Annotated in this window: 97 protein-coding genes and 1 riboswitch (2 of these 98 cut by a window edge); of the genes, 49 read left to right on the top strand and 48 right to left on the bottom strand. The window is 38.8% G+C overall.

Translation table 11 applies throughout. The features are described 5' to 3' along the window. A protein-coding gene (locus tag ACXAC4_RS07205; protein WP_475160211.1) for an SDR family oxidoreductase crosses the window boundary here: on the bottom strand, window positions 1-514 show its 5' portion. 239 nt of this gene lie to the left of the window's left edge; only the first 514 of its 753 coding nucleotides appear in the window; its start codon is at window positions 512-514; the stop codon falls past the left edge of the window. Window positions 515-631: 117 nt separating this feature from the next. Here ACXAC4_RS07205 and ACXAC4_RS07210 point away from each other — a divergent pair, with 117 nt between their 5' ends. From ACXAC4_RS07210 to ACXAC4_RS07240, 7 genes are all read left to right on the top strand, one after another. Beyond that, window positions 632-790 (top strand): hypothetical protein, encoded by a 159-nt coding sequence (locus ACXAC4_RS07210; RefSeq protein WP_475160213.1) that lies wholly within the window; start codon window positions 632-634, stop codon window positions 788-790. 106 nt (window positions 791-896) lie between these two features. Next, window positions 897-1,907: a tetratricopeptide repeat protein gene (locus tag ACXAC4_RS07215; protein ID WP_475160215.1), complete on the top strand. Its 1,011-nt coding sequence runs from the start codon at window positions 897-899 to the stop codon at window positions 1,905-1,907. A 135-nt stretch (window positions 1,908-2,042) separates the two neighbouring features. Continuing rightward, the gene (locus ACXAC4_RS07220) at window positions 2,043-4,844 is read left to right on the top strand and encodes a TonB-dependent receptor (RefSeq protein ID WP_475160217.1); all 2,802 of its coding nucleotides are present in this window, start codon (window positions 2,043-2,045) and stop codon (window positions 4,842-4,844) included. A 90-nt stretch (window positions 4,845-4,934) separates the two neighbouring features. Then, window positions 4,935-6,263 (top strand): DUF5690 family protein, encoded by a 1,329-nt coding sequence (locus ACXAC4_RS07225; protein WP_475160219.1) that lies wholly within the window; start codon window positions 4,935-4,937, stop codon window positions 6,261-6,263. A 17-nt stretch (window positions 6,264-6,280) separates the two neighbouring features. Further along, window positions 6,281-7,090, top strand: a complete 810-nt coding sequence (gene phnX / locus ACXAC4_RS07230) for a phosphonoacetaldehyde hydrolase (protein WP_475160220.1) — start codon at window positions 6,281-6,283, stop codon at window positions 7,088-7,090. Beyond that, window positions 7,090-8,493 carry an FAD-dependent oxidoreductase gene (locus ACXAC4_RS07235; protein WP_475160221.1) on the top strand — a complete coding sequence of 468 codons (1,404 nt, stop codon included), beginning with the start codon at window positions 7,090-7,092 and terminating at the stop codon, window positions 8,491-8,493. The genes phnX and ACXAC4_RS07235 overlap by 1 nt, the downstream gene beginning before the upstream one ends. Before the next feature lie 91 nt (window positions 8,494-8,584). Next, window positions 8,585-8,983 (top strand): hypothetical protein, encoded by a 399-nt coding sequence (locus ACXAC4_RS07240; protein WP_475160222.1) that lies wholly within the window; start codon window positions 8,585-8,587, stop codon window positions 8,981-8,983. Here ACXAC4_RS07240 and ACXAC4_RS07245 read toward each other — a convergent pair. Then, window positions 8,980-9,990 (bottom strand): substrate-binding domain-containing protein, encoded by a 1,011-nt coding sequence (locus ACXAC4_RS07245; protein WP_475160223.1) that lies wholly within the window; start codon window positions 9,988-9,990, stop codon window positions 8,980-8,982. The two genes, ACXAC4_RS07240 and ACXAC4_RS07245, sit on opposite strands and share 4 nt — an antisense overlap. A 254-nt stretch (window positions 9,991-10,244) precedes the next feature. Between ACXAC4_RS07245 and ACXAC4_RS07250 the strand changes: the two genes are divergently transcribed. Beyond that, the gene (locus tag ACXAC4_RS07250; RefSeq protein ID WP_475160225.1) at window positions 10,245-10,937 is read left to right on the top strand and encodes a UTRA domain-containing protein; all 693 of its coding nucleotides are present in this window, start codon (window positions 10,245-10,247) and stop codon (window positions 10,935-10,937) included. Window positions 10,938-11,081: 144 nt separating this feature from the next. Here ACXAC4_RS07250 and phnW read toward each other — a convergent pair whose 3' ends face one another. Continuing rightward, window positions 11,082-12,176 (bottom strand): 2-aminoethylphosphonate--pyruvate transaminase, encoded by a 1,095-nt coding sequence (phnW, locus tag ACXAC4_RS07255; protein WP_475160226.1) that lies wholly within the window; start codon window positions 12,174-12,176, stop codon window positions 11,082-11,084. A gap of 170 nt (window positions 12,177-12,346) precedes the next feature. On the opposite strand from phnW, the gene ACXAC4_RS07260 reads away from it, so the two are divergent. Then, window positions 12,347-13,087, top strand: coding sequence for a type 2 periplasmic-binding domain-containing protein (locus ACXAC4_RS07260; RefSeq protein WP_475160227.1), 741 nt, complete (start codon window positions 12,347-12,349; stop codon window positions 13,085-13,087). A gap of 140 nt (window positions 13,088-13,227) precedes the next feature. Here the strand turns inward: ACXAC4_RS07260 and ACXAC4_RS07265 are convergent, their stop codons facing one another. Further along, window positions 13,228-13,605: a hypothetical protein gene (locus tag ACXAC4_RS07265; protein WP_404389659.1), complete on the bottom strand. Its 378-nt coding sequence runs from the start codon at window positions 13,603-13,605 to the stop codon at window positions 13,228-13,230. A 440-nt stretch (window positions 13,606-14,045) separates the two neighbouring features. Between ACXAC4_RS07265 and ACXAC4_RS07270 the strand changes: the two genes are divergently transcribed. Together ACXAC4_RS07270 and ACXAC4_RS07275 are read left to right on the top strand one after the other, a co-directional pair. Then, window positions 14,046-15,089, top strand: coding sequence for a flavin reductase family protein (locus ACXAC4_RS07270; protein ID WP_475160228.1), 1,044 nt, complete (start codon window positions 14,046-14,048; stop codon window positions 15,087-15,089). Further along, entirely contained in the window at window positions 15,086-16,138 is a 1,053-nt protein-coding gene (locus tag ACXAC4_RS07275) for a fatty acid desaturase family protein (protein WP_475160229.1), read from the top strand. The genes ACXAC4_RS07270 and ACXAC4_RS07275 overlap by 4 nt, the downstream gene beginning before the upstream one ends. Window positions 16,139-16,183: 45 nt before the next feature. Here the strand turns inward: ACXAC4_RS07275 and ACXAC4_RS07280 are convergent, their stop codons facing one another. Further along, window positions 16,184-17,035: a pirin family protein gene (locus ACXAC4_RS07280; RefSeq protein ID WP_475160231.1), complete on the bottom strand. Its 852-nt coding sequence runs from the start codon at window positions 17,033-17,035 to the stop codon at window positions 16,184-16,186. 160 nt (window positions 17,036-17,195) lie between these two features. On the opposite strand from ACXAC4_RS07280, the gene ACXAC4_RS07285 reads away from it, so the two are divergent. Beyond that, complete coding sequence (locus tag ACXAC4_RS07285) at window positions 17,196-17,798, top strand: FMN-dependent NADH-azoreductase (RefSeq protein WP_475160233.1); 603 nt, start codon at window positions 17,196-17,198, stop codon at window positions 17,796-17,798. 45 nt (window positions 17,799-17,843) lie between these two features. On the opposite strand, the gene ACXAC4_RS07290 is transcribed toward ACXAC4_RS07285, so the two are convergent. From ACXAC4_RS07290 to ACXAC4_RS07320, 7 genes are all read right to left on the bottom strand, one after another. Then, window positions 17,844-18,314 carry a hypothetical protein gene (locus ACXAC4_RS07290; RefSeq protein WP_475160234.1) on the bottom strand — a complete coding sequence of 157 codons (471 nt, stop codon included), beginning with the start codon at window positions 18,312-18,314 and terminating at the stop codon, window positions 17,844-17,846. Between the two features lie 115 nt (window positions 18,315-18,429). Then, window positions 18,430-18,759 (bottom strand): DMT family transporter, encoded by a 330-nt coding sequence (locus ACXAC4_RS07295; protein ID WP_475160236.1) that lies wholly within the window; start codon window positions 18,757-18,759, stop codon window positions 18,430-18,432. 75 nt (window positions 18,760-18,834) lie between these two features. Continuing rightward, window positions 18,835-19,674, bottom strand: coding sequence for a DMT family transporter (locus ACXAC4_RS07300; protein ID WP_475160238.1), 840 nt, complete (start codon window positions 19,672-19,674; stop codon window positions 18,835-18,837). A 114-nt stretch (window positions 19,675-19,788) separates the two neighbouring features. After that, window positions 19,789-20,217, bottom strand: coding sequence for a hypothetical protein (locus ACXAC4_RS07305; protein ID WP_475160239.1), 429 nt, complete (start codon window positions 20,215-20,217; stop codon window positions 19,789-19,791). A 131-nt stretch (window positions 20,218-20,348) separates the two neighbouring features. Further along, on the bottom strand, window positions 20,349-20,855 hold the full coding sequence (locus ACXAC4_RS07310) for a GNAT family N-acetyltransferase (RefSeq protein WP_475160241.1): 507 nt from the start codon (window positions 20,853-20,855) through the stop codon (window positions 20,349-20,351). After that, window positions 20,852-21,169: a heavy metal-binding domain-containing protein gene (locus ACXAC4_RS07315; protein WP_138482474.1), complete on the bottom strand. Its 318-nt coding sequence runs from the start codon at window positions 21,167-21,169 to the stop codon at window positions 20,852-20,854. Before ACXAC4_RS07315 ends, ACXAC4_RS07310 begins: the two co-directional genes overlap by 4 nt. A gap of 146 nt (window positions 21,170-21,315) precedes the next feature. After that, the gene (locus ACXAC4_RS07320; RefSeq protein ID WP_475160242.1) at window positions 21,316-21,795 is read right to left on the bottom strand and encodes a nuclear transport factor 2 family protein; all 480 of its coding nucleotides are present in this window, start codon (window positions 21,793-21,795) and stop codon (window positions 21,316-21,318) included. A 104-nt stretch (window positions 21,796-21,899) separates the two neighbouring features. On the opposite strand from ACXAC4_RS07320, the gene ACXAC4_RS07325 reads away from it, so the two are divergent. After that, entirely contained in the window at window positions 21,900-22,292 is a 393-nt protein-coding gene (locus ACXAC4_RS07325; RefSeq protein ID WP_475160244.1) for a winged helix-turn-helix transcriptional regulator, read from the top strand. A gap of 28 nt (window positions 22,293-22,320) precedes the next feature. On the opposite strand, the gene ACXAC4_RS07330 is transcribed toward ACXAC4_RS07325, so the two are convergent. Beyond that, window positions 22,321-24,273, bottom strand: a complete 1,953-nt coding sequence (locus ACXAC4_RS07330) for a methyl-accepting chemotaxis protein (RefSeq protein ID WP_475160245.1) — start codon at window positions 24,271-24,273, stop codon at window positions 22,321-22,323. A gap of 709 nt (window positions 24,274-24,982) precedes the next feature. Here ACXAC4_RS07330 and ACXAC4_RS07335 point away from each other — a divergent pair. The 3 genes from ACXAC4_RS07335 to ACXAC4_RS07345 all read left to right on the top strand — a co-directional run bounded on the left by ACXAC4_RS07335 (window position 24,983) and on the right by ACXAC4_RS07345 (window position 28,794). After that, entirely contained in the window at window positions 24,983-26,080 is a 1,098-nt protein-coding gene (locus ACXAC4_RS07335; protein ID WP_475160246.1) for an ethylbenzene dehydrogenase-related protein, read from the top strand. Beyond that, window positions 26,077-26,727: an Lcl domain-containing protein gene (locus ACXAC4_RS07340; protein ID WP_475160248.1), complete on the top strand. Its 651-nt coding sequence runs from the start codon at window positions 26,077-26,079 to the stop codon at window positions 26,725-26,727. Before ACXAC4_RS07335 ends, ACXAC4_RS07340 begins: the two co-directional genes overlap by 4 nt. Window positions 26,728-26,826: 99 nt before the next feature. Further along, the gene (locus tag ACXAC4_RS07345; protein WP_475160249.1) at window positions 26,827-28,794 is read left to right on the top strand and encodes a pre-peptidase C-terminal domain-containing protein; all 1,968 of its coding nucleotides are present in this window, start codon (window positions 26,827-26,829) and stop codon (window positions 28,792-28,794) included. Between the two features lie 103 nt (window positions 28,795-28,897). Here the strand turns inward: ACXAC4_RS07345 and ACXAC4_RS07350 are convergent, their stop codons facing one another. Next, window positions 28,898-29,581: a PKD domain-containing protein gene (locus tag ACXAC4_RS07350; protein WP_475160250.1), complete on the bottom strand. Its 684-nt coding sequence runs from the start codon at window positions 29,579-29,581 to the stop codon at window positions 28,898-28,900. Window positions 29,582-29,694: 113 nt separating this feature from the next. Next, the gene (locus tag ACXAC4_RS07355) at window positions 29,695-31,524 is read right to left on the bottom strand and encodes a cholesterol oxidase substrate-binding domain-containing protein (RefSeq protein ID WP_475160252.1); all 1,830 of its coding nucleotides are present in this window, start codon (window positions 31,522-31,524) and stop codon (window positions 29,695-29,697) included. A 265-nt stretch (window positions 31,525-31,789) separates the two neighbouring features. Between ACXAC4_RS07355 and ACXAC4_RS07360 the strand changes: the two genes are divergently transcribed. The 3 genes from ACXAC4_RS07360 (at window position 31,790) to ACXAC4_RS07370 (ending at window position 35,008) form a co-directional block, all read left to right on the top strand. Continuing rightward, complete coding sequence (locus tag ACXAC4_RS07360) at window positions 31,790-32,968, top strand: MerR family transcriptional regulator (RefSeq protein ID WP_475160254.1); 1,179 nt, start codon at window positions 31,790-31,792, stop codon at window positions 32,966-32,968. A 34-nt stretch (window positions 32,969-33,002) separates the two neighbouring features. Further along, on the top strand, window positions 33,003-33,539 hold the full coding sequence (locus tag ACXAC4_RS07365) for a DUF924 family protein (RefSeq protein ID WP_475160256.1): 537 nt from the start codon (window positions 33,003-33,005) through the stop codon (window positions 33,537-33,539). Between the two features lie 143 nt (window positions 33,540-33,682). Next, on the top strand, window positions 33,683-35,008 hold the full coding sequence (locus tag ACXAC4_RS07370) for a leucine-rich repeat-containing protein kinase family protein (protein ID WP_475160258.1): 1,326 nt from the start codon (window positions 33,683-33,685) through the stop codon (window positions 35,006-35,008). A 55-nt stretch (window positions 35,009-35,063) separates the two neighbouring features. Here ACXAC4_RS07370 and ACXAC4_RS07375 read toward each other — a convergent pair whose 3' ends face one another. Continuing rightward, complete coding sequence (locus ACXAC4_RS07375; protein WP_138482461.1) at window positions 35,064-35,315, bottom strand: TIGR03643 family protein; 252 nt, start codon at window positions 35,313-35,315, stop codon at window positions 35,064-35,066. Window positions 35,316-35,601: 286 nt separating this feature from the next. Here ACXAC4_RS07375 and ACXAC4_RS07380 point away from each other — a divergent pair, with 286 nt between their 5' ends. Together ACXAC4_RS07380 and ACXAC4_RS07385 are read left to right on the top strand one after the other, a co-directional pair. Continuing rightward, the gene (locus ACXAC4_RS07380) at window positions 35,602-36,663 is read left to right on the top strand and encodes a hypothetical protein (protein WP_475160262.1); all 1,062 of its coding nucleotides are present in this window, start codon (window positions 35,602-35,604) and stop codon (window positions 36,661-36,663) included. Window positions 36,664-36,726: 63 nt separating this feature from the next. Then, window positions 36,727-37,788, top strand: a complete 1,062-nt coding sequence (locus ACXAC4_RS07385; protein ID WP_475160263.1) for a hypothetical protein — start codon at window positions 36,727-36,729, stop codon at window positions 37,786-37,788. Window positions 37,789-37,810: 22 nt separating this feature from the next. Here ACXAC4_RS07385 and ACXAC4_RS07390 read toward each other — a convergent pair whose 3' ends face one another. Then, window positions 37,811-38,479: a substrate-binding periplasmic protein gene (locus ACXAC4_RS07390; RefSeq protein ID WP_475160265.1), complete on the bottom strand. Its 669-nt coding sequence runs from the start codon at window positions 38,477-38,479 to the stop codon at window positions 37,811-37,813. Between the two features lie 307 nt (window positions 38,480-38,786). On the opposite strand from ACXAC4_RS07390, the gene ACXAC4_RS07395 reads away from it, so the two are divergent. Further along, window positions 38,787-39,626: a delta-class carbonic anhydrase gene (locus ACXAC4_RS07395; RefSeq protein ID WP_475160266.1), complete on the top strand. Its 840-nt coding sequence runs from the start codon at window positions 38,787-38,789 to the stop codon at window positions 39,624-39,626. Window positions 39,627-39,687: 61 nt separating this feature from the next. Here ACXAC4_RS07395 and ACXAC4_RS07400 read toward each other — a convergent pair whose 3' ends face one another. From ACXAC4_RS07400 to ACXAC4_RS07410, 3 genes are all read right to left on the bottom strand, one after another. Beyond that, window positions 39,688-40,587 (bottom strand): sterol desaturase family protein, encoded by a 900-nt coding sequence (locus ACXAC4_RS07400; RefSeq protein ID WP_475160268.1) that lies wholly within the window; start codon window positions 40,585-40,587, stop codon window positions 39,688-39,690. Between the two features lie 4 nt (window positions 40,588-40,591). Beyond that, window positions 40,592-41,209: a hypothetical protein gene (locus ACXAC4_RS07405; protein ID WP_475160270.1), complete on the bottom strand. Its 618-nt coding sequence runs from the start codon at window positions 41,207-41,209 to the stop codon at window positions 40,592-40,594. An 89-nt stretch (window positions 41,210-41,298) separates the two neighbouring features. Beyond that, a complete protein-coding gene (locus ACXAC4_RS07410; RefSeq protein WP_475160272.1) occupies window positions 41,299-41,877 on the bottom strand; it encodes a TetR/AcrR family transcriptional regulator in 579 nt (192 codons plus the stop codon). Window positions 41,878-42,005: 128 nt separating this feature from the next. Here ACXAC4_RS07410 and ACXAC4_RS07415 point away from each other — a divergent pair, with 128 nt between their 5' ends. Genes ACXAC4_RS07415 through ACXAC4_RS07425 form a run of 3 tightly spaced genes read left to right on the top strand, consistent with a single transcriptional unit; the run spans window position 42,006 to window position 46,453 of the window. Then, window positions 42,006-45,098, top strand: a complete 3,093-nt coding sequence (locus ACXAC4_RS07415) for a YncE family protein (RefSeq protein ID WP_475160273.1) — start codon at window positions 42,006-42,008, stop codon at window positions 45,096-45,098. Window positions 45,099-45,101: 3 nt separating this feature from the next. Next, window positions 45,102-45,299, top strand: coding sequence for a hypothetical protein (locus ACXAC4_RS07420; protein ID WP_475160274.1), 198 nt, complete (start codon window positions 45,102-45,104; stop codon window positions 45,297-45,299). A gap of 11 nt (window positions 45,300-45,310) precedes the next feature. Next, on the top strand, window positions 45,311-46,453 hold the full coding sequence (locus ACXAC4_RS07425) for an aromatic ring-hydroxylating oxygenase subunit alpha (RefSeq protein ID WP_475160276.1): 1,143 nt from the start codon (window positions 45,311-45,313) through the stop codon (window positions 46,451-46,453). Window positions 46,454-46,529: 76 nt separating this feature from the next. Here the strand turns inward: ACXAC4_RS07425 and htpX are convergent, their stop codons facing one another. Continuing rightward, complete coding sequence (gene htpX, locus ACXAC4_RS07430; protein ID WP_475160277.1) at window positions 46,530-47,396, bottom strand: protease HtpX; 867 nt, start codon at window positions 47,394-47,396, stop codon at window positions 46,530-46,532. Between the two features lie 224 nt (window positions 47,397-47,620). Further along, the gene (locus ACXAC4_RS07435) at window positions 47,621-49,060 is read right to left on the bottom strand and encodes a serine hydrolase domain-containing protein (RefSeq protein WP_475160279.1); all 1,440 of its coding nucleotides are present in this window, start codon (window positions 49,058-49,060) and stop codon (window positions 47,621-47,623) included. A gap of 153 nt (window positions 49,061-49,213) precedes the next feature. On the opposite strand from ACXAC4_RS07435, the gene ACXAC4_RS07440 reads away from it, so the two are divergent. Further along, window positions 49,214-51,301: a winged helix-turn-helix domain-containing protein gene (locus tag ACXAC4_RS07440; RefSeq protein ID WP_475160280.1), complete on the top strand. Its 2,088-nt coding sequence runs from the start codon at window positions 49,214-49,216 to the stop codon at window positions 51,299-51,301. A 61-nt stretch (window positions 51,302-51,362) separates the two neighbouring features. Here the strand turns inward: ACXAC4_RS07440 and ACXAC4_RS07445 are convergent, their stop codons facing one another. Next, window positions 51,363-51,872: a peroxiredoxin family protein gene (locus ACXAC4_RS07445; protein WP_475160281.1), complete on the bottom strand. Its 510-nt coding sequence runs from the start codon at window positions 51,870-51,872 to the stop codon at window positions 51,363-51,365. Beyond that, entirely contained in the window at window positions 51,862-53,964 is a 2,103-nt protein-coding gene (locus ACXAC4_RS07450; RefSeq protein ID WP_475160283.1) for a TonB-dependent receptor plug domain-containing protein, read from the bottom strand. Before ACXAC4_RS07450 ends, ACXAC4_RS07445 begins: the two co-directional genes overlap by 11 nt. 250 nt (window positions 53,965-54,214) lie before the next feature. Here ACXAC4_RS07450 and ACXAC4_RS07455 point away from each other — a divergent pair, with 250 nt between their 5' ends. Continuing rightward, window positions 54,215-56,269 carry a S9 family peptidase gene (locus ACXAC4_RS07455; protein WP_475160284.1) on the top strand — a complete coding sequence of 685 codons (2,055 nt, stop codon included), beginning with the start codon at window positions 54,215-54,217 and terminating at the stop codon, window positions 56,267-56,269. A gap of 62 nt (window positions 56,270-56,331) precedes the next feature. Here ACXAC4_RS07455 and ACXAC4_RS07460 read toward each other — a convergent pair whose 3' ends face one another. From ACXAC4_RS07460 to ACXAC4_RS07475, 4 genes are read right to left on the bottom strand one after another with little or no spacing between them, the layout of a single operon-like run. Then, window positions 56,332-56,883, bottom strand: coding sequence for a DUF4136 domain-containing protein (locus ACXAC4_RS07460; protein WP_475160286.1), 552 nt, complete (start codon window positions 56,881-56,883; stop codon window positions 56,332-56,334). A gap of 59 nt (window positions 56,884-56,942) precedes the next feature. Then, window positions 56,943-59,729, bottom strand: a complete 2,787-nt coding sequence (locus ACXAC4_RS07465) for an ATPase (RefSeq protein WP_475160287.1) — start codon at window positions 59,727-59,729, stop codon at window positions 56,943-56,945. Beyond that, window positions 59,726-60,277 carry a condensin complex protein MksE gene (locus ACXAC4_RS07470; RefSeq protein WP_475160289.1) on the bottom strand — a complete coding sequence of 184 codons (552 nt, stop codon included), beginning with the start codon at window positions 60,275-60,277 and terminating at the stop codon, window positions 59,726-59,728. The genes ACXAC4_RS07465 and ACXAC4_RS07470 overlap by 4 nt, the downstream gene beginning before the upstream one ends. Continuing rightward, the gene (locus tag ACXAC4_RS07475) at window positions 60,264-61,526 is read right to left on the bottom strand and encodes a hypothetical protein (RefSeq protein ID WP_475160290.1); all 1,263 of its coding nucleotides are present in this window, start codon (window positions 61,524-61,526) and stop codon (window positions 60,264-60,266) included. Before ACXAC4_RS07475 ends, ACXAC4_RS07470 begins: the two co-directional genes overlap by 14 nt. Window positions 61,527-61,674: 148 nt before the next feature. On the opposite strand from ACXAC4_RS07475, the gene nhaD reads away from it, so the two are divergent. From nhaD to ACXAC4_RS07490, 3 genes are all read left to right on the top strand, one after another. Beyond that, window positions 61,675-62,922 carry a sodium:proton antiporter NhaD gene (gene nhaD / locus ACXAC4_RS07480; protein WP_138482439.1) on the top strand — a complete coding sequence of 416 codons (1,248 nt, stop codon included), beginning with the start codon at window positions 61,675-61,677 and terminating at the stop codon, window positions 62,920-62,922. Window positions 62,923-63,052: 130 nt separating this feature from the next. Further along, window positions 63,053-63,226: riboswitch (Lysine riboswitch) on the top strand. 81 nt (window positions 63,227-63,307) lie between these two features. After that, entirely contained in the window at window positions 63,308-64,654 is a 1,347-nt protein-coding gene (gene lysC, locus ACXAC4_RS07485; protein WP_475160292.1) for a lysine-sensitive aspartokinase 3, read from the top strand. 194 nt (window positions 64,655-64,848) lie between these two features. After that, entirely contained in the window at window positions 64,849-66,171 is a 1,323-nt protein-coding gene (locus tag ACXAC4_RS07490) for a sodium-dependent transporter (protein WP_475160293.1), read from the top strand. 569 nt (window positions 66,172-66,740) lie between these two features. Here the strand turns inward: ACXAC4_RS07490 and ACXAC4_RS07495 are convergent. Next, the gene (locus ACXAC4_RS07495) at window positions 66,741-67,940 is read right to left on the bottom strand and encodes a DUF642 domain-containing protein (RefSeq protein ID WP_475160295.1); all 1,200 of its coding nucleotides are present in this window, start codon (window positions 67,938-67,940) and stop codon (window positions 66,741-66,743) included. 264 nt (window positions 67,941-68,204) lie between these two features. After that, entirely contained in the window at window positions 68,205-69,845 is a 1,641-nt protein-coding gene (locus ACXAC4_RS07500; RefSeq protein ID WP_475160296.1) for a SulP family inorganic anion transporter, read from the bottom strand. Window positions 69,846-70,001: 156 nt separating this feature from the next. Here ACXAC4_RS07500 and ACXAC4_RS07505 point away from each other — a divergent pair, with 156 nt between their 5' ends. The 4 genes from ACXAC4_RS07505 to ACXAC4_RS07520 all read left to right on the top strand — a co-directional run bounded on the left by ACXAC4_RS07505 (window position 70,002) and on the right by ACXAC4_RS07520 (window position 73,712). Further along, the gene (locus tag ACXAC4_RS07505; protein WP_475160298.1) at window positions 70,002-71,213 is read left to right on the top strand and encodes a lipoprotein-releasing ABC transporter permease subunit; all 1,212 of its coding nucleotides are present in this window, start codon (window positions 70,002-70,004) and stop codon (window positions 71,211-71,213) included. Next, complete coding sequence (lolD, locus tag ACXAC4_RS07510; RefSeq protein WP_475160300.1) at window positions 71,206-71,895, top strand: lipoprotein-releasing ABC transporter ATP-binding protein LolD; 690 nt, start codon at window positions 71,206-71,208, stop codon at window positions 71,893-71,895. The genes ACXAC4_RS07505 and lolD overlap by 8 nt, the downstream gene beginning before the upstream one ends. Next, window positions 71,888-73,114, top strand: a complete 1,227-nt coding sequence (locus ACXAC4_RS07515) for a lipoprotein-releasing ABC transporter permease subunit (protein ID WP_475160301.1) — start codon at window positions 71,888-71,890, stop codon at window positions 73,112-73,114. Before lolD ends, ACXAC4_RS07515 begins: the two co-directional genes overlap by 8 nt. Before the next feature lie 166 nt (window positions 73,115-73,280). Next, the gene (locus ACXAC4_RS07520) at window positions 73,281-73,712 is read left to right on the top strand and encodes a DUF4826 family protein (RefSeq protein ID WP_475160303.1); all 432 of its coding nucleotides are present in this window, start codon (window positions 73,281-73,283) and stop codon (window positions 73,710-73,712) included. Here ACXAC4_RS07520 and ACXAC4_RS07525 read toward each other — a convergent pair. The 8 genes from ACXAC4_RS07525 to cspD form a co-directional block, all read right to left on the bottom strand. After that, complete coding sequence (locus tag ACXAC4_RS07525) at window positions 73,696-74,154, bottom strand: GNAT family N-acetyltransferase (protein ID WP_475160305.1); 459 nt, start codon at window positions 74,152-74,154, stop codon at window positions 73,696-73,698. The genes ACXAC4_RS07520 and ACXAC4_RS07525 overlap by 17 nt on opposite strands. 87 nt (window positions 74,155-74,241) lie before the next feature. Continuing rightward, window positions 74,242-75,393, bottom strand: coding sequence for a JmjC domain-containing protein (locus ACXAC4_RS07530; RefSeq protein ID WP_475160306.1), 1,152 nt, complete (start codon window positions 75,391-75,393; stop codon window positions 74,242-74,244). Between the two features lie 62 nt (window positions 75,394-75,455). Further along, window positions 75,456-76,826, bottom strand: coding sequence for an adenylosuccinate lyase (gene purB / locus ACXAC4_RS07535; RefSeq protein WP_475160308.1), 1,371 nt, complete (start codon window positions 76,824-76,826; stop codon window positions 75,456-75,458). A 39-nt stretch (window positions 76,827-76,865) separates the two neighbouring features. Further along, complete coding sequence (gene hflD / locus ACXAC4_RS07540; RefSeq protein WP_475160310.1) at window positions 76,866-77,468, bottom strand: high frequency lysogenization protein HflD; 603 nt, start codon at window positions 77,466-77,468, stop codon at window positions 76,866-76,868. After that, a complete protein-coding gene (gene mnmA, locus ACXAC4_RS07545; protein ID WP_058029681.1) occupies window positions 77,468-78,568 on the bottom strand; it encodes a tRNA 2-thiouridine(34) synthase MnmA in 1,101 nt (366 codons plus the stop codon). Before mnmA ends, hflD begins: the two co-directional genes overlap by 1 nt. A gap of 88 nt (window positions 78,569-78,656) precedes the next feature. Next, window positions 78,657-79,298 (bottom strand): pseudouridine synthase, encoded by a 642-nt coding sequence (locus tag ACXAC4_RS07550; protein ID WP_475160313.1) that lies wholly within the window; start codon window positions 79,296-79,298, stop codon window positions 78,657-78,659. Between the two features lie 117 nt (window positions 79,299-79,415). Beyond that, a complete protein-coding gene (locus ACXAC4_RS07555; RefSeq protein WP_475160315.1) occupies window positions 79,416-81,638 on the bottom strand; it encodes an NADP-dependent isocitrate dehydrogenase in 2,223 nt (740 codons plus the stop codon). A gap of 320 nt (window positions 81,639-81,958) precedes the next feature. Next, window positions 81,959-82,177 carry a cold shock domain-containing protein CspD gene (gene cspD / locus ACXAC4_RS07560; RefSeq protein ID WP_138482390.1) on the bottom strand — a complete coding sequence of 73 codons (219 nt, stop codon included), beginning with the start codon at window positions 82,175-82,177 and terminating at the stop codon, window positions 81,959-81,961. A gap of 200 nt (window positions 82,178-82,377) precedes the next feature. On the opposite strand from cspD, the gene clpS reads away from it, so the two are divergent. Next, a complete protein-coding gene (clpS, locus tag ACXAC4_RS07565; protein WP_138482388.1) occupies window positions 82,378-82,695 on the top strand; it encodes an ATP-dependent Clp protease adapter ClpS in 318 nt (105 codons plus the stop codon). Between the two features lie 29 nt (window positions 82,696-82,724). After that, window positions 82,725-84,992: an ATP-dependent Clp protease ATP-binding subunit ClpA gene (gene clpA / locus ACXAC4_RS07570; protein ID WP_475160318.1), complete on the top strand. Its 2,268-nt coding sequence runs from the start codon at window positions 82,725-82,727 to the stop codon at window positions 84,990-84,992. Between the two features lie 154 nt (window positions 84,993-85,146). Here clpA and infA read toward each other — a convergent pair whose 3' ends face one another. From infA to trxB, 4 genes are all read right to left on the bottom strand, one after another. Beyond that, complete coding sequence (infA, locus tag ACXAC4_RS07575) at window positions 85,147-85,365, bottom strand: translation initiation factor IF-1 (protein WP_058029687.1); 219 nt, start codon at window positions 85,363-85,365, stop codon at window positions 85,147-85,149. 95 nt (window positions 85,366-85,460) lie between these two features. Further along, entirely contained in the window at window positions 85,461-86,168 is a 708-nt protein-coding gene (locus ACXAC4_RS07580; protein ID WP_475160320.1) for an arginyltransferase, read from the bottom strand. Continuing rightward, window positions 86,161-86,880 carry a leucyl/phenylalanyl-tRNA--protein transferase gene (gene aat / locus ACXAC4_RS07585; protein WP_475160323.1) on the bottom strand — a complete coding sequence of 240 codons (720 nt, stop codon included), beginning with the start codon at window positions 86,878-86,880 and terminating at the stop codon, window positions 86,161-86,163. Before aat ends, ACXAC4_RS07580 begins: the two co-directional genes overlap by 8 nt. 79 nt (window positions 86,881-86,959) lie before the next feature. Then, window positions 86,960-87,910 carry a thioredoxin-disulfide reductase gene (gene trxB / locus ACXAC4_RS07590; RefSeq protein WP_475160324.1) on the bottom strand — a complete coding sequence of 317 codons (951 nt, stop codon included), beginning with the start codon at window positions 87,908-87,910 and terminating at the stop codon, window positions 86,960-86,962. A gap of 252 nt (window positions 87,911-88,162) precedes the next feature. Between trxB and pssA the strand changes: the two genes are divergently transcribed. The 6 genes from pssA to ACXAC4_RS07620 all read left to right on the top strand — a co-directional run bounded on the left by pssA (window position 88,163) and on the right by ACXAC4_RS07620 (window position 96,162). Next, window positions 88,163-89,488 (top strand): CDP-diacylglycerol--serine O-phosphatidyltransferase, encoded by a 1,326-nt coding sequence (pssA, locus tag ACXAC4_RS07595; protein WP_475160326.1) that lies wholly within the window; start codon window positions 88,163-88,165, stop codon window positions 89,486-89,488. 117 nt (window positions 89,489-89,605) lie between these two features. Then, complete coding sequence (locus ACXAC4_RS07600; protein ID WP_475160327.1) at window positions 89,606-90,814, top strand: ABC transporter substrate-binding protein; 1,209 nt, start codon at window positions 89,606-89,608, stop codon at window positions 90,812-90,814. A gap of 3 nt (window positions 90,815-90,817) precedes the next feature. Then, the gene (locus tag ACXAC4_RS07605) at window positions 90,818-94,123 is read left to right on the top strand and encodes a response regulator (RefSeq protein ID WP_475160329.1); all 3,306 of its coding nucleotides are present in this window, start codon (window positions 90,818-90,820) and stop codon (window positions 94,121-94,123) included. 33 nt (window positions 94,124-94,156) lie between these two features. Continuing rightward, a complete protein-coding gene (locus ACXAC4_RS07610) occupies window positions 94,157-94,507 on the top strand; it encodes a DUF1294 domain-containing protein (RefSeq protein ID WP_475164074.1) in 351 nt (116 codons plus the stop codon). Window positions 94,508-94,587: 80 nt separating this feature from the next. After that, a complete protein-coding gene (locus ACXAC4_RS07615) occupies window positions 94,588-95,343 on the top strand; it encodes a Nif3-like dinuclear metal center hexameric protein (RefSeq protein ID WP_475160331.1) in 756 nt (251 codons plus the stop codon). A 9-nt stretch (window positions 95,344-95,352) separates the two neighbouring features. Next, the gene (locus ACXAC4_RS07620; protein WP_475160332.1) at window positions 95,353-96,162 is read left to right on the top strand and encodes a methyltransferase domain-containing protein; all 810 of its coding nucleotides are present in this window, start codon (window positions 95,353-95,355) and stop codon (window positions 96,160-96,162) included. Window positions 96,163-96,223: 61 nt separating this feature from the next. On the opposite strand, the gene ACXAC4_RS07625 is transcribed toward ACXAC4_RS07620, so the two are convergent. Both ACXAC4_RS07625 and soxR read right to left on the bottom strand, forming a co-directional pair. Further along, window positions 96,224-97,996, bottom strand: coding sequence for a DUF885 domain-containing protein (locus ACXAC4_RS07625; RefSeq protein ID WP_475160334.1), 1,773 nt, complete (start codon window positions 97,994-97,996; stop codon window positions 96,224-96,226). 12 nt (window positions 97,997-98,008) lie between these two features. Continuing rightward, window positions 98,009-98,518, bottom strand: coding sequence for a redox-sensitive transcriptional activator SoxR (soxR, locus tag ACXAC4_RS07630; RefSeq protein ID WP_475160335.1), 510 nt, complete (start codon window positions 98,516-98,518; stop codon window positions 98,009-98,011). A gap of 105 nt (window positions 98,519-98,623) precedes the next feature. On the opposite strand from soxR, the gene ACXAC4_RS07635 reads away from it, so the two are divergent. Continuing rightward, window positions 98,624-100,060 (top strand): sigma-54 interaction domain-containing protein, encoded by a 1,437-nt coding sequence (locus ACXAC4_RS07635; protein WP_475160337.1) that lies wholly within the window; start codon window positions 98,624-98,626, stop codon window positions 100,058-100,060. A 134-nt stretch (window positions 100,061-100,194) separates the two neighbouring features. After that, window positions 100,195-101,577 (top strand): cytochrome c oxidase accessory protein CcoG, encoded by a 1,383-nt coding sequence (gene ccoG, locus ACXAC4_RS07640; protein WP_475160338.1) that lies wholly within the window; start codon window positions 100,195-100,197, stop codon window positions 101,575-101,577. Window positions 101,578-101,784: 207 nt separating this feature from the next. Here ccoG and ACXAC4_RS07645 read toward each other — a convergent pair whose 3' ends face one another. After that, window positions 101,785-102,621, bottom strand: a complete 837-nt coding sequence (locus ACXAC4_RS07645) for a transporter substrate-binding domain-containing protein (protein ID WP_475160340.1) — start codon at window positions 102,619-102,621, stop codon at window positions 101,785-101,787. Between the two features lie 189 nt (window positions 102,622-102,810). Between ACXAC4_RS07645 and ACXAC4_RS07650 the strand changes: the two genes are divergently transcribed. The 4 genes from ACXAC4_RS07650 (at window position 102,811) to ACXAC4_RS07665 (ending at window position 110,535) form a co-directional block, all read left to right on the top strand. Further along, window positions 102,811-103,407 (top strand): hypothetical protein, encoded by a 597-nt coding sequence (locus tag ACXAC4_RS07650; RefSeq protein ID WP_349287325.1) that lies wholly within the window; start codon window positions 102,811-102,813, stop codon window positions 103,405-103,407. 122 nt (window positions 103,408-103,529) lie between these two features. Then, window positions 103,530-105,773 (top strand): TonB-dependent receptor, encoded by a 2,244-nt coding sequence (locus tag ACXAC4_RS07655; protein WP_475160343.1) that lies wholly within the window; start codon window positions 103,530-103,532, stop codon window positions 105,771-105,773. 42 nt (window positions 105,774-105,815) lie between these two features. Next, on the top strand, window positions 105,816-108,482 hold the full coding sequence (locus tag ACXAC4_RS07660) for a 7TM diverse intracellular signaling domain-containing protein (RefSeq protein ID WP_475160345.1): 2,667 nt from the start codon (window positions 105,816-105,818) through the stop codon (window positions 108,480-108,482). Between the two features lie 385 nt (window positions 108,483-108,867). Beyond that, window positions 108,868-110,535 carry an MFS transporter gene (locus ACXAC4_RS07665; protein ID WP_475164076.1) on the top strand — a complete coding sequence of 556 codons (1,668 nt, stop codon included), beginning with the start codon at window positions 108,868-108,870 and terminating at the stop codon, window positions 110,533-110,535. Between the two features lie 85 nt (window positions 110,536-110,620). Here the strand turns inward: ACXAC4_RS07665 and ACXAC4_RS07670 are convergent, their stop codons facing one another. Together ACXAC4_RS07670 and ACXAC4_RS07675 are read right to left on the bottom strand one after the other, a co-directional pair. Continuing rightward, window positions 110,621-111,781: a putative manganese transporter gene (locus ACXAC4_RS07670; protein ID WP_475160347.1), complete on the bottom strand. Its 1,161-nt coding sequence runs from the start codon at window positions 111,779-111,781 to the stop codon at window positions 110,621-110,623. Window positions 111,782-111,852: 71 nt separating this feature from the next. Next, on the bottom strand, window positions 111,853-113,478 hold the full coding sequence (locus ACXAC4_RS07675) for a M28 family peptidase (protein WP_475160349.1): 1,626 nt from the start codon (window positions 113,476-113,478) through the stop codon (window positions 111,853-111,855). A 141-nt stretch (window positions 113,479-113,619) separates the two neighbouring features. On the opposite strand from ACXAC4_RS07675, the gene ACXAC4_RS07680 reads away from it, so the two are divergent. Continuing rightward, window positions 113,620-114,420, top strand: coding sequence for a DUF3025 domain-containing protein (locus ACXAC4_RS07680; RefSeq protein WP_475160351.1), 801 nt, complete (start codon window positions 113,620-113,622; stop codon window positions 114,418-114,420). Between the two features lie 58 nt (window positions 114,421-114,478). On the opposite strand, the gene ACXAC4_RS07685 is transcribed toward ACXAC4_RS07680, so the two are convergent. Beyond that, window positions 114,479-115,343: the 3' portion of a proline--tRNA ligase gene (locus tag ACXAC4_RS07685; protein WP_475160352.1), read on the bottom strand. It continues 860 nt past the right edge of the window; the window shows 865 of its 1,725 coding nt (coding positions 861-1,725); its start codon lies beyond the right edge, outside the window; its stop codon occupies window positions 114,479-114,481.

Genomic DNA, 115,343 nt, shown 5'->3' on the forward strand with positions numbered 1-115,343 from the left:
CGACAGTGAGCGTATCGATGGCGCCCTTGCTTGCAGCATAATCTATATATTCGTTAGGTGAGCCTGTTCTCGATGCTGCTGAAGAGACATTAATAATACTGCCGCCGGTACCACCAAATTCTGTCGACATATGCCTAATGGCGTATTTAGAACAAAGGAAATAACTCATCACATTACTCGTTAATACCTCTTTTACTCGCTCCTCAGTTAACTCAATGAGTTTTGCTTGCGGTTTTAAAATGCCCGCATTATTCACAAGCACGTCGATTACACCCAGTTGTTCAGTGACAACCTCAAATAGTTTTTGTACTTCGTTTTCTTTATTAACATCAGCTTTAACCGCAATGGCTGTTCCACCCATAGCTTTAATTTTGCAGACTACAGCATCAGCTGCATCCACATTGCTTAGGTAATTAACGCAAACGGCATAATCATTTTTTGCGAATAACAGCGCAGTAGCTGCACCAATCCCACGACTTGCCCCTGTAATTACAACAGTTTTTTGTGATGTCATGTGTATTCCTTATCGGTAAAAAATTATTTTGGTAAATGGTTTGTTGCAAATTGGTGTTTTTTAGGTGGTAAATAAATGGCTATTTAAAGCAATGACAACAATCAAACGGATATGATTATGAAATTTAACCTTAAAAAGAAAAACCTAAAGCAATTAAATCGTAGCGTAAACGACATAGAAAAGCAGCAAACCCCTCAAGTAGCTGGTGGTCAACCACCAACGGGTATAATTTGTCATAACATGAGCAGAGATGGACATAATTCTTGCTTTTGTTAATCCAGTGCTGAGCCTTCGGGCTCTTTTAACTCTGGGCTTTAATTAACTGAGAAATTCACTCAAATTTACTATGCTTAAATCAGAGTTTGTGAATTTGAAGATTTCCATGAAAACCTTTATAAATTTTATTTTTCTATTTTTGGCTGTTCCTTCATTAGCAAATTCAATCGTTGAAAATAAAATCACAGAAGCCGAAGACTATTTAACTGTTAATCCTGCACACACTCTGATTTTGCTAGATAGCATTTACGATAAAGAACGTTTCTCTGACGAACAATTTATCCGCTGGCATTTGATCAGAATGAGAGCGGCTGTACCTACTAACCAATTAGTTAAACTCAGTGAGTCTCTAGAAACCGTATTTCACCACAAACAGCATCCTTACTTTAAAGCCCATTTAACTTCGTTTCTGAGTGGAACTGGGATCTATCTAAGGAAAAAGCAATTTCTGGCCGATGCGCAAAAAAGTTTGGAGTGTGCTTATAAATATTCGCAAAATGAAAAACAAAGGTTAACTTTAACGAATAGTTTGGCTTTGGTTGCACGCCAACAGAGCGATTATGACAGTGCTAGGTTACTTTATAAAAAAGCTCGGGCATTGGCAGTTGAGACAAACCGGGAAAGTATCATTGCTATGATAGATAATAACCTCGGAATGATTGAATTCGATGTAGGTAATATTAAAGAGGCTGAAGCTTATTACCGACAAGCATTAAAAGGCTATCAACTAATTGACAAGCGCTCAGGAATAGTAACAGCTAGCATCAACTTACTTTTTTCATTTTTACTACAAGACAAGTTTTTAGATTATCAGCGGTTGTATTCACCAACGGCAACCTTGACTTTAGCTTTTCCGAATCAATCTAAACAATCTCTTTTGTACTGGATCCATCAAAGATATCTACAGCTACAGGGAGGAAAAATTACCTTTCAGACAATTCAAAAACTAAAAGAGTCATATACTAATTTAGAAGACATTAAAGTCAAAACACACATATATCAGTATATTGCCGATTTTATGAACATCTCCTTACAAGCACCAGAAAATAAAGCTAATCAAGAGTTTAATCGACCATGGTTTGTAGCTGTTAAGCAGTGCGACTGGGTTTTGGATTAGTTACATTTCTACTTTACATATTTCTACAATAAAGCCTTAATTAAAGCGTCACGAGTTTGTAAAAAATCGCGTTTACTCTAAACAAAATCAATCTGGACTAGACCAGATTAAAACCCAAAATTAGAGATAAATGTAATGAAAAAACTATCCCATGTCGCAGCTGCAATATTGCTGGCTCAAAGCGCACACTCTTTTGCATCAAATGGCAAACTTGTTGGTTCAGTAAAAGATCTACATAGTCATTTGTCAGGTGTAATGATCTCCGTGCAGGGGCAAAAAGCAACGGCGGTCACAGATTACCGCGGTCGATTTGAATTGCCGAATGTGAAAAGTGGCGAATATACACTTTTAGTGAGCTACATGGGTTACGACAGCGCTGAAGTAAAAGTAAAAGTACTAGACTCTGAAATTACTTTACTCGACCCAATCACCTTAAAATCACAACAGCAAATAGAAGAGGTTGTGAGTGTGGGTCAAATATTTCGGGGTGAAATGGCGGCCGCGAACAATCAAAAAAATGCCTCGAATATTATCAGTGTGATCGCAGCCGACGGAATTGGAAAATTACCCGACAGAAATGCAGCAGAAGCGGTGCAACGTATTCCCGGTGTGTCAATTGAGCGCGATCAGGGCGAAGGACGTTTCGTAGCTGTTCGTGGCCTACCATCGCAATGGAGCTCAGCTAGTATCAACGGCAATCGACTTCCAACAGCAGAAGAAGAAACAACCAGTAGGGCAACGGCATTTGATTTTTTTCCGAGCGAGTTGATTGAGTTTGTTGAAGTATCTAAAGCCATCACACCAGATATGGAAGGCGATGCAATCGGTGGTAGCGTTAATTTCATAACTAAAAAATCAGCAGATGACTTTGTGTTTAAAACAAGTTTTGCATTAGGTCAAAACGAGTTAGCAGAGGGCACAAATTACTCTGCAAATGTGGTATACGGAGACCGCTTACTAGATCACAAACTCGGGTTTATTGTTAATGCCACGGCTTGGAAGCGAGATTGGGCAACCGATAATTACGAACCAAGACGCCGAGGTGAAAGCGAAAACTTCGGAATTTATCGACTAGAGCTGCGAGATTACACAGGTACCCGCGAAACCTATGGTTTAAATGGCTCTGTTGAGTATGACTTAGATAATGGCAGTATCAGTGCCAGTGCATTATATGGCACTTTGGTTGATGATGAAACGCACTACAAGCATCGATTACGTTTTGATAAAGACAGAGTTGAGCTGCAGCATATTCGCAATGAATTAATTACTGAAATGAATGGTTTAGAGTTCGCGGGGGTTCACAATATTGGCTTTGACAAAACCGTGAACTGGCAGTTAGCGAGCTATGAAAATGAGTTCAAATATGGTGATAAACCAAATGGTCAAGATAATAGCTATTTTGTTATGCGTTTTGACCAGAAAAACGTCGGTTATGTTGGTTTGCAAGAAGCTGCAAATGGAAAAAACTACGCGTATAACCTAGTGGATGAGGGCACAGATCCTTGGAATGCGATCAGTAACCATTTTGCAAATGGTTTCGCACTGGATGCAACTCTAGCTGGCTTATCTTGGGTTGAGTTATATAAAGTGTATGTTAAAGAGAAAGATAGGTTGGTTGCTAACCTTGATTTTGAATGGCAAAAAGATTCTGACCTAACCTATCAATTCGGTGCTAAGTACAGAGATAAAGTACGTTATGCGGATTTTGCGGATGAGTTTTACGAGTGGAATAGTGATGAATTCGGTACAGCGCCAACACTTGCTGATTTTACACTTGTTGATCAGCCCGGGCGAAGTGATTACCTTTCAGAAGCTAATTTCAATTACCAAGCACAGTTTTCTCAAGTGGCCACAACTGAAGATGCAATGGCATTTTGGAATACAAACCGCGAGAAATTCAGATTGGTAGATGGTGAGTCTGCACTTATCAGCAATGGTGGCGCACTCGGTCGAAATTTTGATGTAGACGAAACCCATACTTCACTTTACGGTATGGCAACCTATCAAATGAGCGCGCAGTTAGAAATACTCGCAGGACTTCGACTGACGCAAACTAAGACCAGTGTATCCGGCTACACCTACTTAGCAGATCAACAACAAACTGTAGAAACTATGCAGAGTAATGATTATCTTTCTGTGCTACCAGCTCTACATCTTACCTATCGTGCTGATGAATCGACAAATTATCGTGTTGCATTAACAAGAAGCTTTGCCCGTCCAGACTTTGGCTCATTAACTCCGGGGGCAACTTATCTAGAAGCAGACAACAAGCTTGATTCAGGTAACCCTGCGCTAGAGCCAACTTATTCTAACAACCTAGATGTAATGTTAGAGCATTATTTTGACAGAGTAGGTCTGGTCTCTGCGGGTGTGTTTTATAAAGATATTCAAGATCCAATTTTCGAAAAACGCTCGATTGGCAATTACAACGGTCGTGATGGCGTTAATATTGTTCGCCCAGAAAATGGCGACAGCGCGTGGCTTGCTGGGGTAGAGTTTGCGTTTAATCGTGACCTTGGTTTTATTTCTCCACAGTTAGAAAATTTTGGTGTTATGACCAATGCCACATTTATGGATTCAGAAATGACCATTCCAGAGCGGGCAGGCAAGGTTGCTATCCCAAGGCAAGCAAAAGAATTATATAACTTTACTCTTTACTATGACGATACTGAATTTGCAGCTCGTATCGCTGTGAATCATAAAGGTGCTTATATCGAAGAGCATGGTAAATCAGCAAACAGCGACAGTTATTATGGCGCAAATACTAGTGTTGATTTTACAACTTCTTATCAAATCAACGAACAAGCTTTGGTTTATCTAGAGCTTAATAATCTTACCAATGAAGCACTTGAATACTACATGGGCGAAAAGGGCCGACCGCTACAAGTTGAGTACTACGGTATGCGCGCAATGATTGGTTTTAACTACCAGTTTTAGCTGTAACTTAAACGCCTAGTTTTTGTTTCTTATATTTCTTAGCTGTTTTGCGAGGTCAGAAACTGGCCTCGTAATTTTCAAGGTTTTTTTATGAACTCTTTATCGCTTTGGGAAGTGCCACCAAAATGGTTAAGGCCAGCTCAAGGGCTCGCTTTTGTTGCTTTTGCTGCCTGTAGTGCGTTTATGACGTATTTCTGTATGTATGCATTTCGAAAGCCCTTTTCGGTTAATAGTTATACCGAGCTGGATCAAGACCACTGGCTCGTCAGTTTCAAAATAGCTTTGATTTTATCGCAAGTATTTGGCTACTTAGTGGCTAAATTTATCGGTGTAAAAGTCATTGCTGAGATGCAGAATGCAAACCGAGCAAAAACCATTCTATGGATGATAGTGAGTGCCGAGCTTTCATTGATCTTATTTGCTATCTCTCCTTCACCACTCAATGTTATTTGGTTATTTTTTAATGGATTATCGCTTGGCATGATCTGGGGTCTGGTTTTTAGCTACCTAGAAGGACGTAAAACCACCGAGTTACTTGGTGCAGTGTTAAGTGTGACGTTTATTCTTGCCTCGGGCTTAGTTCGTACTGTGGGTAAATGGCTTATGGTTGAAATACAGGTATCAGAAATGTGGATGCCCGCAGTGACCGGCGCCATTTTCTTACCTCTTTTGGTTATCTCTGTGTTGTGTTTGAACAGTTTACCAGCGCCTACAGCATCAGATGAGCAAGCCAGACAAAAAAGAGCTCCAATGAACGGCACTCAAAGGTGGGCGTTTTTTAAAGAGTACGGGGTTGGGATCACCTTACTGATACTAAGTTTTTTACTCTTTACTGGGTTTCGAGATTTTAGAGATAATTTTTCTTCTGAAATTTGGCATGCACTTGGGTATGGGCAAGAGCCTGCCATTTTTGCTTATGCAGGCGTTCGAGTCGCTTTAATTGTCTTAATTGCGTTAGCTGCTTTGGTTTTGATTAAAGATAACCGTATCGCATTTTTTGCCAATCACGGTTTTATCTTACTGGGCACGGCTTTACTGGCAACAAGCACATGGGCGTTTGAGCAGAGTATGCTGGATGCTAAAGCCTGGATGGTACTACTTGGCGCAGGGCTTTATATTAGTTACATCCCCTATAATTGCTTTCTATTTGACCGAATGATCTCAGCAGTTGGCTCAACTGCAAATGCTGGATTTTTGCTTTATCTCGCAGACTCAGCAGGTTATGTCGGCTCAGTTGGCATTTTACTCTACAAAACTTTTGCATCACCAGAATTAAGCTGGTTGAACTTTTTCATTATGGCTTGTTACTGGGTAGCGGCAATTGCCAGTGTGCTGGTGGCCAGCTCCTTGCTGTATTTCAGTTTCAAACTCAAACCTTTTAGGCCTGGTTACTCTCTACAACCAGCACATCAAAACTAACAAACAGGAACATCAAAATGAAACATATTGAAGCGCTAATTTTAGATTGGGCGGGCACCGTTGTGGATTATGGCTCAATCGCACCCACGCGTATTTTTGTTGAGGCTTTTAAGCAAGGGTTTGATTTTGAGATTAGTCTTGAAGAAGCTCGTGGCCCAATGGGAATGGGGAAGTGGGACCATATTCATACACTGTTAAATACAGGTTCAATTCGAGTACGTTGGCAAAACCAATTCGGTCGTTTACCTAATAAAGAAGATGTCGACCATATTTACAATACATTTATGCCTTTACAGCAGGCTAAGGTAGCTGATCGTGCTGCACCAATCGAAGGCGTTTTATCGGTGATACATAGATTGCAATCTGATAACGTCAAAATAGGCAGTTGCTCAGGGTATCCAAAACCTGTGATGGATGTCTTGGTGCCTGCTGCGGCAGAATATGGTTATAAACCTGATTGTGTGGTTGCAAGTGATGAGTGCGAAGCTGGCTCTCGTCCTGGGCCTTGGATGGCATTAGAAAATGTGCAAAGACTGGGTATTTCTCGAGTAAGTGCCTGCGTAAAGGTAGATGATTCAATACATGGTATTAGTGAAGGGTTAAATGCAGGGATGTGGACAGTAGGCATAGCCGTTACAGGTAATGCCATTGGCTTGAGCGAGCAGGAATGGGCAAATGAGAGTGAAGCAACACAGGCGTCGCTTACTCGTAAAGCTTATGCGCAATTGGCTTCGGCGGGTGCCCATTATGTTATTGATTCGCTCGCTGATATTGAGCCGGTTTTACATGCGATAGAAGCAAGAATAGCAAGAGGAGAAAGACCTTAATGCGCTATGTGCCTTTTTGGTTTGATGAGGCGATAACTGAGGCAGATGAAAAATCTGCCTCACACTTGGCTCATAATATAACCACAGATGTATGTATTATTGGTGGAGGTTTTACAGGGCTTTGGACAGCAATTAATTTGAAACTAACAAAGCCTGAACTTGATGTTGTGATTATTGAAAAGTACTTATGCGGACAAGGTGCTTCAGGCAGAAATGGTGGTGCTATGCTCACCTGGTCTACAAAGTTTGGCAGCTTAATTAAGCAAGTCGGTTTAGAGCGGGCGATGAATTTGGTCAAAGCCTCCGAACAAGCAGTACATGACATTAAAGCATTCACTGAAAAATATGCCATTGACTGTGATTGTCGAGTCGATGGTACGTTTTACACGGCATCGAACGCCTCACAGCACAATGCCTTTAAACCTGTGCTCGATTTACTTGCTACACATCAACTCAATGCTTGGCAAAGTGTTACACAAGATCAGCTAGAAATGACAGGCTCAAAAGCGAATTTATCTGCAATTTTTTCGCCTCATGCTGGTAGTGTTCAGCCTGCCAAATTAGTCCGAGGTTTATTTAGAGTGGCCAAGCAACTTGGTGTGAAAGTATATGAACGGACAAAGTATATTCACTATCAGGGTGATGAAACTTTAAATATAAAAACCGACCGAGGCATGATCAAAGCCAATAAAATGGTGTTTGCAGTGAATGCTTGGCTCCCTAAGATTGAGCCACAATTTACACGTTCTGTGGTGTTAGTTTCAAGTGATATGGTTATCAGCAAAGCCAATCCAGAAGCCATTAAAGCTATGGGGCTGAACCATGGTGCTCCGATTATAGATAGCCGAATTTTCGTAAATTATTATCGAACCACGCCATCAGGCAGACTAATGCTTGGCAAAGGCGGCAACTATTTTAGCTATGCAAATCATGTATCAAAGAGGTTTGATCAGCCGAGTAGATATTTAGAAATGATGAAGCATTACTGGCACTATTTTTTTAATCATAGCGGCTTAGAAATCGAAAGAAGTTGGACAGGGCCGTCTGATAGAAGTGTCAGTGGGCTGCCTTTTTTTGGGCAATTAAACACTCAGGGAAACATTTACTATGGCAGCGGATACTCAGGTAATGGCGTCGTGCAGAGCTACCTTGGAGGTAAAATTTTGGCGAGTTTAATTTTGAACAAAGCAGATAAGTGGCGAGATTGTGGCTTAGTTAATCAGCCTATTGCACAATTTCCTGTTGAACCAGTGAGAACTTTAGGGGCATATATGGTGCGAAATGCCATTCGCCGTAAGGAACATGCAGAAGATTTAAATATAAAAGTGGCACCTTGGGACAGTTATCTAAGTAAACTCAGTGGTTCAGCTGCTAAAGTAGATATCTCACTGAACAAGTGTTAACCCATTGTATTTCTCATTTAAAAAGGTAAGTTAAGAGGGGGTTCATATTTCATTGGTTATAAAAGTCATTTGATTTGAGGTGCATTAGGGTATGTATAAATACGCTTTTTCAATATTATTGCTTGTTGTGTGCTTTGGTTTAGCTGCAAAAAATGATGTGTTGTCTTTGGATAGAATTGATGTCAGCCAAGTTAAGTTTGCTTTTGAAAACGACGATAATGTGTATCCAGATGAGAGTGAATTTGCCATCGACCATTTTGTTTTAATGAGCAATGACAATGGAGAGCGATGGGGAATTTTAACCATTACCAACCAGTCGAGCGGTCGCAGAGAATTACAAGCAAAACACATCATGGCGTTGTTTGCGGACGGCTCTAGGTATTCTCCAGTAAACTTTAAACAACAATTCAATGGCAATGAGACACAGTCTATTACTTTGAATTTTGGCGAAAACAAGTTTCCGATCTTATCCGTTTACACGAGAAATTAATAATTGATTGTGCAGGTTTCAAAGTTAGATTGGTCGCAAAGGTGATAATCTAAGTAATATTTATCTAGCTTTGGTTTAACGCCCTGCGTGAGGTAGTTGTACATTAGCTCGGCGCTTTTCCTGCCCATCTCAAAAGGCTTTTGGCCTAGATTCACAGTTGATAGACCGTGCTTAAGGGCATCAAGTTGAATTTGCTCTGTATCAGCTGAGATCATCACAAAGTTACCGTCGGCTATTTTGCCTTTTGCTGCTTTCATCGTCTCTATATAGCCAGGGTTAAACTGAGCAAATCCTGCCACAGCCAAGAATATTGGCGGATTTTTTAGAGAAGAAAAGCGCTTTATTTGTTCTAACGAAGCATGTCTTTTCCCCATAGTATACAGCGGGCACCGAGGATGTTCTACCCAACCACTGTCGCCAGACAAACGCTTTTTACTTTGACCAGATAAGGCATGGCGCACCCCTGCAAGGCGGGCATTCAGATTTGGGGTAGTTTGATGCCCCGACTGTAGACAAATGCTTTGTTTTTCAGCTGTTTTGTATTTTTTTGCTAATTCACCTAAGGCGACACCAAAATCAAAATTATTCGTGCCTATGTAAGCAAGCCTATATTGATGATGTTTGGGCAATAAGTCAGAGTCGAATGTGATAACTGGAATATTTTTCTTCATTAAGTCTTTGAGGGCATGCGTCACTAAATATTTAGAGTCAGTGGTTGAGACTAAAAAAGCATCGACGCTTTTCTCTGCCAATTCACTAATCACTAAAGATTGAGTTCTTACATCTTGATAATCATCAGCGCCATCATAAATGCATTTAAGATTATTAACCTTGCTGGCAAAATTTAGGCAGCCTTTAAATGATTGTTCGTAAAATGAATCATTTTTGGTTTTACCTATAACTGCAATTGTGAATTGCTCGTTTGCATAAGCTTGGTTCAACGTACAACAAAACAAACTGAAAACACAGGTAGATAGGCAAATAAATTGACGAAAAGAAAATTCCATTTATCAAACTTCAATGATGTAAAAATGACGATACTTGAATAAGTATACATAATAAAATCACAAAACTATTAAAGTGAAAAATATTTATGTAAGCTAATGTTTCTTAATTGTTTCACGTTAAGATGTCAGTTTATTTCTTAGAACTTAGACAACGAATTCGCTTAATTCAAATTAACACCTAATTCTGTTTGTCATAAAACTGCAGTAAGCTAGCAGTGTTCAGTTAATTAAATGGTTAGTTAAATAAGTTGCTTATGTTGTTGTATCAAGTTATCCGCAATCATATTCAAAATTTGGTCAATGAGGGGCGTTTAAAAGCCGGTTCTAAACTCCCTTCTGAGCGAAGTTTGCAAGAGCAGTTCAACTCAACGAGGATCACTGTAAGAGAAGCGCTAGCCAGGTTAGAATCTGAAGGTGTGATCTACAGTCAAAAACGCAGAGGGTGGTTTGTTACCCCTGAAAAGCTAAAATGGCAACCAGCACGCAAAGTGAATTTTAACGCTTTATCTGAATCTCAAGGATTTACACCCTCCACCAAAGTCATCGAACTGATGGCCCCTTCCAATGATCACAGCATTGCATTTACTCACTTTGATGATAAGCCAATTTACAAACTGACCCGAGCTCGATATTTAGATGGCAGAGGTGTGCTAGTTGAAGAGATTCACTGTCTTGCAGCGCGTTTCAACCTTCTCGAAAAGCAAGTCTTAAATGGCTCAATTACTGATGTTATGAAACAACAGTATCAGGTTGATGTTTCTCATGAGCAGTGCAACATTAGTGTCACTGTGCTACCAGACTATGCAGCTGAATTACTTGAAAAAAATAGTGGTACGCCTTGCTTAAAAGTGCAAAGAGCGCGTTATGACTGCGAAGATAACTTGGTCGACTTTAACATTGAATTTTGGCTACATGATTGTATTGAAATGGTAGTGGAAGGATATTAATGGCATCACTTAAATTTTGCAAAGAACTTATCAACCCATTTCAGACTAGAAATTCGAATGATGAAAAAAGCAAAAGCGACTGGTAAATTATAAATAGGCTTTTGCTTTACTTTCCGGGAAACTGTTCATTTAAAGATAGTAAGGCTACCAGTATTTCGCTTCATAAACGGCTTGAAGTAAGCTTTCTATGTCTTTCTGATACACTTCACCAATATTTCCTACTCTAAAGCAGTCAGCGTCTGAAACTTTTCCAGGATAGATGACATAGCCAAGCGACTTTAGTTTGTCATAAAATAGTTTAAAGTCATATTCAGGTTCGTTTGGTGAATAAAACGAGGTAATTATTGGTGAATGCAACGGATCGGGCAAAAGTGTCTCAAAGCCAAGCTCTCTCATACCGCTGACAAGTAAAGACTGGTTTGATTTATAGCGGTTATACCTTGTATCAATACCACCTTCTTGTTCCAGTTCAATCAATGCCTGTGCAAATGCTCTCACTACATGCGTAGGTGAAGTAAAGCGCCATTTACCACTATTCTGTTCCATAGTTTGCCATTGATCATACAGATCTAGAGATAGAGAGTGTGCATTACCTTGGCTCTGTGAAATCAAGGAGTGATTGCAGATCACAAAACCAAAGCCAGGAACACCTTGAATGCACTTATTCGAAGAGCTAATTAAAACATCAATACCTAGCTTTATCATATCGATGGGTATTCCACCAAAACTACTCATTGCATCTAAAATAAACGTTTTTTTGTAACGATTTACAAGCTCTGCCACTGCTTCTAGTGGGTTAAGCATGCCAGTAGTCGTTTCGCAATGAACCATGGCAACATGACTGATGTGCGGGTTATCTTTAAGCGTTTGCTCAATTTTGACAACGTCAGGATAGTGCGTCTCTGCAAAATCTAGACTAATGACATTGATGTTGAGATAGTCTGAGATTTGTTTAATGCGCGCCCCATAAGCACCGTTATTTATAACAAGTATGGTGTCTCTTTTTGAGATAAAAGTACCCAGGGCCGCTTCAACAGAAGCGGTGCCACTGCCTTGCATTAAAGTGGCAGTTAATAGTTCAGCGCTGCCGGCAAGCGAGCATAATTGGGTTCTAATCTTTTCTACAATCCCAATGTTGTAATCGTCATCCCAAGTGCACCAATCTTGTAACATGGCTTCTTTCACTGTTTTAGATGTACTGAGAGGGCCGGGGGTCAGTAATAAATAGTTATGTTTCATAAAAACTCCATCTGGTCTATACCAGTGATTAGAGCACATGTTTTATGATGTTTTGATGATGTAATTGTGACAGTTTGCAATGCACTGATTTAAATTAATGGATTAAAAATACCTGTTCATTGTGAAATATAAGGCTAAAATTATGGTAATTGTTAAAGTCTATAAATCATATGTTTCAACGTTTTTTGTATTTAATCAGTTTGATTGCTTGCGTAACTGCTCAGGCAACAACACTCAAGTTTTGCTATGAGAGTAAAGAGCTTTTGCCTCATTATCGTGGTGAAGGTGTTTTAACGCCAAGTGAAAAACCAGGTGCAGCAATTGAGATTATGCAAAAGCTTGATGAAATGCTCTCAAATGTACACATTGAATTTGTTCGTGAGCCATGGAAGCGTTGTTTAAACGATTTAAAGTTAGGTAAAGTTGATGCATTGATTGCAAGGCACTCAGAAAGCAGAGAGGCGTTTGCCAAGTACCCTAAAACCACAAAAAATGAGCTCGATAATCAACGAGCAATTTCAAGTACTGCAACTTGCTTTATACATAAAAAGAATGTGCCCTTAAAATGGAATGGTCATGAATTATTCGTAGAGTTGCCGCAAGGTATTTCTGTGCCAAGAGGTTACTCACTTGTTGAAGATTTGAAAAAAAAAGGTTTTCAAATCTACGAAACCGTGTCGGTTAAGCAAGCCCACGAGTTACTTTTTAATGGTCGAGTAGGTATTTCTCTGAGTGATTGCCAACATAAAAACCTACCAGTAAACTTTTTCGAAAACAAAAGCCCGATTGTAGAAAATTATGGTTATTTAGTTTTAAGCCATCAGTTTTACGCGCTATATCCACGTCTCTCTGAAGAGTTGTGGAACCAGCTAATGAAAATAGATGATAAAGTTTTCTACGATAAATACTAATACCAACCCTCATTAATACTTAATCATTTTGAGGGACTAAAACTGACGCTAGTTTCGTTAAAAATTTCTTACTTAGAACAACTAAATAGCAAAATTTTAGCCTTGCTATCGACAATTTTTCTTGCCTCAAAATAGATCACTTAATTAAAAGGATTGGTATGAAAGTATCTCAATTGGTCTTGTCTCACCAAATGAGCAAGTTTACAAATAGTGATGTATTCACTGTCATCTAAGATAACTGGTGATTCTTCTATTAGTTGAAATTTAAAGTTTTTTCTATTTTTATTGCATTCAATCCAAAATTCTTGCGTGCCATCATCATAAATGAATATGGTCTGTTTGTTGGTAACATTGATTTTTTCTATGTGGTTGTCGACCATATACTTTATTGATGCGTGAATAAAATCAACGCTCTTTAAGAACTTTTGAGGGTCTTTACGGTATAACTGTTTTTGATGCTCATCTAGCGAGTTTTCTGGGGGAATTGGTAGATTTAAAGTTTCTTTTTCTAGGTACATGTATCGCTCCAAATAGAGTCAATTAGTACGTTTTAAAGAGGTGTTTGGATTGCTAAAAGATATAATTTTTATAATCCGACCTTTGCTTAACAAAGAAAGATTTTCCTTAACTTCTCGTATAGAGCTTCAATTTATTTGATTTATCATCTTTTAATTAAATCATTCTTCATAAGGCTTTAAAGTTTCAAATTCAACTTAACTAAGACTCAGAAAACTTTCTATCTTCCAAAATCTACATATTAATTCTGAAATCAAATTTAAGAAGATTTTACGAGATCTAGCTCTGATAAAGAGCTTGAAGAATTAAAGAGTTGTTGATGAAAATAGACAAACTAATTCGGTATTCTAGAGTAATTAACCAAAAAATTTGCATTTAAAAATTTTGAGCTTACACTTGTGCGCTCAATGGGCGTACACGTGTAAGCTAAAATGGTTTTGACATGCAAAATATCTTACGATTTATTTCAAACAATTTATTTCATCACAGAGACTTATCAGGTTATTTCGAACCAGTGATACAAGTAATTAAGCCTGCTTGGAGAAGCGGTTTTTTTCGGGCACAGGTTAAAGGTATTCGAGTACTTGGCGAAAATGCACTTAAAATAACCCTAAAACCAGAGAGAAAATGGCCAATTCACACAGCTGGCCAGCATATTTCTTTGACAATAGTGCAACAAGGTCGGCTGATTTCTCGAGTATTCACCATCGCGTCTGGCGCGAAAAAATTAAAAGAAACGGGCTTATTTGATTTGGTGATCCGCACTCATGATAAGGGTAACTTTACTCCGTATCTTGGCGAGTTAGCTATGAATAGTTGGGTCAATATTTCAAACCCAATGGGTGAATTCATATTTGATGAGCAAAGCAATCATACGACACTTTTAGCAGGCGGCTCTGGTATTACCCCATTCATTGCAATGTTGAATGACTTACAGACAAACATGCACCAACACGTCCATTTATTGTATTACGCGAAGCCTAATTCGCATTTACTGGTGGATGTATTAGAGAAACTTTTAACCAGACTCCCTAATTTTAGTTTTGAACTACTTAATCGTAATGAACACGGCTCATTTTCCAAGTTTGTTTCAATAGAACACACAGACGAGCTCCTCGTTTGTGGGCCAGAAGCAATGTACGTTGAAGCTGAGGAATTCTGTAAGTCACGTCAAATACCCATCAGAGCAGAACACTTTCAAGCAATTAAGCCAACTAAACCCTTAAATAAAGCTGCAAGATTCACAGTAAAACTCAATCATGGTGACTTAGAAATCAGTAACCGAGATTCATTATTAAGTGAATTTCAATCACACAATAAACCTGTGATGTATGGCTGTGGTATGGGTATTTGCCATCAATGTCAGTGTGTGAAAAAGAAGGGTATTGTAAAAGATATGCGTGATGGACGCTTATCAGATAACAGCGAAGAGCTGATCCAATTGTGTGTTTCTCAAGCCGTGACAGATTTGGAGTTAGAACTATGAGACAAGTAAATTTTGAACAGTTAGCTTTGCAACTTGATGAAGTTAAACAACAAGCTCAGGCGAAAGTGGGACAAGATGATGCTAATTACATTCGTAAAGTCATTGTTTGGCAGAGAGTATTTGAGTGGAGCGGCAGAATTTTATTGATATTAGGATTCTGGCAGCCATTACTGTGGGTCGTGGGTGTCATAAGTCTTGCGGTCGGCAAGATCTTAGACAACATGGAAATTGGTCATAACGTAATGCATGGTCAATATGATTGGATGAACGACAAGTTCATTAATTCTCGTGCCTATGAATGGGATATTGCCTGTGATGGCAGAAGTTGGAACAGGGTACATAACTACGAACATCACACTTATACCAATATTATCGGTAAAGACAGAGATTTTGGTTATGGCCTTTTGAGGTTATCGAATGACTTTAGGTGGCGAGTGAAAAACCTTTGGCAGTTTATTACTTATATTTTATTGAGTGTACTTTTTCAGTGGGGGGTGTCATATCATGAGATGGCAGCTGAGCGGGTTTTCTTTGGTAAAAAGAAAGACAACCGAGATAACAAAGTATCACACACAGAACTAAAAAAACGTTTCTTCAGTAAAGGGGCTAAGCAACTGGTTAAAGATTATGTCATTTTCCCAATTCTAGCAGGGCCGCTCTTTCTATGGGTTTTTTGTGGTAACTTAATAGCAAATTTATTAAGAAACTTATGGACTTCAACCATTATTTTTTGCGGGCATTTTACGGAGCATGTTCATACTTTCACCGAAGACGAGTGTAAAAACGAAAGCAAAGGGCAGTGGTATTACCGTCAAGCATTGGGCTCATCAAACCTCAAAGGCCGCACATGGTTTCACATCTTAACAGGGCATTTAAGTTTTCAGATTGAACACCATTTGTTTCCAGACTTACCGGCGAAGCGTTACCCAGAAATAGCCCCGAAAGTACAACAAATCTTTCAGCAGCACGGTATTCACTACAATACGGGCGGATTTTGGCGACAATATGGTTCTGTCTTAAAACGTATTATTCGATATTCATTCCCTTAGAACAGCAACTCCCTCAGTTAAAATTTGGCTGAGGGAGATTTATGTTTAATACTCCACACGCTCCAGGTTATCAGATGGAATCTCTGGAAATTTACCATCTTTCCAGTTTTGTTTTGCTTGTTCTATTTTTTCTTTACTAAACGATACAAAGTTCCAATGAATGTAAGGCACATGCTGCCATTTCTCTCCACCCAGTAAAATAACACGGCTGTTTTTAGAAAACTCAATCGTTGTTTCTGTATCATTTAATAATACAAGTTCATAGGGTGAGATAGTTTCTTCGTTGACAGTGACTTGACCATATAAAACATAGAGTGCGGTTTCAAAGTCTGGATTGGGTACGTCAATTGTTTTACTTTGAGCACCAATTACATCTAGATAAAACATTTCTGTATAAGTTTTAATTGGTGAGCTTAAGCCATATGCATCACCTGCTATGAGGCGAGTCATAACACCATCTTTAACTATTTGCGGCAGGGCTTCTCGCTTCACATGCGTAAATGAAGGCGCAATATCTTCATGCTGTGCGGGTAAGGCAATCCAAGATTGCAAGCCGTTTAGACCATGGTCGCTTGCTCTTGTTTCGACGCTTTCTCTCTCAGAGTGGGTAATACCTGTGCCAGCTGTCATCCAATTTACATCACCCGGTGCGATTTCTAAGTTATTACCCAATGAATCTCTATGTAAAATTTTACCTTCAACTAAATAAGTCAAAGTAGAAAGGCCGATGTGTGGATGCGGTTTAACATCAATTCCCTCACCTTGAGAAAATGAAGTCGGGCCCATGTGGTCGAAAAATATAAATGGTCCAACCATGCGCTTTTTCATGTGGGGAAGTAAACGTTTTACGTTTAGGCCACCAATATCATGTTCTGTTGCGGATAATTTTAATGCCATAAGTAACTCAAATCAGGTGATTAACTATTTACAGCATAGATGCAAAATACCATTTCAATCTATTCAAAAATTTTGATTAGAGTGTTCAAAATTTATAGCTGTTTAACTTTTGCTGCCCAACATAGACTGGAGTTATTGAAATAACCACAGGTGAATATAAATGAAAAATGTTCTACTAATTAACACATCAATTAATCATGACGCTGGCAATTCTTATATCTTGAGTAATAACTTTGTCGACAGATTATCAAATAAGTTTGAGTTAACAGTTACACATCGCGACCTAGTTAAAGAGCCTTTGGAACACTTAGAACAAACAGAAATGCTTGCTTGGATGACGCCTGAAGCGCAGAGAAGTGGTGAACAAAAATCACTGGTTGATTTATCTGATAATTTGATAAAAGAAGTACAACAAAGCGATATACTGGTTATTGGCTTACCTATGTATAACTTTGGTGTGCCTTCACAGTTTAAAGCTTGGATGGATAGGATTGCTAGAGCGGGTGTGACGTTTAAATACACAGAACAAGGCCCTGTTGGCCTGATAGCAAATAAAAAAGTGGTAGTGATAGCTGCTCGTGGCGGAATTTATGCAGGGACTGATAATGACTCACAAACTACACATGTTAAATCGTTTTTTGCGCTTTTAGGGATTACAGACGTTGAGTTCATTTATGCTGAGGGTTTGAATATGCCTAGTAAAGAACTCAGCATTGCAAATGCAAAAGATAAAATGGAAGCTGTCTTATCTAGCATGGCCTAAACTGAACGATAGCTGCGAAATTCACTCACAGCTATCGTATTTGAATTAATGAGCAAGTTTCGTATCAGCTTGTGGATTTGCAAGAGCAACAATGATTTTGAATAACAAGAACATCGCATAAAGATTAATAGGATAGTTAACTAATACTTCAGTCCAAAAAACCACCTGTGGGCTATGAATTAAGTTAGTGATTTGGTCAAATATCTCAATGAAAAGGCCTAGAGCCAGTAAAATAAACCCATAATATTCACATAAATGAGTCGTTTCAGTCGCTTCTACTTCATGGCCTGCGATCCAGTTTTGTAAAATATGTCTGCCTTCTAAAAGTACTCCGAATCCGACCAGCAAGATCGCGATACCTTCTTCATCTTCTTTTAGCTGGGCCAAAGTTTCATGGCTAAGTTCGGAAAACATGAGTTCGAGTTCATGGACCATCAACGTACCAATGATGCCAGTAACAACAAGGCTGATAGAAAGCAAAAACAGTCTATTTGCGAGTAGCTTAGTAAATAACATAACATTTTCCAAATTCGAAGATTATCAATAAACTAACTGAAAAATGTGAAGAGATTATGGTTGCGCTAAAAAGACATAACGAAGAAACTAAACTGAGTGATGAAACAACTTTTATTCAGTGAGTCATATTTTTAGAAAAGATATTGATGATAAAAACACCTAAAATGATCAATGCCATACCTAATAAAGTAGGAATATTAGGCATTTGTTTAAAGAAGATACTTCCCAAAGCTGTAACAAGGACAATGCCTGCCCCAGACCAAACTGCATATGCAACGCCAACAGGCACTTCCTTTACAACTAAAGACAGGCAATAAAAAGCAACACAATAGGCAATAACACAAATAGCGCTTGCAATAAGATTGTTAAAACCATCTGATACTTTTAGAGCCAGTGTGCCGATAACTTCTGAAACAATAGCAATACTTAAATATAACCAAGCCATATGAAGTCCAGTTTAAAAAATCAGAATTTTACAATGTATTCGCATGCTTCAATAACGAAAAGTTAATATGTTGATTTATTCTTTGGATTTCTCAAGCGAAACTAATAAAACGCCCCCTAAAATAAGAAGTGAAGCTATTATAAGGCGTGTAGATATAGGCTCCGATAAAAACAAAAAACCACCAATAGCAGCGATAATAGGTACTAAGAGCTGAGAGGCGGCTGCTTGAATACCAGTTAATAGTGGCAAAGCCTTATACCAAATTATATAACCGATACCTGATGTGACAACGCCAGATACGATTGCAGAGATAAGACCTTTGCCTGTGATAGAGTTGTAATCAACAAAGGGGAGTGCCAAAATTGCTAGTGGTAAAGTTCTGATAAAGTTCATAGAAGTTTCTACACTAGGCTGCCTCGACCCTTTACCTGCAAGTGTATACAAGCCCCATGCGATCCCAGACAACGACATAAGAACAAAGCCAAAGAGAGAGGGGGTTGTTAACGTTGGAAAAACCAGATAAATAAACCCGATAAGTGCAGTCAACAAGCCTATCAATGCAAGCGTTGAGAAGCGCTCTCCTGATAACTTAGAAATAGTTAACATGCACAGTTGAACTGAACCAAAAAGTATTAATGCACCGGTGCCAGTATCTAAAGTGAGATAGGCAAAAGAAAAACAAATTGCATAGATAAACAACATAATTGATGACCACCAACTACCATAATTCAGAGGTGATTTATCAGTACGTTTATTAAAGAAAACCAAAAAATATAAGAATATAGCTGCAGAAATTAACCGTATTACTGTGAAGCCAGCAGCATCTATTTGTTTTTCGCCTAATGCAATTCTGCACAATATAGAGTTTCCTGCGAATGCAATAAGCGCAATAAATGTCAGAACACTTGATTTCAATATTCAGACCTTTTTTTTCATATCCGAGCAGAATAAGACAGTTAATGAATGAAGTTTATTTCGTTGTTTTGTGATTTTTTGAAAAATGATGAATACTGCTGTACTTGGTACTCATTAAGAAATAAAAGTAACCGTTGCTGGTAATCCATTCTTCAAGTGAGATTTCACATCTTCAAACTGCTCAGGTGGAAATTCAAATGCCGGCACAACACCGGGTTTTATTTGATTATAAGGCAATGAGAAAAAACTGGTTTTTCCACAAGTATCTAGCGCAACCTTTCGGATCTGATCCACTGGTACGCTGTCAGACCCAATATATAATACGTTGTCGTTAAAAGTCAGGTGATTAATTGGATCTTTCACGATTTGTTGTTTTTGATATTCGATTATACCATTTTTTGAATCGAACAAAAAAGGAAGCATTGTGAGATTTGAGATGACTGCGAAAGTGGCTAACTCAAATTCGATTAACCCGATTGCTGTGAGCAGAAGGTAGCAGGCAATAGACCCTAGCCAGAACAAAGAATATTTACCTATTTTCATCTTATTATCCTTTTAATGTTTGTGAATTTGTAAGTGCCTGCAAGTGCACCATTTTATTTTGATAAAATTTTTACACTGTCTGTTAGTTTCAGTGATACACGTTGACTTAATCTTGAATTAAATAAATCAATCTAGGTTTTCAACTTTACGAATAAGTGATTATCGTAAAATGTGCCATCTTTAAATATCGCACTTTTCAAAACTGCTTCTTGGTGGAATCCGGATTTAAGCAACACTTTCTTTGACGGCATATTTGGTTCAAACACTGCTGCAAAAATTCTGACAATAGGCGTCGTTCTAAAAACTTCGGTAGTTATTAACTCGATAGCTTGAGACATAATGCCTTTTCCCCAATACGCATTATCTAACCAATAACCTAATTCGCCCGCGCGCTGGTATTCAAACTCACCAGGGTTAACGCCTATACAGCCAACAAATTTACCTTGATAGCAAATCGCTTTTACAAAACCTTGTTTACTTCCCTGATCGATCCACCAAATGGCATCTTCTTCTTTGTAAGGGGAAGGTATTTTGCTAGATAAATAGCGAGTGACATCAAGGTGGTTTAATACTGATATCAATTGAGTTTTGTCAGAAATTACAAAATCTCTTAAAGTAATGTCTTGCTGATTAATCATGGTTTAAGTTTAACTGCTGTACCAAAAACCATAATTTCAGAAGAACCATCCATAATGGTACTGGTTGTAAATCTAATACCAACGATGGCGTCTGCGCCTTTGTCAGCGGCACTTTGAACTAAACGCTCAATAGCAATGTCTCTCGCTTCACTTAGCATTTCGGTGTAGCCACGGATCTCTCCGCCGACAATGCCTTTTAAGCCCGCCATGATGTCACGGCCAATGTGCTTTGCTTGAACGACGTTGCCGGTTACTACACCAACAATGCTTTCAATTTCTTTTCCTGGAATGGTTTCAGTGGTCGAAAAAAGCATAAATACCTAAAGTTAAGATTATAATTTGTCCTAAAAATAAGAACACTTTTTGCTATAAAAGTAAATCGAGTTATCAAGCTAATTAGATATCAGTAAAGAGTTTTTAACTAAAATAGTCGGACAAAAATGTCAAACTAGTGTTGTGTTTAGAAGATGCCATTCTTGTTTAGTATTTTTCCGCCGGTCAGTAAGGCGTATAAACGCATAGAAAAACTGATCCCTTGCACTGCGTCCCAGTGTTCAACTAAGTCGTTGTTTTCAATTCTCCAAGTATCAATAATATTAAACCCTTGTTTCGGATTATTGCGATGTTTCGCTTTTAAAGTCACATGAGAGTGCAAGATTACATAATTGCCATCTACAAAAATGTTTTTCACATCGTAACTAAATTCAGGGGCATTTTTTGTAAGTGCTCTGATCGCAGAAATAACGCCTTTAATACCATCAGCGATGGTTTGATTATGTTGCTTATAACCATTCTTTCCATACTTAGCTAAAACTTTATCAAAGTTATGATCATTCATAAGAAGCTGAACAAAATCTACAGCTAGCAACGCTTTTTGATTGTCGTCTTCAGTCCAATGTGGTTTTACTAATTTATTAAATTGAATTTTAGGCGATGTCATATGAATCTCTCTCTGTGTATTTAACTTTCAAAATGCAAGTTAATTTATTTGCTTGCAAAGTGCAAGTTAAATTACAATGTAATTTAGAAATGAGGAAATAACTTATGAAACGTTCAGACTGTCCAATTTCGAAAGTATTAGACTTGGTAGGCGATAAGTGGAGCTTATTGATCTTAAGAGACATGCTCTTTTTTGGAAAAGAAACTTATTCAGATTTACAAAACTCTGATGAAAAAATGGCGACCAATATTTTATCCACACGTTTAGAAAAGCTAGAGCAAGACGGGCTTATTTCAAAACGTGTGAGTGAACAGGATAAAAGAAAGAAGCTTTATAAATTGACAGAAAAGGGCATTGATATGTTGCCAATTCTGTTAGATATGATTGTATGGAGTGCTAAATATGCTTCAGACACAGAAATTCCAGAAGGTCTGGTTGAAAAACTTAAACAAGACAGAGAAGGCGTGATTAAACATTTTAGTATCAAAAGTGAGTGAAGCTAAAAGTAAGCTTCACTCACTTAAGTTAGTTTATATCAAATCGACCAACGAGCCTGTTGAGGCTATTTGCAAGTTCTACTAATTGAGTTGCACCAGCAGAGAGGTTATCAGCAGCTTCTCCTACATGCTGAGCGGAATCGTTTACACCAGAAATGGTATGTTTAGTCTCACTTGCTGTATCACCTTGCTGTTTAGCTTGCTCAGCAATTTGCGCAATAAAGTTCTGCACTAAACGAACAGATTCAGCGATTTCGTCAAAACTTTGATGTGCTTGTTCCGAGCACTCTATGGCTTGCTCTGAGTCAGCGACACTAGACGTCATTTGTTGTGAAACACTTCGCGTTTGATCAATTAATTCGGTTAGTACTTTTTCAATATCTTGCGTCGCATCATGAGAGCGTTGTGCCAGTGTTCTTACTTCGTCGGCAACAACCGCAAAGCCTCGGCCTTGTTCTCCTGCACGGGCAGCTTCAATAGCGGCATTGAGTGCTAATAAGTTAGTCTGTTCTGCGATATTTCTAATTACTTCCAGAATATTAGTGATGTTATTTGATTGCTTCTCAAGGTCACTCATAGCACCTGCTGATTCTCCCAAAGAACCATGAAGCTGTGCAACTTGTGAAACCGTTTGCTTAATTAAATCATTACCATTTTGAGCATGAGAATCAGTCGTTTCAATCGCATTCAAAGCGTCACCACAGTTTTGGCTGATAGTTATGGCCATACTTTCTACAGACTCGGTGGTATGTGTTGCTTGCTGCGCCTGGTCTAGTTGCGTTTGGCAGCGTTGTCGAATCTCACTGATACGTGACTTTGAGCTTTGCGCTTCGTCATTTAAAGTAGCTGCATTGTTCTGAATGTCTTTAACCAATTCATTTATTGAGTTTAAGAATTGGTTGAACCATGAGGCAAGTTCGCTGATTTCATCGTTACCTATGACTTTAAGGCGTTTCGACAAATTACCTTCGCCTTGTGCTATTTCTTTTAAGCCTTCTGATACCATTTCAATTGGGTAGACAATTTTATTTGCTAACACTACTGCAATAATGACAAAGACGATTAACATGACCACAGCAATCACACTAATGCTGTAAGACATATTATAGGCAGAAGACAGAATTTCGTCTTCATCAATGATGGCGACAAACGTCCAATTCAATGCATCTGAATGGTACAACTGAGCAACCATGGTTTTATTGCTTGCTTCAATATTGATCAAAGGCTGATTTTTATTCGTTCTGATCGCATTGAAAATAGGTGAATTTAACTTGTTAATTGATTTGAAGTTGTTATTAGGGTTTTTAGGATCGGCTAGGACTGTGCCTTGACCATCCAATAACATCAAATACCCAGTTTCACCTAAACGAATGTTGCTCACAATGTCAGTGAGTGTAGATAAGGTAACATCTAACGACTGTACACCTATCGTTTGCCCAGACTTTTTAATTGCCGTTGCCACACTGACCATAGCCTGACCTGTTACACCTTGATATGGCTCAGTGACAATGACTTCATTTGGATTTTGCGTAACTTGTTTGTACCAAGGACGTTTACGAGGGTCGTAATTTCCTAAGGGTTCGGCAGGATATTGAATAAAACCACCGTATTGGGTACCTAAGTAAACAAATAAGAGTTCTTCATGGGTTTGACCGAAAGATTCAAACAACTCAAAAATTTCAGCTTCTTCTTTTCCTGCTGAGCGCGGATCCATCATTTTTTCGGCGTCAAAGTAAGTAGATGTGTTTTCAGAAACAGAAGTAACAGTGCTACTTTGCGCTAAAAATCGCGCATTATTCTTCATTTGATCAAAAAATAGATTGAAGGTGTTTTCGACCTGTCGTATCTCACTGTTTGAGCTATCGATGAAGCGCTCTAAAGATTCGGTTTTGGTTTGTGAAATGCTCACAATTGAAATTGCTAAAATAGGGACAATCACGGTTAAAACAAAGCTGGCTATCAGCTTTTGGCGCATTCTCATAAATATCACCTCCCGGGTTATTATTTTTATTGTAGATGATTTATTTGAATACTATGGGGAATTAGGGGTATTTGGCAACAGTTAACGATTATTTAACTATATTTTTGTCACTTATTCCATTTTGTTTAGTTGTGACTGAATTATTACACATAAAAATATAAGAGAAATGTAATTTTTTTGTAAATAAATTCATTTAGTGTGTGGCTCCAATTTTGATACAGCCAAGTGGATAAACAGTTTGCAAGTGAAAAGAGCCAATCGACACCTTTTTATTATTCTGCATTTAATCGTTATGATTTCCGTAACGCTCTCATTGATTACAGGTTTGAGAATCAGTTTATTACAGTATGATCACTTTTCATTTCTAGCCCCTGTTTTGCCGCAAGGTAAAATGCACACCGTTCACTATTATTCTGGCGTTACACTTGCTTTAGCGAGTGCTTGTTTTATTCTTTACCGTTTAAGGTTTGAACATAAAACAACAAATAATAAGTATCACCAGTCAGTAAATTGGTTTGGCTATATCGTTCTTCTTTTTTGTTTAATCTCGGGATTTACCCGATGGTTAGATTTAGCCAATGTATGGCTTTCAACTGTCCATTACCTGAGTGCTTTAGCGTTCATACTCTTCTTGATATTGCATAGTTACGTTCACTTCTTAACATTAGGCAAAAAATTAGTAAGTAAACTCTTCCAAATAAAAGCGATAGTGAGATTTAAATGGCATCTCATTAGTTTTTGCTTGCTGGCAGGTACAGGCGTATTTATTTTTGATCAGAATAAATTTCTAAGCTTTCAGGTGTTACCACTTGAACATTCAGATTTTATTGCAATTGATGGGCAAGATTCAGAGCCTTTTTGGCAAAACATCAAATGGAAAACAATTAACACCTACGGTGGGGCAAACTTCAATAACGGTTATACACCGGTACAAATAAAGATTGCCAGCAACGATGTCGAGAGCTACTTCTTATTTCGTTGGCAAGATGAGACTAAAAGCCTAACCCATCTACCATTGGTTAAATTAAACCAACAGTGGCAAGTGAAGCAGCAAGGCTTCCATACATTCAATGAAACTCGCTATTACGAAGATAAATTTGCAGTCCTGCTTAGTCAGAGTTGCGACCATGGCGGCGATGGCACAGCGCATTTAGGCAAGTCACCTATCAAAGGCAAACCTGCGAATTGGCACGGCAAAGGCTACCATGGAGCACTCGATGGCAGAGTGCGTGACCTTTGGCATTGGAAAGCCCTACGCACTAATGACATGGTACAGATGGATGACAATGTAATAGCGAATCCAAGAAAAGCAAAACCCGGAGATAGGAGGTACACAGCTGGCTACTTTGCTGATGGTAAAGAAAGTGGTGCGTATGTAATGAATTGGCTTTGGTACGGCAAAGACAAAATCACTCCTAAGCGATTGCCATTACCTGAATATCAATACATGTATAAAGCTGATAACCAACATATTGAACAAGCAGTATTACCTTGGTTCTCAAGTACACCTTATAAACCATTACTAGATACCTACCCTGAAGGCACTTTATTAAGCTCAGTACTTTATCGTTCGAATCGTTTTGAAGGAGACCGAGGCGATGTCACAGCAAAAGGTCATTGGCAAGACGGATATTGGACATTAGAAGTCGCGAGAAGGAACAAAACAGGTTCTGAATATGACGTGGCGTTAGAGCAGGGGGTTTGCTTGTGGGTCGCCGCTTTTGACCATGCGCAAATCGCACACACTCGTCATCAAAGACCATTGAAATTGGATTACTCGGCACTGAGTCAAAAAGGCAAGTTATGATACTTAAACGATTATTACTTTCTATTGGTTTTTTTACAGTTTGCTTAGCTGCTGGGCATTTAATTCAGAGTGAGCCGAGTATACCCCTAGAAAATAAATTTTATAAAGTTGGTAATGATGGTCAGTTGATGGCTGCATGGAAGGGACCTTGGGCTTGCGTTTACGATGAAAACCAAAATCTGTTATGGGAAGTGAAGCGAGACGATGAATCCATCCATGACGGTTACTGGAGTTATTCGTGGTTCAACGACCAAATTGGCGTAAAAAATAGCGGCGATTGTTATTTTGAGTCTGAACGATGTGATACTCAAGACTTGATCCGACAAGCTAATCAACACGGGCTTTGCCAAGTAACAGGCTGGCGCTTACCGACACAACAAGAAGTAGAAGCAATTTTACAAACTCAAGATAAACCTCAGCAAGCAATGCTTTCTACAGATTATTTTCGTCATATTAAAGCGGGCGATTATTGGACACAAGACGCAGAGCAACCTTTAGAAGGGCATTATCGCCATCTAGATAAAGGAGCGATTGCAGTCGATTTTTATCAAGGGCGTTTTCATACTCTTCCCTACAGAAATGCTGCATTTGTGATGTTAGTAACTTCCGAATTACCCAATTCGATTAAGGAGGCTAATGCACAATAACCCCGTCTTTTGAATACCACCCCTTAAAATAGACCACTTAATTAAGAGGATTGGTATAAGACGATTTTTTAACAGCAATATCAATACTAAGGAACAACTATGAAAAATTATAGCAAGGTCGCTATATCATTTGCTTTGCTTAGTGCGTTTAACGCGCAAGCAGGCAGTAAATATCATCGTCTCATTTGGGATAACGCCCCACAAAGTCAAGCGACTATCGGCTTCACACCTGATGGCAGTACAAATCATTATGTCAAATATGGTGTGTCGACAGATGAGTCTTTATGGCAAAGAAAGAACGTGACAGCTAGCCATACCTTTGATGGTTCTTTACAAAGTAAATTTGTAAAGCTTATAGGGCTATCAGCGAATAAAGCCGTGTATTATCGCGTCTGTGATGATTCGGGCTGCGGTCAACGTCTATGGTTCAAAACAGCCCCCAATGACAACTCACCCTTTGTCGCAATCGCTGGTGGAGATACACGTACTGGATGGACGAATCGACAAAATGGCAATAAGTTAGTTGCTAAGATCCGTCCACTGTTTATCATGCATGGCGGCGACTATACCAATGCTAACACAGCTTCTGAAATGAGCAGTTACCTCAATGATTGGCAACTTACTTTCTCTTCAGATAGCATCGACGGGCTGAATTACAAACGGATCTACCCGTTTGTTGCCACACATGGTAATCATGAAGATGATAACTACAAAACACTATGCCAAGTGTTTGGTGTGGATTACGACAACAATAATGTCTGTGACGCGAAAGACACCTATGGTGCATTTAACGTTTCGCCATTATTACGTGTATATACGTTAAATTCTCAATATAAAAACTCGGGCTGGTCAAGTTATGCAACAGCAATGAATAATTGGTTGCAACAAGACCTGCAAAGCTCTGGTGGCTCAGTAAGTTGGCGTATAGCGCAATACCATAAGCCAATGTTCCCGCATTATTCAGGTAAATCAGACAACACCATTTTGCATACTTGGTGGGCAAATCATTTCTATAACCATAAAATGAATTTGGTGGTTGAATCTGATACACACATCAACAAAGTGACACAAGCACTGAAACCAAGTGGTAACAATTTTACGAGTACAACCAGTGGCGGTACTGTGTTTGTCGGAGAAGGTAGTTGGGGGGCGCCTGCTCGAAGTGCCAACGATCCTAAATCTTGGACGATTGATCTTGCCAGTATTCAACAATTCAAAGTGCTTACGGTATCAAGTGATAAGCTTGATGTGAGAACAGCACAATTTAATTCTACTGCAAACACACTTTCAAAAGCAGAACGCGATGCAAATCCAACCTTGCTACCCAATAATGTTAATTGGTGGTATGCATCAGGGGCAGGTGATGTACTTAACTTAGTTAAAGCGACTAACGGATTAACTAAAATTGATACAGGTGTTATTGATCCACCCGTGGGTGATACGGAGTTAACAAGTGGTGTTGCTGCAGCAAATATCAGCGGTAGTAAATCGCAAGAGCTCGGTTTTTATATTGACGTGCCTGCTGGTCAAAATGCTTTATTAGTTGAAATGTCTGGGGGCACTGGTGATGCCGATATGTATGTGCGTTATGGCAGCAAACCAACGTCGAGTACATACGACTGCCGCCCTTATAAAAATGGCAATAATGAAACTTGTAGTATTGATGCTGTGCAAACGGGTAAATACTATGTGGTCGTTAAAGGTTACAGCGCATTTAGTGGTGTGAGCTTAAAAGCAACCTATAGCAATAATGGTGGCGGCGATAATGGCGGGTCTGATACCTTTACAAACCTGTCTGCGAGTACCGGTAAATGGCAATATCGAAGTGCAACTTTACCAAGTGGTGTAAGCAAAATGACGGTCACTATTTCTGGTGGCACTGGCGACGCAGACCTATATGTTAAAAGTGGTTCTGCACCCAATAGTTCCAGTTATGAATGTCGTCCTTATAAAGATGGTAACAGTGAGACATGCACGCTCACAAACCTAAAAGAAGGCGAGTGGCACTTTGGCGTAAAAGCCTATAAAGCCTATTCGGGTGTAACTTTAAGTTATAGTTATGAATAAAGCTTAAGAAAATGCAACGTGAGAAATCAATGTAAAACTGACTTCTCACTTTTAAGCAGCCTTTTAAATTACAAAAGCGTTTTTTTAATAATAGTATGACAGATTATGGACATATAAGGCTTGTAAGCGCAGTTATGGATACTGAAATACTTTTGGTGGTTGTAACTCCGCCATCATCAGTGACAGTTAAAGAGATAGTGACTACTTCATTTTTGACAACTAAGGGGGCAGTGATATCAATAGTAGGTTTTTCATTGTTTGTGAGAGTAATTTTTGGCCCCGAGGTTTGAGTCCATTTATAACTTGTAATATTGCCGTCACTATCGCTCGCTTTTGCTGTTAAAGTAAACTTGCTCCCTGCTAGAACTTCATCTGCTGAACTAGTGATTTTTAAGATAGGTGAAGCATTAGCCAATATAGATATAGTAACACTTTTAGTGGTTGTTGCGCCGCCATTATCAGTAACTGTCAATGACATAGTAAGCTGTTCATTTTTCTCTACTAAGGGGGAAGTGATAGTAATTTTAGGTTTTTCATCGTTAATAAAAGTAACTTTTGTTCCCGCAGTTTGAGCCCATTTATAACGCGCGACTTTACCGTCACTATCGCTCGCTATTGCTGTTAAAGTGAATTCTTTTCCCGCTTGCACTTTATCTGCTGAGCTCTTGATAGTTAAGACAGGGGAAACATTTGTCTTATTATTTAAATTATCGCCAGTACTACTTGTACCGCCACACCCAAATAAAACAAAACAAAATATTGTGAGCAAAAGTGGTAAACGCATCATTACTCCTTTTAAAGGTTAAGATGTCTAAAATGGTATACACAAGAAAAGCATTATTATTTGATTACAAGAGTGAGTGAACAGTCTAACTGGTAGAGACTGCTCACCCGAATCCATTAATTTTTTAATACATCATTTAATATTTTGCTTCGCAATATTGAGTATGGGTCATACTTTTTCAGAGCCAGAGATGTTTCACTCAGGCTGCGGCTCGCGTTTGAAAATGTTTTAGGCAATGTATTTTCAATAAAATCAGCGTTTTGCCAAGCTCCTTTTTTGTTGTAAGCCCAGCCTTTAGACCACTCTACGCGAATTTGATCTGCAGGAAGTTGTTTGTATAGCCACTGTTCAATCTCAGTAAAAAACTCTGCCATGCCTTTCATTTTGCTAAATGACAATAAGTCTAGCCAAATCACAGTATCAAGCTTTTTATTTTTAGAAGCTGTTGTAGCTGAAAGTGCTGGAGGTCTTGAGCCCGAAGGCAGGCCCTCAGTATTATCAACTTCTGTTACTCGGATTTCCATTGGGCCAGCTGTAGGGTAAAGATCTCTCTCTTTATAACTAGACTCAAGAGTTAGATATTTTTGGGTAAACTTAGCAAGAAAAGATTGAATATCTTCTCTAGGTAATAAAACTGCGTACCCATTTGCTGTTACCCTTAAGGTGTTTTTCCTAACATATACAAGCATTTTCCATGCGGGTCCCCATAAGTCATGACTTTGAGTGAGACTAGGAAGGATATTAGTTTGACTACTCGAGTGCTCTATAAAAGATTTAAAAGGGTTTAAGTCAGTTTTAGACAAAGGCTGTTCAGTAGAGCTTGCAAGTTTACAAGCACCTTTAAATATATTTTCTAAATTAGCAGAGCCCTCTAACGCGTTTTTCGTAATTGACAATTGCGTTTGTCCAAAACTTGGGACTGATTTAGGATTTCGGACTAAATAATCTTTAATTATTTCAGAAATCTCTAATGGAATATTGTCACTGAAAGGGTAATTGTAGGCTGTTAATACAGGGCGGGAGCTAATTGGTTTAGTCGGTTCATTAGACCACACCTTAAGCCAAGGATATTCAGTATTCGGGAACCAAATGACTTCAAGCCTACCATGTTTATCCAATATATTAGACAGTGCATGTATACTATTGTTAGCAGATTCAGTAAACATATCTTTGTAATGAATATTAGTAAAGCTTTGGCAGCGAAGGTAGTAACCGGGTAATACTTTAAAACTTACTTTGGTAATGATAATAGAGCCTAGAGAAGTTAAAAAAAGATCACAATCTGGATCGGTTCTAGTGAATGTTTTTAATTTATATGCAAAGCCGTCCCATACAAGAGCTGTCAATGAAAGAACGCTATTACTAATACAGCCATTAAAATCCTCGTTCTCTGTAGAACCTTTATATTTAACTTTTGTTCCATGACCTCCAATTGCAAGCATGCCACCAACAGAAAGATCTCCAGGTGCAGGGGTATTTGAGAATGCATAACCATCGGGGCATCCATTGATAGGATCTTTTTGTTTTTCTAAAAAATCATATAAGGACTCAGCCATACAACCAGCGCCAACACTGACAACGCCATAATCAGGATTAGCTTCAAGCATTTCTAAACTATTTAATTCAGATAGGTCAAGTAGCATTAAATCACTGTCAACTTCGTCTTCTGAAATAATTAAAGGAGACCAATTGTGCATAGAGCCAAATGCTTTCATCCTATAATTATTACTTTTGACCCACAGAGCAATGTCTTCTAAATCTTTTTCTGCACGAACTTTCATTGCTAAGACATTGTACTTTTTTATATCTTGTGACCAGTTGATATAAGTCACTCTGAATACTTCACTTTCACAACCAGTCAGTAAAGCAGCCATCGGTAAAGAGGACAAAGCAATTGCTGTAAAAGCAAGCTTACCACCACTTTTCAAAAAATCTCTTCTATTCATAATTACTAACTCGCTATTCAGTAAAGTGTAACTAAAGAGTAATATGCTATCTTGAAAACCGGGAAGCGGATTTAACTGAAGTAAATGATAAATAAAGCTTATTCATGATTGTTAAGGTTTGATAATTTGTGCGTGTTTTTTATATTGAGGGCTATAAATCGTTCCGCTTAACTTGACCTGTCTATAGCTATACACTTTATGCTCTCATTATCAAAACAAGCTAATCTTAAATACGCTTTAATTAATTTATTCAGAATGGGCTTATATGTTTTTAATCTCAGAGCTTGCAAAACGAGTAGGTGTATCAAGAACGACCTTGTTGTACTACGAGAAATTAGGTGTCATTAGAGGTCAACGCTTAGACAATGGTTATCGTGTTTACACCGAATTGGATGCTCAGCGTTTAACTTTAGCCATGCAGTTACAAGCTGGTGGATTATCACTTAAAGAATGTATTGCCTGTCTAAATGGCAAAATAGATAAAGATTTTTTAAGTAAAAGGCTGCGTTTGTTAGATGAAGAAATAGTGCAAAAACAGAAAGCGAGAGAATTACTTTCTGGTTTACTGGGTGAGAGTTCTAATCGTGATTTTCATGCGCAATTAAATGAACTTGCGCCACAAGCGCACTATGAATGGTTATTACAGCAGGGCTTTACTGAAAAAGAAGCGCAAAGAATAAGGTGGTTATCAAAAGATATGAATACACACGACCAATATATGCAAGATTTCCTAACCGTTTTTGAACCTTTGACGCGTTGGGGACCCGGAGACGACAGTGAGACGCTCAAAGCGATTTTACATATTCCGAGTAAGGCAAGTAACATTTTAGAAATAGGCAGTGGTAAAGGTTTATCGACTTGTTTATTGGCAGAGCACTCTAATGCGCAGATCACAGCCATAGATAATGAACCCATCGCGGTCACAAACTTAGCTGAGTTGATTGAAAGCAAGAGTTACGCTGAACAGGTTACTCCCATCTGTGCGAGTATGTCTGAACTGCCATTTAAGGCACATAGTTTTGATGCAATTTTGGCAGAAAGCTGTGTCTATATTATGGGTTTTGAAGAGGCCCTAAAGCACTGGCAAGCTGTACTCAAGGCAGATGGTTTGATTATTGTCAGTGATTTAGTTTGGCTAACTTCGAAGCCAAATGAAAAGTATCAATCATTTTGGTCGACTGAATATCCAGCAATGACAAACGTTGATACGCGTTTGATGCAAGCTAAAAAGCTGGGTTTTGAAGTGTTAGATGACTTTACAATTAGTGCTAAAGCTTGGCAAAACTATTGGCAACCTTTGCAAGCAAGAGTGAATGCGCTAAAAGCCAGTATGCCAGAGTCACAAGCAATCAAAGATATTCAAAGAGAGCTCGATATTTATCAATCACATGATGGGTCGCAGTTCGGTTATCATTTCTTTGTGCTAAGAAGAAGTGCGTTATAAAGTTAAGCATAAATAGTTAGTTAGGATGTTCGTTATGTATCAACAAGTACTCGATTTTTGGTTTAATGAAATCTCACCAAAGATGTGGTGGCAAAAAGATTTAGCGTTTGATACTGAAATTGTTCGACGCTTTGGCGCATTACATCAACAAGCGGTTCTAGGAGAGTTGTTTGAATGGCGAGAGAATGCAGAGTCTAGTCTTGCAGAAGTGATTGTACTAGATCAATTTTCCAGGAATATACATCGAGATACGCCACAAGCTTTTGCTGCAGATCCGCTCGCCTTGGCACTTGCTCAGCAAGCCATTAAAAATGGTTTTGATAAATTAGTTGTGGTTGATAAACGCAGCTTCTTTTATCTGCCATTCATGCACAGTGAATCAAAACGCATTCATGAAGAAGCAGTAAAGCTCTATACGGCACATGGTAATGAAAATAATCTAGAGTTCGAGCTGAAACATAAAGTGATCATAGACAGATTTGGCCGTTATCCACATCGTAATGAAATTTTAGGCAGAGAATCTACCCAACAAGAAATCGCTTTTTTGCAAGAACCAGACTCGAGCTTTTAGGCTTTTATAAACTAACTCACAAAGCGCGTGTAAATCGCGCTTTGTTTCCTTTGAACATAAAGAATAGAATATGCTTAGTCATTACTGAATCATTGAAGAAGATAAGTTAAACTCTCGCCTTTATTTTTAGGAGGCGAACAAGCGTGATCTCAGGACTAACAGCAGCAGAGCAACAATGTCATAATCTAAATGATTTAAAAGCAGGGAAGTACCAAGGTTATAAAAGGCTGCAATTAGTCGAAGGCTTATCTGAATTCCCTGAAGAAATTCTTTCTTTATCAAACACACTTGAAGTGTTAGATCTCTCAAATAACCTTCTATCAGAATTACCAGACAGCTTTGTTCAACTCAAAAACTTAAAAGTACTATTTTTATCGTTTAATCAGTTTAAAGTTTTCCCTGAGGTATTAGGGAAATGCATTAATTTAGATATGGTTGGGTTTAAATCGAATCAAATCAAGTCAATCAGTGAAACATCACTACCAAGAAACTTACGCTGGTTGATTTTAACCGACAATCGTCTAACTCAATTACCACAAAGCTTTGGTCAATTAAGTCAGCTAAAGAAGTTAGCATTAGCCGGCAATAAACTTACTGCAATCCCTGAAAGTTTTACACAGTGCAAGCAATTAGAGTTAGTTAGACTTTCAGCAAATGAACTAACTTCAGTCCCAGCGGGTTTATTTAAACTGCCAAAATTGGCATGGTTGGCGCTATCTGGTAATCCATTGGTTGGTGAGCACAAAGTACATTCAGGTATTGCCCAGTATGAGCAGCAAGATATTGTACTCAATGAGCAAATAGGTCAGGGCGCATCGGGTGTAATTTACCAAGGTAAATTAAATAATGCTGACACAGACATTGCTATTAAGGTATTTAAAGGTGGTAAAACCAGTGATGGTTATCCAGAAGATGAGTTAAATGCTTGCTTAACAGCGGGTCAGCATGAAAATCTAATCAATACATTTGCGCATATTTCAGAGCCAGATTTCTTGGCCTTACTTATGGATTTAATACCAAAAGGTTATGAAAGCCTTGGCCTGCCACCAAACTATGAAACCTGTACAAGAGACACATTTGTCGAAGGCACGCAATTTTCTATTGAAACAATCAGCAACACTGCTAAACAGTTAGCAGATGTATTATCGCATTTACATAATCGGCAAGTCAGTCATGGTGATTTCTACGCGCATAATACAATGATTGATGCACAGGGACATGTGATGTTCGGTGATTTTGGTGCTGCGACTCAGCTACATAACCTTTCTGAGATTCAGCAACAGCAATTTGAACGTATTGAAGTCAGAGCGTTTGGTAACCTGTTAGATGATTTGCTGACACAAAGCCAGCTAAATGAAAGTGATAACAGTACGATAGCTAAGCTAATATCCCTTAGAGATGCATGTTTGAATGACAATATTACGCTTCGACCAAACTTTGCAGACATCAAAGTTTTATTGGCTGAATAAGCTCTCAAATTATATTTGCAAAATAAATCAATCAGAAACGTAATATGGGCACTATTTAGCGGTGCTTATATTGCGTTTTACAATATCCGCGTGAGATGTCAGGGTTGCGTAACTTTAAATGTTTAGTCTCTCGTCCCGCCATGCGTTTACGCCACATTTTGAAGCTGCTTGGTTTCATTTCTTTACGCATTAAATTAATAACTTGCGTTTCATTTAAACCATAAAGCGAATTTATTGCTTCAAATGGTGTTCTATCTTCCCACGCCATTTCGATTATGCGTGAAACTTCATGCTCTAATAAATCCATACTTTTTTAAATTCTATAAAAACAACTTTCTTTCTACGGAAAATCCTCAATTTTAGATTTATAAATTTCTTTATTTTAATGAGTCAGTTAAGCCTAAGTGCCTTCAATAAACGTTCAAATCTCTGACATAAAACGTGAATAAATGTAAATGAAATATTGCAAATGTTTATATTTCGATCTAATACTCTAATTGCATCTGGACAGATGTCATACCAGATGCCGCACGGGAAACCTGATTTCGCGTAATCGAAATCAGGTTATTTTTGCAAGAAACTTGGAGGTTGCAATGGGCAATCTGAACACAATGAAAATAACAAGCTTAGTTTTTGCAGTATGGGCTTTAACACTAACTAATGTTGCAAGTGCAGCAAATTATAAAACTGTTTTAATTCATGGTTTTCAACCGCAACAATTATTGTTTGGTTCGCCAAATTCAGTTAGCAATGATGGCGAAAGCTATTGGGCTGATTATTGGGGTGCTTTGGCTGATGAAAGAATAGATTGGCCTTCGTTTGAACGTGTTAAAGGTAAAATCGCCACAGACTTCGTTTGGCCAAAATTAAAGTCGATGAGTGAACGTGGCGTATGTGATCAAGGTTGTGTACTTGTTACGCACTCAACAGGTGATCTGGTGGCACGCTATATAATTGATAACCAAGCAAACTGGTTAAATGCAGCTGGACTTAAGCCGCTCAATATTATTGCAACATTTGATATCGCAGGGGCTGGTGGCGGCAGTGAATTGGCTGATTTAGCTGTGAATGTAACTCAAGGTGCGACATCTTGGAACCCACTAATTGAAGCTGCTTTGCAGGCTTGGTTGGGTGGCCCATTAACCGATAAGTTAGGTGTGTTGAACGACCTTAAAGTAAATAATGCGCGACAATTGGCTGCATTACCGAGTGACAGAGCACCAAGACTTCGATTTGTAGGTGAGGGCGATCTATTCCTCGGTGCGACAAAGTTATTTTTAAAAGGCAAAGATGATAGCGTAGTAGCTTCGCATTCGAGTTGTGGTTCAAGTAAAGCTGGTGACTTCGGTAGCTGCTCTTCAAATATCGCTTTTAATGGCAAGATTTCATCACAGGGTGATGCAGTGACAAACTTTATGCCGAATCACTATCCAATGTTGATGTCTGATAACTATGATCACTTATCAATTATTTTGAATAAGCAAAAAGGCAAAGTGACAGCGGCGAATGACGCTTTAAGATTGGATAATGGCGATACAATTTCATTTTCCACTTACCAAAAAGATTATGGTTTTTGGATATTTAAAACTCATTACAAATATGTGAGTCAATCTGATTCTCAAAGCATGTCTAAGTTAATTTATAACACGTTATAAAATTTCAAATTGAGTAATGTTATTAAGGCCGTATAATTTTTACGGCCTTATATGGTCGACACTATGAAAAAGAACAAAATCGTCATTGGACTCGTTGCTATTAGCTGTATAAGTATTTGGTATTTTCTTGGTTCAAAACAAAACAGCGATAATGAATTAGATATTGCGATAAAAACAGCACAGGTACTCAATCAAGTTGAAGAATTTGACTCTTCGCAAGAAATCATTAAAGAAGCTACTCAAGAAAGTAAGAAGCCTATGCCAATAAGCTTTGACCAATCCATTGTTGAGTCGGCAAAAATCATCGCAACTAAATACGAGCAAACGTTGAAATTTCCGCCATATTCACAACCTCTTTCTTTAAATGACTTTAGCTTATTAAATCCAAATTATTTCGAGCCAGTGACTATGGTCACGCAAGATAGTAATGTGAAAATATCCATGGTACTAAATAAATATCATTTTGTTGCACCTGAGGCTATTAAGGTTCTGGTCAAAGGAAGCGATATATACGGCGTGAAATTGAAAGTGCAGGATGCTGATACGCGTAAGACCATGTCAAACCATACGATGCAATTTTCAGAAGATGGATACTTAGCTCAAATTAAAGGGAATAGTGATTATCCTGTAAACTTGCAGATCACTGCACTAGCTAACGTAAATGGCGATGAAATCCCCCTTGTTGCGCAAATTAGTTACAACCAAAGAAGTGCGACAATTATCGGTGGAACAAAACCATTTGTTGAAAACGCCGACCTAGTTTTTCCTATTGATATTAAAGTAGAGAAAGCAGGTCTTTATAGAGTGAGAGCAAATTTGTTTTCAGGTGCGCAACCTATCGCCTCTTTAGTTTCTGAAGCTAAATTAGAAGTAGGGCAAAAACAGGCTTTGTTGCGAGCACATCAAAGTGTACTGCCAAACACAAGTGAATTTGAGCTGGCCACTTTCACCATAGAAAAGCGGTCAACACACCCCGCAGAGCCATCTCGATTTGGTAACTCTGAGATTGAAAAATTGGCATTCGATGGTGTTGACCTATCAGGCATAGAAAAAACGGACTACCAACCTAATGAAACCGAGAAAAAGCGTTTGGCGTTCTTAAATGGCATGGCAAATCAGCACTAAACAGTTTATCTGTAATTAAAAACTAGTTGTTAACTAAATAACTCATCATAATGGCATCAATCTTAGGTTGTAACTCGTTTATTGCCTCATTAATTATTTTAATTTCGTGTGGTGTGAAAGATTTGTGGCTTAGTAGAAGGTGTACAGGATTATCATGTACTATGTAAGGCCATACTTTAATATTGTTGTGGCCGAGTGCTGTCTTATAGTAATGAGCACTGATAATGTCATCAATAATAAAATCGACGCGGTTTTTAATCAGCATTGAGATGCGGCTGTTAGCACTTGCCAAACTCACAAACTGTTCTTTGAATTTTTGGTGTTCGAGTAGTATTTTTAGCTCCTTTCCATAATAAGACCCAATGCTTAAACCAATGGTATTATCTTTTCTGAGAATTGCTTTAAGGTTTTGTATAGGCCTTGGTTTAAACAGAGATATTAGTCTCATCTTCTCATCTCGATAACTTTCTGAGAAGATTCCATATTTTTGCCTTTCAATTGTAAAGCTTGTCATGGTGGAAACATCAATGACACCTTTCCCCATTTCTTCAAAGGTTCTTGCACTGGAGGGAAGCCGCACAAATTTGTAGCATAAACCGGCTTGGTCAAATATTGCCTGTACAATCTCAACATCAAGGCCCGTTGCACCTTTGTTATCGAACACGGTTAAAGGGGGCCAGCTTGATACCACGCCAATTTTCTTACAGTTTTGTGCAAGTATAGTCTGTGAAAAAAACAGGCAAGCAAAAGAAAGTAGAAACGTAATTCGCCTCATCGAGAACACCACTATCAACTTTTATTTAAGCATAGAGCAAAAAACACCGAATGATAGTTGAAATCTAGCAATCTTAGTTCCTAATTTGTTGCTTTTTACATGTGTTTTTATACCTAAAAAAGGTATTTTTAATTGGTTTTAGATATAATTCACTCATAAGTCATTATTTATATTGCTAATAATTTTATTGCGAAATTTTTAATCATTAATAACTGAGAGAAATATGAAATTAAAAACACTATGTGCAATGGGCATCATCACATCTACTTCATTCGCTGTGATGGCAGATGTATCAGACAAAGTGATCGCAGATCAGCGTGCTAACCTTGCTAAAAATACTGAGGGTAAAGGTTTTGGCCCGCAATCTCCGCGTGATATTGATACTTTAGAGGGCGAAAACAACATCGCTTTTAATGCCGCACCTTCTCAAAAAGAAATGAACTTGTGTAATATCCACTTCCATAAAAATGCTGAGCATAAAGGCGGCGAATTCACTAAATATGCTGGCAATGGTAACGGCAAAGGTTTTGAAACTGGATTTGTTTATAACGGTGAACTTTCGAAGAAAGAGTTAAAAGAAGTTAAAGGCCAAATTTGTCCTTCTAAAACGGGGGGTCTATTCCCGGGTGATACCATTGAACTTCACTATGTTCATACAACAGCACAAGTAAAACCAGGTCCAACACTGGGTGCTTGTTTAAGCGACTCAATTGCTAACCCACAATTACGTGTAGAAGCGCAAGTGTATGTACTTGTAAACGACAAAAACGCATTAGATTTTGCTGATTTAACAAAATTTGGTAAGCAAAACGGTTACTATCAAGCGCTTAATATTCCAAATTTTACCGGTGCACCAGTACAGTACGCAGGTTCAACAACGGGTCCTAGCTACAATGAGCAAGGTTCGCCTTTACAAGTGAGCTGGAGCGTTCGCCCACGTGTTGCTAAGGTAAATATCGAGACAGTCGGTGAATGGTGTAAAGGTAACGCATTCAACGAAGACCACGCTCATGGTGTGCGTAATCTAGTTGTTAATCCAGACTTAATTTCGAATATTCAGTAATCATGGTAACGCCTTAGTTTTATAACTAAGGCGTTTTATTGCTCTGATAATACTGTGTTGGCTAAGTTTTTTTTGATTTAGCCTGTTGTTCTTGTTGCCACGCCCAAATAGGCGGTTTAACGAGAAGTTTAAGGCGATAAGACCAGTTTGGGGCATTGACTAATTGCTTTAAGAGTTTGCCATAACCGCTAAAAAATACTGTTAACGGATTTACACTGCTAATTCGTGGAAAAACACCAAACCTCACTTTTTCATCTTCTTTGGCAAAAGTGCCAAACATACGATCCCAAATAATAAAAATACCCGCATAGTTTTTATCTAAATATTGTTTATTAGTGGCATGATGAACTCTATGGTGTGAGGGTGTATTAAATATTGCTTCAATTGGTTTGGGGAATTTTTTAACTGTTTCTGTGTGTAATAAGGTTTGATAAACCTGTACGACCACTTCGGCTAAGAAAATAATGAAAGGATTAAATCCTAGCAAGGCGAGCGGTAAATGAAAGAACAACGGAAAAAACCAATCCATAGGGCCATGACGGTAAGCAACCGAAATATTAAAGTGCGGTGAACTATGATGGACTGTGTGAGTAGCCCATGCAAAGCCATTTTTATGCAGAAAACGATGCTCCCAATAATAGGCCAGATCGGCGAGTACAATACAGCATAAGATGGTCCATGGCGTCAGAGGTAAGTCGACGATTCTAAAATTGTCGTAGACGTAAAAAAATACTCCTGCGTAAGTCAGTGCCACCAGTGAGACGATAACAATGAACAAGCCTAAAGTAATGAAGTTAGTAACACTGTCGCCCAATAAATTTTTGGTAAACTGTTTTTTGAATGCATATCTGAGCATTTCGACCACAAATAAACCTAAAGCAATGACTAAAAACCAATCGTCAATAAAGGTTTCAAGCCACCAAATATCATCTGTTGTAAATTGATACATTAAAAAATCCATCGGGCTATTCTCCATAATTTACCAATAGTTCAGTACTTAGCACTGTGCTATTGCTTGATAAATGATGTATTTCAATGACTTGTTTGATAGGACGTCGATAATCGATTTGTTGCCAGCCATCAGCTAATTCTGTGGTTGTGTACTTCTTTCGGTTAAGAACGGTGGCGTAGTTTGCACTTTCAATAGTGACCGAATTTTTCACAGCAGACAGTGCCTCGATAGGGTAGCCAATGGTAATGGTGGCGGTTTCGAAATTTGAAGAGAACTCACGATAGAAAACATAAACCGCTTTGGGTTGCTTAACCAGTGCGCTATTCAGCGTAATATTTGCATTAAAATCTTGCCATAAACTTTCTACATTATTTGTTGCGAGCCTTGCTGTATTTCCAGAAATAACCTGTTTATTTAAGGAAATCAAAGTGGGGGTTACTGATTTTGTATCAGCTAGTTCACGCACTTTTATTTGTTGTTTATCGTCTTTTTGTGTCCTGCTTTCAGGCTCTGACAGTTTTGTTACTTGTGCATTTGTTATTGCAATAGCTGGCATAGGCTGCAATAGAGCCACGCCCCATACAGTTAAAACGATGGCCCCAGAGGCAATAATCGGCCCGATTAATTTCATATAAAATCCATAAATAAGCTAAAAATTAAGCATAGCTTATTTTTTTGAATTTAAATTGTCAATGTGAAAATAAATCGGGTGAGTTTACTTTACGTTAATGTAGTACAAAGTAGTTTTGACGAATCTTTCAGTTTATAAACTTGGTCAACTAAAGTGAGTGGTAAGAATGATTCTGATAATAAGTAGTTTGCATAGATCCCATAAGCGACCAATTCGATTTTTTTGTCATCAGACTCTGGGTATTCAAGTTTCAAGTTTTCACTCATTATGTTTAAAAATTCTTCCATGATCTGTTCTTGATCTGCCTTGATATTTGGCAGGCGTTTCGCCTCTGAAAATATGGCTTCACCGATAATGGTGGCATTAATTTTTTGCTGCGACCCTACAGTAAATAAGGCGTCGATAATTGCTTCGACTTTATTGCTCGAAGGCAGCCAAAGTAATAGCTGGCGCCATTGTTCAGAATAGTTTTCACGCAGGCGTTTACTGAGTGCACAGATAATATCATCTCTATTTCCTATGTAGTGACGTAAAATCGTGCGCTTTACACCCGCTTGTTCTGCAATGTTTTCAAGCGATGTAGCTTGTATGCCAAAATTTAAAATACAGGCTTCGAGCGCATCGAGAATTTCTTCTTTTCGCTGTGCAGCCATACTGGGTCTAGCCATCTTGATATCCTCATTTGTATTTTTACCTACTATAGCAACGAAGCTTTAAATTGTCATGTTGACAATTAATCTTCATTCGATCTAAATTATAAATTGTCAATGTGAAAATAAACCATCTAAGGGAAGCTATGAAAAGCATATTTTTGATCGCACTCTCCACAATTTTTGTTACGGGGTGTGGTGCGAATAAAGAATCTGGCAACATCCAGATCCCCCCAGCAACAAGTCAGCCGATAACTCAACCACCTAAAGTACTGCCGCCCACAGCAAAGGGCGACTATATTGGCTTTGAATCAGCGCCAGTGAGGCCGATCGCAAAAAGCCAAGACGGTAAATTGGTATTAGTGACAAATACTGCCAACAACAGTATTGAGGTTTTTAGTAGAGACGATGTTGGGATGTTAATGCTAAAACAAACAGTTCCTGTTGGTTTGGAGCCTGTAGCAATTGCTATTCATAACAATCAAGCTTGGGTCGTCAATCATCTTTCTGATTCGATCAGCATCATAGATTTAACTGTCTGGCCGTTGCGGGTAAAGCGCACACTACTGGTTGGTGACGAACCGCGAGACATTGTGTTTGCAAAACAAAAAGCATTTATTACGACAGCACACCGAGGCCAGCAAAGGCTTAATCCTCAATTAAGAAATGTCAAAGGTGCCGGCGATCCACAATTGCATACACCGAGTGTTGGCCGAGCTGATATTTGGGTTTTTGATAGCCATAAATTAGGTAAGGCTTTAGGCGGAACGCCACTCGAAATTATCTCTTTGTTTGGCGATACAATGCGCGCATTAGCTGTATCGAATGATGGATCTAAAGTTTATGGCGCGGTGTTAAATTCGGGTAATCAAACGACCGCAGTCCACGAAGCTGTGATGTGCAACGGTTTTGAAGATGATGAATATGGCAGTTTTCCATGCCAAGTATTAGATGGCAAAACATCCCCTAATGGTTTGGCTGACAGTTATTTACCAGGAGGCCGTACAGCACCAGGTGTCAATGCTTATGGTGAGCCTCAGCCATGGACCAGTATGATTGTAAAATATGACCAGCGAACAGGACGATGGCTAGACTCTAAAGGCAGAAACTTTTCAAATGCTATTCGATTCACCTTACCCGATAATGACGTATTTGTCATTAATGCAGAGAGCCACCAACAGATCGCAAGTTACCAAAAAGTGGGGACGACGTTATTTAATATTGCGGTTAATCCAAAAACCGATGAGTTATTTGTAACCAATACAGAAGCAAATAATGCAACTCGATTCGAAGGGGCTGGGGAGTTTACGGGCTCCACAGTGCAAGGTGACATAGCGCGTTCGAGGATCACCGTGATTAACCCAATAAACGGCACAGTTTCACCACGTCACCTTAATAGACACATAAATTATGCTGACTTGAAGGGAAATAACGGGGTTAAGCAACACAGCTTGTCTAATCCTTTGCAGGTGGCTATCTCAAAAGACGGTGCCACTTTATACAGCGCTGTTATCGGATCAAATAAAGTCGCCGTGCTACCAACCGAGCAACTATCAAATAATAAATTTTGGAATAATACTGGAGAAGAGTTTAGTCCTGAAAAGCAAAGCAAGTATTATCTCAGTGTTCAAGGTGGTCCTGCGGGGTTAATGCTTGATGAAGAACATAACGCGCTCTTTGTTTATACCCGCTTCGATAACAGTTTGGTTCATATCGATTTAACAAACAAAGCGGAACGCCAACGCATTAGTATGTTTTCTCCTGAGCCTGCTTCTTTTAAGGCGGGAAGATCAATGCTGTATGACGCCAACCGCTCGTCTTCCAATGGTGAATCTTCATGCGCCAGTTGTCATATTTTTGCAGATACCGATCATCTGAGCTGGAATTTAGGCAATCCCGATGCAAAGAATGCGCAAAACCCACAGCCTTTCCCAACAAAACATCTCAGTGAATTAGGTTGTTTATTGGTTGGTCAAGATGAAGCAAGTTGCCAACTACTTGAGATCATAAATGGTGACGGCAATGAACTTGGCTTTGCAGCAATGAAAGGGCCTATGACAACACAAACACTCAGAGGCATGCAAAATCATGGGCATATGCATTGGCGTGGCGATAGGTCGATTGGCTATTTCGGAGATGATGTAGCACAAACACTAGACGAACGTACCTCTTTTAAAAACTTCATTGTCGCGTTTGAAGGGTTGTTAGGATTAGATATCGAATTACCGCATTCGGTAGAAAGCAGTAATAAATCAGAGCAAGTGGAGCAACTCGAAAAAGACATGGATAAATTTGCCGATTTTATGTTGGCTGTTGCATTGCCTCCAAACCCTATCCGTGGGCTCGATAATGGTTTATCGAATTCTGCTCAACAAGGCTCTGACTTTTTTCACGGTGCGCGACGTGCGGATGGAGCTGCCACAGATACTGATTTAAATGGAGATACTTCAGATGGTGTGAACTGCGAAGGCTGCCATGGTGTTGATCATGCCAAAGGTTTCTATGGCAGTCGCGGTGAAATTGCCCATGGCGGTGAGATCCAAATCTTAAAAGTGCCGCAACTTCGCAACTTATACACACGTGTCGGCATGTTTGGCTTACCCGATAGAACAGGGTTTTTACCGTCCCACACCAGTGATCATCAAGGTGAGCAAATTCGAGGCTTTGGCTTTTTACATGATGGCGCCACAGATCAACTTATGAATTTTCTTCGAGGGGGAGTATTTGACAATGGTGAAACGGGTTGCCCTGAAGGCGCGGATGAACGACATGGTTGTCATTTTAACCTCGGTGAAATAGGTATTCCCGATGAAACAACACGTCAGGGTTTAGTCGATTACATGATGGAATTCGATAATGATTTAGCGCCTATTGTCGGGCAACAGATAACCCTTAATGCTGACTCTTCTGAATTGGCAATCGCAAGGCTGACATTGTTTACACAAAGGGCAAATACAAAGTTTGTGTCTAAACTGTTAGGAGGAGAAGTCAAAGAGTGTGAACTGATCGCCCTTGGCGTGATTGCTGATAAACAACGAGGGTATTACTTTCATGTAAATGAGCAATTATTCAGATCAGACTCCGCATTCGAAGAAAAATTATCAGTTGATGAATTAGTTAACCTGAGCCAGCAGCAAGGTAATAGCCTTACTTTCACTTGTACCGTTCCGGGCAAAGGCTGGCAGGCAGCAATAGATACCAATATGAATGGTTTATTAAACGCAGATGAACAGGAGTAGAGTATGTTTATGAATTTGCCTTGGAGCTATTGGCTTGGTTTTGCGTTGGTATTATGGCTACTTTTCGATTTAGTCAGAGGCGTTGCTTATATTTGGGAGCCCTATGTACGCAGTGAGCAACCATTTATGTATTGGCTAACTATGCTGATTTGGGCATTAGTGGCTGCTTCGTGTTTTATTTATCCGTATTGGACTTTTTAATAGGAAGAGATATGGAATATAACCTGTTTACGGCGAAACATTACTTAGATGAAGCCATCTTCGAAGCAGAAATGCGCAAGATTTTTTCGGATTGTTGGCATTTTGCTGGCTTAGTTGACGATCTAAAGCAAGATAACCATTTTTTAACGGTCCAAGTTGGACACAATAATATTGTGATAGTAAGAGACCAAGCGGGGGAATTAAGCGCTTTTCATAATATTTGTCGCCATAGGGGAATGCAGCTTGTTGAAGGCAAGGGAGTCATAGAAAAAGCCAGTCTTAGCTGCCCCTATCATGACTGGACGTATGATTGGCAAGGGAAATTAAAAGGATTGCCAAAACAAAAACATGAATTTACAGAGTTAGACAAAGCATGTTTGTCATTAAAGCCTGCACAAGTGGGCGTGTGGAGAGGCATGCTATGGGTTCATCCTGACAGTCGTGCAGAGCCATTGCAAAGTTACTTTGCTCAGATGAATCACCATATTGCGGCATACGATACTGCAGATCTTATAGAGTCAACGGACGACTTAGTGGAATATGAAATCGAGGCAAATTGGAAGTTAATCGTCGAAAATTACATAGATCATTATCATCTGGCTCAGCTTCATGCTGGGACCTTATCTATGTACGACCATAGCAAAGCTGAATTTGGTTTTACGGGTGACCACTTTTATTTTTGGGAGCCTGTTAGCGAAGATTTTCGCAATAATATCGGCAGTAAAAGTTATCTTCCCCTAATCATGGATGAAAACGATGAAAAATTGGGCGCTTATGTGCCCATGTTATTTCCTTGTTTTGGTTTGGCTGAGAATGAGTCTTCTTGGTCGATTTATCAGATCATCCCACTCTCTGTAACGCGAAGCAAAGTGGTGATCAGATCAAAGGTTAAAAAAGCGTGCAGCCTTAGCTTTTTTTCACAATCGGCTAAATCATCCGGTTATTGGGCATCGAAGCAGAGGGCTAAATTATCGGATCGTCCTGAAAGCCATCCCCTAGGCAGTGGAGATTTTATGCAAGAAGATATTTATGTGTGTGAACAATTACAAAAATCATTACAAAGCCCTTATTTCGAATTTGGCCCGTCGGCATCGCATGGCGAATCACCAATAAGAGGGTTTCAACAACGCATTCTTGCATGGTTAGAAAAGTAGTTGATTTAAAAAAATAGCTAGCAGTAAATATCAAGGGAGCACAGTTGCGCTCCCTAGTTTCCATATTTTTAGTACTTTATTTTAATGCATTAATACGTTGCTCAAGTGGTGGGTGAGACGCGAACATATCCGCAATACTCTTACCTGACGCAATACCAAATGCCATCATTGAGCCTTCAAGCTGTGATTCATGGTTGGTACGCAGGCGCTCAAGGGCTGCTCGCATTTTATGTGCACCAACTAATTGCGCTGCACCACTGTCTGCAGCAAATTCTCGTTTACGACTAAAGTAAGCCACTACGACTGAAGCTAAAATGCCAAAGATGATTTGGAAAATCATATCAAAAATGAAATAAGTCCAACTGCCACCACTGTTTTCACCTTCTTCATCGCTGTTTAAGAAGTTATCAACGATACCTGCAAGTACTTTAGAGATGAAGATAACAAAGGTATTAACAACACCTTGTATCAAAGTCAGGGTAACCATATCGCCATTAGCAACGTGAGACACTTCATGAGCAAGTACAGCTTCTGCTTCATCACGGGTCATGCTGTGCATTAAACCTGTGCTAACAGCAACAAGACTATTGTTCTTACTCGGGCCAGTTGCGAACGCATTCATTTCTGGGCTGTCGTAAATTGCCACTTCTGGCATTTTAATACCGACTTGCTCCGCTTGACGTGCAACCGTTGTCATTAACCAATGTTCAGTTTCATTTCTTGGTTGCTCAATGACATAAGCACCAGTCGATTTCTTGGCCATCCATTTCGACATAAATAGTGAAATAAACGCGCCACCAAAACCAAACACAGTTGATATCATTAAAATACCACCTAGGCTTCGGTTGCTAATACCAAAGACACTCATTAGGATGGATAAGACAACACCTAAAACGATCATCACCGCTAGGTTTGTAATCAAAAACAACACGACTCGTTTCATAAGACCCCTCAAAAATAAAGCCAATCAGTAATTTGTGCGATTATTTGTTTAAAAGTTCAATATTCATCAATATATGGGCGAAATGTTTCGTTTAAATAGTTTCAAACAAAAATTTGGATTTGTTGATAATTAAATACGTTAATTTTGTGGTTTGGGTTTGAAATAGTGCTGCGTTGAAGCAGCTAGGATCAAATCCTAGCTGCTTGTGGTGAGGTGAAGGATAGTTACAGTCGTTTCATAAGTTGATTTACTTTTGCGATAACAGGCCAAGCTGATGACTCATAATTACCCAACACAACTAAGATATAGCCTTTTTCTTGATACATATTTAAACGAGCGGTCATACCGAGGTGCTGACCGTTATGACCAATAATGGTATTTTCTTCGTCGCCTCTTATTGAAAAGCCATACCCCCAGTTATTTGCATTAAGCTCTGGTTTTGCACTTAGTGCTTGTTGAGCGAGGGATTTGCTTATTAATTTGCCATTTTGCATTGCAATCGCAAATTTATGGAGATCTGACACTGTAGAATAACCCCCGCCAGCAGGGCCACCTTTTACAGATTGAAACATTAAATTCTCGGTGATTTGGCCGGTTTCTACTGAAAACCAATAGTTCCTTGCCGTGTTCTTGACGGGGACGTCTAAGTCAAAACTGCCGCTATTGCGCATATCTGCTTTGGCATAAACGTGTTTGTTAATGTAGTCGAAATAGCTTTCACCGCTCACATTTTCGATGACTTTCCCAAGCAGCATCATACCGTTATTGCTGTACCTCCATCTTGAACCTGGTTCAAAGGTTGTATCGATGGAAGCAAGTAGGGGGGTTATATCTTTTAATGATCGGACTTTATTTTGAATTGCATTGAAGCCTTCTCCATTTCCAATACCCGATGTATGACTCAGCAAATGTTTAATTTTAATTTTTGAAAAATCTCCCTCACCTAAAAGGTTTGGGTCAATGTATTTTGTCATAGGGTCGTCTAGCGATATTTTACCTTGTTCAACTAGCTGCAAAATAGCAGTACTGGTAAACATCTTATTCATCGAACCAATTTGGAATTTCGTATTTAAATTATTAGGCACATCGTAACGTCTTGAAGCTAATCCGTGTGCAGCAGAGAAGAGCACTTTGTCACCTTTAGCGAGTAAAATAGCGCCAGAAAACGCGCCGTTATTCGCCAATCTGGTACTGTAGCTTTTTACTTCTTCGACAAATCTATCATCCGATAATTTAGAAAGATGAGAGGTGTCTTTTGGGTTTTCCCCAATATACCAACCTGTTATAGCGCGCTCTTGCTGATTATTGAAATAGATTACCATGCGGTATTGCATATCAATGTTTTTAGAGTAAAGCGTACTAATATGTTGTAAGCCATTGTCTGTTTTTTCCAATTTAGAGTCCAAGACTTCTAAATTGCCAAGGTAAAGTGCTTTATTCATTGAGTAGCCAACATACCTATCTTTACCCGTTCCTTCCCAACGTGAAAGCGCATCTTTTGAGAAATGAGAAACAACAAAGTTTTCTATGTTAGACAGGTTTTGACTATTCAGTGTGGTTAAAAAAGTATCTGCCACTTTATTGTGATTAAGGGTATTTTCATCAGCAACTGAGGCACTGCTAACAACTGCTAATAGAGATAGTGCAATAAAAGTTCGCTTCATGTTGTATTCCTTTTGTATTTAATTGATTAATATGGCTGTCTGCCTTGGTGACTGTTTTACTTTTTTATTTGCAAGCAGGCGATGATGAAGCCATTAAGAACAGATTAAAAAAGGCTTAAGGAAAATATAACTAATAATTACAAAGAGATAAGATTGGATTCGTCATATAAAAATTTACCAGAAAAAATTTCTATCAATGAATTTAGAGTTGATTTTGGAACCGGACAGATTTCGACAGATACAAAAATAGAAGTAATAGAGCCAAAAGTAATGGATTTACTAAGGGTACTTTGTGGTGCACCTAAACAGGTTCATAGCGCTGAAGTTCTATTTGAAAAAGTTTGGCCCAAATCTATTTACAGCCCCAACTCAGTTAGAAGAAATATAGCTTTGCTGAGACAAGCATTATCTGATGAAGATAAAACGCTAATTAAAACCCACCCAAAAAGAGGATACAGTTTAGAAGCGTCAATAAACTTGCTTGATAGTACGAATGAAAAAGCACAGCAGCAAGGCTCAAGTTTAGATACTGAAAAGTCTGCATTACTCAAGATAAAGTCATCGCACTTAGCTTTGATTTTCTTAATCGTATGTATTGTTTCGGTTTCTAGTGTGGTTTTATTCAATGCTCAAAAGTCAGAAATTAAGCTTTCTAATCTGAGTCCGATAACGTCTAGTAATGAGAAAGAGCGTTATATGCAGGTTAGTCCGGATGGTCGATATATGGCTTATATTCAAAGCGGACCTAGTCAACGCAGACTATTATTGAAAGACCTTGTAACGCAAAAGGAGTGGCCTTTAAGTCAAAAGGGTAAAGCTTATACATATCTTGCATGGGACATGCATTTAAATAGTATTGTTTATTCCTCAAAAGAACAAAATAGCATCTCTTTTAATCGTATTTTACTGGATGCACAACGAAAGCCAGTTTCGGAGCAAATATTATTTCAGCGCCAAGATATCACTTGGAATAGTGTGTTTTTTATTGATGAGAAACAGAACCTTTATTATCTAGCTAATAAAAACAGTTCTGAGCACAGCCGCAATGCAAGTTTGTATCGCCATAACCTTGCAACAGGTTTATCTGAAGCACTTCTTGAGCCAAATGATGAATTTAAGCCTTATAAAATTGCATTATCACCAACTCAAAACGACTTAGCATTAATTGGCTTTAATCATTCAGGTATTTCAGAGATTAAAATATTAAACTTTAATTCTAAAAAGATAAGTTTAGTTGGTGAGATTGATCATAATTGGCATTTCTTGACTTGGTTTGAAGATGAGCGCGCTATTTTGCTTAGTAATGGTAGCCAACTTAATAAAATAGACTTAAATGGTAAAATCAGCCCATTGAATTATAAGAGTTTTAATTTTCTTGTTTATCCACAAATCGTGAAAGATATCTTGTACTTTGTAGAAGCAAAAACTGACCAAGACATTTTGCTAGCACAATTAAACAAGTCAGCAAAACCTGTCACGATTATAGATTCCAATACAGTTGATATGTTTCCTGCAATTTCTAATGACAAAAAGACAATTGCTTATGTCTCTCTTAGAAATGGTTTGCCGCAATTGTTTTTAAAAGATTTGCAGAGCAAACAGAACCGCTTAATATTTGAAAATGAAGATAAAGAATATGCCCTGAGTGAACCTATTTGGGATAGAACCAATAAACGATTAGTAAGTAGTATTAATAATAAACCCTTTATTGTTCATCTCGAAGAGACTCATCAAAGAATAGAATGGTTAGAAAGTGTTATTGGAGTACCAAAAGCATGGTATCAAGAAACAGATGCCATTTTGTTTGTAGATAAAAGAACCCATAATGATGAACTTATTCGTCTTAAAGTATCGACACGCCAGGTAAAGCCCTTAAACTTTGTACTTGGCAAACAAAAAGTGTTCTTAAATAACGCAGACAGTTTGATTGTCTTCAATGGTGAAAAGGTTGCGGATGCTCAGTCAGGTTTAAACCTACTTACTGATATTGAAACAATACAAGAAGTGTACCCTCAAAATAATGGGTTTTATTTTACGACAAGTGATAAAATCAAAACGGATTTGCATTTTTATCAATATGAAAGCAGAGAAGTTATCAAAGTTAAAAGACAGTACGGCACCTTTGATCTGATCTGTTCAAATCACTGTGACCAAATTCTTTCTATATCCGGTGATATTATCTTGCTTAAGGAGCGAGAGGGTTTTGCTGATATTCTAAAGTTACAACTCTCTACTGAATAGGTCTTTTGATGTTAAAACCTCATCTGTAGTATGTAAGTAAATTCATATAATGAAAGTAAAATCAAAGTAATTTGGTTCTACTTTCATTTTTACAGGATGAGACATGGTTTTCTTTTATTAGGTCTTCAAGCGTGCTTGCAGAGTTATAACCTTGGGTATAAAAGGTCAGCTTTCCGTATTTATTAAAAACTAAAGCCATTGGAACTGGAGGTTTACCTCCCAGAGCCTTAACTATTTCAGGGTGACTAACAAACGCCGGAAAATGATTCCGCTTCTTTCTTAAAGCGCGCTTCAAATCTCTGTTATTACCATTGATCCCCAACATTATACTTCTGATTTCGGGGCATTGAGTCTTGAGCAATTTTAAAGCCTTGTGTTGTTTTTCGCACCAACTACAGTTTGGCATAAAAAAAGAAGCAATGATGGGTTGGTTTTTAAATTGAGATAATGTTTCTTGCTTACCGTATGCTGCGTCATTCAGACGCAGCATAGCCAGTTCATAAAACTCAAATGCATGAGCTTTATGAACAAAAATGAGTAAAAACAGTACAGTGGCTGTTTTAAAATTCATAGGTTAAACCAGCGTATGCCATTCTTCCGCGAAGTGGGCCGTGAATGTAAACAACATCGTAGCCACCTTCGGCGTCAAACATAAGCGGGCTGCCCATATCCTCTGCTTGGTTATAGTCAAATAAATTACTGGCACCAAAATATAATGTGAATGTTTCAGACATTGCTTTTGATACTTTCATGTCTACAGTGATGTAACTTTCAGCCGTAGTTGGTTTTGCAAACTGCGCTTGTGTGTCGTTAAAACCCTCATAGCCGTACTCAGTGAGGTCTCTACTCGCTACCCAGGTTGCACTTGAGATAATCTCCCAACCTTTAAAGTGTAGGTCAGAACTAATCGACGCTCTTTTCTCTATGGGTGCAATACCGAATGATGCTTTGAATGTATCGTCATAGTGATATTGCTCTGCAATTGCGTAAATAGTCAGATCATCATTTACCTGATAATTAGCAGAGATATCTATTGCAGTGACAGCCGCTGTTTCTGCTAGCTGAGTAAGAAGCGGCGTACCTTCTTCATTCTCAGAGAGTGTTGCTAGATGATCGACTTTTGTATGTGCTGCAGAGGCAGTAACAGTCAATGTTTCTTTTTCGTAGCTCAATGAATAAGTAGCTGATTTTGAGCGCTCAGGCTGATTCACTTCGACCAAGAAACCTTTACCAGAATCTAAAATTCCGTGATCGCTTTCAAAGAATGAGAGGGGAGCACGGTACCCTTGACCAAATGATAAGCGTGAAGTTAATGTCTCGTTATGGAAATAACGCATATCAACACGCGGAGAAATAATGGTTTTGTCAATTTCAACACCTGGCTTGCTAGGGTCAACAAAATCAGCCTTTATTTGATCAAGGCGGATGGCGGCCGAAGCTTCAAAATATTCGTTTGGTAACCAAGTATCTTGAATGTATAAACCTGTTGTATCGTAGTCAAAACTATCAGAGACATAGTTTTCAGTCCCTTCAAGCGCAGCAGAAGCCGAGCGCATTTCTTCTTTGCGCTGATCGATACCAAAGGTTAATAAATGCTTGTCGTTTAAGTCATAATTAAAGCGAATTGACGTATAGAACATTGTATCTTCAGCATAATAATCTGTGCTTTCATAAAATGAGTCTTGCGTATGATCGACATAGGCAAGGCTTGAGGTTACATTTAATCGAGAAGAAACCTCATGTAGCCAGCTAATGCTTGCTTCTTCACGATCTGTCTTTACCCATTCAGCGGTTTCCCATGCATTACCAACATAGCGATTTCTTACATCATTACCTTCAAATAGGCTGTCAGCTTCGCCAAGGTTGACACTCGCTAAAGTTGCAGAAACGCTGGTTGCTGTATCTCCTAATACTGGACCGCCAAATACCTCAGATTGAGTTTGATTTAAACGAACTCGGATATTATTTGAATAGTCTATATCATGAGACAAACTCAAAGTTAGAGATTGATTTGTTAGGGCTGGGTTTTCACTAACGCCATTTTTGTCGCCATCGAATTGGTCTTTATTGTCGTATTGCCCAATCAAAATAGCTTTAGTGCGACCATCTTCACTAATACCCGTTGCCATGCCAGACACGAGTCGATAGCCATTACTGCCAGCGGCAATGTCTAGTTCTACCTTTTCTTCACTCGGATCACTGGTTACTAGATTTACAGTACCACCAATTGCCTCTGGTGCAGTAAGAGAAGCACCAGCACCTCGAGCAATTTCAATGCGACCGATACCGGCAGCTGCAACAGAATCCATACCATAGAATCCAGAGATCATGGTGTGCATAGGTATGCCGTCAACAAGTACATTGGTATGCTCACCTTTGAGGCCATTAATCATGATACGTTTTGCACCACACATTGCGCATTCATTTGAAACACGAATACCAATGGCATTTTTAATCGCATCAGCCAAGTTCGATGATTGTGTATTTTTAATATAATCTTCTGATAATAGTTCAGTTTTAGAAATATCATCTTTTAAAGCGCCAGACTCTATCAGGCGAGACCTTACACCTTTAACTTCTATTTTTTCTACTTCTTGTTGTTCAGAAATTGGTGCTGATGCTGTAGACGCTAAAACAGCTAGCGTTGGAAATAGTAATGCCATTGATTATGGATCCTTGACGAGATTAGATTGAAAAACTTTCATTATGTTATATTGTAACAATATTGTTTTCACCTATAAAAAGTAAAAATATGTAACTAATTTCTCAAATGATATTAGTTATCAATTGTATTTGTTGAGTCTATCGTGCTAATTGCAAAATGCAATGAAGTATATTCATTTGGGGATTACATTTTGTGATATACGTATGAAGCGAAACAAATTATTTGAGATGTTAATTTAAGGAATTGAAATGCAGTCAAAAATCACACTTCCAGTGACACTTTTTTTAGCAAGTACATTTAGCATTGAAATCTCAGCTAAAACAGATGATAAGTCACTGTGGCAATATGAAGACGTATTTAATATTGAGTATGCAGCGTCACCTAAAACGAGCCCTGATAACAGTATGATTATATATGAACGCCGTGCAATGGATATCATGAGCGATGGGATCAGAACTAACTTATGGTCACTCGATATAAAAGATGGGTCTCATAGACCTCTTTTATCAGGTAAGTCTCAATATAGATCTTTAGAATTTTCTCCTGATGGTAAACGTGTTGCATATGTCAGTAACTCTGAAGGAGATAACCAGCTTTATGTAAAGTGGTTAGACACAGGTGATATAGCTAGAGTGTCAGAGGTTCAAAGTGGTATTAGCAATATTAGCTGGTCCCCAAATGGACAGTGGATTGCTTTTTCAATGTTTAAAAAAATGCCCTCCAAAGGTATTTTCAATGAGATGCCAAAGCAGCCAAAAGGTGCAAAATGGGCTGGTACAGCAACTTATATTGATCAGAAACGCTATAGAGGCGATGGTGTAGGCATATTACCAAAGGGTAATAGACATATATTTGTTGTGCCTTCAGAAGGTGGCACAGTACGACAAATATCAAAGGGTCAATATAATCACGGAGGCATGTTAAGCTGGACACCTGACAGTAAAAATATCCTTTTCTCAGCTGATAGGCATGAAGATTGGCAATCTAGGTCGAGAGAGTCTGATATTTATCGAATCAACATCGACACCGGTGAGACAGTTAATATCACATCTAAACCAGGACCTGAGACACGTCCTTTAATAAGCCCTAACGGCAAGCACGTTGCGTTTCTCGGCTTTAATGATAAAAAAATGTCGAGTCAAAATTACGATATATTCATCATGAATATAGATGGTACAAGGCAAAAAAATTTAACAAAATCTTTAGATAGGCCAATTAACTCTCCAAAGTGGGATAGTAAAGGTAAAGGAGTCTACTTTAGTTACGATGACCATGGTCAGAAATATATTGGTTATGTGTCAGTTAAAGGAAAAGTGAAGACTAAATTGGCACAATTAGGTGGCCAATCTTTAGGGCGGCCATACACATCTGGTGAGTTCGCTGTAACTAATGATAATCAGCTTGTTTTTACACAAGCTGATATAAATAGGCCCGCTGACCTTGCGTTGCTTTCTAAACGTGGAAAAGTTACAAAACTCACGAATTTAAATGAGGATTTACTGGGTCACAAAAAAACAGCCAACATTAAAGCTTTAACAGTTAAATCGTCTGTTGATGGTCGTGAAATACAAGCTTGGTATGCGTTACCGCCTCATTTCGACAGCAGTAAAAAGTATCCGCTAATACTAGAGATACATGGTGGTCCTCACACTGCATACGGTCCAAACTTTAGTACCGAGGTGCAATTAATGGCAGCTAAAGGGTATGTGGTTGTGTGGTCAAATCCAAGAGGAAGTACTTCATACGGTGAAGATTTCGCAAACTTAATTCACCATAAATATCCATCTGAAGATCATAATGACTTAATGGATGTTGTTGACGGCATGGTTCGAAAAGAGTTTATTGATAAAAATAACTTGTTTGTAACGGGTGGCTCTGGTGGTGGTGTTTTAACAGCATGGATGATAGGAAATACAGACAGATTCAAAGCTGCGGTTGTCGCTAAGCCTGTTATTAACTGGTTGAGTTTTGCATTGACAGCTGATGCATACCCTTACTTTGCAGAGTATTGGATGCCAGGTATGCCTTGGGAACAGGCAGATCATTTATGGAAACATTCACCTCTATCGTTAGTAGGGAATGTGAATACGCCAACCATGTTATTGACGGGTGAAGTTGATTATAGGACGCCAATGAGTGAAACCGAGCAGTATTATCAAGCGCTTCAGCTTCGGGGAGTTGACTCAGCAATGGTAAGAATACCAAAAGCATCCCATGGTATCGCTGCGAGACCAAGTAACTTAATTCAAAAGGTCGGGAATATTCTTGCGTGGTTTGAGAGGCATAAAACTGATGTTGAGTAATTAGTAATTTACTTTAACACATAGAATAAAAAAGCCAGCTAAGCTGGCTTTTTTATTAAGGTCTAATACTGAGTTTTTGGTGGAAAGTTCTTTAAAATCTCAGCGATGGTTTTATTAATTGCTTCAGTGCGTTGCTCTGGTGTTTGTTTCTTACGTAAACGACCTTCTTTTGCACCACGCCAAACCAGTTGATTTGATTTAGCATCGACAATATCAACTACGAGAGTGCCGACATCATATTCACGGGTTGTAGTTTGAGTTTGATAACCCCAGCCCCAATAATTCCAGCGCGCAGAGTAGGTGGTTTGCATAGTGTCCGATTCTAATTTTTGATCAACAGATGCATGATAGTTTACTAATACATCCGCGTTTTTAGCGTCAACAAACTTGAAGCCTTGTGCAGCTAAATTTTCAACAATGGCTTTACGAATGCGCTTTTCCATTAAGTCGTTAATCTGATAGTCACTACCGTGATTTTTAATATCCGCATGTTCTGACCATGAAAATGTTTTGTAGTTAGAAAACTTAACAGAGGTATCATAATCCCAATCCGGTGTGCTACCACAAGCCGCAACGAGTGTGAGCAAAACTGCAATAAATAAATGCTTTAACATAGCGTTCTCCTAGTTCCTGGGCTCCATCCCAGTTGATAATGTCATTTGCTTTCTGAGACCTAACTGGCCTCAGAATGTTCCACTTCAATCCAATCTTTTTCGTCAACCCAGTTCTGACTGCCATCTTTTACACTACGGATTGGCACTAAATAGTCACAACTGATTTGCGGTTTAACCGAAGCAAAAATTGGTACAAAGCCGAAACTCAATGCGGTTTCAATAATGGCTTTTTGGTTTTGCGGGTCGATATCAGCCGCTTCATCTATATAGATAGGAATACGATACAATGTTTGTTCCTGATCTGATAATAGATAACGAATGAACAACATACCACATAACAGCTTGATTGTAATACGTGTTCCGTTAGAACCAGCAGAATCGATTTTATCGAAATGTTCAGTCTCACCGGCGCGATTAACCACCTCAAACCGAATGTCGAATAGATCGGTAAGCGTTAAACCAGCTTTTTCGCTGGCGAGTTTGATTAAATGATCTTTTGCTGCATTTACGGCTTTTTCGTCGGTAGATGAGTCACTTAACAGGTCAAGATTGTCACCTTTCTCATAACTGTTAGACGTACTAATAATGGTATCTATAGAATCAACCAGCATCTTACGAGGGATCACGTTGATCTTAAACGCTTGTAAATTTGAGATCCTATGCTGACTGATCCCTTTGTTAAAGCTATTCATCTCTCGACGCAAGCGGTCTAAATCTTCACGTAAACCTTTAATGGTTGCAGCTACCTCAGTGAGAGCAACACGTGCTTGTTTCTCAACCGCGTCACGTTCATTGTCAATATTATGATATGCGCTGATAAGTTTTTGATACTTAGTAAATTCATCAGATTCATTATCAAACTTTGTGATACCCGCATTGTAAATATGCAAATAGGTATTACGCACGTTGACAGCTAGATTACGTAGCTCATGGCAATCTTTATTGAACTGATGGATCACATCAGCCAAGTTATCGAAATCGAGATTTATCTCAACAGGGTAAGGCGTTTGTTGCTCGCTCACTATGTCTAGTGTGTGATCAATACGCTCAGATTTAACCTGTTTTAATCTATCACCTTGACGTTTAATTAAGTCTTGCTTCGATAAGATAATTGAACGCCTATCTGAGATTGAGCTCGCGTTGCGTTGAATATCTTGAAGGTAACTGTCTACTTGCTCGCGCTCAGCGTCTAATTGCTCTTTTAGTAGAGATTGTGCTTCAACAGATTGCAACATGGTTTGGTATTGCTCGAAGCGTTTTAGCGTTGCTTCTAGGGCCATTAGCTCGTCATATAAGGTATCACGCTCTTGCTGTTTTTGTACTACGTTTGCTGCAACTTCACGCTGTTGTTTGAGCTCGACTAAAGATTGCTGTAATGATTCTAACTGCGCTTTTAATTGTGCTTTGTTCTCGCCACTTTGCATTTGCACAGGGCTGAGCTTTTTAAGCTTAATGGTTGCACCTGGTAGTTTTAATTCACCACCTTTTACGCTGTTAGATAAGTTGGCTAAGAACTCACCGAAGGCGTCTTCGTCATGAATGTCAACTTCACCTTGGCTAGTCGTCGCAAAGCTCAGAATATCTGGATTCAAAATACGAGAAATTTCTTCCACTTCTTTTAAAGACAGATCTTCACGCATACGAGTAAATAAATTGAACTCAAGATTTTTAAGTTGCAGCTTGAGGCTCTTGATCTGTTTGTTATTTTCATTAATACGATAATCAAGGGTATGTAAGCTTTGCCCTTGGGCGCTATTTATAGAAAACGACAACTGCTCATATTCTTTTTTCAATAATTGCAGATTAGTTTTTAAGGTCGCGTGATTGGTTAATTCGAACTCAGTTTTAAGGGCCGAGTAGTCAATAAACCACTGCTCAATTTGCGCTTGGCGGCGGGCAATGTCGCCAGATTGTTGTAAGTAAAGCTGTTGCTTTTGTTCGAAGTCGTGTTTTTCTTGCTCTATGTCTTCTAGTTGAACTTCAAGCTCACTCATTTGTGATTCTTGATAATCGGCAAATTCCACCAATGCCATATCAATTTTAGGGGCGTAGGCGGCAAGTTTACCTTTTATGCCACTCTCGCTATCGAGCATTTGTTCAAGGGCTGCAATGGGCTCTTGCATTGACTCAAGGGCAGCAAGTTCGCGACGAGAGTGGTTTACTTTATCAAAAGCGCGACGCCATACTTCATAAAAGTCGACTTTTGAGTTTGACATGTGGCGTTCAAATACACGCAGCATAAAGCGTTTTACGTCTTGTGCGCCTAACTTATGTAAGTTAAGAATTCGTCTGAAAATCTCTTTGTAAATAGACGCATCTTGTACGTTATTTAATGGGATCATTTTTAGGTTAATATCACCATCAAATTGCGTTGCGCCACCAATGAGAAGGGCATTTAGCTCTTGCGCTTTTAATTCGACCGCTTTTTTGCCCTTTCTCTCCAAGTGATTAAACAGCTTCGTATATTTAATGATGCTTTTGTCTTGCGTGAAGTCGTTTAAATCTAGCTTACCTGGGTAGCAGAAAAACTGGTGGGCGTAACCTGCAATCTTACCTAAACCTGCAACACCTATGACGACATCACCATGGGGAAGATTGGCTTCAAGTAAGATATAACTTTGATCGCTTGAGAAGTAGAACTTACGTGTTTCTTCTAAGTCGTGACCATCCCACTCAGTTAAACGCAGGTCGTTGATCAGTGGAAATTGCAGTGCATTAATTACCGAGCTTTTACCAGTATTGTTTGGCGCACAAATAGAGGCACTCTTATTTAGCGGGATCACACATTTTGCATAGCCCGCCGTATTTAACAGTGCAAGCTTACTTAATCCATATAACTTACTCATACTTCTTCCTCGAGTTCGTCAAAGTTATTATCATTTACTTCCATTAATGCATCTATATATCTATAAACTGGTGCGAGTAATACAAAGCCTTGCTCAACTTCTTTAGCCAGCCCTAAGCGCACCATGCGTAAATACACGTCTTTACGAAGTTCTGAGCCTGAAAAAATTTCGAGCTGATCAAAAAGGTGTTTATTGAGTTGTACCAATGTTTGCATCAGTTCTAAGTCGGCGATGTTATCAAAGAGAGCGCGAAGGGGATCTTTACCTTGGTTCGCGTAATGCTCGATAAGAATATAGATAGTTAATGCAATGGCACGAGAAATCTTACCCATGTTAGGTGTGCTCTCATCACTGCCTAAATAGTAAAAACCTCGGGCATCATGAATAAGGTCGTGACCTAGCGCAGTAAATAAGGCTTGGTAAGCATCAATGTTTTGGTCTAGTTGCTGCCATAAGGTGGTGTCTTGTTCACTGATGTGATACCCGCTAACCAATTTTTTATTGATGGCTTGTAATTCTGATAAATCAGTTAAATTAATGTTTGTCATTCTTTTGTTCTTGCTTGTTGGCGGCATTAAATGGATACAGTTTGAATGTCTGTCCCGAAATAGACACGCTTGTGCGTTGTTCGTCCTGTTGTAATTCGAGACCTGTATCGTTGATTAACTTTTGATATAAAAACAGCATCTCATCGGCTTCGAGATCTGGATATTGTTCTGATAAGAAACCTAAAATTGCCGTTCGCTTTTTGCCTGTTTTTGCGAAAGTCGTTCTTACGTTGTTGTAATCTGGAATATTTGGGCTTTGATAGGCTGGTACGTCGTTTTGGTCGGGGAGTTCGTATTCGTCATGCTCAAACTCTACTAGGCTTGCCATATAAGCGACCATGTGGCGTTGCTGGCCTAATGAAAAGCGTTGAATATCAGAGACAAACTCAGGCTGTACGGCACTTAATGTACGATCAACGCCATTTTTACGAATAAGGCCCAGTACTTTAGATGCTTGTCGCGTAATAAGGTTGTTACGTCTTAGTTCTTCTCGCAAAGGCATTAGCATATCAGCACTTTTACGCAGACTTTCTCGACCAACTAGGTGCATATCAAGAATACGAGTACGAAGTTGTTCTAGCATGCGCTTATCAATATTGCCTCGGCCAAAGAGTTCAATGTGTTCTATCTGAGAACTAATTTGCATTTCTATGCGACTAAAGCAGCGGTGAAAGTCACCACGTATATCGACCATTTCCAACATGGGCTCAATATACTCGTCGAAGGCTTCTATGACGGCTTTATAACGCTTTTGAAGTGAAACATGGCTAGTATCAGACTTTGCTTGCTCTACAATGTTAAAAATAGCGTTTTCATTGTGATTAAACAGCTTGACGATTTTACGTACGCGCTCGTCCATAATGCGGCTAAAGCGACGTAACTCTGTAAAGTCTCCATCTTCACCAGACTGTGCTAGGCGGTTCCCGAGTCGTTCAAGATCTTTGACTAAAACCGTTATTTCTGCAGCAAGGCCTAAGTCCTCTTCTTGTAATAAGAAACTGATGAACTCAGCAATCGCTCTGTTGATTTCTAATTGTGACGATTTTGCCAGTGGTATGATTATTTCCTGATTTAATAATTTATTAGTTTCCTTGAATATTTTGTCACTTTTCCAATGAGGGTTTTTGTTTTTTATGATGTTTTGAACGTCTTTGATGCTGAAGTCAGTCATTTTGAAACGTTTAAACAAAAGCTCAATGACAGACCAGTGTTCAGTGAGCGTATTTAAAACTTTCTTCGCTGGGATCATATTTTTCCACTTTGTGTCTTTTTTGTGAAAAAAGACCGTATTTTATACTTATATTGATAGCTTACATGTACCTATAATGCTAGAATCTGCGCCGACTTACGTTACCCACCATTTTTGTTAATTTTTAAACACAGGTTGTTTACGCATTATGGTTACTACTATAATCCTAACACTGATAGCGATAGCTTTTGTGCTCATCGTTATAGAGGATATAATCCATGTAAACAAGGCCAAAACTACACTTTTTTTTGGTACTTTATGTTGGATTATCGCCTTTATCTCTCCAATACATGGTCAAAGCCCAGAAAATGTACAACATGAGCTAAACCACAACATATTAGAGATAGCAACCTTGTGGCTATTTTTAATGGCCACCATGACTTTCGTCGCTTATCTAAACTCTAAAGGCTTTATACAAAATATCGTGCACCGTGTCATGCCATCACAAATCAGCGAACGTAAACTCATGTTCCTAGTTGGCATTGCCGCTTTTGTATTTTCGTCAATTTCAGACAATATTACAGCAACGCTTATTTCATTAGCTGTTGTTATGTCGCTGAAATTAGACCCAAAGAAGCTTATAAAATATGCAACTTTAATCATATTTAGTGTCAACTCAGGGGGAGTATCATTGATCACAGGCGATGTGACAACACTTATGATATTTCTTGCCGATAAAGTAACCATTCCAGACTTATTATTGCTCGTGGCTCCAGCGATTGTGAGCGTAATCGTGTTGGCTACATTGCTGTCATTTGGCATGAATGAAACGATTGTGTTTGAAAAAGAACAAACACGTCGTATCGAGAAAACGGATGTAACAATAGCGTGTATTTTTGCATTAACGGTTTTTTCTACTTTATTTTTGAGTGTTGAGTATCAAGTGCCACCTTTATTAACCATGTTATTTGGCTTGTCACTGATGTTCTTAGTTGCTCAGTTCTTAATGCGTAAAAAAGACGTAAACCGTAAAATTATTGACTACATTCGCGAGATAGAATACGACACGCTGCTGTTCTTCGTTGGTATCCTACTTGTGGTTGGCGCACTAAAAGAAGTGGGTTTCTTAGTTAAGTTCACTCAGTTGTATGACTATCTAAAACCCGAGTATGCGAATTACATTGTTGGTATTATGTCTGCAGCAGTAGATAACGTGCCTTTAACTGCGGCACTTTTAAAAGCTGATATCACTATGTCTACACAGCAGTGGCTAATGTTTACCTATGCAACGGGAGTTGGTGGTTCAATGCTGATCATCGGCTCTGCTGCAGGCATTATTGCAATGAACAAGGTTAAAGCACTGACATTTGTGAGCTACTTACGTATGTTCTTTTATCTACTTATAGCTTATTCAGTAGGTTATGTAGGTGCTTATTACGCAGGCATGATGATTTAGAAGCTTTAAGTACAAATTAGTTAAAACAGTACTTGACACCTAGACGTCTAAAAGTTACTTTTTAAAAACCCGCACAAACTTGCGTTTGCGCGGGTTTTATTTTGCCTAAGTTCATCTTAGATTACGCAAAATAAACAGAAGAGGCGCGAAACTTAGGTAGCTGGTTTGAGGTGACGTATACCGATGACGGTCAGTGAGGGAAGTGTTCGCCGAGAAGAATATCAGTACGTCGCTGCTATTTTTCGGTTTACGAGGCTGAATCCTCGGAACTGTCACCGATTTATGGTGGAGAGCTTCTGGCAATGAGCATATCAAATCTATCCGTATATTCTTGCCGAGTTCTCCTTATTGATGTTGAACACACAGTGTTCATAAAGGAGATAAAATGACTTCCCAGTTCACAGTTGCTAAGTTTGGTGGTACAAGTGTCGCCAATTTTGAAGCAATGCATCGCTGTGCACAAATTATTCATGATGATAATCAAGTACGTATTGTAGTAGTGAGTGCCAGTGCAGGTGTTACTAATCACCTAGTGACATTAACTCAGCAAAAAGCTGATTTAGCAGAGCGTAAAACTCTTGTTAAAGCAGTACTTGATATCCAGGACGCCATTTTAGAAAAACTGACACTAGATGCAGACTTAGCAGCCGGCTTTTCTCAAACAATTAGCGAGTTTGAACAGCTTGCTGAACTACCTGCGTTAAGTGCACAGCAATGTGATGAAATGCTTAGCTTCGGTGAGCGACTATCCTCTTTTCTATTCACTCAAGTATTACGTAATCTAGGGGTTGCTGCTGATAGGTTTGATGTACGCCAAGTACTTAAAACTGATAACCAGTTTGGGAAAGCGACGCCTGACGTGAGTGCAACTGCAAATGCAGCAGAGCAGCATTTATTGCCACAACTTGCAGACAAAGTATTAGTAACACAAGGTTTTATTGGCAGTGATACGTATGGGCAAACAACCACGCTAGGCAGAGGTGGTTCAGATTACAGCGCCGCATTATTGGCGGAAGCGATAGGTGCACAAAGCGTACAGATATGGACAGATGTTGTAGGCATATTCAGCACAGATCCTCGTTTATGTAAAAAAGCGTCACCGATTGCACGATTGAGCTTTGATGAAGCGGCTGAAATGGCCACTTTTGGTGCAAAGGTATTACACCCAGCAACCATCTTACCTGCGAGTCGCAGCGGTATAGCTGTCTTTGTTGGTTCTAGTCGCGAACCTCAAGCCGGTGGTACTTGGATTGAAAAAGAAACCGAATCAAAAGCTGGGATCAGAGCCGTTACACAACGTAAAAATCAGATTCTTTTAACGTTAAAGAGCCCAGAAATGTTATTGGCGAGCGGCTTTTTAGCACGTATTTTTACGATTTTAAGTAAATATAATATCTCGGTAGATTTGGTAACCACTTCTGAGATAAGTGTTGCCATCACACTTGATAATGCATTGAGTTCTTCTAGACCTGAACTAGATCAAGCGTGTTTAGAAGAGTTGAGTGAATTCTGTCATGTAACGGTAGAGACCAATCTGACATTGGTTGCCCTGATTGGTTCTGAGATCCAGCTTCGTCAACACGAAGTGAATTTTATGAATGTGCTTAAAGACTTTAACATTCGATTAATTTGCCATGGCGCTAGCAAGCACAATTTGTGTTTCTTAGTTGAACAAAGTGAATCAGATAACGTTGTTCAGTCGATACATGCGCAACTGCTAGAAGCGTGTTAAGAAGGCGTTTCATTGTTAAGTTTAAAAAAAGCGAGCTGAGCATTAATGCTCAGCTCGCTTTTTTAATACAAATATTTGATAGAAAGTGTCAGTACCATAACTAGAAACTCTATGTTATTAAACTCAGTTGCTTCGCAAAGGGTTTTAACTTGCGTATACTCACCCGTCTATAACAAACACATAAAGATATCAAAATGGCTCAATTGCGTGATGGCTTTCAAAGTCGCCTAGGCTTTGTTTTGGCAGCTGCTGGTGCTGCTGTAGGGCTTGGAAATATTTGGGGCTTTCCTACCCAAGCTGCAAACCATGGTGGTGGTGCATTTTTATTAGTGTACTTTGTGGTTATATTTCTTTTGGCATTACCAGCTTTGTACACTGAGTTGTACATAGGTCACCAAGCACAATCTAATCCAGTTAAAGCACTTAAACAAGCATGGCAGGATAGCAATCCTAAAGTGGGCGCTACAGCAGGTTATGTTGGCCTATGTGGTGCCATTGTGATGTTAAGTTTTTATTCGATCGTTGCTGGTTGGATGCTGGCCTTTTCACTTGAACCACTTGCAAGGCTATTAGAACTAAATAACCTCGCAGAATTCTTAAAAGGTGACTCAACATTGCGGAATTTCATTTTCACCCCGCTTATGTTGTTGCTTACTGCCAGTATCATTTTGCAAGGTGTTAAGTCTGGTATAGAGGCATGGTCTAGAAGATTAATGCCCTTATTATTGTTATTACTTATCGGTTTAATTGGTTATATGGCAACGCTTGACGGTGCTATAGAAGGCTTTAAGGCTTATTTAGTACCAGATTTTTCAAAAGTAACAGATCCTGATTTGGTTATTGCTGCTATGGGTCAAGCTTTCTTCTCACTTTCATTAGGGGTTGGCTGCATGATGATCTATGGCTCGTATTTAAAACCAAATGAAAATTTACCTAAATTAACTGCGAGTGTTGCCTTGCTTGATACTGGTGTTGCTTTTCTTGCCGGTTTATTAATCATTCCTGCAATATTTGTTGCGCAGCAAAGTGGCGTTGAGGTTTTTCAAGATGGTAAGCTGATCGGGGAAGGGCGCTTGATTTTTGCTGTTTTGCCAGAGCTATTTATGAATATGGGGCAAATAGGCTTATTTGTAGGTCTAACCTTTTTCGTACTTATGTCTATTGCTTCATTAACTTCTACAATATCTTCTACTGAGATACCCGTTTCTTTTTTAGTAGAAAACCATGGTTTGAAACGAAAAAGTGCCACAATTTGGGTAACTCTAGTGATTATGTTGGTTTCAACGACGATTATACTTAATTTTGAATGGCTATTTGGTTTGATTATCAGTGTGTTCACACAATATCAATTACCTTTAATGGGACTGTTCTACTTTTTGACAGTAGGCTGGATGTGGCAAAGAGGCAATAAGCTTTTAGAAGCAAGTAGCGGTTTCCATTATTACTTTGCGCAATATGTTCGTTTTGTATGCCCGGTATTAATGACTGCGGTATTTGTAAATGTAGCTTTGAAATAGGTAATACGATTAAGCAAAGCCAAGCAAGTTTGTATTAATCACAAAGCACTTATACATAAAAATTTATAATTCAGCCCTAACATTTGTTGGGGCTTTTTTATGTTTATTAATTCATTAAAGTAACCAATTAAGAATTTTAAGCCCAAACTTGAATAACCTAAGCTGTAGATAACAAATTAAATGACAGCGGCTAATCTTAATTAAAACGGCTTGCACTTACACAAAATAGATCTGTAAATTCTCCTTGTTTTTCTGAAGATTATAGTCTGATGGTGTAGATTTCTTTTTAAACAATGTTTCAGGTTTTTTTTCAAATAGACAGAGGTTGAAACTGATCCAAGTTTAGAGGAGTTTAAACTGCTGTTAGCAGAGCCAAAAGTGATAGGCTTCTTTGTGGAACTGAAGTTAAAGCTGCAAGTTGCAGTTTATCAACCTTTGAGGATAATTAGGGCCTTTTTACGTAATCAACAAACTCTCTATGCTCGATAGATAGGGTTTTGAAAGGAATTTTAAGGTAAATTTGGCGCAAAAAAATAGCCAGTAAAAACTGGCTATTTTCTAATGAATATTTAGTTGCAGTAGTTGTCTACAAACGTTAAGTCATTAATGTGTTCAGGTGCATCCATCACATAGGTTGCAACCGCTGTTTGAGGATTTACACTGTAAATTTTTGCGTTTTCTCCTGACACACGACCTGATACGTATAGAGCACCGTTGTCAGAAATTGCCAAACCAGATGCCCAATTAATTCCGTGATGGCCGATTAATGTCAGCGCCATAGTACTGTCATCAATCGCGTAAAGAGACTTGCCAGTTAACACATATAGCGTGTTGTTATCTGCAGAATAGGCAACATCACCGTGTGAGAATGTGTCACCAGAATAGCGCATTTTACCTAAAACCGTTTTCTCGCCAGTTTGTAGATCGTAGTCGTACATATATGTTTTGCTGGTTGCACGTAAAGACTGACCGTCAGCGGTAACTGCAGAGCGATAGATAGGCCATGAAGTAGCATCTGCTTCAGCGGTTTGAGTACCTGTTTCTAAATCTAAAGACCAAAGCTTAGATGCTTTAGTTTTTGAATCTAATTGTTCCATGAAATATAGCTTGCCGTTGTGGCTAGCAATGTTAGATGCTGTGTTTTGTGCGCCAGCAACAACACTGTACGTTTTAGATTCAAGATCGAATTTGTATACGTATCCTGTTTCTAGGTCGCCATAATTATTAATACCGAAAATACCTGTGTGGCATGCTTGCTTTTTAGTCACACTTACATTGTCGATGAATGCGCCAAGGCTATCGTTCTTGCCTGTACCAACAAAACGCAACTCAGATGAATCAGAGTCAGCAGTTACAGTGACGTTAAATGACTGCCAACCGCGAGTTGTAGAATTAAGGCTTAGTACAGTTTGACCATTCCATTTAACTTCTGCTTTGTTTGTTGAACTATTACCTTGGATACGAGGAGAGTAATAAAAAGAAACTTCGTAGCTTTGACCAGCTTCAGTGGTAATATTTTGATATACACTGTGGTTAGCAGTTGAGTCTAACTCAATGTACTGATTGCCGTCTTGCGCATTAATGATGCCCAGTCTTGAAGTTTGAATTTCAAAACGTGCGCCTTCACGCTCCCATCCGTTAACTGAATTCAACAATGTCCATTTAGAGTTGATCACATTTTCTTCAAACGAGCCGTTTGTAACTAAATTGCCAGCCATTGCAAATTGCGTTGCAAAAAGCGTCGACATTGCTAATAAAGATAACTTCATATAGTTGTTCTCCAAGTTTAAAAACTGCTTACAACAAACTTTGAAAGCGAAATTAATCCTATTGTCGTATTTTACGTAGGTTTCGTCAACAATTAATAAACAATTAAGTCAATAATTCGTTTTGTGCAGTAATTTAATATTCCAAAGACTTATACAAGCAAAGCAAATGCCAGTTAGTAGGTTTTTGATTTTAATTTATAAGAGAAGAGGTTTTTGAAAGTCGTTTTGGCACAAAGAGTCTACTTTGTGCCAAAACGATTGAATCTACATTGATTCCAACGCGCGTTCTAATGCATCAATTCTAGAATTACAAAATGCATTTTCACCAAGTTTTTCGTTAATTTGAAAACGATGGAGTTGATCAGATGTTTCTGAGTTTGGCGAGAAGATAAAGACTTTACAGTCTGCATCTAATGCATCAGTAATCGCATTTTCAAGCGCTAGACTCACAGTTACATCAAGCATTGGCACATCACTTAAGTCTAAAACCATGGCTTTGTATTTACTTATATCGCGATGTTGACGTGCAATGGCTTTAGAGACACTGAATATCATGGGACCCGATAAGTAAAAATAGAGCAGTTGACCGTTCGCTTGTTCAAATAATGCTTGTTCTGATTTATTCATCGGAACATCGTCATCAGAGTCACTAATGGCTTTAACTTGCTCTGATTGTACACGGCTAAGTCGCTCTATCACCATGATATTTGAGATAAAGACACCTAAGCCTACAGCTGCAATGAGATCTACAAATACAGTGAGTAACATTACACCATACATAATTGCCATTTGAGATATGCTTAATTTATGCGCTCTTTGAATAAAGCTCCAATCAAGAATATTTATACCAACATATACGGCAATACCCGCTAAAACAGCCAAGGGAATTGGTTCGGTTAAGCCTCCGGCTACAAAGACAACCGCCATTAAAATCAGCGCTCGGAAAATACCCGCCAAAGGAGAACGTGCACCGACTTGGATATTTACCACTGTGCCCATAGTTGCACCTGCACCAGGTAACGCACCAAATAAGCCAGAGATGATATTTGCAACACCTTGACCTCTTAACTCTTTATCAGAATCATGCTCAGTTCGAGTTAAGCTGTCGCCTATAACGGCAGTTAATAAGGTATCAATGCAACCCAGAGTCCCCAGCACTAGGGCATCGATTACCATTGATTGGAATTGGTCAGCAGTAAAAGTCGGGATAACGATAGAGGGTAGGCCACTTGGTATCTCACCGATCCTACGAATGCTATCAGTATCAAAAATGATTACTGAAACTAAGGTCACTGCAACGAGTGCGACTAATTGAGCTGGCACATATTGGCGATATTTCTTAGGGAAATAAAACAATATTGCTAATGTGGCCGCACCTAATAACAACTCTGAAAACTGAATATTTAATAGAAGTTCAGGGAGCTGACCTAAAGTACCTGTTACACCACCTGCGGGAGCTTGGTGGCCTAATAAAGGCGCAAGCTGTAATATGATCAGGATAACGCCAATACCTGACATAAATCCAGAGATAACAGAGTAGGGCATTAGTGTTACGTATTTACCGAGCTTTAAGGTACCAAGTAACACTTGAAAAGCACCGGCCATCATCACAACTGTGAAGCCCATAGCCAGGCCAGATTCAGGATATTTAGCCATCATTGCGGTCAAAACTGCGGTCATAATAACCGTCATTGGACCAGTTGGCTCAGAAATCAGGGAAGTAGAACCACCAAACAAGGCAGCGAAAAGACCGACTAAAATTGCACCCCACATACCTGCTTCAGCACCGGCTCCTGAAGCAACACCAAACGCGAGGGCAAGCGGGAGAGATATTATGGCAGTGGTCACACCACCAAATAAATCGCCCTTTAAATTCATATGCTTATATCGAGATAGAGATAACATAGAACTTCCATACCGCGAGATTTCACGCATTTTACACCAAATTTTCTTTTTAACTATCGGATTTACAAACTTTTTTACAAGTTAGTATTTATATATGTAATGTTACTTTGTGGTAGTATGCAGGCATGTCTAATATGAAAGTTGAATTTATTGCATATGTTTCAACCAGTTAGCCTTTTTGTTGGGCTTCGGTATGCCAAAGCGAGCAAAGGAAATGCGTTTATTTCATTCATTTCTTTTTTTTCTATTGCAGGTATCACATTAGGACTTATGTCCTTGATCACAGTGAGCTCTGTCATGAATGGCTTTGAGCAAACACTAAAAAATGCCATGCTGGATATGATCCCCCATGTGCAGCTAAAGCCTGAAGATGAAATAAAGGCCTCTAATAATCTAAAGGCGCAATTAGCCGATTTAAGCACGGTTAAGCGAGTACAATCTTATCTCACATCAGATGTCATACTTCAAACTAATGAAGAACTTTTAGGCGTTAGATTACAGGGTGTTTTTGAAGGCGGGACCTCGCAGTTAGAGAGTCATATTGAGTCAGGCAGTATCAAGCAATTTCAATCAGGTAAGTATCAATTAGCCATTAGTCGTTACTTGGCAAATAGTTTAAAAGCTCAGGTCGGTAGCCAAATTAGAGTAATAATGCCTGAAGTCACAACCTACTCGCCCATGGGTAGAGTGCCTGCACAGAGACTATTTACTGTGGCCCTTATTTACAATTCAAGAAGTGAAGCTGATACACAACTTGCCTTCGCAAATGGTCAAAGTCTAGCTAGATTAATGAGGAAAAAGTCGGAATCTCAATTAGATATTAGTATTTCACTACATGATGCTTTTTCTCTTGAAGACTTTTATAAAGAGCTTTCTAGTCTAGATACCTCTAATTACACAAATATTGACTGGCAAGTACAGCAGGGGGCTTTGTTTGCAGCCGTTGCAATGGAAAAAAGAGTAATGTCTTTGTTGCTAGGGCTCATTGTCTTAGTCGCGATTTTCAATATTATTTCGGGTCTTTCAATGATGGTCAAAGAAAAGCAAGGTGAAGTAGCCATATTGCAAACCTTAGGTTTTACACCGGCTATGATATCGAAAGTGTTTATGGTTCAAGGACTTTATAATGGTGTTATCGGTACTTTATTGGGGTTATTTGCTGGTTTATTACTGGCAAATTATATCAATGAAGTGATGTCAATGGTCGGCTTGTCTTTATTAGGTGGGATGATCTTACCCGTTAAGTTTGAAGTCACAGGTCTAATTATCATGGCCACATTGAGTGTTTTATTAAGTTTTATAGCTACCCTTTATCCAGCCAAACAAGCTGCGAAAGTAATGCCTGCTGAGGTTTTAAGATATGAGTAATTTAGTAATTGATTGTCAAAACTTAGGCAAAGTTTACCAAGATGGGAAGAACAAAGTCGAAGTGTTGAAAGGTGTAAACTTACAGCTAGAGCAAGGACAAATGCTTGCAATAGTTGGCAGCTCTGGATCGGGTAAGAGTACCTTATTACATATTCTTGGCACCCTAGATCATGCAACAACTGGGCATGCAAAAATTAAAAGCACAAATGTTGCGGAGCTATCAAGAAATCAGCAAGCTGAATTTAGAAATAAACACATGGGGTTTATCTACCAATTTCACCATCTATTGATGGAATTTACTGCACTTGAAAATGTTGCTATGCCACTTCTAATACAAGGTGTCAAAGTAAATAGTGCACATTCTGAAGCACTTAGTATGCTAGAGAAGGTGGGATTAGAGCATAGAGCTGAACATAAACCATCTGAGTTATCAGGTGGTGAGCGTCAACGCGTGGCTATCGCTCGCGCACTCGTTACAAAACCTGCATTAGTTTTAGCTGATGAGCCAACTGGTAATCTAGATAAACAAAATGCCATTAAAATTTATGATTTGTTAAATGAGCTTAACCAACAACTTCAGACTAGTTTTGTCATTGTTACACACGACTTGGAGCTTGCAGAAAAACTTGGCCGAAGTGTGCAGTTAAATGACGGTGTGTTAACTGAGGTTAGTCATGCTTAGCCTGTTTTTATCAAAGCGCTTTAGTCAATCTAGGCAGAAGGGTTTCGCTTCAATCCTAAACAAAGCGTCTACTATAGGCGTTTTACTTGGGGTGAGTGTGTTAATCGTGGCCTTGTCGGTCATTAATGGCTTTGAAGAGCAACTTGAAAAGCGGCTTTTATCTGTTGTGTCTCATGTCACCTATGATGCACCTTATGATCCAATCAATGATTGGCAATCAAAGATACATATTCTAGAGCAACAACAGGGTGTTGTTGCAGCTGTACCTGAAATAAACGTGACTGGTATGGCTCAATTTAAAGGTAAGTTAAAAGCGGCTCAAATAAAGGGTATTGATGTTCATTCACATGAAGATGTATCAAGCGTCGGTGAGTTTATAAAAGATGTCAGTATAAAGAACTTGGCACAAAATGAAGTGATTTTAGGTGCTCAAATTGCTGCAAGCCTAAACCTTTCGATTGGTGATAGTTTTACTTTATTAATCGCTAATAAAAATGCGAAGTCAATGTTGTCAGCACCTAAACGACTAAAAGTGACGTTGGCCGGTTTGGTTAAAATGGGCGGCCCGATAGATCAGTCAATGGCGCTGATTAGCTTAGAGTCTTTACAAGCATCACTCAGTCTAAAACCAGACCAAGTCACAAGCTTGAGAGTCAAAGTGACGGACGTATTTGAAGCTCATACTATTGCTATGTCCGCAGGCAGAAGCTTACCGGATTTAGTGTATGTAAATAGCTGGTTTAGAACGCAAGGCAGTTTGTATCAAGATATTCAAATGGTTCGTACTATTGTATTTCTAGTGGTTATTTTGATTATTGCTGTAGCAAGTTTTAATATCGTTTCGTCTATGGTGATGGAAGTTAAAGATAAGCAGTCGGATATCGCAATACTTAAAACAATGGGCGCCAAAGACAGTACTATTTTTTCTACTTTTGCTTTTAAAGGTGTTGGTAATGCGTTGCTAGGTTCACTAGTTGGCAGTGCGCTAGGTGTTTTAATATCTCTCTATTTGCCTGAATTATTTGTCTGGTTTTATGGTGAGGGAACACAAAATCCACTTTCAGGCGTCTATTTTGTTGAGTTTCTTCCATCAAAATTGATCTGGACCGACATTGCTATCACTTTAGGCGTAACGTTAATACTCGCACTTTTAGCCAGTATTTATCCTGCTTGGCAAGCAACAAAAACTGATCCAGCAAAGGTGTTAGGCAACGGTTAAGAATCAAAGTTTGGCTGCAAGAAGTATTATAATTTGATGATAGACAAGCTCCGCAATGAATGCTTTTTGTGCAACTAAATCAATAAATAAAATTTTGTGCCCGCATATGTTGACAAGATGTTGTTAGGAAGTAGAGTGACAGCAAGAAAAATTATGAGAAAACGACATGTCTGAAGAAAAGAAAATACCGGTTGAACTGACTGAAGCGCAAGTTAATCAATGGCAAAAAGAATGTTTAGGTAATGCACAAAAGTTTTTAGCAGACAAAGGTGTGCTTCCTGTTAGCATTTTAGAGAAGGAATGTAGGATTCTTCCACCACTGTGCGCCGTTTGGAAAATAAAGGGCAATGATGGCAACACCTATTGGGTTATCACAGGTCGTTTACCTACCGATGCAGTACAAGTTAGTGCAGCAGAAAATGCAAGAGATGTGTTACGTCACTTTTCATTTCAGTGGCAACTGAAGGCTGATGGGATTATGGCAAGTAAACCTATCGACAAGACTCAAGTAGATTTCGCAAACTTGCTTGTTAACAGAGCACATGGCTTATACGAGTTATTTGAGAACGAACAGCTTTGGGCTAATGTAGCATCGTAAAAGGTTCTGCATTGAAGTCATTTACAGGGCAGCATAACTGCTGCCTTGGTATTCCTGCCTCCATGAATACCCCTCCTTTTTTTGAAAAACCATATTCAACAAAAGCAGGCACCTCATCAAGTACCGAATTAATGAAAATATTATTCAAGCCTTTTTCTTTCGCAATAACAACTAAGTAATTTAGAATAGAATAAAAGGCGTCTTTGTTCCTATGCTGGCTAATAATAGCAACGCGACTAATCAAGCCATTAGGGCATAACCTACCGGTTCCAACGGGTGTATCACAGTCATCGTAAATGATTGCGTGTTCAGATTTTTTATCGAGTGAATCAAACTCAACTTTCTTAGGTAAGTTTAGTTCATAAACAAACACTTTTTCTCTTAGCTCAGTTAATAGCGTTTGATGCTCAAACCAATTAACTTTAGTTACATGGTAAACCATGTGTCCTCCAGTAAGATTCAAATCAAATGTGCAAGCCTAGGCACTCAAAGTAATTAATTGTCAGGCTTGCTTGCACATACAGGATCTTTATTCTTCTTGTTGGATAAAATAGTAACCTTCATTGATAAGCTTAGTTAACATTTCAGCAAACTCCAAACATGTGACTGAAGGAATAATTTTGCTAGCTTCAAAATAGGTTAAGTCTGTGAGTAACTTGGCCGCATCTAACATGTTGATTGGTAGTGAGAAAGTTTCACTGTTTATACTTAGAAGTATCGAGTCTTCAAACAATTGATAAAAGGTTCTAACACCACCCGCTCTGTTAATTACATGTGATGATAAGTAGTTAGCTAACTCATCTGATGAGACAGGTTCATCTAATGGTAGCAAATCCATATCATGTTTAGGCTGGCTTAAATAATTACCAAGCCAACGCTTGATTACTTCTTTGTCTTGAATCGCATCAAGCATGAGAGATTGTATTTTTTCAACTTCGCCAGTATTGAGTTCGCCAGGTGACTCTCTGAGTGTAAGTGTTTTGTCTGAATAGCGCGTTTTACCAAGCTCATTATCAATCAAATAATCGGCAAAATTACTTAAGAAATCCTTCGTGTCAGGCGCTCTAAAACCAACAGAGTAGTTTAATGCATTCTTAACAGCATAGCCTTCGTGTGGGCAACCTGGTGGGATATAAAGAATGTCACCAGGTTCAAGGACCTCGTCAATGATTGCATTGAATTGTTCAACTTGCAGGAGACTCTTATTTTGTGCAAACTCTTTCAGGTTTGGGTCAGGCATACCTACTCGCCAATGTCTTTTACCTTCACCTTGAATAATGAACACATCATACTGATCTAGATGAGGTCCAACACCGCCGCCAGGCGTTGAATAGCTGATCATCAAGTCATCAATTCGCCAGTTAGGAATAAATCGAAATGGCTCCAACAATTCAGCAGCAATAGGGTGCCAGTGGTCTACTGCTTGAACAAGTAGGGTACTATTAGCTTCTGTTAATAATGAAAAGTCTTCGAATGGGCCATGGTAAGATTCCCATTTATCGTTATGGTTTGTGATAAGGCGAGACTCAATGTCATCTTCCATGGCAAGACCCGCTAATTCTTCTGGCTCAATCGGATCTTCGAAATCAGTAAAACCACTTTTGATTAATAACGGCTTTTTTTGCCAATATTCTTTCAGAAACTCGGCTTGAGTTAATGCGTTAATTTTTAAATCAAACATATTTTTTCCATAAAAAAAGCGAAAGGAAACCCTTTCGCTTTATAAACTAAATTTGTGTGTAATTACACTAATTCGTCAATGAATGCTTCAGCACGGCCGATGTAATTAGCCGGTGTCATTAGCTTCATTTCAGCTTTTACAGTATCTGGTAATTCTAAACCATCAATAAAATCAGCCATGATTTCTTGGTTTACACGTTTACCACGCGTTAGCTCTTTAAGCTTCTCGTAAGGCTTTTCGATACCGTATTTGCGCATAACTGTTTGAATTGGTTCTGCAAGCAGTTCCCAGTTTTGATCTAGCTCTTCAAGAAGTCGATCAGCGTTTACTTCTAGTTTGCTAACACCTTTTAAGGTTGCTTGGTACGCAATTAGTGTATAGCCCATACCAACGCCAAGGTTACGAAGAACTGTTGAATCAGTTAGGTCACGCTGCCAGCGAGATACTGGAAGTTTTTGTGCTAAGTGTGCAAAAATTGCATTAGCTAGGCCTAGGTTACCTTCTGAGTTTTCAAAGTCGATAGGGTTAACTTTGTGCGGCATAGTTGATGAACCAATCTCACCAGCGACAGTTTTTTGCTTGAAGTGATTTAGTGCAATGTAGCCCCAAACGTCACGGTCGAAGTCTAATAAAATCGTGTTGAAACGCGCGATTGCATCGAATAGCTCAGCAATGTAATCGTGAGGTTCGATTTGGGTTGTGAATGCATTCCAAGTTAAGCCAAGGCTAGTTACGAATTGCTCTGCATGTGCATGCCAGTCGTAATCAGGGTACGCGCTTAAGTGCGCGTTGTAGTTACCTACAGCACCATTGATTTTGCCTAGTAACTCTACGTTTGCGATTTGCTGACGTTGACGCTGTAAACGAACATACACGTTTGCAAATTCTTTACCCATAGTTGAAGGAGAAGCTGGTTGACCGTGTGTACGAGTCATCATAGGTACGCTTTTGTACTCAACAGCTTTTGCTTTGATTGCGGCAAGTAGCTCATCACAGTATGGTAAAAGTACTTTGTCACGCGCTTCTGCTAACATTAAACCGTGAGACAGGTTATTGATGTCTTCAGATGTACATGCAAAGTGAATGAATTCATTGATTGCATTTAATTCTGCATTATCTGCAACTTTCTCTTTTAGAAGATACTCAACCGCTTTAACGTCATGGTTCGTTGTACGCTCGATTTCTTTAACGCGCGCAGCATCTGCTTCACTAAAGTTGTCAACAATGCTGTCTAAAAGCGCATTTGCTTCGTCACTGAAAGCTGGTACTTCATCAATACCTTGTGCTTTAGCTAGGGCTTGTAACCAACGTACTTCAACAGTTACGCGGTACTTGATAAGGCCGAACTCACTGAAAATGCCACGCAATTCAGTAGTTTTACTACCATAGCGGCCATCCACTGGAGAGATAGCGGTTAACGCTGAAAGCTCCATAATTTCTCCTAAACTAATTGGTTTGTTTGAACGATTTCTTTAAATACTATTTTTAGCGATTTCGATAATTTTCTTTTTGCCAAAGAAAAATTGACGTCGCTTACCACCAAGTTGGCGCCAAAGCACGGCACTACGAATGCCAGCTAATAAAAGCGCTCGGATCTTATGTTGGTAACTTGGTTGTTTTAATAAATCTGGTTGACCAAATACCTGAATTTTTTGTCCAAGGGGACTCAGTACTTGGCTGTAGATATCAGCAAAAGCAGCAACTATGGTGCTGTCACAAATATCAAAATGTAATAGTTGTCTTTCGACTTGCTTTAAACGGCTTGCCAGTTCATCTAACGCTTTAGGATTAGCCGAAAGTGCACGTTCTAATTGCATCAAACTGCCAACATATTTAACCAATTCAACATCTTTTTCGCCTTCAGGAGAAAGTTGTTGAATAAGCGTTTTATAACCGTCTTTGATAACCCATTTATCGTCATAAACGTCTTCTGGCTGAGCAGGACTTAGGTTAACAATACTTTTTAGAAAAGTACTGACTTCAGCTTCATTAAACTGGCCGTATTTTGCTGTTTTTTGCACAAGTTTGCTGATCTGGCACATAGCCGCCAGCGGTAAAACATAACTTGTCGACATTATTTGATCACCGAGTCGATGATACCGCCACCTAAGCAGACGTCGTCAGCATAAAATACAGCTGATTGACCAGGGGTTACTGCTTTTTGAGGCTCGTCAAATAAAACTCTTGCCATACCGTCTTCACCAACCAACAAAGTACATGGAATGTCAGTTTGTCTGTAACGAGTTTTTACTGTGCAACGTGTTGTGCCTTTTGGTCCAACTCGATCAACCCAGTGTAATTGATTTGCGTTTAGGCCATTACTAAATAGGCGAGGGTGGTTTTTGCCTTGACCAACAATTAAGACGTTACGCTCTACGTCTTTATCAACGACATACCAAGGTTCACCGCTGCCTTCTTTCATGCCACCAATTAATAAGCCTTTTCTTTGACCAAGCGTGTGGTACATCAAACCTTCATGCTCACCCACTTCATGGCCATCAGTGTCTTCAATTTTACCTGGTTGCGCAGGTAAGAATTTTTGCAGGAAGTCTTTGAACTTGCGTTCACCAATAAAGCAGATACCGGTACTGTCTTTTTTGTCGTGCGTAATTAACCCTTGCTCTTCAGCAATACGACGTACTTCAGGCTTTTCAACTTGACCTACAGGGAATAGTGTTTGTGCAATATGCTCATGGCTAAGTGTATAAAGGAAGTAGCTTTGATCTTTGTTGTCATCAAGGCCACGTTGCATCACAAATTTACCATCGCGCTCTTCACGACGAACATAGTGACCTGTTGCAATGTAATCTGCACCGAGTGCTTGTGCAGCGAATTCTAAGAAAGCTTTGAATTTGATTTCTTTATTACACATGATGTCTGGATTTGGCGTGCGGCCCGCTTTGTATTCCTCTAAGAAATACTCAAAAACGTTGTCCCAGTACTCAGCTGCAAAGTTTACGGTATGAAGTTCAATACCTAACTTATCGCAGACAGCTTGTGCATCTTTAAGATCTTCAGCAGCAGCACAATATTCGTCATTGTCATCTTCTTCCCAGTTCTTCATGAACAGGCCTTCTACCTGATAGCCTTGTTGTTTTAATAAGTAAGCTGAAACTGAAGAATCTACACCGCCGGACATACCAACGATGACTTTAATCTGACTATTATCGCTCATATTTTTTGCTGTTAATCTCTATGATTTTTGAAAGGCGTGAGTATAGCACGATATTTTAAGAGGCTGAATCCCAAGTTAGCGTTTAACGCTAAAGCACTTTGTATTCGCCATTATGAATGCCATCAAGAGTGTATTTTCCAATACGATAGCGTATCAAGCGAAGTGTAGGGTGGCCAATATGGGCTGTCATTCTACGAACCTGGCGGTTTTTTCCTTCAGAAATGGTTATTTCAAGCCAAGTAGTCGGAATATTTTTGCGTTCTCGTATTGGAGGGTTACGAGGCCAAATATTTGGCTCATTAATAATTCTGACTTTTGCAGGCTTTGTAAGGCCATCTTTTAATTCGACACCTTTATTCAGTGCATAAATTGACTCATCGCTTGGTACACCCTCAACTTGCACCCAGTAGGTTTTATCTGTGTCTTTTTTCGGATTCGTTAGAGTGTATTGTAATTTTCCGCAATTTGTTAAGAGTAATAACCCTTCGCTGTCTCGGTCTAACCGACCTGCAGCATATACACCTTTTTCTTTTATGAAGTCTGCTAAAGTTGCACGGTTTTGATCATCGGTGAACTGGCAAAGTACATCAAAAGGTTTATTAAACAGGACAATTTTAACTTGATCTGCAGGAAGCGCTTCTTTTACCACGCGTTTTTTATTAAATGGCTTTTTGTTATGAGATTTTTTTTGGAATGTTTTGTTATTGCGGTTAGGGGCGCGATTTTGCATTGGTTATAAGAGGTAAGAACATTGATGTGTGCATAATAACAAATTATACCTTTGCTACTAAGTAAAATACCTATAAAAAAGGGCATCAAACGATGCCCTTAATCATTCAAATTAGTATTAAGCTAGTTTCGCTAGCACTGCATTGAAAGTTTCACTAGGACGCATAGCAGCAAAAGCAAGCTCGTCATTTGGCTGGAAATAACCGCCAACATCTTTGCTTACGCCTTGCGCAGCGTTAAGTTCTTCAACAATTGTTTGCTCTTGAGCTGTTAACTCTTCAGCGATTGGCGCGAACAACGCTTGTAGTTCAGCATCGTCTGATTGAGCTGCAAGAGCTTGTGCCCAGTACAGAGATAGGTAGAAGTGGCTACCACGGTTATCAAGTTCGTTTACTTTACGAGACGGTGACTTGTTTTCATCTAGGAATTTACCAGTCGCTGCGTCTAGTGTATCAGCAAGCACTTGTGCTTTAGCATTACCATTCACTTGGCTTAAGTGCTCTAGTGATGCCGCAAGTGCTAAGAACTCGCCTAAAGAATCCCAACGTAAGTGGTTTTCTTTTTCGAACTGTTGAACGTGCTTAGGTGCAGAACCACCTGCACCTGTTTCGAATAAGCCACCACCGTTCATTAGAGGAACGATTGAAAGCATTTTCGCACTTGTGCCCAGTTCAAGAATTGGGAATAAGTCGGTTAGGTAGTCACGTAAAACGTTACCTGTTACTGAAATCGTGTCTTGACCTTCTTTCATGCGAGCAAGAGAGTATTCTGTTGCTTCAACTGGTGCTTTGATGAGAAGTTCAAGGCCAGCTGTATCGTGGTCAGCAAGATATGTATTTACCTTTTTGATAAGCTGAGCATCGTGCGCACGAGCTTCATTCAACCAGAAAACAGCAGGTGTGTTTGTAGCGCGAGCACGGTTAACAGCAAGTTTAACCCAATCTTTAATTGGCGCATCTTTAACCTGACACATACGCCAGATGTCACCTTCTGCAACGTCATGCTGAAGAAGAACATTGCCGTCAGTATCAACAACTCTGATAGTACCAGCAGAAGCAGCTTCAAATGTTTTATCGTGTGAACCATACTCTTCTGCTTTTTGAGCCATAAGACCAACGTTAGGAATTGTACCCATAGTACGAGGGTCGAAAGCACCATTTTTCTTACAGAAGTCGATAGTTGCTTGGTAAACACCAGAGTAACAACGGTCTGGAATAACAAAGCTAGTGTCTTGTTGTTTACCTTCAGCATTCCACATTTGACCGCTTGTACGGATAGCGGCAGGCATAGACGCATCGATAATTACATCACTTGGCACGTGTAGGTTTGTGATACCACGATCAGAATCAACCATAGCAATGCTTGGGCGCTCAGCGTATACCGCTTGAATGTCAGCTTCAACTTCAGCACGTTTTGTATCGTCTAATTGCGCGATTTTAGCGTAAACGTCGCCAAGACCATTGTTAACATCAACACCTAGCTCTTCAAATAATTCGCCATGTTTAGCAAATACATCTTTGTAGAATACTTTTACAGCGTGACCGAAGATGATTGGATCAGACACTTTCATCATCGTAGCTTTCATGTGTAGAGAGAAAAGAATGCCTTTCTCTTTAGCTGCATTGATTTCTTGTTCTAGGAAAGATTGTAAGTCAGCTGCGCGCATGCGTGATGCATCGATAATTTCACCAGCAAGTAGAGGTGTGCTTGCTTTAAGTACAGTAATCTCACCATTCTCTGCAACGTGTTCGATGCGAACGTCAGTTGCATTTTCTACAGTTGTAGATAGCTCAGAACCAAAGAAATCACCATCAGCCATGCTAGCAACATACGATTGTGAGTCAGTTGCCCATGCGCCCATTGAGTGAGGGTTTTTACGCGCATATGCTTTTACAGAAGCTGGCGCACGACGGTCAGAGTTTCCTTCACGTAAAACTGGGTTTACCGCAGAACCTTTGATTTTGTCGTAAGTTGCTTTAATAGCAGCTTCTTCATCTGACTTTGGTTCTTCAGGGTAGTTAGGTAGTGCGTAACCTTTCTCTTGAAGCTCTTTGATTGTTGCTTTTAATTGCGGTACTGACGCAGAGATGTTTGGAAGCTTGATGATATTAGCTTCTGGTGTTTTAGCTAATTCACCAAGTTCTGCAAGTGCATCGCCAATGCGCTGCTCTTCAGTTAAAAACTCAGGGAAGTTTGCAATTACACGACCTGCAAGTGAAATATCACGAGTTTCAACTTCAACGCCTGCAGCATTAGTGTAAGCTTGAATGATTGGAAGCAACGAGTATGTAGCTAAAGCCGGTGCTTCGTCAGTTTTTGTATATATAATTTTAGATGTCATTATCATTCCTAGATCAGGGGCACAGAGTGCCTATCAAAACGCAATGGGAATGCTATGTTGCCTAAGGCAACTTTATATAGCAAGTTTGATAGTTATAACTACTCTAAAAGTCTATATGCACCATTGACGGTGACATCTTAAAGGTTAATCAAAGTAATTGGGTAAACCCAAATAGGCATAACTAACAAGCCTGAAAACAGACACTAGTTTAACAAGCAATTTATATATGGGCTAATTTAAAAATTTAAAGTTGGAAAGAGAAATTAAATGAGAAGGGGGTGAAGCGAGTTAAAACCCGCTTTATTAATGAGATAATAACATCAAGCGAGTTCAGTCTCTCTAGGAGCGATGTTCGTTGCATGAAGCCCTTTTGGACCTTGTTGCAACTCGAAGGTTACATCTTGACCGGCTTTAAGTGTTTTGTATCCATCCATCACAATCGTTGAGTAATGGGCGAAGATATCTTCTTCACTGCCGTCTTCTACGATGAAACCAAACCCTTTGGCGTTATTGAACCATTTGACTTTTCCGCAAGCCATACTTCCACATCCTTCTATAAGTTGACTAATTTAGTTAATCTAAACTTTATAATTTGCTAGACTGCCCATAGATTAGACAATCTAATAACGACTGTAGTTTAAATGAGCAATCAGTCAAGGCTTTTAGACAAATTTTTAACAAAAAATTTATTTTTCAATTCAAGTTTGCTTGAGTTAACAACACAAGACTATATTTTATTATGAGTGGTATTAAAGATTCTGGTGTAATCGATACAGTTAGAGAGAAGCAAAAGCAAAAGCTGAGCCCACCTCGAAAGTATAAAGTCATTTTAAATAATGATGATTACACTCCAATGGACTTTGTAATCGAAGTATTAATGACGTTTTTTAATATGGATAGCGAAAAAGCAACTGACGTGATGCTGCGCGTGCATCACGAGGGAAAGGCAGTATGTGGCTTATATCCTTCCGATATTGCACATACTAAGGCGGAACAAGTAAATCGTTACGCTCGCGACCATGAACATCCACTGCTATGTAGTTGTGAGCAGGAATAACCGATATAAATCTCGTTTGGGGGTTGCTTATGCTAAACAAAGATCTTGAAATTACCTTAAATGCAGCATTTCGTGAGGCAAGAACACGTCGTCACGAATTTATGACTGTTGAGCATTTATTACTTGCATTGATAGATAACCCATCAGCAGGTGAAGCATTAGGCGCATGCGGTGTTGATACAGAAACGCTCAAACGAGAGCTTTCTGAGTTTATCGATGAAACAACACCATTATTACCAGAAAGTGAAAATGATAGAGAAACGCAGCCGACACTGGGTTTTCAGCGTGTTTTACAAAGAGCTGTGTTTCATGTGCAATCATCTGGGCGCACCGAAGTTACAGGTGTGAACGTATTAGTCGCAATTTTTTCTGAACAAGAAAGTCAAGCTGTCTATCTACTGAAAAAAAGTGATATTAGCCGCTTAGACATAGTGAACTTCATTTCTCACGGTGTGGCTAAGTCAGATGACGAGCATCATGAAGATGATCACGAAGATATCAATAGTGATGATTCAAATGACATACAAGGTGAAGAGAAGACTAAACTTGAAAATTTCACTACTAACCTGAACGCGATGGCACAAGCGGGCCAGTTAGACCCATTAGTAGGCCGAGATCAAGAAGTAGAACGCACTGTACAGGTTTTATGTCGTCGTAAAAAGAATAACCCTTTACTTGTAGGCGAAGCTGGCGTTGGTAAAACTGCAATTGCAGAAGGGCTTGCCTATAGAATCGTAAATGAGCAAGTACCCGATGTGATTTCCGATGCGGTAGTCTATTCACTCGATATGGGCGCTTTGTTAGCGGGTACTAAATATCGCGGTGATTTTGAAAAGCGTTTTAAAGCGCTTTTAAAAGAGTTACAAGCAAAACCGCATTCGATTTTATTTATTGATGAGATCCATACAATCATAGGCGCAGGTGCTGCGTCGGGCGGTGTGATGGATGCCTCAAATCTGATTAAACCATTACTTTCTAGTGGTCAATTAAGATGTATGGGGTCAACAACTTATAACGAGTTTAAGAATATATTTGAAAAGGACAGAGCACTTGTGCGTCGCTTCCAAAAGATAGATGTTCTCGAACCAAGTGTTGAAGACACCACAAAGATTCTAATGGGCTTGAAAGACCGTTACGAAGATCACCATGGTATTCGTTACACCCAAAAAGCACTCCGTGCTGCTGCAGAATTGAGTGCTAAGTATATCAACGAGCGTCACTTACCAGATAAAGCCATTGATGTGATAGATGAAGCGGGGGCAAACCAACGTTTGCTACCAATATCTAAACGCAAGAAAACCATCAATGTTGCAGATATTGAGCAAATCGTATCTAAAATTGCGCGTATACCGCAGCAGAGTGTATCTTCAAGTGATAAAGAAACACTCAAAAACTTAGACAGAAACTTAAAAATGTTGGTGTTTGGTCAAGACCAATCAATCGATGCATTAACGTCTGCAATTAGATTGTCTCGCTCAGGTCTTTCAAATGAAGACAAGCCAATTGGTTCTTTCTTGTTCGCAGGTCCAACCGGTGTTGGTAAAACAGAAGTAACAAAGCAACTTGCAAAATGTATGGGCGTGGAGTTCATTCGTTTTGATATGTCAGAGTACTCTGAACGTCACGCGGTTAGCCGGTTAATCGGCGCGCCTCCAGGCTACGTAGGTTATGAGCAGGGCGGTTTGCTAACTGATTCTGTGATCAAACACCCTCATGCTGTTGTGCTTTTAGATGAGATTGAAAAAGCGCACCCAGATATTTATAACATTTTGCTACAAGTGATGGACCATGGCACGTTAACAGACAACAATGGACGCAAAGCAGACTTTAGAAATGTAGTACTTGTCATGACCACGAATGCGGGAGTTCAAGAAACCATTCGTCAGTCAATAGGATTTGCGCAGCAAGACCATTCACACGATGCGATGGTTGAGATTAATAAGGTGTTCACACCAGAATTTAGAAATCGCTTAGACAATATAATTTGGTTCAACCATTTAGATAAAGATGTCATTTTACAAGTTGTAGATAAATTCTTAGTTGAACTTCAAGCGCAACTTGACCGTAAATCTGTGAACCTTGAGCTTACAACAGCAGCCAGAGAGTGGTTAGCTGATCTTGGTTACGACAAGGCAATGGGTGCAAGACCAATGTCACGTGTTATTCAAGAGCAATTGAAAAAGCCGCTTGCAAATGAAATCCTCTTTGGCAAGTTAGCCGAAGGCGGCACAGTAAAAGTGGGCCTGAAGAGCAATAAGCTAAATTTCCAATATGATGTTGAAATGGCTGAAGCTTAAGAGTGGGAAAGTGTAATCTCACCATTTTCATGAGACCATTAAAAAAGCCTAGCTAAGCTAGGCTTTTTTATTTAACACATCAAGTTAAATCACGATGATGAGTCAAAAGTAAAACGAATGAACTTAACCAATACGCTTTACAATCACGGCGTAATTAACGCGCGCGGAAAACGATACGACCTTTAGTTAAATCGTATGGCGTCATTTCAACAGTTACTTTATCGCCTGTTAAAATACGAATGTAGTTTTTGCGCATTTTACCAGAAATATGAGCAACCACTACGTGGCCGTTTTCAAGTTCAACGCGGAACATTGTGTTTGGTAAAGTATCAAGGACTGTGCCTTGCATTTCAATTACGTCTTCTTTCGCCATGTGTAGCGTAACACCTCTTTGATTAGATTAACGCAGCAGATTTTGCCGAAAACCACACAATAAGTAAAGGTAAGGGGAGAAATTAGTTAATTTAATTACAGCTTCAGTTGCCAAACATCCGATATAAAACGCTCTGCAGGTTTAAATTGAGACTTGTAAGACATCTTTCTGCAATCATCTATTTGATAACCGAGATAGACGTAATCAAGACCAGAATCGAGTGCTAATTCTATTTGAAGCAATATCATCACAACACCAAGACTAAACTTGTCATAGTCAGGGTGATAAAAGGTATAAATCGCAGACAATGAGTTTGGCATTGTATCTGTGACAGCAACGGCGATGAGTTCATCTTGATCCCACAACTCAATAAAGGTGACAGGTAACCAATTACAAAATAAAAAACTTTCATATTGTAAGCGGTTTGGAGGGAACATAGTGCCGTCATAATGCTTTTGATTAATATAGTTTTCATATAAGGCGTAATAATTTGATTGCTCTTTATCACTCACTTTAATATGGAACTTGTTTTTCGCTGCTTTTAGTTTTCGCTTTTGTGATTTTGATAACACAAAATCTTTAACAGGAAGGCGCATCGACTCACAGGCATGACAACTAGGACAATGAGGGCGATAAATTTGATCTCCGCTTCGTCTGAATCCTAATTCTAATAAGTCTTGAAACCGTGCTGCGTTGTAGCATTGGCTATCAAGAATTACGAGTAGTTGTTCTTGTTTGTCAGGTAAATAACTGCAATCAAACTGTTGGCTTAATCCAATCTTTGAAGGAAAATGTTCAGTCATAAATCTCTTCCAATACCTGTGGTTTCCACATCGAGTTGGGTATTTCAAAGCTTTGTGCTAATTTAAGTTTAGCTAAAAACTCAGACCTTGAAATTAATTTTGCACCTAAAGTGGTTAAATAGGGGTTTTCCAACTGACAATCTACAAAATGGGCGTTGTGTTTTTTAAGCCAATTAACTAACGCCCACATGGCTAACTTTGAGCCGTTTGGTTGATTAAAAAACATAGACTCTCCACAGAAAACACCAGAGTTCATAACCCCATAAAGACCACCCATCAGACTATTGTTTTGATCCCAGACTTCGAGGCTATGTGCAAAACCTAACGAATGCATATGACTGTAGGCAGCCAGCATCTGATGGTTTATCCAGGTACCTTCTGCATGTAACCTCTGTTCTCTACAGGCATTTATGACAGTTTCAAATGCTTTATTAACAGTGACTTTAGGTTTTGTTCTTCTTGCTACTTTCTTTAATGAACGACTGATATGGAAATCATTCAGTTCAATCACACCTCTGTTATTTGGAGACCACCACATGATGGGCTCTTTTTCATTAAACCAAGGGAAAATACCTGACTGATATGCAAGGTTGAGTCTTGCTGGCGAAAGACAGCCTCCGATAGCAAGTAAGCCATCAGGTTCATTTAGGGCCAAAGTTGGTGAAGGAAAATCAATTGTTTCAGCTGATAGCTGATATAGGCGTGGTGTCATTTAAGAAATTAATCGTATTTTTAATGAAAAACATCTTAAAGTGAAAGCGGAGGGTTAAACAACCCTCCAGATCTAAAATTTATTGGTTGTCTAAGAAGCGTTCAGCATCAAGTGCCGCCATACAGCCTGTGCCAGCAGAGGTAATTGCCTGACGATAGATGTGATCAGATACATCACCAGCTGCAAACACACCTTCTACAGAAGTTTGTGTTGCATTACCATTTAAACCTGACTGAACTACTAAATAGCCATCTTTCATTTCAAGTTGGCCTTCGAACATATCTGTGTTTGGTTTGTGACCGATTGCGATGAACACACCCGCTAAATCAAGCTGCTCAATATTATCTGAGTCAGTATCTTTAATTTTGATGCCAGTTACACCCATTTCGTCACCAATCACTTCATCTAAAGTACGATTGAAATGAAGCGTCACGTTGCCGTTTTTCGCTTTTTCCATTAAACGGTCAGATAAAATCTTTTCACTGCGGAATGAGTCGCGACGGTGAATAACATGAACTTCATCAGCAATGTTAGAAAGATAAAGAGCTTCTTCAACTGCAGTGTTACCACCACCAACAACCGCTACTTTTTGTCCGCGGTAGAAGAACCCATCACATGTAGCACATGCAGAAACACCACGACCTTGGAAGGCTGTTTCAGATTCAAGGCCTAAATACTTAGCAGAAGCGCCAGTAGCAATGATAAGTGCATCACAAGTGTATGTACCTTGATCGCCTGTTAGCGTAAATGGACGCTTTGTAACATCTACTTTGTTGATATGGTCGAAAACGATCTCAGTTTCAAAACGTTCTGCATGTTCTTTCATACGATCCATCAATGCAGGACCAGTTAAACCGTGTGCGTCACCAGGCCAATTCTCAACTTCAGTCGTTGTTGTTAGCTGACCACCTTGCTGCATACCAGTAATTAGTACAGGGTTTAAATTTGCGCGCGCAGCATAAACAGCAGCAGTATAACCTGCAGGACCTGAGCCTAAAATTAAAAGTTTACAGTGTTTTGCATCACTCATGAGGTATTCCTAATCAATTATCTTTTTAACGAAGTGAGGACGATTCTATGTAAAACAAGTGAGAAGTAAAATAAATTAGGAATATTGAAAATTAATAAATTTAAAAGGTGTCAAATAATCTGTACTTGTTGAAAAAAACATCCAAAAATCGATGTTTTATCAGAAATTCATGACCTAATAATATTTTTTTGATATGTTCTTACTAATTTTGTGTGAGACTCTGGATTGAGTCACCTTCATTTATAGGTTGTTATGGCATTTTGGCAGGACATTCCAAGCTTTGAGTTAGCAGACAAAGACGTTGAAATACTAAATAGCGCAAAGCATTATCATCAAAGACTGTTAAGTCTCATTGAAAACGCTAAGTATCGTATTTATATCACTGCTTTGTATTTACAAGATGATGAAGCGGGCAGAGAAGTGCTTTCAGCACTTCATAAAGCTTCACTTGCAAACCCAAAGCTTGAGATTAATGTATTAGTTGATTTTCACCGAGCCCAACGTGGCCTTATAGGCGCTGCGAAATCGGAGGGAAATGCAGCCTTATATTGTGATGAATTAGAAAAGCATCAAAGTAATGTAAAAGTCTTTGGTGTACCAGTTAAAGGCAAAGAGCTATTTGGTGTTCTGCATTTAAAGGGCATAGTTATTGACGATATCTTGCTTTACAGCGGTGCAAGCATTAACAATGTATATATGAATGTGGGTGAAAAGTATCGACTTGATAGGTATTTCATTTTACAACAGTCAGGTCTAGCAGACTCTTTTTGTAATTTTACTAATGATTTCTTGTTGTCTTCAGAGGCTGTACCAAGAATAGATGTTCGACCTATAACTAAATATAATGAAATTAAAGTTTCTCAGCGCCAACTAATGAAAGAGTTGAGAAAAGGTCGATACAGTATAGAATCAACTGACACAGACTGTTCTTTGAATGTTCGACCTTTCTTAGGATTTGGTAGACGTGCAAATAAGTTGAACAGGTTAATTAAAACCTTGTTTGACACAACAGAAAAAGAACTGCTGCTTTATACACCATACTTTAACTTTCCTGCGCCACTGCTTCGATCTTTGCGTCGTTTATTAAAGCAAGGTAAAGAAGTAACGATTGTTGTTGGTGATAAAACAGCGAATGATTTTTATATTTCTCCAGAGCAGCCCTTTAGTAAAATAGGTGCTCTACCTTATCTCTATGAAACAATTTTATTTAAATTTTTAAAATCTAATAAAAGGTTCATTCAGTCAGGGTTACTTAAGGTATACCTCTGGAAGCATGAAAATAACTCTTTTCATTTGAAAGGCGTGAGTAAAGATGGTCAACTCCATCTATTAAGTGGTCATAACCTAAACCCTAGGGCTTGGGGCTTAGATATCGAAAATGGTATTTTGATCGAAGATAAAGCGCGCAAGCTAGACCAATTGTTATTGAATGAAAAGCAAGACATTCTTCAACACTGTCGATTATTATCTAGTCATGAAGATCTGGAATCAGTTCAAGACTACCCACAACCAGTCAGGAAACTACTAGGCCAGGCGAAGCGTGTAAAAGTTGACTTCATAATTAAACGATTTATTTAGAAAAGGCCAAATATGGCCTTTTTTATTATGTTTTTCTTATCTATATACATGCTTAAATTTCTACAAAGTTGATTTTTTGGACTAAGGTTAAAAAAACAAAATCAACCAGATGAAATTATGAAGGCCATCCAATATTGCTTTATCATTTGTTTTTTTGCCTATAGTTCATCAAATTGGGCGCAATCAGTTCACCAATTCAATATTTATCATGATTCAGATTACTCAAACCATTTTGCATCCGCCAATGCAATTAAAATGGGATTTATGTCTGCGTTAGAATCTGAAAAAAATAGGCTAGAAAACGTCGAATTTAATTTTTTAGAAATGGATCATCGAGGTAATAGCAATCGTAGCTTGTTACATATGAAAAAATTTCTAAAGGATTCTAAAGCATTATTCATACTAGGAGGCCTTCATTCTCCTCCTTACATAAAAAATAGGACCTTCATAAATAAAGGACAGATCTTACTATTGGTTCCTTGGGCTGCAGGCGGCCCTATCACTCGCTATGAACATGGGTTGAACTGGGTTTTTAGATTATCTGTAGACGACACTAAAGCGGGCTACCGAATTATCCAATTCGCAAAAGAAGCACGTTCTTGTGAACAGCCTCATTTACTTCTTGAAAACACGCCTTGGGGCAAATCAAACGAACGAACAATGCAAGATGCGCTAGGTAAAAATAAAGCTGAAGTTACTTGGTTCAATTGGAATACGAGACTAAAAAAATCTAAGTTAATTTTGAGGGAGATTATAAATGCAGGTGCTGACTGTATTGTCTTTGTTGGTAATGCAATTGAAGGTAAATACTTTACTCAGGCAATGGCAGAAATAGATAAAACTTTGCAAAAACCAATCATTAGTCATTGGGGAATTACAGGAGGTAATTTTTTCGATATGACTAAGCAGTATCTTAAAGAGGGTATCGAACTTAATTTTATTCAGTCCTGCTTCTCATTTGATGATTTACCTCATTCTGATAGCGTAAAAAAAGCGATTAAGTCTGCGAAGAAATTATTTAAGAAAGATTTTGACGTTGAAACGCTGCAAGCTCCAGCTGGTTTTGTGCATGGCTATGATTTGGGATTACTGTTTGTTCAGGCCATGACACAAATTGAAGCGACAAAAAATATAGCCAGTACAAGAGAGTCGTTAAGACATTCGCTCGAGAATCTCAACTCAACTGTAGATGGCTTGATAAAGGTTTATTCAAGACCATTCTCAAATAAGGGTGAAGATTCGCATGAGGCTTTAGGTTTGGAAGACCTTTGTATGGCCAAATACAAAGATAATGGCTCAATTTCTATCATAAAGAATAAAGGCTAGTGCGTGAAGTCACAGTTCTTAAAAATGCAGCTTGATGCCAACAAAGCTTTCATTGTATTTGTTGTGATGAGCCTATTCTTATCTGTATTGATAAGTGTGATGCTAGTAGGAAGAGAAGCTTCATCGGTATTAAATGGCTACAAGCAACAAGCATCAGAAACAGAAGCAAAACTCAGTGCAAAATATGTTGAAAATTTTTTAGAAACTAGAATTTTGTTGCTGAAAGATTTATCAAGTCATCCCATCATCATTAATGGCGTTATGGGATCAGGTGTATCAGAAGCGTCTTTAAATGATTATTTGTCTGAGTTTAAAATTCTAGGGATAAAAGAGCAACTTTGGGTTTTTAATGTCCTAGGCGATTATGTGTATAAAAATAGTGAAGAGCAGGCATTAAGAGAAACTCCAAGTGATTGGCTTGAAGATTTACTTAATGGTGAGCTTTCACACGCTGTATTGCTTGATCAAAACCAAGGGCAAGCATATTTCAAGTTGGCAGTACCGATAAATTATAACGGGTTTACTGAAGGGGCGCTGATTGTCAAGTTTGAAACCCCCATTGATGTATTATTATCTGAAGTTCTAGAGTCAAATACACATGGCGTTAAACTATCAGGCCCTTGGTTAAATTATTCAAATTTAAGTACAAATAATCAGTACGACTCAGTGCTAAAATCTGACCTTCACAGTTCCGGCTTGATGCTGAATTACTTAGTTGACTCTACTTTAGTAGAAAAACAAGTGAAGCAAGTCATTATAAGTATCGCCAGTGCAATTTTTGTTAGTCTGTTTTTATCTTCTTTATTTTTATTCTTAGTTGGTCAGAAACTACTTTTAAACCCCTATAGAAAGCTTGAGTTGTCTCAACAAGCAACAAAGTTGAGTGAAGAAAGGTTAAACCTTGCAATTAATGGGAGTTTAGATGGCATTTGGGACTGGGATATAAAAACAGGAAAGGTATTTTGTTCTGTACGTTTCAGAGAGTTACTCGGTTATGCATCTAATGATGATTTTCCCGAGGACTATACGGTCTTAGAAAGAATGGTCCATATTGAAGACCGTGAATATGTAAAAAGCAGCTTAAAAGCGCACCTTCAGCAAAAAGCAATTTATGATGTGCAACACAGATTCATGACCAAAAAAGGGGAGTTTAGAGTTTACAGAGTGAAGGGCGATGCACTATTTGACAGTACTAACAAAGCCATCAGGATGGCAGGGTCAATGACAGATGTCACAGAGCAAATACAAGCGCAACAAGCGTTGAAAAAAGCGAAAGAAGAAAATGATTTATTAGCCCTTTCTATTGATGCTAGTAACCTCGGAGTAACAATTAGCTCAGTATCTGATCCAGAACTACCTCTCATATACATAAACCAAGCTTTTACTAACATAACAGGTTATGGAGAAGAGATCCTAGGAGAAAGTTGTCGTTTCTTACAAGGAGAGCAAACATCTCAACTAACAATTGATAAGATCAGGAAGGCTTTAAAAAATCATGACATAGTGAAGGTTGACCTCTTAAATTACAAAAAAAATGGTCAACCATTTTGGAATAGTTTACAGCTTTTTCCTGTACATAATGAAGCGGGAGAACTCACCGCTTATGTGGGTATTCAACAAGATATCACAGATAGAGTTGCTTCAGAAAAAGCATTAAAAGAAGCCAAAATGATGGCGGAGCAAGCCAGTATTGCCAAAAGCGAGTTTTTGGCCTCAATGAGTCATGAAATACGTACCCCAATGAATGGGGTACTAGGCATGCTTAATTTACTGCTTAATAGTGACTTAAATGCAGAACAGCAACATAGAATCAACGTTGCAATGAGCAGTGCCAACTCACTTCTGACTTTAATTAACGACATCTTAGATTTCTCAAAAGTTGATGCTGGCAAGTTGGAATTAGAACACCTAGAGTTTGATTTGCGGGGGCTGCTCGGTGACTTTGCGGAGTCAGCCGTTATACAAGCACATAACAAAAGCATAGAACTCATTTTAGATGTAACAAACATAGATGAAGCCGTTGTAATTGGTGATCCTGGTAGGTTGAGGCAAATTTTAAGCAATCTGGTTGGCAATGCCATTAAGTTCACTTCAGATGGTGAAGTACTCATAGAAGCTTCATTGATTAAATATGATACTCATAATTGGCAGTTAAATTGTAATATCAAAGATACAGGTATTGGAATATCACCTGAGCAGCAGGCAAAATTGTTTCAATCATTTAGTCAGGTTGATGCCTCAACAACCAGAAAATATGGTGGTACAGGACTTGGCCTAGCAATTGTAAAAAGACTTTGTGAACTGATGGGTGGTGAAGTCTCTGTTTCCAGTCAGGCTGGTAAAGGGTCTTGTTTTAGTTTTTCGATTCTACTAGGAAAGAGTAATGCGTCATTTCATGTTATTCCAGATGTTGAAATGAAGCACCTTAATATTTTACTGGTAGATGATAACAAAACTAATCGTGAAGTACTCAGGGCACAGCTTGAACATTGGGGCGCTACTGTAACAGAGGCGCGTTCAGGAATAGAAGCCTTAACCATCAGTGAAGCTTACTTTGCAAAACACTATAACTGCTTCGATATCGCGTTTTTGGATATGCAAATGCCAGTCATGGATGGGGCTCAGTTGGGGGAACATATAAAAGCAAACGAACATTTAAAAGCCATGAAGTTAATTATGATGACATCGATGTGTCATAAAGGCGATGCGAAGTTTTTTGCTAACTTGGGGTTTGATGGATATTTTCCGAAGCCTGCGACAACATTCGATTTATTTGCAGCACTTTCAATCGTTGTAGAAGATGGAGAAGCTCTCAAAGGCGCTAAACCTTTAGTGACGACTCATTACATAAAGTCGCTAAAAGCTCAATCAGCTTTAAAACCTGAAGAGATAAGCTGGGGAGAGGGGATCCGTATTCTTTTAGCAGAAGACAATCGGGTTAATCAGATTGTTGCACAAAGTATGTTGGCAAAGCTTAACTTAACGCATATCGATATAGCGGCAAATGGTGAAGAAGTCATTCAAAACTTATTAAATACAACAAGAGAGACTAAATACACAGCCATTCTTATGGATTGCCAAATGCCAGAAATGGATGGGTATGAAGCTTCACAAGCCGTTAGAAATGGAAAAGCAGGGGAGCTTTATAAAGATATTCCGATCATTGCGATGACGGCAAATGCGATGGTTGGTGATAAAGATAAATGTCTAGAAGCCGGTATGGATGATTATATTTCAAAGCCAATAAAACCCGAGGTTTTATTTGAACGTTTGTTACAATGGCTACCTTACAAAGAAATTGAATCATGAGATTAACAAAGCTTGAACTTATTTTTTCGAAGTGTGAACCACTCCCTGCTTATACTAACCCTCTTTTTAGTCACGATTTTTATCGCCACTAACGACAAACTTTTACTGCTTGTTTTAACCTATTTATTCATAACTAATTCGATCTTTTGTTTTTTGTTCTTACTTGATAAAAAGCGGGCAAAAATGGATGGGCAAAGGATCAGTGAGTTAAGTTTAAGTGTCACGGCGCTGCTATCGTTCAACCTTTCAACTTTATTGATGCAAGAGTTAATACGTCATAAGACCATAAAATGGCAGTTCAACGGCAAAATCTTCATCACGTTTGTAATTCAAAACATACTTTTACTCCTTTATTTTACGCTTCAAATCTTTTCGAAGATCTAATGCACTCGTTTATTGTTGTGCTTTATCATCATGACTAAGCTGTTAAAATACGCCCTAAATTTAAAGGGCCGAGAAATCAAATGAAAAGAACAAAACTTGTTAATCAATTAACCGAACTATTAAAACCATTTTCTATTAGTGACTATTGCCCGAATGGTTTACAAGTTGAAGGGGCTGAAGAAGTTAAAAAGATTGTGACGGGTGTTACTGCCAGTCAGGCGCTGATCGATGCTGCCATAGAAGCTGGTGCAGACACGATTTTGGTTCACCATGGATTTTTTTGGAAAGGTGAAGATCAAACTATTACGGGCATGAAGCAAAGACGTATTAAAGCGTTATTAGAAAACAACATCAATTTACTTGCATACCATTTGCCTCTAGATGTTCATCCTGAATTTGGCAACAATGCGCAATTGGCTGAGTTACTCGATATAACTTACGAAAGACCACTGGAGCCTTGGAATAAAAACTGTGTGGCTGTGAAAGGCAAACTTAATACACCAATGAGCTTAGAGACATTTTCGCAATTGGTAGAACAGAAACTTGATAGAAAACCATTAGTAAATCAAGCGGGCGACCACCAAATTAAAACCATCGCTTGGTGTACAGGTGGAGGCCAAAGTTTTATTGATATGGCCGCAAGCCAAGGCATTGATGCCTATTTAACAGGTGAAGCTTCGGAGCAGACAATCCATAGTTCTAATGAACAAAATATCCACTTTATAGCAGCAGGCCATCATGCTACTGAACGTTATGGTGCCAAAGCTTTAGGCGAATACCTTGCTAAAACCTATGATTTAGATGTCGAATTTATAGATATCAACAACCCGGTTTAACCGCTGAATATGAGCAAGAAAGGCAAAAGCTATAAAGATAAATTAGCGCGAGATAGAAGTTTTAATGCTATCTCGCAAAAATTTAAGAAAAATATATACGGTACACCCAAAGGCAAAATACGAGAAGCTGTTTTAAAGCGTGATTTTTCTCAGCATATTCCATGGCTAGATAATGCGAATGCACCAAAACGAATAATAGATATCGGCGGTGGGCAAGGGCAGTTAGCGATTTACTTGGCTAGTTTAGGTCATCACATCACGCTGGTGGATATATCGGAAGATATGCTACAACTTGCCAAAGAGCACGTGGATCAAGCTGGTTTAAGCGGTCAATTCGAATTTATCCACGCACCATTACAGGCTTTGCCTGAATTAGAGTTAGGTACTTTCGATTTTGTACTATGTCATGCTGTGCTCGAATGGTTAGTTGACCAAGTTGAGGCGATCACGATTTTGTCAAAGCTTGTCAACGATGCGGGTTATTTGTCTTTAATGTACTTCAATAAAGACGCGCACTTATTTGCAAATATGGTCTATGGAAATTTTGATTATGTAAATCAAGGGTTGCATGTAAAACAAAAAGTAGGGCTAAGCCCTAATCACCCTGTAGAGCCAGAAGTTATAGACAATGCTTTAAATCGCGAAAATTTTTTGCGCCATTGTAAAACGGGTGTGCGTTGTTTTCATGATTATTTGAGAGAGCTTGAAAAAGGCAAAACGCAATTTGATGATTTACTTGCATTAGAGCTTAAATATAACCAACAAGAGCCTTATGCGTCACTCGGTCGTTATACGCATTTATTACTTCAAGCTAATTAGTGATCCTCTTAACCAAAATAATAAGCCCTTGTTAAAGGGCTTATTCAATACATTTTTGGTGCTATTTATCCGTCATTAACGCCTTGACGTATTTGACTGGCGTACTGCCATAGCTTAAAAACTGCTCATGGAACGCTTTTAAGTTAAAGTCATCACCTTGAGCGACTTTTAATGATTCTCTGAAATCATAAATCTCTCTGTAACCGCTGTAGTAGCTAGTTAATTGGACTTGGCTTAATGTCGCACGACGCCACTTACCTTCGGCTTCCGTTTTTTCTTGGAATGCGCCGTTCATTAATAAATCTAAACCTTCTTCTTTGCTGATCCCTTTTACTTGGATAGCATAATCTAGAATAGTGTTACAGATGACACGAAGATTCCATTTGTAGTACATAAGCCACATCTCTGGCTCGAAATCACCATAGCCTTCCTCTAACATCATACGCTCTGTGTACACCGCCCAACCTTCGATCATCGCGCCATTAGCAAAAATACTCTTAATTAAAGAAGGAGACTCATTTGAGTAAACTAATTGCGTATAATGACCAGGGATCGCCTCGTGAATATTTAGGATCTGTAAAATCCAGTGGTTATATTCTCGTAAATATGACTCAGCTTGCTCATCAGACATGTTATCTAATGGCGTTACATTGTAATACGTGTTTTCTTTTTTATCGTATGGCCCCGGAGCACTAATAGATGCACCTGCAAAGCCACGCATATACTCTGGTGTTTCACGAACTACCAATGGCTTTTCTGGGTCTAGCGTGATCAGATCTTTTTCTCTGACGAATGCTTCTAAATCTGGAATTTGGCGCTTAATTTCAGGCACGAATTCGTCACGAGCAACATGCTTGACCGATAGGTGCTTGATGAGTTTAGCTACTGCATCTCTGTCTTCAGATGGGCGTTCAGCGTTCGGGAAATACTTAGGCCATAGTTCATCTGTGATCTTAACCATCTCAGCGGTCACGCGATCTTTGTCAGCAACTGCTTTGTGATACATCTCTTTTGCGCTATACCCTGATTGAATATCTAGTGCGAACTTCTCTTCATAAAGCTTTTCACCAATTCTAAATGAACGCGCGTTCCCATTTTTTACTAGAGATTTTTCAAGTTCAGTTAAAAAGTTGATGTAACCATTAATTGCGTCTTTTGCAGCATTGAAACGCTTAACAAACAGTGCTTTATCACTAGAAGATAAATTAGAACCTTTAACTTGTGTTAATAGCTCATCTTTTAGCACGCTGAAAGCACCTTTATTTTGGCCGATTGCAAGCTGAGTATATTCTAAAGTTGGGTTATCAATGTTTGCTTTTGCAGCATCGTAATATGCAGGCACGTATTGAAGACGTTTTAAAACGGTCGCATACTTTTCGTCATCGGTTTTAAAGCGGCTATTTAGAATTGTCGCAAAACCACCAGATACATTGTAGTTAGACGGGTTCCATTGCCAACTCTTGAAGGTTTCTGAGTGCCAAATGGAGCGTTTTAAAGCATTTTCTATTAGGTAATAATCCGTCTTTTGCGCTGTCGGCAATGAGTCTAAATCGAATTTTGCAAGTTCGTTTAATTTTGCATTAGCAAAAGTCAATGTGCTGTCACGATAGGCTTGATTTGGAATACTGATAATATCATCGTATTTACCATAGCCTGCCCAAGCAGAATGTTCAGGGAACTGTTTCCAATAATCATGGATAAACTGTTCAGAGAAATTAGCAAAACTTTGTTGCACTTGAACGCTGTTATTTTCAGTTTGTTGTGTACTTGTTTGCGAACAAGCAGTCAGTCCAAGCGCTGCGATAAGTGCAAGCGAGAGTGCAGTTTTTTTCATGGGTGTTCCTTGTTAGTGATTCTTATCTATTTTATCAGTTTTTTCATGATTAGCCTGTGCATCAGGGGTAGAAGGCAAAAAAGCTGCGCCGGATTGCGATTTACCACAGACATCATCTGGGTTATACATAGGGCATTGCGTCATAGATAAACAACCACAGCCAATACAGCCATCGACTTTGTCTCTGATCTGCTCTAAATACTCAATTTGTTTGGTCAGTTGAGCGCGCCATCGCTGAGATAAATTTGCCCAATCTTTTTTATTTGGAGTTCTATTATCAGGCAACGCATCTAGAGTCTCTTTGATGTCTTGTAATGTAACACCCATATGCTGGGCTGCTTTGATCACAGCAATTCGTCTGAGCACATCGGGTTTATAGCGACGTTGATTTCCTTGATTTCGCCAACTTCTAATAAGCCCTTTGGTTTCATAAAAATGCAGGGTTGATACTTTCACGCCGGCTCGCTTGGCAATATATCCGACAGACAAGGTCGCGTCTTGAAGTGGTTTGCTCATTATCATCTCATAAAAACATGTTTTAGCGACTTTAAACACATTTGTCAGAATTTGCTAATGGTATAACGTGTCAATATGTTACAGTTTTCGTGATATTTCACGAGGAATGCTATGTCTCACTTACTAAAACGTTTACTAAATGATCCTGAACTACTACTTAACTCTGTTGGTGAAGGCATTTACGGTTTCGACTTATCAGGTAATGCAGTATTTATAAACCCTGCAGCTGAGCGTATGACAGGTTGGAAAGCCCAAGAGTTAATAGGTAAAAAAATTCATCAATACCATCATCATAGCTATGCCGATGGTTCACCGTATCCGGCAGATGAATGCAACATCTACTGTACTATGTTTGATGGCAAAGTAAGACAAATATCCGACGAAGTGTTCTGGAGAAAAGATGGCACTAGTTTCCCTGTGGAATATACCTCTACGCCAGTATTCAAAGACGGACAAATTATCGGGGCTGTCGCGATATTTCGCGATGTAACAAAACAGCATGAAGCAGAAAGTGCACTGAGAGCAGCATTAGAGCAAGTCCAAACTTTAACTGAGCAATTAAAAGAAGAAAATTCTTACTTGTTGGAAGAGTTAAATGCAGATTGGCAAGAGTCTGGTTTAGTCGGGCAAAGTCATATCTTCCAAACCATGCTTGAACAAATCAACTTGGTTGCAAAAACAAGTAGTACCGTATTGATTTTAGGAGAAAATGGTACAGGTAAAGAGCTTGTTGCCAGAAACCTCCATAGATTGAGTAATCGCAGCTCAAAACCATTTGTAAAAGTAAATTGTGCAGCTTTTACGCCTAGTTTATTAGAATCTGAGTTATTTGGGCATGAAAAGGGCGCATTCACAGGTGCCAATGAGAGAAGAAAAGGGCGTTTTGAACTCGCCGATACAGGCACTCTATTTTTAGATGAAATTGCGGAGCTATCACTTGAGGCACAAAGTAAACTTTTGCGCGTACTTCAAGAGCAAGAGTTTGAACGTGTAGGTGGCAGCAAAACCCTAAAAGTAGATATTCGTATCATAGCGGCAACCAATAAAGATTTGTGGCAAATGGTTGGAAAAGGTGAATTTAGAATGGATTTGTATTATCGCCTAAATGTCTTTCCAATCAGAGTACCTAGCCTAAAAGAGCGAAAAGAAGACATTCCACTACTGTGCACAAACCTAATTAATCAGCTCAATAAAAGGCTTGGTAAACACTTAATGGGGTTGACAAAGGCAGCGATAGATAAACTTCAAGCTTATGATTGGCCTGGAAATATCAGAGAGTTACAAAATATATTAGAGCGAGAAGCTATATTGTCTAAAGGACGATTAGTATCAATTACTCAACCATTAAATATGACTGAGGAACAAGTGCTTGAAGGTCAAAGTTTAAGGCTCGATGAGGCAGAGAAACTTCATATTGAACACGTATTAGAAATTTCTAATTGGCGAATAGCGGGCCCAAAAGGTGCTGCAATTAAATTAGGGCTCCCCGAGAGCACATTACGCTCTAAAATGAAGAAGCTTAATATATCAAAAAATCGCGAAATATAGAGTTAATCGCGGTATATCGCGCTTTATTGTTTTCTTGATAAATTAAAAAGCATTAAAAACAGTGTGTTATAAACTTTCAGATTGGACTGAAACTTGCTCTGTAGATATTAACCAATGTTAGTAGAGCAAGTACTATGAAGTTTGATATTAAAGAAGAAGACATGATCATTAAACCACATAAAGCGGAAGGACCGATTTATGTGCGAGAACAAAAAGGTTTTTTCCAAAAAATCCGTCGTAATCTGGGTTGGTTATTAATGCTGACCTTTATTGCTATTCCTTGGCTTCAATATAACGGCCAACAGGCAGTGTTGTTTGATGTAGGCAGCCAACATTTTAGAATTTTCGGCCTCACATTTTTGCCACAAGACTTTATGATCCTGGCTTGGGTATTTATGGCTGGGGCGTTTGCGCTTTTCTTTGTGACCAATTGGTTGGGCCGTGTATGGTGTGGTTATGTTTGTCCACAAACGATTTGGATGCTGATGTTTACATGGGTGGAGCACCGTATTGAAGGCAGTCGTAATAAACGTATTAAGCTAGATAAAAGCCCTTGGGATGCAAAGAAACTTGCATTAAAAACAGCAAAACACAGTGCTTGGTTGCTCATTTCTCTTTTCACCGCAACGTCATTTATGGCGTACTTTGTCCCAGCACAAAAATTATATATAGACATGTTCACACTAGAATGGTCAGGCCTAGTTAGTTTTTGGGTATTCTTATTTGCATTCTGTACCTATGGTAATGCTGGGTTTTTAAGAGAAAAAATGTGTACGGTTGCTTGCCCATATTCACGTTTTCAATCTGTGATGTTTGATAAAGACACACTATTAGTCACCTACGATGCACAACGCGGCGAATCACGAGGCAAACGTAAACGTAAACAAGATCCAAAAGATCTCGGCCTCGGTGATTGTGTTGACTGTAACTTGTGTGTTGAAGTTTGCCCAGCAGGTATTGATATTCGAAATGGTCTGCAATATGAATGTATAAACTGTGGTTTGTGTATTGATGCCTGTGATGACACCATGGATAAGTTCGGTTATGCCAAAGGGCTCATTAAATATCAAAGTGAACACGAAGCATCTGGCAAAAAAACCAATCCGTTTAGACTAAAGCTAGTTGGCTATGCAACCCTTACTGCGTTGATTATTTTAACTATGGTGGTGTGGGCATTTAATCGTACGCCAATTGAAGCATCGGTTATCCGAGATCGTAATGCGTTATATCGTGTTAACTATGAAGGCTTAGTTGAAAACCCTTATACGTTAAGCGTGATCAATAAAACGCAAACCACCATGACCTACACGGTTAGTCTTGAGGGGTTAGAAAATGCAGAGCTCAATGTGCCTACTGTGATTGAAATTGAAGGTGGAGAAATGTTGCAAATACCTGTTACCGTTATCAAAGATGGTTATGACCTCAAGCTTAAAGCAACCCCGATTAGTTTTACAATTGAGTCTAAGCAAAGAGCAGACATAAAAATAACGAAAGAAAGTTATTTTTATAAAAACTAGTAAGTTATATGGGGCTTATATTAGCCCCTTTTTTTTAAGCAGTTGAGTACATATTAGTTAACTGATTGACCATTAAAACTTGTAAACTAAGAATTAAAACTGCATATTTGCTTGAAAAATCTATTTCAGGACAGAAGAGCTAAAGCTTAAGTACTATGTCCGAAAAGATGGTTTATTTAATGAACCATCATTGTTACCCGTTGAAATTTATTGATTGTTTAATTTATTGACTAAGTTCTGTTGTAAATTTTTTGGAACCCATCTGAGCATTAACGAAGCGTATTCAGGTGATCCTTTAATTTTACTAAGGCTCATATCAGCTTTATTTAAAAATTGCTTACTCTCTTTAGATTTATTGCATCCAATGAAACCTAAAACGGTTTTTGGCGATTCAGAGATTTGCAATTGAATAAACTGACTTTCTTTTTTTAATTTTGATTGAAGATAAAGGTGCTCGCCGGGATAGCCAATAATTAAGTCGACTCTTTTCTTGAGTAGCATATAAGTTAGACTTTCTAAGGAGTCTTTGCCTGCACGAACTATCATATCGTCTTGCGGAATTTTAAGGATAATCCTATCAACATTTTGACCATACGAACGCTCAGTTGATTTACCAAGAAGCAGAGCGTTTTTGAAGATAAGGTCTTTTAACGAAGTAGTGGTGACACCTTTGGGGATTATTTTTTCGGCAATGTCTTTGTGCATAGCAATGGTTGGCGCTAGACCAATTGTGGAGTATTGTTCAGAAAAGTAAAATTGCTGCTTTCTTTGCTCTGTTTTATACAGTGACAACATACAAGTTGTTTTTTTACTATGTTGTAATTCAAATAAAGCTCTACTAGATGGTATAAATATCTGTTTAAATTTGTATTCTGGAAGCGACTTCTTTAGTAAATTTATGACAGCTTCATCCCTACCTTGTCCTTTATCTACCCCGTCGAGTATATAATATGGTGCAAAGTCTACTTTTAAAAATGTGACTGTTTTAGCAGCTGATTCAAAACCCAATAGCAGAAAAAAAATAATAACTAGGAACTTAAGCATTTTTCTACATTTCAAGTATACAGAAGTTAAGTGTAGCAAATGGTTGATATAAAATTCCGAATAAACAAAATCTTTACAATTATTTATCAAGTGGTAGATTGGAGAAAAGTTAATTTCACATCACCAATACGTTGTTCAGTGGTAGAATATGAAAGTTTAATAAGAGTCTGTAAATAAGGACCCGCAGCTATGAGAACATTAATTGTATCCGATATTTTTGGTTGTACAAACCAGCTAAAAAGCTTTTGTGAGCAGTTTTCTGGTGAAGTGTTAATTGTTTCTCCTTATGAAGCAACCACAGCAGACAATGAACTGCATGAGCAATTAATGTACGATAAGTTTATAGACAGGTTAGGCCATGATGGGTACGCAAATAAGGTTCAAGAAGCGCTGATCAAATTTAGCCCTGACTTTATAATTGCTTTTAGTGCTGGTGCTACTGCGGCTTGGCGTGCTTTAGCCATGACCCCCTTGAAGCGCGTGCAAAAGATGATTGCTTTTTACCCAGGCCAAATTAGACATTTCACAAGTTTAAATCCAAACTGTCATGTAGATATCTATTTTCCTGATGTTGAAAAGCATTTTGATCTTAATCCTGTTATAGCCACATTGAAGACAATTCCATGTCTTTACGTTGTTAAATCACGGTATAAACATGGTTTCATGAATGCATTATCTGAAAACTTTAACCATGATGCATATCAGCATTACGCGTATATTTGTTTGAATGAGCAACAAAACCTACAAGAAATAACAGATAATCATCTTCTTTCTTGTCAGGTGTAGAATATTTTTTGTGATTTACAAGTAGCTTATTGAAAAACAAAGTTAAGTATCTCCTTTGGTCACATAAGACATTTAAACTATACTTCGTCTTGCACACCTAAATCTGCACTGAGAGTATGGAAATGTCTAATTTATCCCCGAAAAGCCTTTTATCAACACTGATATCTTTGTCTTTAATGCAATCTTGTTATTTATACGCGAATGAAAGTATTGAAGTCATCGAAGTGTATGCTCAAAAAAGAAAGCAACTTGAAAGTAAAGTCAGCGTGACTGTTAATCAACTTAAAGGGGAGCAGATAAGTAGCACTGGTTTAAAAGATACCACAGACTTAGGCTTGCTTATTCCAGGTCTTAAAATCAGTCAAAATGCAGCAGAAGGTACGCCACCCGCAATAAATATTCGGGGAATAGGCTTAATAGATTATAACACTGCAAATACATCTCCGATAGCAATGTATGTAGACGGAGCATCTGTTGGCTCTGCTAATAATCAATTGTTAAACCTATTTGATATTGAGCAAGTAGAAGTTTTGAAAGGCCCTCAAGGTACTTTGTTTGGCCGAAATAGCACCGGCGGCGCAATACTGATCAGAAGTAAACGGCCGGACGCTGGTGATTATGGGCAGCTTACAGTCGGTGCTGGCACTGATGGTTTTTATAAAAGTAATGGCTTTTACAATGTACAGATAGATGATACATCAGCGTTTAGGGCTGCGTTTAATCATAATCGCTACGACTATACGAGCTATAATGTATTTCCTTCTTCACCAGAGGCGGGAATGGAACAAAATGATCTGCGATTGAGCTATCTGGGTCAGTGGGATGAGTTGGAATGGTATTTAAAGTTAAATTACAGTCACTGGAATGGTATTGCTCAACCCGTCGGTAATATAGGCATATTCTCAGATCCTGTAAATCGTGTTATGTGCTCAGTTGGTGATATTAATGCCGGAAATTGTTTTGATGCATTTGGGTTTAATGATGGTGTTGATGACTTCTGGGCTGTGAGCGTAAATAATGACTCTCCTCATCATGGTATAAATAAAGGTTGGACAAGTGAATTAACTTGGCAATTAAGTGATGAAACATCAGTCATTTGGCTAAACAGCTTTAACCGCTTAGATAGAGAGCATGCATTCAATTGTGATGGCTCTCCTGCGAGGTTATGTGAAGGTCAATTGGGTGTTAAAGCAGAAGTGTTAAATAACGAAGTACGTTTGAACTATGAATTAGGCGATGATCATTTCACACTTGGTCTGTTCTCACTGCAAGAAAGAATCTATCAAGACAACTACAATGATATTTTGAGAGATTTACGTGGCACGCAATTTGGCAGTAACTCCGCCAATTTCTTTTATGATAATGATTTAGTTAGTAAGTCATTCGCACTATTTGGACAATATGATTGGCAACTATCTGAGCGCTTAATCTTTACAACGGGTCTTCGTTACTCTGACGAAGTGTTTGAATACAAATCAATAAGTAACATTAATGTTGTAGTAGATACTAGCTCATTAGAAGGTGTTTTATTACCTTTCTATCGTGTTGAAGGCGAAGTTAAAGATGATGATATCTCAGGCAAACTTTCCCTCATTTACGCATTGAGTAACAATCATTCAGTATTTTATAGTCTAAGTAATGGCTATAAAAGTGGTGGTTACTACGGAGGATACTTATCAAGCCCTGAGCAAGCGATGCTTGCAGATTATGGTCCAGAAGAACTTATTTCGAATGAAGTCGGTGGTAAGTATATTAATGACAATAGAACGTTAAAAGTAAACTGGGCCTTGTTTCACTATGATTATAAGGGACAACAGGTCTTCATGAATCAGCCCTCTCTCATTGAAGGTGCTCCGCCGATACAACTTCTAGAAAATGTCGGTGACTCAAAGATTTACGGTTCTGATATTGATGTTAAGTATAAATTAACAGATGAATTTAACACCACCTTAGGGTTTAGCTATATTCCACATGCCGAATTTGAAAAATTTATTGACCCACTTGGCAATGAACTGACAAATCATCGCTTACCTTTTACTTCAGAAATGAATATAAATGGCTCGCTTACTTATGAAACAGACCTACAAGCTAACCTAAGGATGACAGCAACGTTGGGTTTTGATTATCAGTCGGATTATTATTTTGACCAAAACCAAAATATACTAGCTCACCAACCAAGCTACACATTGTGGTATTTGAATAGCCAAATTACTTTTAAAGACTACCAGCTAAGGTTTTGGGCTAAAAATCTATTTGATAAAGAATATAGTCACTTAAAATTCGATTTATCCAGCTTCTTAGGTATGTTAGAAGACTTTAAAGGTGAGGGCAGGCGTGTTGGGCTAGAGGTTTCATATAACTTTTGATTGATATGATGAATAAACATAGAAGAGTAGTTGGCTGACTAAATGCGTAAATTGATACTTTATATTACGCTGATTATGTTGAGTATTGTGTGTGCGGTGTCACACGCACAGACATTTAATTATCACCATAACATGCAAGAAACAAATTTGCATGATTCTGCTTTGCTTTTAAAATCGAAAGAAAATGTGGTCTTCCCATTAAGCTACCAGTTTATAAAAGAGTGGCAACAAGGCCTTGAGATACTGCCAAAGAGGGCACTTTTTGGAGGAAAGTATTGGCTTGTTACAGAGCTGGTAAATCATACCAATGACACAGAGTTTGTCTTATACCCCTACAATACCGTTGTATCAAGAATAGAAAGTAAGCTCTACAGTGAAGATGGCGAAATTCAAACTATTGTGACAGGGGGAGAAGTCAGTAATGAATTTGCATTTCATTACGGTAACTCGATTCGACTTAATCCGAATGAAAAATACGTATTGGTGACTTCTTTTGAAAGTGATTTTTTTTACACACCCATCAAGTTTGTCATTAAACCTAAAGAGGAGTTCGAGCGTTTAGTCGTTACTGAAAATTTGGTAATGATTTTATGCTTTGGTGTTGGCTTAGTTCTAGGCTTGTACAATCTACTCATTTACTTCGGCTCAAAAGACAAAACGCATTTATATTACGCATTATTTGCAATTTGCTGGCTATTTGCGTGGAGTCACTTTTTCCATATTTCTGATCAACTATTTGGCTTTTATTCGCCGAATTTACACTGGCTTGGTTTTGCCTTAACGCCGCTAACGAATATCCTTTTTTACATTAACTTACTCAAACTTAAAGAAACCCATCCAAAATTAACCAATGGGTCACTCTTGCTAGGTGTTATAGCTGCGTGTGGTATACCAATGGCGATGTTGTTTCCGAGTTTTGGTTTCCTCTGGGCCACAATCGTGACTGGCGCAGCACTTTGTCTGGGACTCTATGTAGGTTTTTTGCGAATAAGCGAAGGCTTTAAACCTGCAAGATATTTTGTACTTGCGTATGTCGCAATGGCCATTCCAAACATGATTGGTAATCTAACTAACCTTGGCGTGTTGCCTCCATCTAGCTTAAATCTCTATCTACTTGGGCTAATAGGTACAGCAATGGATGCTCTGTTGCTGGCATTTGCTGTTGCTGATAAGTTTAGATTAACCAATTTAGAAAATGTTGAGCTTAACAAAAATCTAGAATTGAAAGTACTACAAAGGACTCAGGAGTTAGAAGACTTAGCTTCTGAATTACGTGATGCCAGTGAAGCAAAAAGTCGATTTTTAGCAAATATGAGCCACGAAATTAGAACGCCGATGACTTCAATTATTGGTTATGCAGATGGCATGTTGCTTGGTGACATAAAGCCTTCTGAAAAAGGGCATGCTATCAATGTCATTCTCCAAAATGCCAGACATGTACAAAACTTGATAAATGACATTTTGGATATGTCTAAGATTGAAGCCAATAGGTTGGAAGTAGAACTAATTGAAGCAGATATGTTTAGATGTATTGCTGAAATTGAATCTCTCCTTGGTAAACAGATAAGGGATAAAGGCTTAGAGTTTGAATTAAATTATCATTTTCCTTTGCCTAATTTGATTGTTATTGACCCGACCAGATTTAGACAAATATTGCTAAATCTAACTTCAAATGCATTAAAATTTACCAGTGTGGGTAAGATAAGTATTGATGTGTCATGTGGTGACGAAAAGTTGAAAATTTCAGTGAGAGATACTGGAATAGGCATGACCAAAGATGAAATTAAATCATTGTTTACTGCATTCCATCAAGCAGACACATCTACCACACGCCGTTATGGCGGTACAGGCTTAGGTCTTAACATATCCAAGAGTTTAGCTCGTAAGCTTGATGGTGATATTACCGTTGAAAGTAATGTTGGCTCTGGGACAACATTTACACTTGAGTTAGGTTTATATACAACCAAAGATACTCAATGGGTGGGCAACCTAAATGAGCTTCCGCAATCTAAATTAGATTTACAATCTATAGATACATCGGGCACGCTTAAAGGCAAAGTATTGCTTGCTGAAGACCATCCTGATAACAGAAAGCTTATCACCATTATACTTGAAGGAATGGGGCTTCAGGTGATCGCAGCAGAAAATGGGCAAGAAGCCGTTCAAGCTGTTTTAGATCATGAGTTTGATTTAATCTTATTGGATATACAAATGCCTATAATGGACGGTGAAGAAGCATTTAAGTTTATCCAAGCAACTGGGGTTAGTTCGCCCGTATTAGCATTAACCGCTAATACCATGACCCATGAAGTAGAGCGTTATCTAAAAATGGGCTTTACGGATCATTTATCAAAACCCATCGACAGAACAAAGTTCCATAAGAAAATCAGTCATTATCTCAACTTAGAAGTAGAAGAGTTAAACCTGCCTATCGGTGAATTTGAAGCTCTACAGAATAACTATCTTCATGGGTTAGAGGAACAAAAACACCTATTGCACTCAAGTTATGAAAATAGTGATTTTGTGGCATTGAAAAGGCATGTACATGCCATCAAAGGGACTGCCGGTATGTTTGAGTGCTATGAAATTCATAACTATGCGACACAACTTGATGAATTACTGAAAAGCGGTAGCTTGGAAGGTGTTGATGTACTTTTAGACCTTTTAGTCAATGCGATGTCTGATGCTTCGAAAGCAGTTATGAGTTAATGACTTTATAATACTAACCGCAATAACACTTAATCATTTTTAGGGATTAAACCTGATGATAGCAGCGCTATAGATTTCTCATTTAGAATGACGGAATATTTGCCTTACCTTTATAGATGTAAGTACCTCAGCGATATCACGCCGCGTGAACAGTGCTACCAACAAGTTTTATTGCCTTAAAATAGATCACTTACTCAATCGGGTCATTATTACTGTCTACTATTTATCAAAAAGAATAGTTATTTTTAAAGATCTCCTTCAAATAATTAATACTTTACATTGCTCTATGTTTTGGTGGTATATTGTATGCAAAAATAAAAGGGGAGTTAAAGTGTACTCTAATCATAAATCGGGATTTGGAAAGAGCTTTTATATTGCCAATCTTATGGAAATCTTTGAGCGATTAGCTTGGTATGGCTTTTTTGCAGTGTCATCTATTTATATGACCACGCCAAAATCACAAGGGGGGGTCGGATTTTCTGATATTGAGAGAGGAGCAATTCAAGGGATCATTCCTTTCTTTTTGTATTTACTGCCTGTTCTAACAGGTGCACTTGGTGACCGTATTGGGTATAAAAAAATGTTTATCATTTCTTTTGTCATTATGGCACCGAGTTATTTTTTACTGGGCCAAGTCAAAGACTTCTGGCCATTTTTTATCGTACTCAGCTTTGTCGCTTTAGGTGCCGCATGTTTTAAGCCAGTCGTTGTTGGCACGATTGCTCATAGCACGAATGATCAAAATAGAGGGCTGGGCTTTGGTATATTCTATACCATGGTTAACGTCGGTGGGTTTCTAGGTCCGCTTATAGCTGGTGCTATGCGAGCGATAAGTTGGGATGCGGTATTTATGATGTCGGCGGCTTGGATACTATTAAATTTTGTGCCAGTTTTATTCTTCTACAAAAACCCACCATCACTTAAAAAGCAAAGCGATAAAAGTTTAAAAGAAACGATAAATGAGGCACAAAGTGTGTTAGGAAACGGTCGTTTTGCTTTGGTTTTATTTGTTTCTATCGTACTACTAATGTGTGCGGGTGTTGAGTGGTTAACTTACCCAAAAGCGTTTTTGGCCATTGCACTTTGGCTTATATCAAATGTAGTTTGGAATTTATTTGCAAAAGAAAGTGCATCATGCTGGTGGCAAGAGAAAGTAAAAGTCAGTAATGCTAAATTCGCGATTTATCTTGCGATATTAACGGGTTTTTGGACTGTCTATAACCAACTTTTTTACACCGTACCGCTGTTTATTCGTGACTTTGTTGATACCAAAGATTTAGTTCAGTTCTTATCATTATTTGGGCAGGGCGCAGTTGATTTCTTTGCCTTCGTAGATGAAGAAAAAATATCAGCAGCTATAGTGACATTATTTAATGATATTAAGATGAGTAATGCCATTGAATTTGAAACTTTGAGGCTGGAGTGGGTGCATTTAAAAGTAAATGTACCAACTAATGAGTTAGCAAATTTGGTGACAGAGTTACGTTTAATTGCAAACAATACAAACGAATTAAGTAGTACACAAATACAAAACTATACAGCTCACCTTTTAGCATACAGACAGGTTAACCCTGAGTATCTAATCAACTTAGACTTTGCTGCAATCGTGTTACTACAAATCTTTGTGAGTTTACTTTGTCAAAGGTTTAAGTCTATATATGTGTTAATAGCTGGACTCATCATCATCGCGGCTTCATTCATATTCTTAATTGGTTCTCAACACAATATGGTTGGCTGGGTGATTACAGTTGTGATTTTATTAATTGCATTAGGTGAAATGCTTACCTCACCAAAGAGTCAAGAATATGTTGCAAGCATAGCACCGAAAGAGCAAGCAGCTTTGTATATGGGTTATTACTTTGTTTCTATGGCATTAGGTTTTTTGTGTGCAGGATTTTTGTCAGGTTGGAGTTATGCGAATCTAGCATTAGGTATGAATAAACCTGAACTGATGTGGTTGCTATTTGCTGCCATTGCTGGCGTGACGTCAATTGCGTTGTGGTGTTTTAATCTTTACTCGAAAAATATGGCCCAAGAGCCAGTGATTAATTAACGTCTAATACTTTAACTAAAACAATAAAGTCTTTAGCGCAAACCCTAAAGGCTTTATTGTTGTCTATACAAGTGCTAAACCTTGATTATAAATACCAAAACAAAAGGTAACTTACTAATAAAGCTGGAATTGCTGAATATAGCGTGGCAATTAAAGCTGCCTTAGGTGCCATTGCCAAAGCAGGGAAAAGTGCGTCTCCATCATTTGATATGGCATTCCCAACTAAAGCACTAAATGGGATAATACCTTGTATATACAATGTGGTGATGACTATTTGAGGACCACAACCAGGTAATAAACCAATTGCAACAGCTATGAGTGGGGCATATATCGCATATTCACTAAACCAAGCTCTAAGGTCTAGTCCAAACACACTCACTGCAATTTCATAAAGCATAAAGCTCGCGATGACCCAGGCTGTTACAAAGTGGGTATCTTGTATTATTCGAGAAAACTTACTCGGTGGTGATACTTCCTCATCTTCAGCAGCAATTTGTTGATAGGTTTTCCCTTCTGAAGAAAATGCCCAAATGGTGACTGCGATAGCAGCAAACAAAGCACCAAAATAAGTGATGGCATTATCAAACTCGCCGAAATCTACATTAAATGCAATGAGTAAAGATATAACCACACAAGGCGCTAGAAATAACTTCCATAACTTTTCACCAACATGAATGGCCTTATTAGATTTCATGCAATCATGTGCATAGTTTGCAACTTTTTGAGGATGACAAAATGAATCTGCATGGAACAAATGGACAATTAAACCACTTATTATGCCTGTAACAACGCCGATACTAATTACACTTAAAGCAGCAATAGGGTCTTTAGCTAACAGTAGAAAAGCAGCATCTCCCATGGTCGCAGTTAATACAGCGACAACAGAAGCAAAGCTGGCTTGTTTCTTGGTAAATTGAGTAACTACAATAATAGCTCCACCACAACCTGGTAATGCACCGAGTATTGCTGCGAAGGTAATTTCTAATGTAGGTGATTTTGCTTTTAAGTAGCTAAGCTCAAGCTGTGGTAATCTGTCAACTAAATAGTAATAGATGAATAAAGTTGCTGCGACAAAAACAGTAACCTGAAAAAATGCATCAGCAAGGGTAGGTATTGTAATAGATCTTATTGGTTCATAGAGTAAAGACAGAAGTATAAAAACAGGCAAAACAAGTCGCTTATTGGCAAGCATGAATGCAAGCGAATTGAGAACAGGTGAATGCCTTAACGTTGTGAGAGTGATCATAAAGTGCAACCAATAAATATTATCAGTTGCACTTTAGTGTTAATTTAAATAAAAATCAATCTCATTTAAATTTATTTGCGTTTGAATTCAGCACCAGCTTTCCATGTTGGCCATTCAGCTTGTTGAGAAACGTCATAACCGACTTGGAAGAACAACTGCAAATCTTGAACTGCACCACTTAAATCCCACTCATCACGGTATCTATCACACGGTTGGTGATAACAGCCACGAAGTACTAAACTCATTTTTTTACGATAGTTTGCCGTTGCTTCATCTAGTGCTTCTGTACCGCCACCAGCGTACATCGCAGGTACGCCCATATTTGCGAATGCAAAGTGATCTGAGCGGTAATAACCTCCTGATGCCGGACGTGGATCTCCAGAAACTACACGACCCTGAGCTTTAGCAGCATCAGCCAACATTTCGTCTAGGCTTGATTTACCGATACCTACTACGCTGATATCTTTCACTTTACCAAGTAGGTTTAAGCTATCCATGTTGATGTTAGCAACGGTCTGTTTTGCTGGAATGACCGGCGTATTCGCATAGAATTTTGAGCCAAGTAAGCCTTGCTCTTCCGCAGTTACTGCTAAGAAGGTGATGGAACGGTCTGGACGAGTTGGCAGCTTAGCGAATGCTTCTGCTACTTCAATCATACCACCAGTACCCGTCGCATTATCATGCGCGCCATTATAGATTTGGTCACCTTTACGGTTTTTATCTATACCCAAGTGGTCCCAGTGAGCTGAGTAAACAATATGCTCTTCCGGCTTTTTGCTACCAGGTAAAGTTGCAATAAAGTTATACGACGTTGATGTCTTAATCTTGCTCTTTACAGTTACTGAGGCGGTTAAGTCACCCATATCAACATGATAGGCGCCTTGTGCCGCTTTTTTCTTAGCATCCTCAAAGTTTAGACCCGCTTTTTCGAACAGCTCTTTAGCTACATCGACAGTTACCCAGCCTTCAACGGCTACACGGTCCATGTTTTTATTCTCTTTTTGGAAGCCAAATTGCTCGCCACTCCAAGAGTTCTCAACAACGCTCCAAGGGTAAGAAGCAGGTGCTGTTTCATGAATGATGATGGCACCCGCAGCACCTTGACGGCTCGCTTCTTCGTATTTGTATGTCCAACGACCGTAGTATGTCATGGCTTCACCAGTGAACATGCTCGGATCTTTAGTCGCAAAGCCAGGATCATTAACCAGCATTACAACCGTTTTACCCTTAACATCTAGGCCTTCGTAATCGTTCCAGCCATACTCAGGTGCATTCACACCATAGCCAACAAACACCATTTCAGAGTTGTTGATAGACTCAAGTTCGCTAATGCGACCTGTGCCCATCACCATTTCTTTTTTATATTGGTAAGCTTTACCACCAATCACTAACTCCATGTCAGAGTCAGCTTCAATTGAAACAAGTGGCACTTCTTGGAAGAAGCTATCGCCATTACCCGGTTCATAACCGAGTGCTTTAAAGTGCTTTGTTAAGTATGCCAAGGTAAGCTCTTCGCCTTTTGAAGAAGGGGCACGGCCTTCAAACTCATCAGAAGCCAGTGTTTTAATGTGCTCTGCAAGTTGTGTTTCGTTGATGCTGTTATAAGCGGCTTGAATATCGTTAGATGTGTTACTTGTTGATACGCAACCTGCAAGCACGGCTGCTGCAATTGCGCTAAGTGTTATTCTCAGTTTCATAATCACTTTTTTCTTTTAATTAAAATCGCTTAAGTATACACATTTATAGACTGCTTGTTCGAGTTAAAGCGATTAACCGCCTCGGTTGGCGTGAAGACAAGTTTACGATAAAATCGCGAAAATTTTTAAGTCTATTGTCCTATGAAAAGATTTGTTGCCTCAGAGACATTTTCTCAATCTTGTCTTGATAATGGTGCTTTTGAGCATCTAAATACATTGTTTAACCTCAACTCACATACTGACTGGCCAAGTTTTGGCTGGTTAAATGGGTTAAAAGACTTAAAGAACCCGCAAGGGTTAAATATTCGCTTTACGCCTAACTCTGAATTAGAAAATGAAACACGTTATTACGAAGCGATTATCTTCGAAACAGGGCAAGTGCCAACGCGAGAGCAAAACTGGCATGACTTATTCGGCGCTTTCATTTGGTGTTTATTTCCAAAAACCAAAGCGCTTCTGAATGAATTACATATTGAAGAAATAGAAGCGCACGGCACTAAACAAAGAAGCAAAAAAAGAAATGCAATCACATTATTTGACGAATGTGGCGTTATTTTAGCGGTTAATAATGATGAAATAATATCTCAGCTTAAATCACATCAATGGTCAGAAGCTTTTGTGGAACAAAGAGCACAGTGGGGTAAAAACTATTTACCTTTTACATTTGGCCACGCTAACTACGAAATGATGACCAACCCGTTTATTGGGCTTACAGGTAAGCTAGTTTGTATGAAAGTTGAAGAAAGTTTTTACCAATTAAGCTTGGAACAGCAATATCAATATTTAGACGTTCAGCTCTATCAAATGATTAAAGATGGGTTACTAGAAGACAATAAAAAGATGTCACCCTTGCCATTATTAGGTGTGCCTTCATGGTATGAAGAAAACAAAGAAGCAAGTTTTTATGCTAATACCGATTATTTTCGCCCAAAACGAAAATAATAGTGTTTGTAGACAATAAAAAAGCGGCTAAATAGCCGCTTTTTTTAATGCTGTATGATTAAGCCTTGATAGCTTTCGTGATCTCAGCAACTGCTGAATCAATATCAAGCATTAGCTTTTCACCAGTAATTCGGTTCTTAAGCTCAACCTTATTTTCGTCAAGGTTACGCTCACCAATTACAAGTGTGTATGGAATACCAACTAGCTCCATGTCATTAAACATGACACCAGGGCGCTCTTTACGGTCATCGAATAATACATCAACACCAGCAGCTTGGAACTCGCTGTATAAACGCTCTGCAATATCAGGAATACGATGCGACTTGTGCATGTTCATTGGTACAATAGCAAGTTCGAATGGCGCAAGTGTTTTTGGCCACTTAATACCAAACTTATCATTATTTTGCTCAATCGCAGCAGCAACGATACGCGATACACCAATACCATAACAACCCATTGTCATGATTTGGTTTTTACCGTTTTCGCCAAGCACACCTGCATTCATTGCTTCAGAATATTTACTGCCAAGTTGGAAAATATGACCTACTTCAATACCGCGTTTGATATGCAGCGTACCATTTCCGCAAGGGCTTGGATCGCCTTCAACCACGTTGCGAATATCTTCAACAGTGTATTCTGTTACATCACGGTCGAAGTTGATACCACTGTAGTGCACACCATCTTTGTTTGCGCCAGCAACAAAGTCAGCCATCACAGCAGCACTGCGGTCAACAATAATTGGCATATTAAGACCTACAGGACCTAATGAGCCAGGACGAGCGCCAATTGCTGCAACGATGTCTTCTTCTTTCGCCATTTCTAGTGGCGAATCAACAAGGGATAGTTTTTCAGCTTTTAATTCATTTAATTCATGGTCACCACGAACGATAAGTGCAACTAAACCACGTTCTTCATTTTCATCT

It is taken from the genome of Pseudoalteromonas sp. AWM4_233 (genome assembly GCF_056158285.1).

Excerpts from the sequence above, each read along its gene's own strand:
- ACXAC4_RS07450 (WP_475160283.1), bottom strand. The coding sequence starts at position 53,964 with ATGGCATTACTATTTCCAACGCTAGCTGTTTTAGCGTCTACAGCATCA.
- ACXAC4_RS07275 (WP_475160229.1), top strand. The coding sequence starts at position 15,086 with ATGAGACAAGTAAATTTTGAACAGTTAGCTTTGCAACTTGATGAAGTT.
- ACXAC4_RS07680 (WP_475160351.1), top strand. The coding sequence starts at position 113,620 with ATGAAAAGATTTGTTGCCTCAGAGACATTTTCTCAATCTTGTCTTGAT.
- ACXAC4_RS07250 (WP_475160225.1), top strand. The coding sequence starts at position 10,245 with ATGTTGTTGTATCAAGTTATCCGCAATCATATTCAAAATTTGGTCAAT.
- ACXAC4_RS07385 (WP_475160263.1), top strand. The coding sequence starts at position 36,727 with ATGAAAAAGAACAAAATCGTCATTGGACTCGTTGCTATTAGCTGTATA.
- phnX (WP_475160220.1), top strand. The coding sequence starts at position 6,281 with ATGAAACATATTGAAGCGCTAATTTTAGATTGGGCGGGCACCGTTGTG.
- ACXAC4_RS07420 (WP_475160274.1), top strand. The coding sequence starts at position 45,102 with ATGTTTATGAATTTGCCTTGGAGCTATTGGCTTGGTTTTGCGTTGGTA.
- lolD (WP_475160300.1), top strand. The coding sequence starts at position 71,206 with ATGAGTAATTTAGTAATTGATTGTCAAAACTTAGGCAAAGTTTACCAA.
- ACXAC4_RS07215 (WP_475160215.1), top strand. The coding sequence starts at position 897 with ATGAAAACCTTTATAAATTTTATTTTTCTATTTTTGGCTGTTCCTTCA.
- clpA (WP_475160318.1), top strand. The coding sequence starts at position 82,725 with ATGCTAAACAAAGATCTTGAAATTACCTTAAATGCAGCATTTCGTGAG.
- htpX (WP_475160277.1), bottom strand. The coding sequence starts at position 47,396 with ATGAAACGAGTCGTGTTGTTTTTGATTACAAACCTAGCGGTGATGATC.
- ACXAC4_RS07525 (WP_475160305.1), bottom strand. The coding sequence starts at position 74,154 with ATGGTTTACCATGTAACTAAAGTTAATTGGTTTGAGCATCAAACGCTA.
- ACXAC4_RS07475 (WP_475160290.1), bottom strand. The coding sequence starts at position 61,526 with ATGATCCCAGCGAAGAAAGTTTTAAATACGCTCACTGAACACTGGTCT.
- ACXAC4_RS07290 (WP_475160234.1), bottom strand. The coding sequence starts at position 18,314 with ATGTTATTTACTAAGCTACTCGCAAATAGACTGTTTTTGCTTTCTATC.
- ACXAC4_RS07665 (WP_475164076.1), top strand. The coding sequence starts at position 108,868 with ATGGAAATCTTTGAGCGATTAGCTTGGTATGGCTTTTTTGCAGTGTCA.
- ACXAC4_RS07375 (WP_138482461.1), bottom strand. The coding sequence starts at position 35,315 with ATGGATTTATTAGAGCATGAAGTTTCACGCATAATCGAAATGGCGTGG.
- ACXAC4_RS07270 (WP_475160228.1), top strand. The coding sequence starts at position 14,046 with ATGCAAAATATCTTACGATTTATTTCAAACAATTTATTTCATCACAGA.
- ACXAC4_RS07235 (WP_475160221.1), top strand. The coding sequence starts at position 7,090 with ATGCGCTATGTGCCTTTTTGGTTTGATGAGGCGATAACTGAGGCAGAT.
- ACXAC4_RS07470 (WP_475160289.1), bottom strand. The coding sequence starts at position 60,277 with ATGACAAACATTAATTTAACTGATTTATCAGAATTACAAGCCATCAAT.
- pssA (WP_475160326.1), top strand. The coding sequence starts at position 88,163 with ATGGCATTTTGGCAGGACATTCCAAGCTTTGAGTTAGCAGACAAAGAC.
- ACXAC4_RS07380 (WP_475160262.1), top strand. The coding sequence starts at position 35,602 with ATGGGCAATCTGAACACAATGAAAATAACAAGCTTAGTTTTTGCAGTA.
- ACXAC4_RS07505 (WP_475160298.1), top strand. The coding sequence starts at position 70,002 with ATGTTTCAACCAGTTAGCCTTTTTGTTGGGCTTCGGTATGCCAAAGCG.
- ACXAC4_RS07415 (WP_475160273.1), top strand. The coding sequence starts at position 42,006 with ATGAAAAGCATATTTTTGATCGCACTCTCCACAATTTTTGTTACGGGG.
- ACXAC4_RS07340 (WP_475160248.1), top strand. The coding sequence starts at position 26,077 with ATGATACTTAAACGATTATTACTTTCTATTGGTTTTTTTACAGTTTGC.
- ACXAC4_RS07355 (WP_475160252.1), bottom strand. The coding sequence starts at position 31,524 with ATGAATAGAAGAGATTTTTTGAAAAGTGGTGGTAAGCTTGCTTTTACA.
- ACXAC4_RS07225 (WP_475160219.1), top strand. The coding sequence starts at position 4,935 with ATGAACTCTTTATCGCTTTGGGAAGTGCCACCAAAATGGTTAAGGCCA.
- lysC (WP_475160292.1), top strand. The coding sequence starts at position 63,308 with ATGACTTCCCAGTTCACAGTTGCTAAGTTTGGTGGTACAAGTGTCGCC.
- ACXAC4_RS07520 (WP_475160303.1), top strand. The coding sequence starts at position 73,281 with ATGTCTGAAGAAAAGAAAATACCGGTTGAACTGACTGAAGCGCAAGTT.
- phnW (WP_475160226.1), bottom strand. The coding sequence starts at position 12,176 with ATGAAACATAACTATTTATTACTGACCCCCGGCCCTCTCAGTACATCT.
- ACXAC4_RS07655 (WP_475160343.1), top strand. The coding sequence starts at position 103,530 with ATGTCTAATTTATCCCCGAAAAGCCTTTTATCAACACTGATATCTTTG.
- ACXAC4_RS07615 (WP_475160331.1), top strand. The coding sequence starts at position 94,588 with ATGAAAAGAACAAAACTTGTTAATCAATTAACCGAACTATTAAAACCA.
- ACXAC4_RS07550 (WP_475160313.1), bottom strand. The coding sequence starts at position 79,298 with ATGCAAAATCGCGCCCCTAACCGCAATAACAAAACATTCCAAAAAAAA.
- ACXAC4_RS07305 (WP_475160239.1), bottom strand. The coding sequence starts at position 20,217 with ATGAAAATAGGTAAATATTCTTTGTTCTGGCTAGGGTCTATTGCCTGC.
- ACXAC4_RS07465 (WP_475160287.1), bottom strand. The coding sequence starts at position 59,729 with ATGAGTAAGTTATATGGATTAAGTAAGCTTGCACTGTTAAATACGGCG.
- infA (WP_058029687.1), bottom strand. The coding sequence starts at position 85,365 with ATGGCGAAAGAAGACGTAATTGAAATGCAAGGCACAGTCCTTGATACT.
- ACXAC4_RS07635 (WP_475160337.1), top strand. The coding sequence starts at position 98,624 with ATGTCTCACTTACTAAAACGTTTACTAAATGATCCTGAACTACTACTT.
- ACXAC4_RS07460 (WP_475160286.1), bottom strand. The coding sequence starts at position 56,883 with ATGTTAAAGCATTTATTTATTGCAGTTTTGCTCACACTCGTTGCGGCT.
- ACXAC4_RS07245 (WP_475160223.1), bottom strand. The coding sequence starts at position 9,990 with ATGGAATTTTCTTTTCGTCAATTTATTTGCCTATCTACCTGTGTTTTC.
- ACXAC4_RS07495 (WP_475160295.1), bottom strand. The coding sequence starts at position 67,940 with ATGAAGTTATCTTTATTAGCAATGTCGACGCTTTTTGCAACGCAATTT.
- ACXAC4_RS07490 (WP_475160293.1), top strand. The coding sequence starts at position 64,849 with ATGGCTCAATTGCGTGATGGCTTTCAAAGTCGCCTAGGCTTTGTTTTG.
- nhaD (WP_138482439.1), top strand. The coding sequence starts at position 61,675 with ATGGTTACTACTATAATCCTAACACTGATAGCGATAGCTTTTGTGCTC.
- trxB (WP_475160324.1), bottom strand. The coding sequence starts at position 87,910 with ATGAGTGATGCAAAACACTGTAAACTTTTAATTTTAGGCTCAGGTCCT.
- cspD (WP_138482390.1), bottom strand. The coding sequence starts at position 82,177 with ATGGCTTGCGGAAAAGTCAAATGGTTCAATAACGCCAAAGGGTTTGGT.
- ACXAC4_RS07395 (WP_475160266.1), top strand. The coding sequence starts at position 38,787 with ATGAAATTAAAAACACTATGTGCAATGGGCATCATCACATCTACTTCA.
- ACXAC4_RS07625 (WP_475160334.1), bottom strand. The coding sequence starts at position 97,996 with ATGAAAAAAACTGCACTCTCGCTTGCACTTATCGCAGCGCTTGGACTG.
- mnmA (WP_058029681.1), bottom strand. The coding sequence starts at position 78,568 with ATGAGCGATAATAGTCAGATTAAAGTCATCGTTGGTATGTCCGGCGGT.
- ACXAC4_RS07350 (WP_475160250.1), bottom strand. The coding sequence starts at position 29,581 with ATGATGCGTTTACCACTTTTGCTCACAATATTTTGTTTTGTTTTATTT.
- clpS (WP_138482388.1), top strand. The coding sequence starts at position 82,378 with ATGAGTGGTATTAAAGATTCTGGTGTAATCGATACAGTTAGAGAGAAG.
- ACXAC4_RS07555 (WP_475160315.1), bottom strand. The coding sequence starts at position 81,638 with ATGACATCTAAAATTATATATACAAAAACTGACGAAGCACCGGCTTTA.
- ACXAC4_RS07530 (WP_475160306.1), bottom strand. The coding sequence starts at position 75,393 with ATGTTTGATTTAAAAATTAACGCATTAACTCAAGCCGAGTTTCTGAAA.
- ACXAC4_RS07660 (WP_475160345.1), top strand. The coding sequence starts at position 105,816 with ATGCGTAAATTGATACTTTATATTACGCTGATTATGTTGAGTATTGTG.
- ACXAC4_RS07240 (WP_475160222.1), top strand. The coding sequence starts at position 8,585 with ATGTATAAATACGCTTTTTCAATATTATTGCTTGTTGTGTGCTTTGGT.
- ACXAC4_RS07365 (WP_475160256.1), top strand. The coding sequence starts at position 33,003 with ATGTATCAACAAGTACTCGATTTTTGGTTTAATGAAATCTCACCAAAG.
- ACXAC4_RS07330 (WP_475160245.1), bottom strand. The coding sequence starts at position 24,273 with ATGAGAATGCGCCAAAAGCTGATAGCCAGCTTTGTTTTAACCGTGATT.
- ACXAC4_RS07345 (WP_475160249.1), top strand. The coding sequence starts at position 26,827 with ATGAAAAATTATAGCAAGGTCGCTATATCATTTGCTTTGCTTAGTGCG.
- ACXAC4_RS07600 (WP_475160327.1), top strand. The coding sequence starts at position 89,606 with ATGAAGGCCATCCAATATTGCTTTATCATTTGTTTTTTTGCCTATAGT.
- hflD (WP_475160310.1), bottom strand. The coding sequence starts at position 77,468 with ATGTCGACAAGTTATGTTTTACCGCTGGCGGCTATGTGCCAGATCAGC.
- ACXAC4_RS07280 (WP_475160231.1), bottom strand. The coding sequence starts at position 17,035 with ATGGCATTAAAATTATCCGCAACAGAACATGATATTGGTGGCCTAAAC.
- ACXAC4_RS07425 (WP_475160276.1), top strand. The coding sequence starts at position 45,311 with ATGGAATATAACCTGTTTACGGCGAAACATTACTTAGATGAAGCCATC.
- ACXAC4_RS07315 (WP_138482474.1), bottom strand. The coding sequence starts at position 21,169 with ATGCTTTTTTCGACCACTGAAACCATTCCAGGAAAAGAAATTGAAAGC.
- ACXAC4_RS07620 (WP_475160332.1), top strand. The coding sequence starts at position 95,353 with ATGAGCAAGAAAGGCAAAAGCTATAAAGATAAATTAGCGCGAGATAGA.
- ACXAC4_RS07500 (WP_475160296.1), bottom strand. The coding sequence starts at position 69,845 with ATGTTATCTCTATCTCGATATAAGCATATGAATTTAAAGGGCGATTTA.
- ACXAC4_RS07515 (WP_475160301.1), top strand. The coding sequence starts at position 71,888 with ATGCTTAGCCTGTTTTTATCAAAGCGCTTTAGTCAATCTAGGCAGAAG.
- ACXAC4_RS07260 (WP_475160227.1), top strand. The coding sequence starts at position 12,347 with ATGTTTCAACGTTTTTTGTATTTAATCAGTTTGATTGCTTGCGTAACT.
- ACXAC4_RS07400 (WP_475160268.1), bottom strand. The coding sequence starts at position 40,587 with ATGGATTTTTTAATGTATCAATTTACAACAGATGATATTTGGTGGCTT.
- ACXAC4_RS07435 (WP_475160279.1), bottom strand. The coding sequence starts at position 49,060 with ATGAAGCGAACTTTTATTGCACTATCTCTATTAGCAGTTGTTAGCAGT.
- ACXAC4_RS07650 (WP_349287325.1), top strand. The coding sequence starts at position 102,811 with ATGAGAACATTAATTGTATCCGATATTTTTGGTTGTACAAACCAGCTA.
- ACXAC4_RS07645 (WP_475160340.1), bottom strand. The coding sequence starts at position 102,621 with ATGCTTAAGTTCCTAGTTATTATTTTTTTTCTGCTATTGGGTTTTGAA.
- ACXAC4_RS07220 (WP_475160217.1), top strand. The coding sequence starts at position 2,043 with ATGAAAAAACTATCCCATGTCGCAGCTGCAATATTGCTGGCTCAAAGC.
- ACXAC4_RS07325 (WP_475160244.1), top strand. The coding sequence starts at position 21,900 with ATGAAACGTTCAGACTGTCCAATTTCGAAAGTATTAGACTTGGTAGGC.
- ACXAC4_RS07210 (WP_475160213.1), top strand. The coding sequence starts at position 632 with ATGAAATTTAACCTTAAAAAGAAAAACCTAAAGCAATTAAATCGTAGC.
- ACXAC4_RS07310 (WP_475160241.1), bottom strand. The coding sequence starts at position 20,855 with ATGATTAATCAGCAAGACATTACTTTAAGAGATTTTGTAATTTCTGAC.
- aat (WP_475160323.1), bottom strand. The coding sequence starts at position 86,880 with ATGACACCACGCCTATATCAGCTATCAGCTGAAACAATTGATTTTCCT.
- ACXAC4_RS07675 (WP_475160349.1), bottom strand. The coding sequence starts at position 113,478 with ATGAAACTGAGAATAACACTTAGCGCAATTGCAGCAGCCGTGCTTGCA.
- ACXAC4_RS07445 (WP_475160281.1), bottom strand. The coding sequence starts at position 51,872 with ATGAATTTTAAAACAGCCACTGTACTGTTTTTACTCATTTTTGTTCAT.
- ACXAC4_RS07320 (WP_475160242.1), bottom strand. The coding sequence starts at position 21,795 with ATGACATCGCCTAAAATTCAATTTAATAAATTAGTAAAACCACATTGG.
- ACXAC4_RS07580 (WP_475160320.1), bottom strand. The coding sequence starts at position 86,168 with ATGACTGAACATTTTCCTTCAAAGATTGGATTAAGCCAACAGTTTGAT.
- ccoG (WP_475160338.1), top strand. The coding sequence starts at position 100,195 with ATGAAGTTTGATATTAAAGAAGAAGACATGATCATTAAACCACATAAA.
- ACXAC4_RS07410 (WP_475160272.1), bottom strand. The coding sequence starts at position 41,877 with ATGGCTAGACCCAGTATGGCTGCACAGCGAAAAGAAGAAATTCTCGAT.
- soxR (WP_475160335.1), bottom strand. The coding sequence starts at position 98,518 with ATGATAATGAGCAAACCACTTCAAGACGCGACCTTGTCTGTCGGATAT.
- ACXAC4_RS07295 (WP_475160236.1), bottom strand. The coding sequence starts at position 18,759 with ATGGCTTGGTTATATTTAAGTATTGCTATTGTTTCAGAAGTTATCGGC.
- ACXAC4_RS07265 (WP_404389659.1), bottom strand. The coding sequence starts at position 13,605 with ATGTACCTAGAAAAAGAAACTTTAAATCTACCAATTCCCCCAGAAAAC.
- ACXAC4_RS07405 (WP_475160270.1), bottom strand. The coding sequence starts at position 41,209 with ATGAAATTAATCGGGCCGATTATTGCCTCTGGGGCCATCGTTTTAACT.
- ACXAC4_RS07670 (WP_475160347.1), bottom strand. The coding sequence starts at position 111,781 with ATGATCACTCTCACAACGTTAAGGCATTCACCTGTTCTCAATTCGCTT.
- ACXAC4_RS07360 (WP_475160254.1), top strand. The coding sequence starts at position 31,790 with ATGTTTTTAATCTCAGAGCTTGCAAAACGAGTAGGTGTATCAAGAACG.
- ACXAC4_RS07455 (WP_475160284.1), top strand. The coding sequence starts at position 54,215 with ATGCAGTCAAAAATCACACTTCCAGTGACACTTTTTTTAGCAAGTACA.
- ACXAC4_RS07285 (WP_475160233.1), top strand. The coding sequence starts at position 17,196 with ATGAAAAATGTTCTACTAATTAACACATCAATTAATCATGACGCTGGC.
- purB (WP_475160308.1), bottom strand. The coding sequence starts at position 76,826 with ATGGAGCTTTCAGCGTTAACCGCTATCTCTCCAGTGGATGGCCGCTAT.